Source organism: Mesorhizobium sp. M0074, assembly GCF_040322975.1.
Taxonomy (GTDB): Bacteria; Pseudomonadota; Alphaproteobacteria; order Rhizobiales; family Rhizobiaceae; genus Mesorhizobium.
Window position 1 is genome coordinate 57,017 of record NZ_JAMYUM010000018.1, and the last position, 84,009, is coordinate 141,025.

Here is an 84,009-nt window from a genome sequence, read left to right on the forward strand (position 1 = left end):
CAGCGAGCGCCTGTATTTTCAGGTCGCGCGCGTCGTCCTGAAGCTGATGCCGCAATTGGGCCTTGTCGAGGAATTCACCGCGTTCCGCCGCGAAATGGAAGAGGTCCTTGCCGCGGCCGAAATCGGCGACTGGGAGTCCATCGGGCACATAAGGCGGGCGCATATCTCAATGAGCTTCCGCCGCATGATGCGTCACGCAGGCGAGGCGAATCTGGATAGAGCTACATAATCAGCCCCCGTAAGATTTTTGCTGGTGGACTGCCGTCGCGCTGCGTTTGCCAGGGAAAGCATGGCCGCCAGCCCGATGCCGACAGAATTTGCCAGCACCGGCGATGACTAACGCGGTTCGATACTGCAGGCCGGCGCCGCCCTTAAAGAGGATCCTCACTCGGTATGTTGGCGGGATTCCAGACGACCTCCCACAGATGTCCGTTCGGGTCGCGGAAATATCCGGCATATCCGCCAAAGAACGTGTCCCGGGCAGGCTTGATGATCTCGGCTCCGGCGCGGGCGGCCTCATCCATCACTTGATCGACTTCTTCGCGGCGCACAACGTTGTGGCCGATTGTGAACGAGGTCGAGGTAATCGGCGCCTTGGGCAGGCCGGTGTCGTAGGCGAGGTCGTCCTGAGCCCAGATCGCGAGCTTCAACCCGCCGGACAGCGTGAAGAACGCGACGGCGCCATGCTCGAACTCGCGGCCGATGATCCCTTCCGTCGGCAAGCCGAGACCGTCGCGGTAGAATGCGAGAGAACTCTCGAGGTCGGCGACGGCGATAGTCAAAACCGAAATGCGCGGTTTCATGGCAGTCTCCTCTGGTTGTCGGAGATACCAGGATAAAGTCGGGCGACAGTGAAGACTTGAACAAAACGGCCAACAGCGTGCCGCCAAGTCGAAGAACGCGCCGAGGTTTCACTCGTTGTGCAGCAGGTGATGAATCTGTCGCGGGGTGCTTCCCGTCAGGCGGCGGCTCTCGCGGACAAGATGCGCCTGATCGGAATAGCCCGCCTCGGCCGCCAGCATGGCGGTGGAGCTGTTGGAGTGGCTCGAAAGCCTCAGAAAGTGCTGGTAGCGGAGGATACGGTCAATCGTCTTAGGGCCATAGCCGAAGCTCGTGTCGAAGCGCCGGCGCAACGTCCTTTCGCTCATCTCGAGCGCGCGCATCAACCAAGGGACGAGAGGCGCGTCGGGTGGCGGCCCGCGCTCAATCAAGCGATATGCCGCCTGCATGGGAACGTCTGGCGCGCGGGAGGCCGCCTCCTCGGCGACGACCTGTTGGAGCGAGCAGGCCAGATCCTCGAGATTGTCGCCAGCGCGCACGCGGCTGGCGAGGCGGCGAGCTCGCGCGCCCCACAAATCCTCGAGCGACAGCCTCTGGCCGACAAGCTCGATTTGCGGCACGCCGAGCCATGCCGCCGCCGTGGCAGGATGGAAGCGCAAGCCGATCACGACCTCGTCTGCCGCCAGAACCTCGGTCTGCGGCTCCTTATCGGGGCCGGCAACTCGGAAGCTGCCTCCGATCCATTGCAGATCGATCGTTGCGTCGGGCATGATGACGATTGGCGGTGCGCCCGCCGGGTCCATTCGATGCACCCACACCGAAGCAAAGCTCCCGTGAAGCCGCGCCGACGCTGGACGTTGCTGAAATGAACCCGTTGCCTGTGCTGGGACGGGATCGCTCATCTCGCTCCTCTTCGGACTAGCGGCGGTGAACCTACGGCGCAGCGGCTGCGCCCGGCCGTCGCTCGAGGCAACAATCTGCACGACCGACAACGTCTTCCAATCGAGAACGGTTGCAAGAATCGGTCGTTTTCTTCCGGCCGGAATGAAGAGGGCAGGTTAGGGGTGATGCCACGCGCATCGCCTCGGCAGCGCCGTGTGAAGCCATACGTCGATGGCCGTTTCGTTCAATCCGGTAAGCGAGATGCGTGCTTATCTTTCGGCGTCGTACATCACACGAGAGGTATGCGTCATGAGCAACAACAACGATCAACGGATCGACTACGTCGAATTCAACGTGAAAGACATTCAGCGGTCACGCGACTTCTACGGAAAGGCCTTCGGCTGGACCTTCACCGACTACGGCCCGCAATATTGCGAGTTCAACGACGGGCGCTTGTCAGGTGGCTTTGCCGCTGGCCCAGCGAGGTCCGGAGGAGGCCCGCTCGTCATCCTCTATGCAGATGATTTGCCGGGAACGGTCAAGCGGGTCGAGCAGGCGGGAGGCAAGATCGTCAGGCCGATCTATGGATTCCCGGGCGGCCGGCGCTTCCATTTCGCGGACCCGGATGGTTACGAGCTTGCGGTTTACACCGAGGACGGCAGCAAGGAATGATCGCGTTCTTCCACCACCTCGGATTGGTTTTGCTCGGCAGCGTCTTTATCTGGGCGGGCGCCGAGCATTTCCTCAGGTTCCGGGCGGTTGCAGCGTCCCTGGCCGAGCGGGGCTTTCCTGCTCCCAGGCCTCTTCTCGCGGCCGGATCGGTGCTGGAGATTGCAGGCGGCTTTTGCCTAGCAACGGGCCTTGGTGGACCCTTTCCCGGCGCGGCCTTGGCCGTATTCACCATTGCGGCGTCTTTCATGGCGCTCAACTTCTGGCGCTACAGCGGTGATGAATGCGAAGCGCTTCGTACCGGCTTCACCATCAATGTTGCCGTCTTGGGCGGGTTGATTGTCGCCGCGACCACTAGCCTGTGATCATCGTTTCGAGGCGGCGGGCCACTGGACACCACGTCAGAGCCATTCCATGACGCTGCGCTGCTTGAGCAGTTCATTGATGGCTTCCGCAAGGCCGGTCTTCCGGCGTGACCTCCCAAACGGCCAGCATTGAACGCGGCGCTCTGTACAAAGCCTACTTCAAGATCGCGGCGACGATGAATCCCATCCCCTGCGGTCCTCCTCTAAGGTAACGGCGCCTTGGCTGTCACGGGTCGCCTTAGGCGCTCACGAATGCCTTGGGCAATGTGGATGAAGGCAGCGCACCTCGTAAACATGCAAGTTCACATTTTTAGCGGCGTGAGCAGGCGGTCCCTGAAAATCCGTGTTCTGATGTCGTTGCCTCCTCGGCACCGTTCGTGCGACCTATTCCTCAAAGCGACCCGTGGCGTCACGATCGCGCTCGTACCGTCTCGTGAGCGGAAACGGCGGCAACCAGGACTCGCGTCGGATGATCCAGCTTTCGTAGGTTGGCATCAGTTGGTCAGGCGCATCCAGGGACCCCAGGTTTACTTCGATTTCGTCTGCGGTGCGTCCGAAAATGGAGGAGCCGCAGCGGGGACAGAAAAACCGCCCGGCGTAGTCGCGTGTTTCGCCGTCGATCGTCACCGCATCCTCAGGAAAAATCGCGGAAGCGTGAAAAAGGGCGCCATGATGCTTGCGGCAGTCAAGACAGTGACAAAGGCCGACCCGGTATGGGCGCCCCGACGCGATAATTCGGACGTTGCCGCACAGGCAACCGCCGGTGAATCGGTCCATGCTGCGTCTCCTCCAAAATCAAGCGGCCGGAATGGTTACAACGACCGGCACTGTTGTTGCAATCGCCGCGCCGCGGGCGGGGACACGTCGTTCTTCCGTGGCGATGACATTGCAGCCGCCTCTCTATGCCTTGCGCGAGCTTGCCGCCGAAAATAGGCTTTGGTTTGTCATATGGAACGAAACGGCGCGTTCCATTGAGCCGCCAACTCGGCGGCCGAGGCGATCTTGACACCGCAGTCGGCGAGTATGCGTGCGACGGTCGCTACCAGTTCGGCGTTGGACGAGGCTATGCTGCCGTCCGGAAGGAAAAGATTGTTTTCGAAGCCGACCCGGACATGGCCGCCAAGCAACGCGGCGGCGGTCACGCACGCCGCTTCGTTGCGGCCGAAGGCGCAGACGCTCCAATGGTCGAAGCGCGGCATGTTCGCCGCAAGGAATGGCAAGAGATCGGCAGGAACGGACGTCTGTCCCGGCGTGTAGCGGCCCAGCACGTAGAGAACCGGTATGCTTGCCCACGGGATCAGTCCGCGCTGCTGCATGTCCGAAAGCCTGACGGCCTCCTCGGGCGAATAGAGGATGATCTGCGGCGCAACCCCCTCGGTGTGCAGCCAGGCCATGAAGCGCACGAAGGCGAGTTCCGATCCGGCATCAGGAACGATTTCGCGAAGCGCCAGGGAGACAGCTTGCGGCTTTACATCTTGTACGACGGCCATCTGTTGGGCCGGCGAATAGATACCGAGCGCTTCGGAGGTGATCTGGATTACCAAGCGGTCGCCGGCAGCACCGCGGATGGCGGCGATCGCCTGGCGGTAGGCGTCGGCGTCGAGCAGATGATTGTCGCTTCTGTCACGGACATGAACGTGGATCATAGCCGCACCGGCATCGGCGCATTCCGCGGCCGTCCTCGCAAGTTCGGCTGGTGTCAGCGGAATCGCCGGATGGTCGGCCTTGCTGCGACGTCCCCCGTTCGGGGCGACGGCTATGGCGATGCGGTGGAGACCATGGGCCGGCTTCATGGGGACGTTCTGTGAGTGACAAGATTCATATGAATCGATCTTTGATCACACTGAAACAGACGTTGCAATCGCTGGTCTGGCGAGCTAGCAATATCCATGGACCAGGGAGAGCTTGCTGGACAGATCGTCAGTGCCTTCGACGGCATGTCGGCGCAGCTTCGGTCCGCTGCGCGCTATGTCCTTGATAAGCCGTATGATGTCGCGCTGTTGTCTATGCGCGAGCAGGCTCGGCACGCAGGAGTGCAGCCGGCGACGATGACGCGGCTGGCCCAGCATCTCGGCCTTGATGGCTACGAGGCGGTACGCGATATCTACGCCGCCGCGATCCGGGACGGCGAAATCGGTTTCGCCGGCAAGGCGGGCCTTCAGGGGCCAGCCAAAAGCTCAAGGGCGACCACGCGCTGGCGGCCGATATTCTGGATTCGATTTCCAGCCAGCTTTCCCATCTCGCCGAAGGCAGGTCGATCGACCGTCTGGTCGAGACGGCCAGGGCGCTGAGTGCGGCAAGGCGCGTCTATTGCCTCGGCCTGCGCTCGAGCCACGCAGTCGCCTGGCATCTGCATTACATCCTGTCACTGATCGGCGAGAAGTCGGTGCTGCTGCACGGCATCGGCGGAACCGATGGCGACGCTCTGGCCCATGCGACCAAGGACGACGTGCTGATCGCCGCCAGCGTCCTGCCCTACACGCGCTTCACCATCGAGCTTGTCGAGTACGCTGCCGGCCGCGGCGTACCGGTCATTGCGATCACCGACAGCGGGGTAGCGCCCTTGGCGCTGCTTGCCGATCACCTAGTCGTCGTGCCGACCGGCAGCCCGTCCTTTTTCCACACCATGACGCCAGCTTTCATCGTTGCCGAGGTCCTCGGTGCTCTTGTCGCAGGGCAGGCAGGCGAGGGCGCTGTTGAGTCGCTGCGACGTTTCGATGAGCAGGGCGCCGCTCTCAAGACCCATCTGAACCAACGTCCGCCGAAGAAAATGCCCATGAGGGACCGTCGATGACACACATTCTTCATCGAACCATCCACTCGACGCTGCCGGTCGCCAATTCGCGGCCAAGGCATCGAACTGTTCGATGCCGAGGGCAAGTCCTATATCGACGCGTCGGGCGGCGCGGCCGTGTCCTGTCTCGGCCACGGCCATCCCGACGTGATCGCTGCACTGCACACCCAGCTTGACCGCATCGCCTACGCCCACACCAGCTTCTTCACCACCGAGGTGGCGGAGCGCTTGGCGGATCGGCTGGTCGAGGACGCGCCGAAAGGCTTGGACCACGTCTATCTAGTCAGCGGCGGCTCGGAGGCGGTCGAGGCCGCGCTCAAGATGGCCAGGCAATATTTTGTCGAGAAAGGCGAGCCGCAACGGCGCCATCTCATCGCACGCCGGCAGAGCTATCACGGCAATACGCTCGGCGCTCTCGCCACCGGCGGCAACGAATGGCGCCGCGCCCAGTTCAGGCCGTTGCTTATCGAGACCCACCATATCGACCCCTGTTACGCCTATCGCTATCAAAAGCATGGCGAAAGCGACGAAGCCTATGCGGCGCGCGCCGCCCAGCAGCTCAAAGACAAGATCCTCGAACTCGGCCCGGACGAGGTCATCGCCTTTGTCGCCGAGCCGGTGGTGGGTGCCACGCTCGGCGCGGTGCCGCCGGTCGCGGATTACTTCAAGCACATTCGCGCGATTTGCGACCGCTACGGCGTGCTGCTCATTCTCGACGAGGTGATGTGCGGCATGGGCCGTACCGGCACTCTGCATGCGTGCGAGCAGGACGGCATCGCTCCCGACCTGCTGACCATCGCCAAGGGACTTGGCGGTGGCTACCAGCCGATTGGCGCGGTGCTGCTCGGCCGGCATATCTTCGATGCCTTTGCCCAAGGCTCGGGCTTCTTCCAGCATGGGCATACCTATATGGGCCATCCAATGGCAGCGGCGGCCGGCCTTGCCGTGCAGGAGGTCATCCGGCGTGACGGTCTGCTCGACAACGTCAGCGCAATGGGCGCGCAGCTGGACGAACGCCTGCACCAACGCTTCGATAACCACGATCACGTCGGCGACATTCGCGGGCGGGGTCTATTTAGGGGAATCGAGCTGGTGGTTGATCGCGCCAGCAAGGAACCATTCGACCAGAGGCTTGAACTCAACGCCCGCATCAAGCGCGAAGCAATGGCCCGCGGCCTGATGATTTATCCGATGGCCGGGACGATTGATGGTGTGCGGGGCGTTCATGTGCTTGTGGCGCCGCCATTCATCATTTCCAAACAGAATATCGATCGGATCGTCGAACGGCTCGGTGAGGCGATCGACGCTGCGATCGCTTCAGCGGCCTGACCCGCACGACGCGGACCGCCTCAACTAGTTCCAACGCGTCATCGGCGACGGGCCGGGACACCCACCAGAGAGGTAGCGACCATGTACAGTTCAATGAAAACCCTGATCGGCGCGGCGGCCTGCATGCTGCTGGCGCTGCCATCCGTCGGAGCCGAGCAGCGCTTCGTCACGGTCGGCACCGGCGGGGTCACCGGCGTCTACTACGCCGTCGGCGGCGCCATTTGCCGGCTGATGAACAAGGACCGGCAGAAAACCGGCATCCGATGCTCGACGGAGTCGACCGGCGGTTCGGTCTTCAACGTCAACTCCATCCAGACCGGCGACCTCGATTTCGGCCTGACCCAATCGGACGTGCAATACCAGGCCTATGAGGGGACCGGAAATTTCGACGGCAAGCCGTTCAAGGATCTGCGGGCCGTGTTCTCCGTCCATCCCGAGCCGTTCACCGTGCTGGCGCGGCCGGACGCCGGCGTCACCAAATTCGAGGATTTCAAAGGCAAACGCTTCAACGTCGGCAATCCCGGGTCAGGCACCCGCTCGTCCATGGAGGAGTTGCTGAAGCAGATGGGCTGGACGCTCGGCGATTTCTCGCTTGCCGCGGAGCTGAAGGCGGACGAGCAGGGCAGCGCGCTGTGCGACAACAAGATCGACGGTTTCTTCTACGGCGTCGGTCATCCTTCCGCCGCGATCCAGGATCCGACCACGGCCTGTGGCGCCAAACTCATCCCGCTGACCGGTCCGGCAGTGGACGCGCTGTTGGCAGCTCATCCGTACTATTCAGTCGCCACCATCAAGGGCGGCATGTACGCCAACAATCCGGACGACGTGACGACATTCGGCGTCCGCGCGACAGTGGTGACGAATGCCAGCACACCCGATGAGGTGGTCTACGAACTGGTGAAGTCGGTCTTCGAAAATTTCGATGACTTCAAGAAACTGCATCCGGCTTTCGCCAATCTCGATCCCAAGGAGATGATCAAGACCGGTCTGTCGGCGCCAATGCATCCGGGCGCGGAGCGCTATTACAAGGAGAAGGGCTGGCTCTGAGGCCTTCAATGCGAGGCGCCACAGGCGCCTCGCATCGCAAATAATTGTGGGGAACGATGACAGATCAAAGCCAGCGGGCGGCAGGGCCTGACCAACCCGTTATCGACATTGACAAGCTTAGCGAGATCGTCGCCGAAGCCGACACCGGTGGGCGCAAGCCGACCGGCCGCACCGCGAAGCTGATCCTCGGCGTATCGCTGGCATGGTCGCTGTTCCAGCTCTGGTATGCCTCGCCCCTTCCGTTCATGCTCAATTTTGGTGTCGTCAGCGACGGCATCGCCCGCTCCATCCATCTGGCCTTCGCCCTGTTTCTGGCGATGCTGACGTTTCCGGCCTTCAAGACCTCGTCGCGCAGCCGGGTGCCGCTGCCCGACTGGGTGCTAGGCATCGCCGGGGCGGCGTCCGCCCTCTATCTGTTGGTCTTTTACAGCGATATCGCCCATCGGCCGGGCCTTCCTACTACGGCTGACCTGATCGTCTCGATCGCCGGCGTCCTCATCCTGCTCGAGGCCGCCCGTCGCGCCGTCGGGCCTGCCATCACCGTCATCGCGGCGATCATGCTGATCTATATCTTCGCCGGACCTCACCTACCTGGCCTGCTCGGCCACAAGGGCGCGACGTTATCGCGCGCAGCCTCGCAGATGTGGCTGACGTCGGAGGGGGTCTTCGGTGTTGCCCTCGGTGTGTCCACCAACGTCGTCTTCATGTTCGTTCTGTTCGGAACATTGCTGGAGCGCGCCGGCGCCGGCGGCTTTTTCATCCAGCTTGCCTTCTCGCTGCTCGGCAAATACCGCGGCGGTCCGGCCAAGGCCGGTGTCGTCGCTTCCGGCCTGACCGGCATGATTTCCGGGTCGTCGATCGCCAATGTCGTGACCACCGGAACCTTCACCATCCCGCTGATGCGTCGCGTCGGATATTCTGCGGTGAAGGCGGGCGCCATCGAATGCGCGGCCGGCGTCAATGGTCAGCTGATGCCTCCGGTGATGGGCGCCGCCGCGTTCTTGATCGCGGAATATGTCGGCATCTCCTATGCCGAGGTGGTCAAGCACGCCTTCTACCCGGCGCTGCTGACCTACGGCTCGTTGTTCTACATCGTCGATATCGAGGCGATGAAGATGGGGCTGAAGGGTCTGCCGTCGCGCAGCGCCCATTCGGCCTATCAGGGTGCGCTGCGCGGGCTGATGGGCGTATGCGGCTTCATCGTCCTCGCAGGGCTTGTCTATTACGGCATTGGCTGGACGAAGATCGTTTTCGGCGCGGCCGCGACCTGGATGATCACTGCCGCGCTGATCGCCGTTTACATCGGCCTTGTCGCCTACCGGGCGCGTTATCCCGACCTGCCGCTGGAGGATCTGGAGGGCGAGATCGTCAGGATTCCCCACTTCGGCGAGACGGCGCGCACCGGCCTGCATTTTCTGCTGCCTGTGATCCTGCTGATCTGGTGCCTGATGGTGGAGGAGTTGTCGCCCGGCCTGTCGGCATTCTGGGGCGCTGTCGCCCTTATGGCGCTGATCGTCACGCAGCGGCCGCTCACCGCCTTTTTCCGCAAGGACCGAGCGCTGGCGCAGCATTGGCTTGACGGTTTCGACGATCTGGTCGGTGGCCTGTCCGCCGCCGCACGCAACATGACGACGGTCGGCATTGCCACTGCGACGGCCGGCATCATCGTCGGCACGGTTCTGCTCACGGGCATCGGGCTGGTAATGACCGAGCTGGTCGAATTCATCTCGGGCGGCAGCTTCATCGTCATGCTTTTGTTCACCGCGGTGATCTGCATCATTCTCGGCATGGGCATGCCGACCACTGCGAGCTATGTCGTCGTCGCCACCTTGATGGCGCCGGTCATCGTCGATTTGGCGGCGCAGAACGATCTTGCCGTGCCGCTGGTCGCCGTCCACATGTTCGTTTTCTATTTCGGGCTGATGGCGGACGTGACGCCGCCAGTGGGGCTGGCGGCTTATGCTGCTGCGGCAATTTCAGGCGCCGATCCGGTGAAGACCGGCATTCAGGGCTTCAAGTACGAGATCCGTACCGGCCTCTTGCCATTCATCTTCATCTTCAACACCGGACTGCTGATGATCGATCTCGAAGGGCCGTTCGACTTCGTCGCGATGGTGGTCACATCGACGCTCGCCATGGTCTCGTTTGTAGCAGCGACGCAGAATTGGATGCTCGTGCGCAACCGCTGGTACGAGACGATTGCGTTGCTTGTGGCCTGTTTCATCTTGTTCAGACCGGGATTGTTGCTCGATCAGGTGAGCGAACCTTATCGGGCAGTGCCTGCCTCCGAACTCAGCCGTATCGTCGACGAGACAGCCGAAGGCGGAGCGGTTCGCCTGCGCCTGACGACACTGAACCTCAACGGCGATGAGATATCGAAGCTGGTTCGGCTACAACTCGGGCCCGCAAATTCATCGGCCGAACGCCTGAAGGCTGCGGGCCTGGACGTCAGTGCGCTTGGCGATAGCGTGACAGTCGGCGTCGTGCGACTGGGCAGCCAGGCGGCCAAATTCGGCCTGCAGCCCGGCGACGAAATCAACCAGGTGCTAGTCCCTGCGGAACGGACGTCGCGCTATTGGTTCGCCATTCCGGCTCTGCTGTTGCTCGGTCTCGTCGTCTGGGGCCAGAAGCGGCGAAGGCGGGCGGTTGGTCTGTAAACGTCTTGTGAGCGGAAGCGTCTTGGCCAGCATGTCGGTAACCAAAGAACCAAACGACGCCCTGGAGCCGGCTAACGCGGAAATGCGCATGACGACGCGCGACCGCCCCTTCGAACCCGTCGACTACGGGCTTTACGCGCTGACGGTCATTGCCTGGAGCGCATCGTGGTTCGCGATCGAACTTCAGGTCGGCAGCGGCGTGTCGAACGAGGTCAATCTGGTCTGGCGCTTCGCCATCGCCACGCTGCTGATGTTTGCCTGGGCGGGTTTTTCCGGTCGGCGGCTCCGCTTTCCGATCGCCGATCATTTGCGCTTTGCTGTGCTTGGCATCCTTATCTTCTCGTCGAACTTCCTGTTTTTCTATTATGGCGCCGGCTATCTCGTCAGCGGCTTGCTCTCGGTCGTCTTTTCGCTCGCCTCGGTCATCAACATGCTGCTCGGTGCCTTGGTCATCGGCGAGCGCCCGGCGCCGCGCATTCTCGCCGGCGGCATCATCGGCTTCGCCGGAATAGCGCTGATGTTCTTTCCCGAAATCGCTGCCAACGGGCTTTCCGGCGGCACGTTGGTGGGCCTTCTCCTGTGCCTCTGCGGCACGCTGAGCTTCTGCGCCGGCAATCTCGTCTCCGTCGCAAACCAGCGCCGCGACCTGCCGCTCGTTTCAACGAGCGCCTGGGGCATGCTTTATGGCACTCTGTGGTCGGCGTTCCTGGCCTTCCTGCTTGGTGAGCCGTTCGTGTTCGCGACGACCGCCCCTTATATCGGCTCGCTGGTCTTCCTCGCCGTCATATCGACGGTCATGGCTTTCGCCGCCTACCTGACGCTGCTCGGACGCATTGGCGGCGCCCGCGCCGGCTATGCGACCGTCATATTTCCCGTCTTTGCGCTTTTGATCTCCACGGCGCTGGAAGGTTATGACTGGACTGCGTACGCGATCATCGGGCTCGTCCTCGTTGCCGCCGGAAACGTCCTGGTCATTCGCGGAGGACGGCGCTGACGCATGCAATACTTCGCAATGCGCCGCCTTCCGCTGCGCGGGCCGCGCCACATAGGTGCACCGGATAGATGGGTCAGGGCGCCTTCTTCTTCTGTCTTTTTTATCCAGCTTGACTCTCTTGGTCGTCAGTTTAGGCTGCGGTCAATGGGTCAGACCAATGTACCAGGGTTGGCCCGGGAGGGAACTAAACGCGCATGCCGATCCAGGCCGTTGAACCACGCCGGCTTTACCGACAGGTAGCCGATCAGCTCAGGCAGCTGATCGATGCCGGCGAGTTTTCCGTCGGCGACCGCCTGCCGACCGAGCGGGATCTGGCCGACCAGCTCGGAATTTCCCGCCCGACAGTCCGTGAAGCGCTGATAGCGCTGGAGGTCGAAGGCCGCATACGCATCCGCGTCGGCTCGGGTATCTACGTCACCGATCCGCCGAGCGCCGCCGCCTCCGAACCCGAAGTCGAGGAAGGCCCGTTCGAGCTGTTGCGCGCGCGCGAATTCGTCGAAGGCGCGATCGCCGCCGAAGCGGCCCTCCATGTCCGGCCTGCAGATATCGAACGGCTCGACGACGTGCTGCGCCGGATGGAGGCCATGCGTCACCCCAACAAGATGACCATTGCGCTCGACCGGGAATTCCACACCGCTGTCGCCGGCATTCTCGAGAACGCGGTGCTGGTGCGCTTCATCGGCGAGCTTTTCGACCAGCGCATGAACCCGTACTTCGAACGCCTGTCAATCTATTTCGAGACCAGCGATTCCTGGCAGGTCGCGGCAAAGGAACATCGTGCCGTGCGCGATGCAATTGCCGCGCGCGACCCCGAGCGGGCCAAGGCCGCCATGCAGCAGCATCTGCGCCAGTCCCAAATCAGATTCTCACGCAATTTCGATGAGAGAGCCGCAGCCAAGGAGGTTGCGGAATAGCAGTTGGCCGGGGGGAGATCCGGCCGTCAAATTCAACCAGGGAGGAATTAGATGCTGAGAAAATACGCAGTTCTGCTCGGTGCGATCGCCGCAATTGCTATACCCATGGCGTCGGCCTCGGCGGAAACGGTCCTGAAATGGGCGCATGTCTACGAGACGACGGAGCCCTTCCACACCGAATCCGTGTGGGCGGCCGACGAGATCAAGAAGCGCACCCAAGGCCGCTACGCCATCGACGTCTATCCGGCCTCGCAGCTTGGCAAGGAAGCGGACATCAACCAGGGCCTGATGCTCGGCACCGTCGACATCATCATTTCCGGATCGAGCTTCGCGGCGCGCGAATATCCACCGATCGGCGTCACCTATTTCCCATACACTTTCCGCGATGCCGACCATCTGCTGAAATACACAAAGAGCGACGTCTACAAGGCCCTGACCAAGGGCTATGAGGACAAGACCGGCAATCATATCGTCGCCACCACCTATTACGGGACGCGGCAGACCACCTCGAACCGGCCGATCGCCAAGTGCTCCGACATGCAGGGCTTGAAGATGCGCGTTCCCGACGTGCCGGCCTACCTGGCCATGCCGCGTGCCTGCGGCGCCAACACGGCGCCGATTGCCTTCGCCGAGGTCTACCTGGCTCTGCAGAACGGCACGGTCGAGGCCCAGGAGAACCCGCTGACCACCATCGAAGCGAAGAAATTCTACGAGGTGCAGAAGAACATCGTGCTGACTGGCCACATCGTCGATCATCTCAACACCATCATATCGGCGTCGCGCTGGGCCTCGCTGTCCGACGAGGACAAGAAGATCTTCACCGAGGTGATGCAGGAGGCCGCCGCCCGCGCCACGGCGAAGATCGTCGCCCGCGAAAAGGAACTGGTGCAGGTATTCAAGGACCGCGGCATCACCGTAACCGATGTCGACCGTGCCGACTTCGAGAAGAATGTGCTGGAGAAGGTCACCTTCGAGGAGTTCGGCTACAACAAGGCCGATTGGGAAGCGATCCGCGCCATCAAGTAGGGCATCGGGAAATCGGATGCTCAACCAAGAGGATAGGGCGGCAATCGGATTCGCCACTTGCCCATCCGTCCGGCTTCAAATTGCGCCGGACGGCCTTTCCAATCCTTGACGACCCACCAGCTTCGGGAGCCCGCGCCAATGGCCGAGGAACACCACACCGAGATCACCGTCGAAGAGATCGCGCACGCCTTCGAGGAGGTGCCGGTCGACGTCGACCTGTCGGACCACGGTATCGAGGATTGGGTCACGCTTGCCGTGTTCTGGGGCATGGTCGTCTGTGTCTTCCTGCAGTTCTTCACCCGCTATGCGCTGAACAACAGCTTTGCCTGGACCGAGGAGATCGCCATCAACGCGCTCGTCGTCGTTGTCTTTCTCGGTGCCGCCATGTGCGTGCGCCTTTCGCGCCATATCCATGTCGACGTGCTTTACCACTATCTGCCGGAGCGTGTCGGCCGCTGGCTGGCGCTCGCCGTCGATATTGTCCGCATCGCATTCTTCGCCTACGGATCGTGGCTGATGTGGCGCTACGTCACGATCGTGGCGCATGAGCGCATGGTCACCGTCAACCTGCCGCGGCGCTGGTTCTTCTACGCCGTACTGGCGGGCTTCGTGCTGATGCTTCTGCGCTCGATCCAGGTCTTTATCGGCAATTACCGGCGCGGCTATTCGGTGCTCGAGCGTCCCGGTGCGTTCGAGACAGCGGGGGTCTGAGCGATGCTGCTTCTGGTAGGGGGCTTTCTTGTCCTGATGCTCATCGGCGTGCCGGTCGCTGTTTCGATGGCGGCCGCCTCGATCCTTTACCTCATCATCTACGGCGTGGCGCCCGATATCATCGCAGCCCAGCGCATGATCGCCGGGGTGGAGAGCTTTCCGCTGCTCGCCGTGCCCTTCTTCATCCTGGCCGGCAACCTCATGAACATCGCCGGCGTCACCGGGCGCATCTATTCCTTCGCCCTTGCCCTGGTCGGCTGGATGAAGGGCGGCCTGGCGCAGGTCAACATCATCGGATCGGTGATCTTTTCCGGCATGTCGGGCACCGCGCTCGCCGACGCCGCCGGCATCGGCACCATCGAGATCAAGGCGATGAAGGACCACGGCTATCCTATCGACGCCGCGGTCGGGGTTACCGCCGCTTCCGCCACGCTCGGGCCGATCTTTCCGCCCTCGCTGCCCTTCGTCATCTACGGCATGATGGCCAATGTCTCGATCGGCGCGCTGTTCATGGCCGGCATCCTGCCCGGCGTGGTCATGACCGTGCTGATGATGATTACGGTTGCCATCTTTGCGTACAATCGCGGCTGGGGTTCCGACACGCCTTTCGAGCTTCGGCGGCTCGCCGAAGCGGCGGGCGAGGTGCTGGTGGTGGCTGCCTTTCCGATTGGCTGCTATGTGCTTGTGCAGCTTGGCCTGTCGATCAACATCGCGGTCGGCATCGCGCTGCTGCTGCTGATCGCCGCGGACTGGTATTTCGATTTCTCCGCGGTCATGGCGCTGATGACGCCGGTCATCCTGATCGGCGGCATGACGATGGGCTGGTTCACGCCGACCGAGGCGGCGATGGCGGCCGTGATCTGGTCGCTTTTCCTCGGGCTGGTGCGCTACCGCACGATGACGCTGCGTTTGCTTGCCAAGGCCAGCTTCGACACGATCGAAACGACCGCGTCGGTGCTGTTCATCGTTACCGCCGCATCGATCTTCGCCTGGCTGCTCACCGTCAGCCAGGCGGCACAGCTGTTTTCGAACTTCATTTTCGCGCTCACCGAAAACAAATGGGTCTTCCTGATCCTGGTCAACATCCTGATGCTGGTGGTCGGCTGCTTCCTCGATACGATCGCCGCGATCACGATTCTGGTGCCGATCCTGCTGCCGGTCGCCGCCGTCTACAGCATCAACCCGGTGCATTTCGGCCTGATCATGACGCTCAACCTGATGATCGGGCTTTTGCACCCGCCGCTCGGCATGGTGCTGTTCGTGCTGTCGCGCGTCGCCAAGCTTTCGGTCGAGCGCACCACCATGGCGATCCTGCCGTGGCTGGTGCCGCTTATCGTGGCGCTGCTTCTGATCACCTTCATACCCGCCATCACGCTTTGGCTGCCGACCGAGATGGGACTGATCCGGTGAGCGGCCAGGTGACTGCGGCGACGCTGTTCGGCCCGCAGGACCTGCGCGTCGTGGAGCATCCGCTCGAACCGCTGGCACCAGGCATGGTGCGGGTGCGCTTTGGGGCAGGGGGCATCTGCGGCTCCGACCTGCATTATTTCCGCCATGCCCGGACCGGCGACTTCGTCGTCACCTCGCCGCTTGTCCTCGGCCATGAAATCTCCGGCGAAGTCGTCGAGATCAACGGCGCGGCACCCGGCCTGGGCGTCGGCGACCATGTCGCGGTCAATCCGTCGCGCTGGTGCGGGCATTGCGCGCGATGCCTGGAAGAGCGCGCCAATCTCTGCGAAAACATCTACTTCATGGGTTCGGCATCGAAGACGCCACATATGCAGGGCGGCTTCGCCAGCCTGTTCGACGCCACGCCCGCGCAATGTTTCAAGGTTCCATCTGACGTGGCCTACCAGGCGGCCGCACTTGCCGAGCCGCTGGCGGTCAGCCTGCACGCCGTTGCGCGGGCGGGCGACATCAGGGGCCGCAACGTCATCCTGTTCGGTGCCGGCCCCATCGGTCTCTTGGCCATGCTTGCGGCCAGGCTTGCCGGCTGCGCTGAGCTTACGGTCGCCGATATCGCCGCCGCTCCGCTCGCCTTCGCCCGCAGTTTGGGCGCCGACAGGACGATCGACCTTTCCGGCGGCGACGCCGAGCTCCAGGCGCTTGCTGCCGGCGGTTCGCTTGATGTGGCGTTCGAGATTTCAGGTACTGCCGCCGGCCTTGCCGCGGCGATCGCCAGCGTCCAGCGCGGCGGCACGGTGGTCCAGGTCGGCAATCTTCCCGGTGGCCAGATCCCGCTGCCTGCCAATGCAGTGATGGCCAAGGAGATCGACCTCAAAGGCACATTCCGCTTCGGCACGGAGTTCGGCCGGGCGGTCGATCTCATCGTTTCGGGGGAGGTGGATGTCCTCAAGCTGGTGACCGCCGAGCGCACGCTTTCTTCCGCGCCCGACGCCTTCCTTCTTGCCGCCGACCGTTCACAAAGCGTCAAGGTCGTGCTCACTGCGGACTGATCGGGAAACGGCCCAAACGCATTGAGCCGCGCGAGAACGTTGGCAGTCAAACTCAATCACTTGTTCTGTGCTGACGTTTCGTGGAACGGGTCGCTCAGATGGAACGCCGGCTCAGGGAAGAGGGAAATCACGCCGTGTGCAGTCCGCCAAAGATAGTCCTGGCTTTGAACTGCAGAACCAAGTTGTTATGGGCGGCTGGAAGCGACTAAGTGCCGTGTCCATTTCGGACAACATGTTCGCATCTGTCTGCTTGCAGTTGTCTGGGCTGTCGTTACAGACGAGGATAGCGCCCGCGGCACGTTTCGACTGCTGGCCGGTCATCGTGCCGAACGCCGTTGAGAATTGCATTGCGCGTGCGACCGCGCTTTTCCACAAATATATCGGCTCAATCGCGATTGCATGTGTGTCGTTTACACAGTCGGCTATGGTTTTGTCGCTCAGCCGCATCTGCGTCACCATTCCAGCACAGAATTGCGACTGTAGTTCCGCTTGCTCATCTCCGATTGCGAGCCCTGCAATCTCTGACCTTGCGCGGTCGGAAAGTGACACGATGTAAGGGGGCCGCGGGCCGTACCGGTCAACATAAGAAAATTCACAGGTATTCATACCCGTAGCTGAATCGTGTTCTTGAGAACCAGTAAGCTTTCCGAAAGTGATGATCGACTGTCCGGCGTCCAAGGTTGGAAAAAACTTCCTCTGGGATTGAATGTCATAGAAGTCGAAATAATAATCCATGCCGGCGCCGTCGGAGGTCTGCAATGCGCAGCGAAAATTCGATCTGATCGAGGCGGTAGAATAGCCGGTATTCTTTCCGCCGACGCGGATCAAAGAGATGTATTGCGTCACCCTGTCCGTTTGGTCGCTCACTCCGCGATCGTCTAGACCTACATTGACAATGTCGGGATTAAATAGCTCGGCCGTCACATAGGCTCTGTCTTGGTCGAACCAACTCAGCATGGCAGCGACCGTCGGGGTGAAGAATGCAGTTAATAGCGCAGCCACTGCCGCAGGAAACCCGATCCAGTCGCGTACGAGTTTTGCACCAAGTGTCACCTTTTGCCATCTGGTTGCCCCTCTACCGAGATCTGCCAGGCAGTGAGGGCATCGAATGGCTTTTAAGGAGATCGGCTCGTCACATTTCGGACATTGCCTCCCAGAGCCGGGGAATACAGATCTCGGGTCGGCCGCTGCCGTTGCCTTCTCTGTGCCGTCTTCCATGCTTGCCTCCAAATAATCGCGACTTACAGTCGTGCCTTCATGGTTTGTTTGGCACGACGTCGCTGATCTGGACGTAAGGGGGTGGCTGGTCTCCCTTATTAAGTTTCGAGCGCGACGAGCCTGATGAGGTAAGCACCAGTTCAGCTGGACGTTTGCTCAGCAGCAGCTCGCGCAATTGGCTGCCGGAGTGTCGTTTGCTGCTGTCGGCAAGTGCCTTCGCTTGAATCAACGAAGCCAGACCTGCAATCAGCGCCGATGCGGCCGAGGTTCCGCCGAAGCGGGTATAGAGAAGCCCGGTCGGCAGGGGTGTTGTTTCGTCGATGACGTCCGCATCGCCGGCCAGGCGGGCAGGTACGTCAATCGCCAGAACACTGAAGGGTGAATATTCGGCTCCGGCCTTCGCACGTGCTGGCCCAACCGACCTGGCAATTGCGCTGCCCATCGCAGCGGCGAGGTCAATTCGTACGACATGGTCGGTGATCATAGCCTCGTCGTCACTCGGGCCGTAGATCGTAACGCCTGAAGCGTAGGTGCCGCTCGAGTAGGCGGAACGCCACCCCAGCTGATTGCCCGCGCCAACAACGATCAGAGATGTCGCTCCGAAGGGTGCCTCCGTCGCAGTCGCCAATGCCGCGGGATAGGCCGGTTCGGCCATTCCGTCATTCCCGGCCGCGAGAATGACCGGACGATCCGCTGCGATCGCTGCCAGGAGATGCTCAAAGATCTTCTTGTCGGTGGCCAACGCCTCGTCGTCGTCGAACCGCGTCATGCGAACACCCGTCCCAGACGCGTTCTTCCCTCTGGCCAACCTGCCGAGATCGTTCACCGATCGCGGCAGCAGAATGACATCGGCGCGACAGGCGACCGCGTGCAGAAGCGCGGTGACAAGTGGAGCGATTTCATGGCTGTAGGGGGTGGCGACCGGAATAATCGTCGCAAACGGATTCACGCCAAAGTACGGCAAAACGGCGCCATCGAGCGCAGGCGCCGACCCCGCCGGCGGCTCCTTCAGTGTCCGGCCTGCTATAAGACCGGCGCAAGAGGTGCCGTGTCCGGCAAAACGCTCTGCCGGATCGGCAGCGTTGACAAGCCGGGGCTCCCCTTCGGACATCGCTTTGATGCGCCGGGCAATATCGTCGCGAACGGCGTCGTCGGCGATCATTTTCAATATTGGAGCCATCGTCGCTTCAAGGTTCTGCCAGCCATCCCGGGCGGCGCGCCGGTCCTCCTCGCGATAGACTACTCCGTCGGTCGACACCGCCACGTCCAGCCGGGCTTCGATGCAGCTAGCTGGCAGATTTGGATGCCTCGATGTGCAGCCGCTGTCGATAATGGCGACCCGGCTCTCAGGCAGGCCCTTTGACCAGATTGGCGGCACAACGCCTGGTCTTTGCGCGTCGAGCAAGCCAATGCTGGCAAGATGCCAGAGATAGAAAAGAGGGGACTCGGTCCGCTCCTGTCCTGGTGCAGTGTCCGGTTCCATAGCTCCCCTCCCTCAGTGCCATTCCAGGAGAGCTTGACGCATCTCGCGGCTGCACAAATTGATGAAAAACGGTGCGAACTGCCTGGCCAGAGCCTGGCCGGCCTCCGTATCCGAACGGTAATGTAGCCCCGCGTGCTCACGGTTTTCGGCGACGCGCTCGGCAACGAAGAACAGTTCGGTTGTGCCGGGATGTTCCGGTATCAGGCGCGTGAGAACCTCGGCGATGCAGAACATTTGAAACGAATGGTTGCTTGGAAATGCCGCATGAGGCGGAACGGGGATGAATGGCCTCAACCGGGAGTCCACCTGGTTCGGTCGCTGGCGATTGAAGACGGCCTTGTAAAAGTAGCCAACGCGCTCGGCGACCTGCAGGATCAGTTCGATCATCCTCTCAGTACTGTCGAAGCCGCCGCTTTCGATGCCGAGAGGGGCAAAGATGTCCGACAGATTGGATGTGTCGGCCTGCGACAGGATCTCTTCCTGCCTGGCGCGATCGTTGACAAGGCTCAGTTGGTGAACGTGAAGCGCTGCAATTTCGGCGGCAGCTTCCGACGGACCCGGCGGCGGTTTTATCTGCAGGGCCTCGAAAGGGTAAGTCCCGTCCAACATCCCCGCAGCGTAAAGCCGCCTCACGACGTCCCAGGACGCGAGAACCTCGCCGACTGCGCCGCCGCCGCGCTCCACCTGCGCAGTTGATCTTGAACGTGATCGCGATCGCGATCTTGACCGCGAGCGGGACCGTGAGCGCGAAAGGACTTCGAAGCTGCTGCGGGAACGCGATAGGGATCCCGCAAAGGCCGCAGCGAACTTGTTCGCATTGGGCAGATCTTTAAAAAATTCCGTGAAGAGAGCGTTGTCTGTTTGAAGAAAGCCGATTTCGCCGCGTCTTGTCAGGACGATATTCGAACTGATCCTAAAATCCAGTTGGTCAACAGGTTGAAGTCCCATCTCTTTGTCCCCCATTTGCCCGGCAGCCTTCTTCGAAAAGGCTGCCCCGTGTTATAATTTCTGCAAGCGGTCGTCATGCCGGCTTCTGGAACATCGCCTTCAGTTGGTTGGCCGCGTATGGAAGAAAGAGCGATGCGCCGTAGAAAAGAAAATTCCCGACACTGGTGACGATTCCAGAAACCTGATCGGGCCGCACGATCGCAAAGTAGAGGACGACGTTGCTCGCGCCCCAGAATAGCGTAACCATCAAAGATGCCCCAAGCATGCCGGCTACACGACTGTAGCTCTCGACAGGAGCTACGCCGTTGTCGTCCTGGATATTCTTCTCCAACATAATCGATTTGTAGTCAATGCTTGTGAATACGGAGCGCAGAAGAAATATAGTCGCTCCGTTGAAAGCAATCAAAAGTCCCCATACCGGATAATTGTCCATTTTATTTCTCCCACAGAGTGATCGCGTTTCGGGTGTGGACGCCACCGCAACCGATGGCGTCCATTGATTTGGGGAATGTCAGGCGGAAGACGACTGCAGGGCGTCGAATATCCACCCGCCGCAGTTCAGGCGTCCGTTTCCATCATCGGTGCCGTAGGCTCGCAATCGGCGAATCCCGTCGGCCCCGATGCTTAGGCGGCAGTCATGCGGCCGGCCTGCAAGGACTAGAAACGGCTTGGCGTCCGGCTGATCGATTTTTTCCAGCATTTCGAACACGGTGTCGTCGCCGTCCTGTTTGACCTTGCGTGCGTGAATGCGGTTATTGGCGGCAAATAGCCCATGCTTGCTATTCGGGAAGTCGAACAGATGCGTGTCGCTGATCGAGAGCGTGTCGTCCTTGAGCTCGACGATTAACGTCTCTGACGAGGCCGGCGTGATCGGCCGAGCTGGATCTTCACAGCGGCTATGACTAAGTTGGTTCGCCATACGCGTGCGAAAGTTGTTCATCACATCATCTCCTTTGCTTTGGCGGCGAGTTCAGACTCGAAAGGATCGTCGGGGATGATCGCGTGCAGAGGCCCAACGGGGTTGGACTTCATGACGTCGATCAGGTTGCGGCCAAGACGCACACCTTCGACAGCGTCCATCTGCCAATGCACACCGAGATAGAGACGGCTGACGGCATTCTCATGGATTGCCTGGGCAAGCGTCATCTGGCGGACATGGTGGGGACGCACGGACCCGTCCGGGTCGATGGCGCGGCCATCATACTCATCGGATACGAAGGCAAAGACGAGATCTTTGCCGCCGCCCAGAGCTTCAAGCAGCTCGCTTGCGAGCCCGAAGCAGGTTGAACCGAAGGTCGCATGCCCCGATGGATAGGCCGGAAACTGCGGCGTTCGTGACTTCGGACCATCGCCGCCACGCGGGACGGAATTCGTCTGTGGTGCCCCGAGGGGGGCCCAATGCGCATCCGATTCGACCAGCGAAGGTGTGTCGGGTGGCAATTCGAGCCATGCCTTGATGGAGGTATAGTCCGGTTTGCCGGCCTCTCCGGCGGGCATTGAGAGCCTGGCCTGATCGAAGGTCGGCACGGACGCGGTACCCTCCCTGAATCCGGCCTCGTTGGTGCGAAGCAAGGTTGCCGGCCGTGCGACATGATAGGTGAATTTTTCGCGCCACGCGGCAATGCCGGCATCGGCCATTCCCAGGTTGCAGATGGCCAGCAGAACGGCCAACGCCTCCGTCGAGAAGTTCGCCTGCTCCGCGATCGCGTGAAGACATTGATTGTAGAGGCGCGGCGGCAAGCCGATCCCGCGAACCCCGTCATAGGCCCAGAAGGTTCCGATGAGCGTTTCCTCGGCTGTTCGTGTCAACCGGTCGGTCCCTGGAGCAGCGCCTTTGCCGGCGACCAGGTCGCGATCCGCCGGCCAGTTCATTGCTTCGAGAAACGACCCCAGGGGCTCTGTCTGGCCCGGCTGCGGCGGCCGCTCTCCAAGGGCCTCGCTTGGCCCGACAAACTCTATCGCGCCGGCAGGGTAGGTGACGAAGGGCCTAACGTCGAAACCCCATGTCGCACCCAGCACGGCGGCGCCCAGGGGCGAATAGGGGTCAAGGCTGAAGGTTCCTGGTAGGCCGAAGGCGCGGTATTGCCTATCCCGTGTTCCCGAACCGTCGGCGGACCGAGCGTCCGCGAGCATCCGGCCGATGGCAGCGCCATACTCGAGCCCGTTTTCGATCGCCTGCGCCGACTGGCCCTTTTCATACAGATGCAGTCGGTATTCCGTAACGAGCTGCTCAACGAAGGCGTCTTCGAACAACAGCCGGATCGTGACCGACGCCGCTCCGGCGACAGCGGCTTCACGGCTGATCACGGCAGGCGCGGCAGGGAGCATGGGCTGATATGCGGCCAGCCGAGCAAACCGATGATGGTTGTTGTGGAATGAAGCCGGATCGGCCATCAGCAGGGCGTCGTACATGGCGATATGCACGATTGCCAGCGCGCGGGACGCACGCGTCGGCCCGCCCACTTTCGGTTCAAGCTTTGTTCGGCCTTTTCCGGCCTCGTCGATGCCCGTTCCATCGCCGAACGTATAGTCCTGGCGTTGCGCTTCGAGTGAAGCCCTGCTCCAGAACAAGATCGGATCAAATTGATCTAACATTTTTTTAGCCTCCATCTTGGTAGCGCAAGCAAGATTTTGATTTCAGTGCGCCGCCGACGCGGGAAATGACCATGCCCGCGTTCCAAAACCGTCCGAATTTCCGTCGTTGTTGCGTGAAAAATGCGTGAAAAGACCATCACTGAACGCGCGATCGAGTGAGATTGTGTATTCTTTTGCGGTCTATGCTATAGAGATGGCCGGGGTTTCGAGGGTAGGCTGGAAATGGCCATGCAACTCATCGCGCGGCTTACGCTGCGGGGCATCTTTCGACTTGAGGATATGCACGGCCGTCAGATTGCCGTGCCGAGCAAGAAGGCACGTGCCTTGCTTGCGATTCTTGCGTTTTCCCGGAACGGGGAGCGTTCCCGAGCCTCGCTGCAGGACATGCTATGGGGGCGATGCGAGAAGACGGAGTCTCAAAACAGCCTTCGACGCGAGCTGTCATCGTTGCGCGCGCTGCTCGCGGGGGACTTGGCCGATCTGCTTCATATCGATCGCGAAACCGTCTGCCTTCGGCTCGACCGGTGTGACGTCGACGCATTGGGCGAGGGTGAAAGCGCTCAGACGAACGGAACGCTTCTTGAAGGCCTCGACATTGCTGGAGAGGAAGGGTTCGAGGAATGGCTGCGCGAGAGGCGAAGCCAGCGGCAAACGGCGGCGCCGAGAGTGACCAGTCCGGGGGCCGACGACACTCGACGCAGTGGCGCGCAGCCCGACAGGCGTCTGGTCGTGAGCATCGGCTTGGATGCTTGGCACAATGGTGCGGTCGGCGCCATGATTTTGCCTGAACTCTTTCGGCAGGCCGTCATCTCCGGCCTTGAGGAAACGGGCTGCTTTCGGGTTTCCGTCCCGGATCCCGCTCGCAACGGGCCGCGAAGTGCTGCCGACGCGCAGGACTTGGATCTGCTGATCAAGACGGAGAGCGCCTACGATACTCTGGCGGTTGCCATTATGTGCGTCGGTTCGACCAACCGGGACGTTATGGTCAGCATGAGTACGGTGGTAAAGCTTGGCGGAAAGACGCTGGCACTGGAGCGGGATCTTCAGGCCTTCGCAACCAACTGTGTTGACCGTCTCCTGCACCGGAACATTCTCTCGCTCGATGCGCTGGACGATTCCCATCTCAGCCGAAAACGGCTTCTGACTGCTACAGCGCAGATGTTCAGCCTTAGCCCGTCCGACGTCAGAGCCAGCCGTGCGACGCTGACCGAAGCAAATGGACTCAGCCGCCAGGGCATCTTTCATGCTTGGCGCGCGTATCAGGCTGTATTTCTTTACGACCGTTCGCATGCCTACGACTATCGCCTTACGATCGAAGAGTGCAAGGACGACATGCGCGTGGCTATGGACCTTGATCCATTTAATGGCGCAGCCCTGTCTCTATGCGCCCACGTACACGCGTTCCTCCTTCAAGATTTCACTACTGCCGGAGAATATTTGGAAAAAGCAAGGCAGACGGGTACACAAAATGTCATGTACTACGACGCATTCTCTATGCTAAACTTCTATACTGGACGTTATTCAGAGGCTAGGGCAGCGGCTAAGAAGGCAGAGATACTTGGAAAGAACTTGACGTTTCGATATTGCTTCGCGACGTCACTGTGCATGATTGAGGCGATGTCGGGTGATTTCGAAGCGGCCGCCCGCGAGGGGCGTCGCGCTCTCGCGCTTGAACCGGGGGGGCGCGAGATTTCGTATCCCCCGACACTCCGCTATTATGGGGCTGCGTTGGCGCATCTCGGCCTCAAGGACGAGGCCCGCGAACTGTTCGGCCAGCTTCGGACGAAGGACCCTGATATCGCCAGCCAGAAAATCAGAAACAATTTCGGGCCATTTCCCAACCCGAGAAGCGTTGAATTGATAGGTTCGGCTCTGGCTAGCGTCGGTCTTTAGGCGGCATTTCATCGACGACGTATCGAGATCGAACTCGGTCGTTCGGATTGATTGGGCCTCGGCCGTTAGAGCGGTGCAGCCTCCTGCCGATATGTCCGGAACGGACCCTTGAGCGACCCGAGACACACCCTGTCGCCAGCGTTGTCGACATAGTAGTGTCGTTGCCGCCATAGCCGACCATCGTATCGGCGCCGCCACGGCCGGCGGCTTCGCCAGCCTGTTCGACGCCACGCCCGCGCAATGTTTCAAGGTTCCATCTGACGTGGCCTACCAGGCGGCCGCACTTGCCGAGCCGCTAGCGGTCAGCCTGCACGCCGTCGCGCGGGCGGGCGACATCAGGGGCCGCAACGTCATCCTGTTCGGTGCCGGCCCCATCGGTCTCTTGACCATGCTCGCGGCCAGGCTTGCCGGCTGCGCTGAGCTTACGGTCGCCGATATCGCCGCCGCTCCGCTCGCCTTCGCCCGCAGTTTGGGCGCCGACAGGACGATCGACCTTTCCGGCGGCGACGCCGAGCTCCAGGCGCTTGCTGCCGGCGGTTCGCTTGATGTGGCGTTCGAGATTTCTGGCAGCGCGGCCGGCCTTGCCGCGGCGATCGCCAGTGTCCGGCGCGGCGGCACGGTGGTCCAGGTCGGCAATCTTCCCGGTGGCCAGATCCCGCTGCCTGCCAATGCAGTGATGGCCAAGGAGATCGACCTCAAAGGCACCTTCCGCTTCGGTACGGAGTTCGGTCGCGCAGTCGATTTCATCGTGTCGGGAGAGGTGGACGTCCTGAAACTGGTGACCGCCGAGCGCACGCTTTCTTGCGCCCCCGATGCCTTCCGACTTGCCGTCGACCGTTCACAGAGTGTCAAGGTCGTGCTGACCGCGGACTGAATCATGGTTTTGCCAGATCGTTAGCAGCCATAACTCATTGCGAACGGACGAAACTCAGAACGCGCTCGACGTATATGCTCCCACCCAGGTCTCCGGTTAAACTCGGGAGCAATACCGGCAGCTTGCTGTCAAAATTGTTGGCAGCAAATCCGCTCGCGATTAAAGCCCCTTCGTCGCGAGATTTTGCTTAGTTCGGCCATTCCTCGTCCTGCCAACCGCGCGCTGCGTGGATCACCCGCAAAATTGAAATGCTTTCCCGGCCGCCCTTGGCGGTCACGGCATAAGCGATGATGTAGGGCAGGCGACTCACAGGCTTTTCATAGGTGCCGGATAGACGGCCGGGTCGCCCGGTTGCCATTTCCCCAAGCGCGGCCCCTGCGTCCAGAATCCGGTCTGCGACCAGGCGCGCAGCGCGCGGATTATCCTGCGAGATATAGGCGATCTGTTCCTTGATGTCGTCCAGCGCACCGCGAGACCACTGAACGGCTCGCGTCACACCTTGCGGCCCATGCCGGCATCAATCGCGGCATAAATTTCTGCCATGGCCTTATCATGAGACACGATGCGCCCAGCTTCGACATCAGCAAGGCCGCGCTTGATACCTTCAATGATTTCAAGCTCGCGATCGACATACGCTGCGACGGCTTCACCTGCGAGGAACGACTTGCTACGCCGGGTGTCGGTTGCGATCCGGTCGAGCTTTTCCTTTACATCGGGACTGACGCGAATTGTCATAGTGGTGCTAGCGGCCATAGCGGTGTCCTGTGTTGATCTGTGTACACCTTAGCACAGAGCGCCGCGCTGGTCCATTATCCCTTGACCGCCGAGCCGACGATCGAATCCACGAAGAAGCGCTGCAGGAAGGCGAAGAGCATCAATGGCGGCAGCACGGCGAGCGTGGCGCCGGCCATGACCAGTCCTGTATTGAGGGCGCCTCTGTTGTAGCTGAGCAGGCGGCTGAGGCTAATGACGATCGGATAATCCTCTGCATTGCCCTGCAAAACTGTCAGCGGCCACAGATAGCTGTTCCAATGATAGACGAAGGCAAACAGCGCCAGTGCCGCGATCGCGGGCGCCAGACTGAATCGAGGATGCGCAAAGTCCCTATTTTGCGAGGCAATCGGCGCTTCACTGTGCGGGTACAAATAGAATGTGCGACCGTGCTGGCTTCCCAGCATCAGGATAGAGCATACGCCTGTAACCTTCATAGCCCGATGCCGCGCTTCTTTCCCAGGTTCCAATCCACGCCCCCCGTATCCGAGCACACGACCCCGATGACTTGATTACCCAATCGCTTTTCGAGCGACGGCGACCAGGGCACGAGCTTGAATTCGAGCCCATTGTCGATCATCGCGAGCCGGCCTGAAGCCAGCGAGAAACGCCGCCGGTAAATCCCAGCCACATGATCGCCGTTGGCAGCCTTCGTGAATGAGAGGCCCGTCTCGGCGGCGAGGCGGGCACCGAGCGATTCCACCTCATGATCGTGTAGAGTATCGATCAGATTGCGCACAAGAATGACGCGCTGTCCCTCGCGCCTGGCCAGATCGCGGCTGACAAGGTGGTCGACCCGATCTTGCAGTGCCTGTCTTACGTCCCTGCCAAAGCCGCCGTCACCGAATTCGGCAGGCTCGCGTGCAACGAGTTGGCGATCGAGCCAAGTCGCGCCGGAAGCATGGACCTGCTGTTCGATTGAGAGGTCGGAGCGGACCGCGAGCGTGACCCGGCCACCGCCATTTGCACTCGCATCGCGGCACAACTCCACGACCGAGCCCGGGTCGGAGTCTCCGGCCGCATCAGGGTCATGGAAGCGAATGTGGTGCGTGCGTCCATCAATGCCATCGACGATGGCATAGGCCGCGCCGCGCCGTTCGTCATCAAGGCCGCGTTCGAGCAGTCGGCCGATCACGGGCGCATCAATCTTTTCGGCGGCCAGCACATAGTCGGCCGTCCCTTTTTCTAGCCCATGCACAGTGAGGCTGCGGTGCATGCGCTTGATGGTGTCGCCGCGTTCACCGAGGGCGCGCAAAGTGGCCTCGGCCTCTTCGACCACCATCCACTGGCCGGGACCGATCTCGTTCGCGAGGCCCAGGCTTTCCAGTTGCCGCAGCCGGCCGACTTTGAGCCCCAGGAACTCGTCGGGCCGGCGATCAGGGTGTGGCGCGAGATCAATGATACCATGACGGTCGGCGTCACGAACAAGCTGGCGATCGAGCTGCGTCCAGCGCTCAGTGTCGACCTGGTGCTCGATGGCCTGGCGGATGTCGAGGTCCGTGCGGAGCCCAAGCGTCTGGGTGAGAATGTCGCTCGCCCGATCGCGCATGCCCTGGCGGATGTAGTCGCGCGAGATGACAAGGCTCTCGCCATCGTCGGCAACGCCGCGAACGAGGATGTGAACGTGCGGATGTTCGGTGTTCCAGTGATCGACGGCTATCCAGTCGAGCCTCGTGCCGAGGTCGCGCTCCATGTCGACCATCAGGTCACAAGCGAAGTTCTTGAGGTCGCCGAGCTCCATTGCATCCTCCGGCGAAACGATGAAACGGAAGTGATGCCGATCATCCTTGCAGCGGTCGCAGAAGGCGTCATGATCTGCATCTTTGGTGTCGGGACCGAACATCCTCGCCTTCTCACCATCACGTGTAACACCTTCGCGGCGAAGATATTTGAGATGGGTGGCGAGTGGCGCAGACCCTCTGAACTGCCGTACCACACGGGTCTTGACGACGGCGCCGCGTGAGCTGTCAGAGATGAGGCGACTGGCGCGGATGCTCGCTGACCTGCCGCGGCCAAACGTTGAAGCTCGCGGGGAGGTGATCCGACCCTCGCGTGTAAGGTGCCCGCCGGCGCGCTGTGTGGCCGCAAGAGCCTGGAAGATGAAGGGTCGTGCGCGCTGGCCGGCGCGGGAGCGGATGCGACCGGGGCGGACGCGAAAGCTATCGTCACGCTTCATGCTAGACGGCCACGAGGTGCGGTTTCCATTGAAAGACTGAAAAATTGGGAATAGCGCACATCGCTGATTGTGCCAGCACATTGCGAAATGAGACGAAAATCGTAAGGAAAACAATCGGCCGAACCGAGCCGCACCTCGCGGCCCTTTATCCTGCCAATCTCTCTGTTCTCATCCACAGCCAACCCTTCCGCCGCAATTTCCGCGACGGAACAGGCCGGAATGCAATTGAGGAGGAACGTGGCGATCATCGCGATATGGCTAAAGAGGGCTGAGCGAATAGGCCGGAAACAGCGTGGTTCGATTGGAAATCGGTTTCACCCGGCCGTGGCTCGATCGCGGTCAGGTCCGCAACAGGATTGCCCATTGGCGACCGCATTGCGGACGAATGAATCGCCGCAAAGATCGTCTCGCCATAACCATTGCCATCCGATGCAGTGGCGTTCCGAATGTCATGGGGATGCGCAAAGATCGTTGCACGGAGCGAGCTGGCTCTGCCCCTTCCCTGCCGCGCGCGCCGCGGACTGAGAACTGCACCATCGAGCAGCGGCGCGAGTTTCCTGACGTAGTCGACCGTCTCGCGTGGCAGCGGACGGCCGGTTATGAGATGTTCCGTGTACCGACCAGGACCGGCATTGTAAGCGGCAAGAAAGCCGCTGCGCCCGAAGCTGTCGAGCATTTCGCGAAGATATGCTGCACCTGCAAGAATGTTGTCACGCGGTTGATAGGGATCGTCACCGAGACGGTATTTGATGCGCAGTTCTTCCCACGTCGCCGGCATGATCTGCATCAAGCCCATTGCGCCCTTGCTTGAAAGCGCACGAACATCGCCGACGCTCTCAACATGCATGACGCCGCGCAGCAACCGCTCTGGAATGGCGAAGCGTTTTGACGCTTCCCGGATATGCCGCGACCACGGGCCAGCCGACAAGATCGTCGACTCGGAGTGCGCCGGCCGTTCACCATGAGAGGAAGCCGCTGCACCAGTTTCGGGCGCCACGAAGCCGAGCATGACACATGCGGCAAACGTCGTCATGCCTCTGTGGGCTGCATCCCGCAGACCGCAGAACCGATGCGCTGCCAGCCTGCGACGGTGTTCGCTTCCGTTAAGGGCAGGGGCTCGCCGATCGAACCGGCTTTGCCAAAACTGTGATGAAATCGGCGTCCGCAGCCACAAGCAAGTGTCCGGCCCCCTCTGGGCTGCCTCGCGGGCGGTCGGATCGAAGGGTTTGACCGGCGCGCAATGGATCAAAAGGGTTGGCGAGAAAGATTCGTCGAAGGGCTCCAGAAGCATCTGTTCAGCCTCGCCCGTCGCGCTTCGATGATCGGTTCCAGTGCAGGCTCCAGACGCTGTTCTCTGCATCGGACCGAAACAGCTTGGCGCGGATCGGCTGCGTAAAGGACGGGTCGTCAATTGAGACGGAGAGGTAATCCCCAGCCTTGTCTCCGGCGCGGTCCCAAGCCGCACCGACCGCCATCCCTTCGCAATAGATCAGATGGTCGGGCGCGTTTTCGGTTTTGGATTTCTCGGCAGGCAGGATGGCAATCTTCGCCTCGATTGTTAGCGTGGAGAGATTGCCGAAGAAGCCGTCATCATTGCGCGTGAAGGTTCCGATCTGGGTCATTGCAGTGCTCCTTTCTGAGTGTTAGTGCGCGTCGAGCCGAGCCGTCACGGCTCGCTAGCGAGGGGATCGTTGGTGATATCCAGCACCGGAGTGGTGCGCTCCGTGGTCCAGACGGGAACCGCACGGCCAACGATCGATGAGAGCGGGAGCGGGCCGAAATAGCGGCTGTCAAAACTGTCGGCTGCACCCGGATTCATAAGGAAGACGTCGGCCTCGGCAATGTCGCGGCAGCCCTGCCAGATGGGCAGGGGTCGACCGCGACTGTCACGCTCGCGCGCATGTCCATACGTCTTGCCGTTGACGATGATCGTTGTGCCTTGGCGACAGACGGTTGCGCCCCCGAGTGCCAAAATACGCTTCAGGAGCGGCACATTTTTCGGCAGATACCCGCGTCTTGCCATGAAGGCCGCCAATGGCTCGGGCGGCATGATGACGGCGATATTGGCAATACCGATTTTGTCGGCCGGCTGGACGCGATAGAGCCCGACGGGGATGCTCGCCGATGCGTTCCAGATGGATATCGGCGGATGGCTAATCCATGCCGGCGCCGCGGCGAGCACTGCGCCGCCAACCATGGTGGCGATGATCTTTGTGCGCTTGCTCATGACTTGATCCCGGGGCGCAGCAGGCAAGCTTTAAGACGCTTGCCCGTGTATGGACTCGGCTGCTCGCGTGCGGCTATCCGGCTGTGGACGTGCCGCCGTTGACGCGGCGACCTGAAGGTCAGGGTTTGCTGCTGTTTCGCCGCTACCAGGCGGCGCGGTTGCAATCTCCTGGCTTGCGCGTGGATGTTTTGCGACACAGCCCAGACCAGGATGGCAGCGTTCCAAATCGTTGCCATGCCGTGCACACTTGCCGCCTCTACGCAGGTCGATTCTTCGCGCGCATGAGAGTGGATCGGTGTCAGGCGGCGGGATTTCACCAATAAGACGAGCTGCCACGCCACGACGTCCCGCGTGCTGCGTGGAGGGAAGTCGGATGAGGGGACATGAGGCAGCGCAAATTGCTGCTGAACGGTCTCGCGATACTGCATTTTCGGTGCGCCACAGATCAGGAGCTGCGGTCGCGCCTGCCGACATAGGCGGGCGCGCGGGCTGCATGGGGTTTTGCCGGCGGAACATAGGTCGCGTTGGCATCGCTGGTGGAAGTGCGTGCGCCCAACTCTATCCAGGCGTGCAGGTCGTTGATGTCGTAGAGAACGCGCCCGCCGACCTTTCGGTATTTTGGGCCGGTGCCGTAGGTCCGGTGCTTTTCGAGTGTGCGGGCGCAGAGCCCGACGATGGGTGCTGCCTCCTTCGTGCGCAAATACTTTTGGGGCGCGTCCGCGGGACCCTTCGACATCGCTCGATCTCCATTCGGTTCTGCTGTCGTCCTGGCCTGCCGGGACGCGCGAAGTGGACCATGATCGAAATCAGGAAAGGCGAGGGAGGGCAAAGATTGGGGGGCGCGTTTTTGCTACCCCGAAGAAGGACTTCGGCGGCCGGACTTTTCGCTGCGGTTGTGGGGGTAGAAGAGAAGATCGCGATAGCCGCCGGCGACTAAAAAAGCTGCACGGCGTAAGATAGCTCGGACCTTGTGGCGGAGATGATGATCACGCCAATCTCGCGGCACAATCGGCTCCTGCGAAAACAGCACCTCCGCGAGCTGACGATAGGTTGCACCCGTGCGGTGACCATCATGTGCGCGTAAATTGAGGATATGCCTGATCTTGGTCTGTTGCGGCAGCGCGCCGTAAGATGGACTGGCTGCCCGGCCGTTCAGTGCGCGCCAGAACCGGCGCGCTGCATCGAGCCGCGTCTCGAATGCAGCGTCGAGCGGCAGAAGGATAGCGTTGAATTCACCGGCGCGGTCGTCAGCGACGAGATAACTTTTCCCAATTAAGGTAGACCAAATAATGTGAAGGCCTTCGTCCTGCGGCCAAACGCTGGCTCCGCCAAGGCTGGAAGGTCGAACTGTCTGATGGGATGCAGATACCCGCATGACCCTGAGCACGCGCGGCGAGGCCTGTTCTGTCCAGATGATATTGTCAACTTTCGGAAGTCCGGCACCGGCAGTTTTGAAATCGCGCGCCCCAACGGGCGGCGAGATCGGGCTGACCGGCAGGTTCTCCAGAACCAGCGAATTGCGATGCAAGCTGGCTGCACTCTGCCACGAATTCGTCATTCCGGATCAGATACTCGGCAGCGAACTCCGTAGCCTGGTAGCTGCACATGTGTGAATACGACGCCGGATCGGTCCAATCGCCTTGCACTGTTCCTGTCCTCTCCGCGTACCCGGATGTGAGGCGTCGGCGTCAACATTCCAGGGGGATAAGGAAGTTGGATAGTTTGAGAGTCGGCAAACCATTATGCCGATTCAGCAAAATGGAGCGCCGGCCGCGTCAGTGCGGAGCGCCGCCAGCGAGAAGATATCGGTAGCCGCTGGTCGTCATCCATCGCGCGCGGGCAAGATGGGTCTCCCAGGACCGGAACGCTCGTTCCGGCTCCTGCTCCGGGTCTATATGCAAGACGATCCTGGCCACCTCTCGCCAATCGGCATCTTCCGCTGCCGCGTCAAGCAGGCGAATGTAGGTGAGCAGACGCTCCTCGTCATAGCCGGTCAGGACCGGGGCATCCGGCGCAATGTCGGCGACATCAGGATCGAGCAGCGGTTTAAGCATGGTATTTGACCGTTCATATTTCGATCGCGATCTCGAAGGAGCCGTCCTTTAGATCGAGCACCAATCATAGCGAATAGGAACGATCATTCCTAGAACGATAGTTCCCTTTCTGGTCCCTAATCCGTCATGAATCTCAAGGAGATCATGGCGGCCAACATGCGTCGTCTGCGCCATGACCAGAACGTGACGCAGGAGGAACTGGCCGCCCGCTCTGGACTGAGCATGCGTTACGTCGGATCGATCGAGCGCGCTCGGGTCTCGGCCAGCATCAGTGTTCTTGGGAGGATCGCAACTGCGCTGAATGTGGACCCATGCGAGTTGATCAGAAAATCGGCACCGTGAGTTGACGCGGGAAGCACCGCGAATTTTCGATTATCGGCGAGGCAACATGCAGGAATGAAGTCTCCAGCCGGGAACACGACAGGTAGTCGCCCCAAAGTCCGACGGAGCTCGTTGCGCAGCGACTGCGCTCATCTTGTCGTGAAAAGGAGGACGGCCCCGCCCTGTTCGTCCGGGCGGAGCCTTGGTCGGGGCCTTACTCCGCGTTGCGGCGGCCGTTGGGGCGCGACCAGATGAGGCTGTAGCCTTCGCCTTCCTCATCGTTGAAGAGGTTGGCGTAGATCGGAGCAGTGAAGCTCGGATCGTCCAGCTTCACGCCGAGATAGTCGCGGCCGTCATTGGAGCGCTTGGACCATGCGGCGCCGATCTCGACCCGCCCGACGAAGACACGGTGGCTGGGGGCGCTGTCGCCAGAGCGGTTGGTCTCGGGCACGACGCGGACGTTCTTGGTCTGGAGCGAGAGAGTGACGATTTCGCCGGTGAACTCGTTGTTGCCGGTCCTCTTGAAGGTTCCGATTATCGCCATGAGTTTTCTCCTTGAACTCTGTTTCGAGCCCGCACCATTGCGGCCTCGATGGCGATCGGCGGGCCGGAGGCGATCGACGCCGCATCGCTTGCGACCGCAGCGCCAGCGGAGGATGGCAGCCAAGCGACTTTGTTGTTTGGCGAGGAATGACGGCGCAGCCGGCAGGGGAAGAAAGTCGATCGGCGCCATTGCGGCTTAGGCGATCGAGGCGCAGCCGACCTTCGGCCAGATCAGCCCATTAAAGAGGCCGTTTGGAGCGGCCCACCAGATAGAGACATCAACGGAGAACCTGGCGATACCGTCGCTGGCGAAATCCCGGCTACGACGATCACCGGCGTCGATGCTCCTCTGTACAGGCATCGCGAAGTCGCAAGCTGTTGTCAGCAACGCGCATAAGACACGCACGTGATGGTTCAAGTCACGGCTGACGTGCACCACCGGATATGCGCTATCTTTGGAACGAGACGGCACGCCGTGGTGGATTCGAACTGTGCGTCGCGCGATGCCGAGTCAGCGACGACGCTAACAATGCGACGGCCGAAAAAAGCATCCTGCCCACGCCGGTTGTTCGGTGAGTTCGCCCAGATCCAGGCCCTGTTCGGTTAAACAGGCGTCGTTATTCGCAGCTGTGATGCCAGCTGCGACGCAGCTGAAACGTTGACGGCAAGCGTGACGGCGTCGCGCGCCTTTGCTAGGGCGCGGACTTGAGTATCGCAAAAAGACGGGCGGCGCTGGGAGCCTGAGATCCGGCATCCCGGGCCAAGCACTCCAGCGAGCTGCAAATACAGTACGCGCTGCCCGATCGCGGCCGTATCGTACAATCGAAAAAAGGGTAGGGGCGGGCAGCGCTTACGCGCCGCCTCCCTTGGGGCGGAAGTCGAGGACTGGGATGCCGAGCTTCTTTGCCTTGTCTGCAAGATTGTCCTGAATTCCGGTCCCGGGAAAGACGATGACGCCTATCGGCAGTACCTCCAGCATTGCGTCATTGCGCTTGAACGGGGCGGCTTTGGCATGCTTTGTCCAATCAGGGGCAAAGCCGATTTGGGGTACCTTGCGGTGGTCTGCCCAACAGGAGGCGATCTTTTCGCCACCCTTCGGCGATTTGCCGTGCATCAAGACCATGTCGGGATGCCTGGCGTGGACCTGGTCGAGCTTGGCCCAGATCAGCTGGTGGTCATTGAAGTCGAGCCCAGCGGTGAAGGCGATTTTCGGGCCAGGTGGCAGAAGGACTTCCTGCGAGGCGCGTTTCTTGGCGCTGAGAAAGTCGCGGCTGTCGATCAGCGCAGAGGTCATGTTGCGGTGGTTGACCATCGATCCGCTGCGCGGTCGCCAACTCGATCCGGTGTGGCGCTCGTAGTGCTCCGCGGCCTGATCACGCATCAGTTCGAAGGCGCTTTGGCGTTCGATTAGCGTCTGCCCTTCGGCCGTCAGGCGTTCCAGGTCGACGGATTTCACTTCGCTGCCGTCCTGCTCACGCTGGCTGCGGCGTTGCGCCTGCTCGTTGTGATCGAGTTCGCGCTCGATCCGATCTGCGGCGCGGTGAAAGATGTTGACGGTCGACCACAGAAGATCGTCGAGATCGGGCTCGAGGCGAGTGTCTTGCAGTGCCGCGATGAGGGCGTCGAAGATGTCGGCGATCGCGCCGGCGACGCAGTGGCCCTCTGGAAGCGGTCGAGGATCAGGCTCATCCGCGAAGGGTCGGTAGCCATAGAGCTGGAGTTCGGTGAGGACGAGGTCGATGGGTGAAGACGAGTGCTGTGGTTCGTAGTCGTCATGCTCGCTCATTGGATGCTCCGCCGGTTGGACCGCGACCCTCGCGGCCTTCATGGCGACGGAAGCCGGCGGACGGGACGGACCTGCACCCGCAGCGAAGCGAAGGGCCGGAGTGTCAGCGGAGGAGGGTGAAGGCCGGCTATTTTGCTTCGCGATGGAAAGCGCTCCCTTGGGGAGCGCGCCGGAAAATAGTCGGCCGAAGACATTGCGGGTCCGGGTCGTTTGCTGGCCGATCGCCCTCTCGAAGGCCCGCAGGCGCGGTTCTCTCCGACTTCAGGAGCATCCAAGCGATGCAAGCGACAGCGGACAGGCTGTTCGTTCCGAGTTATCCCGCCACTGCCATGAAACGGCCGATGTCCTGCGGGGCGAGCTGAACACGGACTGCTGCTCGAACGGCATCCACGCCTAGCGTACAGAGATCTTCGTTGAGGTCCCCAAGTGCCGGCGAGAGCACGACCGCCTCGATCCCGGCAGCATTCGCTCTTTCGATCAAGGTGTCACGCGCGCCGTTACCGGCTGGATCGGCGTCGCGCACGATGTAGAGCCGTCTCAGCGTGAGGGGGAACAGCATGGCAGCAAGATGGGCGGCCGAAAGTGCCGCTGCCATAGCCATATCGGGCAGGATGCATCGAAGCGACAAGACGGTCTCGATGCCTTCGCCGCCCGCCATGACGTCGCCCGGCAGGCCAAAGCGAACCGCGTGACCGAGAAGATCGCCCATCGCGCGCCTCGGCGTACCGACCGATGCCTTGCCTCTGCCGGAAGGATCAAGCCAGGTGCGATGTGCGCCAGTCAAATGGCCGTCGAGATCGGTGACGGATGCGATCATCGCCGGCCAGGTCTCAGTCGGCGCGTGTTCGTCGGGCCGGTAGTAGCAGCGCGGGTGAAAACGCAGGCTTTCGGTCCCGTGCAAAGCGGTAATACTGCGGTTGCGCAGATACGCCTCTACGACCGTACCCGCAATCGGCTGCGACATCGTAAACAGCCGACGCGCTGCTTCAGATGATCCGGATGGCGTGTCTACCGATTTCGGCCGGGGAGAAATCTGCTCTGGTTCGGGATGCGGCAAGCCGAGAAACGTCATTGCTTCATTCGCAACGTCCTTGAAGTTGCTGAAGCCGCGGCTTTCGCGGATGACGTCTAGAAGGTCCCCATGCTCGCCAGTCGCCGCATCGGCCCACTTGCCGGCGGCTCCTTTTCCGTTCGCTGACCCGACGAGACGCACGAACATTGAGCGGCCCGGCGTGTTTTGCACATCGCCGACAAGCCAGTAGCGGCCCTCGCGATGCCCGTTTGAAAGATAGTAGCGACAAACCGCCTCAGCCTGCTGGCCGAGGCGGTGCGCCAGTTCTGACGCATCGTGGCGGGCCATCACGCATCCTCCCGCGTGTCGATGCGCTGGACTGGATAGCCCTTCAGCAACTTGCCCAGAATTGCGGGTCCAGATGCGTCGGCGGGCACGAACATGCGCAGCTTCCAGGAGATGATCTCTCGGAAGAGGCCTAAGCCGAAAGACGGTCACGCATTGTGTCGTTGAAGCCCGTCAGCTCGATTCGGCTGACGCCCATGAGGCGGCTGCGCCGAAGCTGCAGACCATCGGCGAGGTCGAGGATCGTTCGACCGCCCAGTAGCGCAACGAAAGCATCACTGGCTGTGATCGAAGGCGAGCTTGTTGCCAGTGCGCCTGCGATCCATGCTGGCGGGACCTGACGACCGATGATGCGCTCGCCATCGTCAGTCTGGAGCCGGTACACACGTGAGAATTCCCTGGGCAGACGCTTCCAGATCGGCAGCAGCATGCCGGCAACGACATGGATAGTGCTGTCCGTGAATTCGGGCACGTCAGCCGTCTCGACACTCCAGGCGTCAGCGAATGCAGCCTGCTCAGCCTCAACCCAGTGGCTCTCCGCCATCATCTTCAATGAGGCCTGATGGTGCTCCATCGGCCGGATCAGCCGGACGCGCCATTCGATCTCGCCATTGTCGAGCATCAGCGCTGGCGCTGGCACCTGTACGGCGGCGCGGCCGGATCGGTTGTTGACCAGGAGCTTCGCGCGGGGATCGTGAAGCTGAGCAAGGGCATCGGCAAGTGAAACGGGTCGATTGCGCTTGCGCTGGGCGATGGTCAGCAGTCGCGTTTCCGCACCGGTGGCGGCATGGACATGGATGACGCGTCGCTCGGTGACGACGAAGCTCTCCGCACGCAGTGTTTCCAAGCCGATGTCGTAGGCACCGGAGGCGATGGCGCCCTCGATTTTCGCATTTAGCAATTGCTCGAAGGCCGTAAACAGAACGGTTTGAAGCGCGATGGTGAGCGCCAGCAGCCGATTGAGGAAGGTCGTGATCGGCGGCAGCTCGTCCTTGATGCCGGTGGAGTCCGTCAGCGTGAGGCCGGTCGCCTCCTCGAACATCTGGAGTGAGCAGCCGTCCACCTTGTCGCGAACCAGCAGCAGGTAAAGCTGCCGCAGCGCGTCGCGGGCATAGTGCGACTCCAGATTGTCCTCAGGGCGAAATAGGCCCTGGCCGCCGGTCTGGCGCTGGCCGCGCGTAATGGCGCCCAATGTGTCGAGCCGCCGGGCTATCGTCGAGAGAAAGCGCTTCTCAGCCTTCACATCGGTCGCAACCGGCCGGAACAGCGGCGGCTGCGCCTGGTTCGTGCGGTTGGTGCGCCCCAAGCCCTGGATGGCGGCATCGGCCCTCCAGCCCGGCTCAAGCAGATAGTGAACTCGAAGGCGGCGGTTCTTCGCAGTGAGATCAGCGTGATAGCTGCGGCCAGTGCCACCGGCGTCGGAAAACACCAATATGCGCTTACAGTCATCCATGAATGCCTGTGCCTCGGCGAGATTGGCCGATCCGGCGCGGTTTTCGACGACAAGGCGATCGATGCCTCGAGTGCTGGTCTTGCGAACGACGCGGCGCGACCGGCCTGTCACTTCCGCTACGAGGTCGGTGCCGAAGCGCTGTACGATCTGATCGAGTGCCCCCGGGACGGGGGCCAGTGAAGCGAGTTGCTCGATGAGGCGATCGCGGCGGGCGACCGCTTCGCGGCTCTCGACGGGCTGGCCGTCGCGATAGACCGGACGTGACGACAAATTGCCTTCGCTGTCGGTGAACGGCTCGTAGAGTTGCACGGGGAAGGAATGCTGCAGATACGAGAGGACATATTCGCGCGGCGTGATGTCGACGCGAACGTCGTTCCATTCCTCGGTTGGAATTTCCGCGAGGCGCCGTTCCATCAGTGCCTCGCCGGTCGAGACGATCTGGATGACGGCGGCATGGCCTTGATGGAGATCGCGCTCGATCGAGCGTATCAGGGTCGGCGTCTTCATGCCGGTGAGCAAATGCCCGAAGAAGCGCTGTTTCGTGCTCTCGAATGCCGAACGTGCAGCCGACTTTGCCTGACGGTTCAGTGTCCCGGTCTCGCCTGTGACGTTGGCGGCCCGCATTGCGGCGTCGAGATTGTTATGAATGACGCTGAACGCTCCGGCATAGGCGTCGTAGATGCGGGTCTGCTCGGAGGTAAGCTGGTGCTCGACCAGCTCGTATTCGACACCATCGTACGAGAGCGATCGTGCCGTATAGAGACCGAGTGCGCGAAGGTCTCGAGCCAGCACTTCCATGGCGGCAACGCCGCCGGCCTCGATCGTCTCGACGAATTCGGCCCTGGTCGTGAAGGGCAAATCCTCACCACCCCATAGGCCCAAACGCTGCGCGTAAGCGAGGTTGTGGACGGTGGTTGCGCCCGTCGCCGAGACGTAGACGACACGGGCGTTCGGCAGGGCGTTTTGGAGGCGGAGCCCGGCGCGTCCCTGCTGTGAGGCGGCGACGTCGCCGCGTTCTCCCTTGCCGCCTGCGGCGTTCTGCATGGCGTGGCTCTCGTCGAAAATGATCACTCCGTCGAAGTCGGTGCCCAACCATTCGACGATCTGCCGCACGCGCGAGACCTTCTCACCGCGTTCGTCGGAGCGCAGCGTGGCGTAGGTGGTGAATAGGACCCCTTGATCGAGGCGGATGGCCTTGCCCTGCGGGAACCGCGACAGCGGCGTGACCAGCAGGCGCTCCATGCCGAGAGCAGACCAGTCGCGCTGGGCGTCTTCGATCAGCTTGTCTGATTTGGAGATCCACACCGCCTTGCGGCGGCCCTGCATCCAACTGTCCACGATGATGCCGGCCGACTGGCGGCCCTTGCCGGCGCCCGTCCCGTCGCCGAGCATGAAGCCCCGGCGGAATCGCACGGCGTGCGCAGCATCGTCGCGCCCGGCAGAGACAAGATCGAAGGTGTCGTCCACCGTCCAGGAACCGGCGAGGAACTCCGAATGGGCCTCGCCGGCATAGATGATTGTTTCTAGCTGCGCGTCGGACAACAGGCCGTCGCTGACAACCTTGGCAGGAAGAATCGGCCGGTAGCTCGGCTTCGGCGGAGCAACGGATGCCATCGCCGCCGATTGAACCAGCTTGGTCGGATGCGGATGGGCGCCCGGAATGCGGATCGCCTGCAACCCGTACTCCTCATAGATGCCATCGGTGATGTGCCTACTTTCGGCAGGCCTCCAGTCCAAAGTCTCGTAAGCAAGCTCGGCGCCTTCCGGCTCGGCGAGGCTGCGCACCGGAGAGGAAGCGGCGGATCTGGCGAGATCACCGCGCACCGTGCGCGCTGTGGGCCCCAGTGCCTTGACGGCGGGCGCAAAAGCCGAAGCGCTGACCGGCAGCCGTGCGGGAACGTGCTCGCCAATCCTGGCGATCAGTGTGGCGACATCGGGCGCCGTGCCGGCTGATGCTGGAAAGGTGCCTGGAATGTCGGCCGGCAGTTTGTCGATGACGGTCAGCCGGGTCTCGACGGTGGTGCCATGCCTAGCGTAGACGGCGCCGTCGATCGCGGCGGTGAACACCACGCGACCGCGCTCCTGGAGCCTGACGAAGGACTCGCGCCAGATGGGCAGCTCTGGGGAAAAATTTGCGCCAGTGATTGCGACAAGCCGCCCGCCCTCGGCGAGCCGGGCCAGCGCAGAGGCGACGTGACGATAGGCAGCGTCGGACACGCGACCCGAGACATTGGCCAGAACCGAGAACGGCGGGTTCATCAGCACGACGCTTGGTGCAATGCCGGGATCGAGATAATCATCGATCTGCGCTGCGTTGAAGCGAGTGACGGGGATAGCCGGAAAGAGCAATGAGAGAAGCCCGGCGCGGGCCTCGGCCAGTTCGTTGAGCAGCAACGTGCTGCCGCTGATCTCGGCCAAAATAGCAAGTAACCCGGTGCCGGCGGAGGGCTCAAGCACGCGGTCGGCAGGGGTGATTGCCGCGGCAGTCACGGCCGCCAGACCGAGCGGAATGGGGGTGCTGAACTGCTGAAGCGCTTCGGTCTCTTCGGAGCGGCGCGTGTGAGTTGGGAACAGGCCGGCAATCTTGCCCAGCATCGGAAGTGCGGCGGCCGCAGAACCGGCTTTGCGGAAAAGCGACTTTCCGTATTTGCGCAGGAACAGCACCGTCGCGACTTCGCAAGCGTCATAGGCTGATTTCCAGTCCCATGCGCCGGACGCATCGGAGGCACCGAAGGCAGCTTCCATGGCGGAGCGAAGGCTCGAGGCGTCGACGCGCTGACCGCGTTCGAGATGGGGCAGAAGAAACTGCGCCGCGCTGTGGATGGCGGCAGCTGGTTCGACAGCCGGGGATGAGACAAGCGGAAGCGGCACTGCCGGAGCGGCAGTCTTCGAAGAAACATCAAGCATGGAGAAAACCTCGAGGAGAGCGGAACGGGAATGAACCGGGCGGCCCTCTCTCTCGACCAATCCGGCTCAAATCCGCCCTGGCCGGCCTCTCCCCTCTGGACTGCGGTCCTGCCGATAACGATCCTTCTTCGATCCAGGCGCTGCGCCGCTACCCGCCGTCAGTCCAACGACGACAGCGGCAACGCGGTTGGCAGCCCGGGGGCGATATCTTGGCACGCAGTGGGGACGGCGGGGCAGCAGCCGCCGAGCGAGAAGGACGCGGCAGAAGCGGCCAATTGGCTTTGCCCGTGTGTGAGAAAGTGAGCGTCCGGCAGGGGTAGGAAAGGGCGCGGTCCGGCCGAAGCCGCTCCGCGCGAGGCGATCTATTCAGCGGCCATGTGCGGTTCGCTGTCTTCAATCTGCGCATCGTCGTCTGAGAGGAATTCGGGCAGCTCTTCCCCATAGCCGTCGGCGCCGGCGCCGCTATCAGCGCCAGCACTGCCGTCGAGGTCGACCAGGCGCAGCGGCTCGGGCAGCCAGCCACTATCGGTCAGCAAGCGCTCGGCTTCCTTCGCCATATCACCCTTCTTCAGATGGTCGATAAGCTGTGCGGCCTGTTCCCCCTTCGCCTCTCGCACTGCCTCGAGAATGCGAGACTTGGTGATGCGGCCGAGATAGTTTTCGACTGTCGGTGTCCAGCCGGCGTCGACCATATCGAGACCGACCGCGCGTGCCAGTCGATCAGCTTGCGCGATCCGCTGCCGAACCCCGTGTGCCGAGATAGCGCCGCCATAGCGGTCGCCTTTCTCGTGGAGCGCGTTCACGCCGTAGCTGACGCAATGGGCGAGCAACGCCGCGCGGCTGGTCTCATCAAGTGAGGCGATCCAGTCCCAAAGTGCATCGTCTTCGGTCGGCAGGTCCGATTTCCAGGCCTCATGGCGTTCGGCCACCGATTTCGCCGAGGGGCTGTCCTTCAGGTCACCTGCCTGCAGAGGGAAGAAGACGTGACGGATCGAGGCCTCCAGGCACCCGTTCGTTGTGCGGTGCTGGAACGTGTCAGTGACCAGCTTGTGCAAGAGCGCTGTCATGGCGACGTGAGGGTTGCCGGCAACCGCATCGCGCAACGCCAGTGTCCGGTGTGCGGTCAACTCTGTCACCAGTCGGTCCGGCAGGGGCTTGACCGCATCGTCCTCGTCTTCCTCGCACTCGACTGCCTGGCCGCCAATGGTGACAACGGCACGGTGCACCGACGAGCTGTCGGCAGCCCCGTACCCGCCGTCCCTTTTCGATTCATTCGCGCCGTCAAATGACATCGGCGGCACGTCCTCAGGCCGGAGAAAGCCGCGGTCGACCGAGAGTGAGCCGTCAGTGTCGATGCTGACGAACGCGCCGGCGATGGCGATGTCGGCCGGATCGAACTGCTTTGGGCGCTTGTCGAAATTGGCGAGCGCGGTCTCGATTTCACCGAGTCGCTGATCGACGTCTTCGGGCAGCTCGTCAGCACCCTCATATTCGGTTTCAAGCTTGGCATGCTCGGCGTTGAGGGCATCGATGGTAGCCTGCTCCTCGGCAGAGAGATCGAGCGGATCACTCTGCAGCTGATACAGCCCACGCGTTGCGTCGTAGGGGAAGCTGACAGCGACCTCGACCCACTTCCAACCCTCGGCTGCAACTTCCTGGGCAACCGCCTTGAGCTTCTCGGTGACCAGGCGGTCCAGCAGCGCTGCATCCTGCAGCCAGCCGCCGTCATCCGACTGGAACAGGTCGTGCATGACGATACCACCCGCGGCCTCATAGGCGTCGGTCCCCACGAAGACGGCGCGCTTGTCGGAGGCGCGCACCGTCGTTTCGGTCAGCATGCGCCGGATTTGATAGGGCTCTTTCGACCAGGCATCCCTGATTGCCTTCCAGATATGCTCCTGGCGAGCGCGGTCTTCAGAGACCGTGAAAGCCATGAGTTGCTCCAGCGTCATCCCGTCATCGGCATACACATCGAGCAGCACTGGGGAGACAGAAGCCAGCCTAAGCCGTTGTTTAACGACGTTGACCGGCACGAAGAAGGCTGCGGCAATCTCCTCCTCGCTCATGCCTTTTTGGCGCATGTCCTGGAAGGCGCGAAACTGATCGAGCGGGTGCAGCGGCGCTCGCTCAATGTTCTCTGCGAGCGACACCTCCTCGGCAACGATCGCGCTGTGACGGGCGCGCACGACACAGGGCACGAGGGCGGTTTTGGCGAGGCGCTTTTGCTTCACCAGCAGCTCAAGCGCGCGGAAGCGCCGGCCTCCGGCAGGTACCTCAAACATGCCAGTCTCGTTACCGTCGCTGTCGACGACGGGCAAGACGCTGAGGCTCTGGATCAAGCCGCGGCGGGCGATCGAGGCCGCAAGATCCTCGATCGAGACGCCGACCTTGACGCGCCGGACATTGGACTGGGAGAGCACCAGCTTGTTGAAGGGAATGTCGCGCGAGGACGATAGGGTGATCTTCTGAACGGCAGTAGCCATCGGGATGTACTCCGCGACGGGCGGCCGAGAGCCTCTCTCTCGACCTCCAAACCCGTCATGAGAATTCCGTCACTCCTCGCCCTCTGATGTGCTCGGCAGCCACGCGACACGTGTCGCGGAGCAGCAGGGCGGTCCTGGCGCTCTGCAACGACTTCGCCGCAGCGGGGTCCGGCATCGAGGCAGACTTCGGTCATGAACGCATCCGCAGGAAGACGCCGAACTGGAAGCGGGCGGCCATTACGCTGCCTCCCGCCGATCGTCGTCAGCGGCGACTTTGTCGGGCAAGAACCCCAACAGATAATCCGCAGCCCTGCTTGCCAGAGAGGCGGCGCGAACGATCGCACGGTTATCCTCGCGCAGCACCTCCAGCCACGAGCCGATATAGTCGGCGTGACGCACGGTCGGCGTGATGCCCAGCGAGGCGCCGCAGAAAGCCGCACTTATCTCGGCAACCAGCTCTTCGAAGGCATACTTCTTGGTGCCGAAGGAACCAGACAAATCCCGGTTGAGGCGTGAGGCATGACCGGTGGCGTGCCCGAGTTCATGCAGGGCGGTCCGGTGCCAATTGATCGGCTCGAAGTAGGCTTGGGGTGGCGGGACCCGCACATAATCGTGGGCCGGAGCGTAGAAGGCGCGGCTGCCACCAACCCGGAAATCGATCCCCGTCTGCTTGATCAGCCTCTCGACCTTGGGCTCGATCAGGCCGAGTAGGGGCGGGGGCGTGGCCATTGCAACACCGTCGGGCAGCCCGTCGCACTGCGCGGCGTTGAACACCGTGAAGCGTTTGAGGAATGGGATCGAACGGGCTTGCTCGCCGGTTTCGCGGGCGCGTTTTTTCTCGTCGTCGGGCACGAACCGATCGGCGTAGACGACCGTCGTTCCATGCTCACCCTTGCGGACGCTGCCGCCAAGCGCGAGCGCCTGGCGGAAGGTCAGCCAGCTCTGTCCTGAAAAACCCTGCTCGATCACCGAACCCCAGAGGATCAGGATATTGATTCCAGAGTATCGCCGGTCGGTGGCGGCGTTCTTCGGCATGGCGAGCGGCGCCTTCGCAGCCGCCATTCCCCATGGCTGAACCCAGGGCAGCCGACCGGCCTCCAGCTCGCCGATGATCTTGTTGGTGATATCGTCATATACGCTGGCCCGGGTCGGGGCAGCCTGGTGCTGATGCTTGGTCATTGCGAGTCTCCGCGCCGGGCGCCGGGAGCCTCTCTCCCAGCTTTCAACCCATCAATGCGCCAAGCGCGGCCCTCTAACTCTATGGACTCGAACGAAGATTGCGGTTGCTGACCAACTCCGAGGTGAAAGACACCGTTCGAAACCGCAGCGTGAGGCGATCAGCAGAACCCACTAAAGCCGGGCGCGCGGGAGTAGGCCCAAGAGACCCGGCAATGAGTCCATGGAAACGGAAGCCGCACAGATAGCCGAAGCCAGTCAGGAGCGGTTTCACCGGCCACGGAAGTGGGGAGCCAGCCGAAAGGCTCGTGGAGTGCGCGTCAGCGCAACCGTTCCGATTAGCAGGTCAAAGGAGCATCTTTGCCGCAGGCGCTCCAGTCGGCGCTTTTCGCAGCCGTATATTCAGAGAAAAGATCGTGCGGCAGGGCATCCGGAATGGCGAGACAGAAAGTGTGCTCAATGCGACCCGCGATCCGTCTGTTTCCGAGCGAAACTATCGGACCATAGAGATTGGCTGAGGGCTCCGTTTTGAAAATCCCCGACCAATTCGACGAGACCACGCCCCTGCGCGTCGCGATTGCAGCACGAATTGCCTTTCCCGATGGCTCGATGTGCGCAGCCGGCCTACGCAAGGAACGTGACGCCGGCCGACTTGAAACCGAGCTAATCGCAGGAAAGGAGTACGTCACCTTGCTGGCGATCACCAGAATGAGGGAACTATGCCGCGGGCGTCGAAAGGGCCACGCCTCGTCTGGCGCGGCGAAAGCTGGAAAAAAGACGGAACGCTCCGAAACAAAGCTGGATGGTTTATCCGCGATCGAACAACGTTCATCAGCGCTGGCAGCGGCGAAAAAGGCCATCCAGGACCTGAAGCTGAAAAGGCGCTCGCGGCCTACATCGCCGGCAAGTACCACCGAGCGCGCGGTGCCGAAGATGTCTTGATAGCCGATGTCGTCAGCGTCTACCTGAGAGAGGTTGCACCGAAGCATGCCGCGCCGGAAGAGACGGCGGCTCGGCTGGACAACATCCTCGATTTCTTCGGTGAAAAGACGCTCGCCGCTATCAACGGCAAGCTTTGCCGCGACTACGTCGCGTTCTGTCCCACCGAAGCCGTTGCGCGCCGCCAACTCGAGGATTTTCGTGCAGCCATCAACTACTACCGCAGGGAAGGCCACACGACTGCCGCACCGACGATTGTCCTGCCTGACAAGGCCGGTGCGCGCGAGCGCTGGTTGACGCGCAGTGAGGCGGCCGCCCTTATCTGGGCCGCGTGGCGTATGAAGCAGAAATGGAAGGGCCAGGAGAGCGACCGGCGTACCGGGCGACACCTCGCCCGCTTCATGCTTGTCGCGCTTTATACAGGAACGCGCTCTGCCGCAGTTTGCGGTGCCGCCATCCGTCCCACCAAAGGGCGTGGTTATGTGGACCTCGACCGCGGCATCTTTTACCGCCGCGCCGATAGCGCAAAGAAGACCAAAAAACGCCAGCCGCCTGTGCGCTTGCCGGACAGGCTGTTGGCGCATCTCCGCCGCTGGGCGTGCACAGATCTCGATATCAGGACCAAGGCGCGCGGCAAGAGCGCAAATATTGGTCGCAAGATATCGCAAGACTTTGTGGTGGAGTGGAATGGAAAGCCGGTGGGGTCGGTCAAGAAGAGCTTTAGGAGAGCTCGCGACGCTGCCGGCCTCGGTCCCGACGTCACTTCGCACACGCTTCGCCACACCGCTGCGACCTGGCTGATGCGGGCCGGCGCCGACATGTGGCAGGCCGCGGGCTTTCTCGGCATCACCGTGGATGTTCTGATCGATACTTATGGTCACCATCATCCCGACTTCCAGGCAGACGCCGCCGAGAAGATCGCCAAGAAGCACGTCGCCGCCAAGGCGACGAAAACCTCGCTCAGGATAGGTGGCGATGAAAACGTGAACTTGGCCCGATCGCACCACAGGTTCCCCACACAAAGCCCGAAAGGAAATGCAATCATTGCGGAGCGAGCGTGCCGAAGGAACCCGGGAACCTGCGGCTTTGCCGGTAGCGCACATCGTTCGGGACGATGGGGTCGCAGGTTCAAATCCTGAGCGCGCTCAGGTCCCTCCTGTCTGAGCGACCACGGGGCGAGCGGTTGAGCGAACAACAGAACCGCTTGTTGAACGCGCCGTGTCAGATCGAGCTTTAGACCCAAGGCTTTTCTGTAACGAACGCTGGCTATCGACCTGAACGTTACCTTGGTGGCGATCGATGGTGTGATATCACTTCGGAACATACCCTAAAATGACCGCTTTGCGCCGTATGCACGAACCTGCTTCGCGGGAGGGTCGCCTGGTTCTGAGGTGACGCGTATTCATACGCCTTGAGCAGGTAAAGCCTGCGATTTGACCATGGAGTTCCCTTCAACGAGAGGAACTTGCCACGGCTACCTTGTCGACCGATGCTCCGATCACGCCGCTTCGCAGCGCATGCAGCAAGACATGCTGATGCGGGCTTGGGACCCCATAGGCAGCAGGATGCCGGGCGGCGGCATCGCGCCGGACGGATCACGCTGGATATCGTCGCCTTCGTTCTTCCAGTCAGAGTACTGGCCAACCTGTTCCGCCGTCTGTTCCTGACCCGGCTGGTCGCGCTGCACGACGCCGGTCGGCTCGCCTTCTTCGGATCGGCGGCGCACCTGGCCGACCATCAGGCCTTCCTGCGTCATCTGAAGCGCCGGTCAACAGGATGCTATGTGCACGTTGCCGTGGCGCCGGTCGTCACGCACACCAATCCCGTCGGAAGCAACGCTACAGGCTCTGCGACCTGGCCCGGAAGCCGCTTCCACGACATGCCCAATGCGGGGTTCGCGACAAGCGCTGGCATCCCCGAGGCACAAATCTCCATAGGCAATCGTCCGCGGCCCGCGGGTTCCTGCATGAGAGACTTTCGTACGCCTGACGCCACCAGAAACGCTTCACCAAGTCAGTCATTGCTGCGGACTTCGCCATCGCCGAAAAGCGGACATTGCCGAGGACTACGCTGCAGGTCGAGGTTGCTCCATCTCCTGCTATTCACAGCTCTCGATGATCTAAGCTAACCGGACGCGGTCTGGCCGTCTCTCAATGACGGGCTGGAAAGCGTGTCAGCTTGTTTTGCTTGGTTCTTTCGATTTAGGATACAATTTCGGAAGCAATTCTGCATTTCCTTGAAGGACCTAAAGCCGAGGCGCGGTGCGAGGCGGGATAAGGTTGTCGGGGACACTCCGCATCGGCGCACGATCGCGGCGGCATTCTCGAAAGCCACGTAGTCCGGCTGCGCAAATCACCCGGGCGACAGTTTCCAACTTCGTGGGAAGTACGAGCTCCTTTTTCGCAATCAGCATTTTGAGTTCGGCGAGCGTTGGCACCGGACTGTCGCGAGATACGACTTGTCTACCGCCCGCTCGTGAGGAATCAGAGAGCCCCACTGGTTCTCACTGTTTGGCTGCTTGCATGAACATGTCGAACTCGGCATCCCCAATCGGAACAGTATGCTCGTCACCGGGATACCTACCGGAATCGATGTCTGCCTTGTATTCCCTGAAGGCGACAAGGCGCTCGTCCTGGATCTTCTGCAGTTCAGGGCCAAGGTGTCGGTAAACCTTTCCGTGTCGCGGCGTGTGGTTCTTGCCGTAACCACACACATCTTCCGTGAAGAGGTACTGCGCATCCGCATACTTGCCAGCGCCCATGCCAAGCATGACAAGCGATGAGTTTTCAGCCAAGAATTTCGCGACCCGATCGGGCACGACTTCCAGTTCCGCTCCGAAGACGCCGATCTCCGCAAGTTTCTGGGTGTGTCGCCAGAGGCGCATCGCTTCGTCCGCGGTCTTGCCGACTGCGCGCCAGCCCGTCCAGGTGATGTATGACGGGATTAAGCCGATATGGCCAACGACAGGGATGTAGTTGTCGCAAAGTGCCTTCTGGATGTCGTAAGACGCCGCACAATAAAAGGCGTCACCACCAATGCCAGCGAAGTGGAAGGCTGCACGCAGATAATCCTCTGCTGTCGCCAGCGGGCGGCCAGCAAAGCTGCCCCAGCTGCCATATGGCAGGCCGACCTGTACGAAACAGTCGCCCGCTGCCTGCCGCATTTCCGAATCGAAAAATCGACCCTCGATGGAAAGCATATGAATGCCTGCTGCGGCAGCGGCAGCTGCCTCGTCTCGCGTGCTGACGAAGAGCATGGAGATTTTCTGTCCATTCTTCTTCATCTTTCGGATGTCCTCGACATGAGGACGGTTGTGATACATGCCCATAATCAGCCTCCGCTGCAGTTCAGGCGGCCTTGAAAATGAGTCTGCGAGCGGTGTTCGGATCGGAAAGCATAGTCGGATAGCTTGCCGCACTTGATCATAACGCCCAAACCCGCATCGCACCTATGATGACCATTCCCGGCATAGCTCACACCGTAAAAGCCCGCCGAAAAGCCTCCAACGCCGCTTCCGGATCGTTTTGGGCAAACGCCTCCAAACCCACCGGCCCGCGGTATCCCATGTCGAATAGAGCTCTCGCGATGTACCGCCAGTTCATCTCGCCCGTTCCCGGCTCGCAACGACCCGGGTTGTCAGCCACCTGCACCTCGCCGATGAACGGCAGGCACTTCTCGCACCAGCGCACAATATCGCCCTCGCCGATTTGAGTGTGATAGAGGTCGAGATTGATACGCAATTGCGGTCTGTTGATCGATGACACCAATGCCAGCACTGCTGCCGTCGAGCCGAATGGGCAGCCGGGGTGATCAAGCCGGTTCAGATTCTCGAGCGTGAAGGTTACATCTTCGGCCTCGGCCATGTCACAGATGCGGTTTAACGTGTCCCGCGCCTTGAGCCACATCGGGCCAGTCTCGATGTCAGTTTTTACAATAGGAATGCCGCCCTCGCCAAGACCGGTGCCATGCAGGTTCAACCGAGCAACTCCGAGGCGCTTTCCGACCTTCGCGGTCTCGAGCGCCGATTTTAAGAGAATGTCGGCCCCCTCGTCATCGGCGAGCCTTCCGTCGAGATAGCCGTTCATGATTGTGAAAGTCGCGCCCGTCTTCTCGAGCTCCTCGAGGTCTGGTCCGGCCAATTCCACAATCCGATGCCGAAACCCATCTCATGCAAGCGCGCGACGCGCCAAGCAATTGGGCGATCAAGCCAAAGCATCTCGGCGCAGGCGGACAGCTGGAAGGGTTGGCCCATGATGGCTCAAGCCTCGATCATGACGCGGCCATTCTCGACCTTCGTCTTGTAAGTCTTGAGGTTCTCGCAGGCCGGTGGCGTCTCTACTTCGCCGGTCGTGAAGTCGAAAACGGAAGCGTGCTTGGGGCATTCCACCGTATTGGCCATGACGAGGCCGTCAGCGAGGTGAATCTTCTCGTGGGTGCAAAGCCCGTCTGTGCAGTAGTATTCATTCGCGTCGTTGCGGAAAATCGCGAAGGTGCGGCCGCCATGATCGAAGCGTTTGGCTTCTTCGGCTTCTATTTCGTTGGCGGCACAGGCGTTGATCCAGGGCATTGTGTCTTCCTTCAGATGGCTTGCGGTTTGAAGTCGGCAGGGGCGGACGGCATGACGCCTTGGAGTAGCGCAACGGACTTTTCGAGCCCGTCGAGCGAGTTCAAAAGGACATCCTCATGCTCGATGGAGAGCCAACCATCGTAGCCAGCCATCTTCAGGCGATAGCAGAATTGCCGCCACCACTCCTCGCCGTGGCCGAAGCCCAGCGTGATGTAGCTCCAGGATCGCGCCGGAATATCCATCAGGCTGCCGTTTTCCAATAGAGAGGTCGTCGCCTGCACCGGGCCGTTCAGCATCGTATCCTTGGCATGAACGTGGTAGACCGCCTCGCCCAACGACTGAGCCGCCGCCAGGGGATCAGCGCCCATCCAAAAGAGGTGCGAGGGATCTAGGTTGGCGCCTACGACCGGGCCGACCGCCTGCCGCAATTTCAAGAGCGAGGGCACGTTGTAGACGCACTGGTTGCCGTGGAGTTCCAGCGCAATGCGCTCCACGCCATTCTCCTGAGCCAGCGCCACGATGTCGGTCCAGAACGGGATTATCTTCTCTTCCCATTGATATTTCAGGATGGTCTGCGTTTCCGGGGGCCACGACGAGACGACCCAGTTAGGCATGGCGTCGGAAGCTTTGCCGGCAGGAAGGCCACTCATGGTGCACACGGTCCGGATGCCCATTTCCCCGGCCACGCGAATCGTATCTTTCAACCCCTGACCCTGGGCTGGGTCGGTTGGATGCAGCGGATTGCCGTTTGCATTGAGGCTGATGATTTCCAACCCGCGCTCCTCAAACGCATTGATGAAGCGCTTCTGGCCTTCCTTATCGCCCAGTAGGGACGAGAGCGGGAAATGCGGTGCGGTGGACCAGCCGCAGGTGTTCACCTCGACGCCATCGACGCCCATGCGCTTGGCATGGTCCAGCATCGTCTCGAAGGGAAGGCCGCCTAGACTGTCGGAAACGAAACCCAATTTCATGCATAAAACTCCGGCTTTTCGATCATTTGCACGGACACGTTGCGCCCTTCGTTCAGCGACTTCACGCCCGCGTCGGCAACGGTGGCAGCGCAGTAGCCGTCCCAGCAATCGGCGGCGGTGCCGGGGAACTCGCCGGTAGTTACGAAACGGAGGAAGTCGCGATTCTGCCTGCGGTAGGCGTCGGCGTAGCGGGTCCGCCAGTCTGCATCGTAGCCCGTGCTCTGGGCGAGCGCCGAATCTAAGCGGGTGTAGGCGACATTGTTCATCGCCACAGCACCCTGCTCGCCAATAAGCTCGGCGCGCACGTCGTAGCCATATGCGGCATTGTTGTTGATCTCGATGTTGACGAGTTGGCCGTCAACTGTCTGGAGCACCATGAAGACTGGCGCGACACGTGCATCGGAGCGCTTCGGCTGGAAGGCCGAGATTGAAGCGTATTCAGTGTCGAGTACGTAGCGCACCACGTCGAATTCGTGCGGGGCGGAATTGGTGATGGCCATGGCGCCAGTGAAATCGGCCGCTGGCGTTTCAACGTTGCGGTGGAAATTGTGCATCATCAGCGGCCGTCCAAGCCCGCCACCTGATAGAGCACGTTTCATTTCCTGGTAGGAGCGGTCGTAGCGGCGCATGAAGCCGATCTGGACGAACTTCGCACCCGCCTTCTGTTCAGCCTCCATCACTGCGACACATTGGGCGGACGATGGAGAAAGAGGCTTTTCACACAGCACGCGTTTGCCGGCCGCGATACAAGCCTGCGACAACGGCGCATGCGTGAAATCGGGGCTCGCGATGATCACCGCATCCACGTCGTGCCGTGCGATGACGCCTTCGGGGTTGGTGGAGATGTCGGAGGCGCCAAGGGCATTGGCGACCGCACGGGCACGGGCCTCGTCCCTGTCGCACACCAGCTGGAGCGTGGCGCCGGGGAGGTCCTCGGCGACTATTTTAGCATGGTCTGCGCCCATTAGGCCGGCGCCAATCACGGCAATGCGGGTTGTCATGTATTCTTCTGCCTTTTTTCTGAGTTAACGGCCGCCGACCCTGGCAATCCTAAGGCGTCGGTTGATGTGGAGGCGGCGGATGCCGCGCTTGCTGAGGAAAGCCTATCGACTCGTTCGCTCCTCAACTACTTCCAGAGGCGGCGGATGGCCTTCGTGCTCATCCATATAATTTTCGATCTCGGCTTCGAGGTCGGCCATGGTCTCGCCGCCGGCCATCAGGTCGGTGATCTCCTCTCGTGTCTTTTCGTGCTTGCGGAAATCCGCGGCGATGGCACCGCGGATGAGCACGGCGAAATGGTCGCCCACAGCCATCGCGTGCATCACCTGGTGGGTAATGAAGATGACCGCGAGTCCGCGGCGCTTGGCTTCGTTGACGATGCGAAGCACGTGTGCCGCCTGCTTGACGCCGAGCGCCGCGGTTGGCTCATCGAGGATGAGGACGCGGGCCCCGAAATGAACGGCGCGTGCAATAGCCAGGGACTGACGTTCGCCGCCCGACAGGCCGCCGACCAGCCGGTCGCCATCGTCGATGCGCGTGATGCCGAAATCTTGCACCGCTTTGACCGCGATTTCGTTGGCGCGCTTACGGTCGTAGAACTTGAACGGGCCCCAGCCCTTCGTTGGCTCCAATCCCACGAAGAAAGACCGGCCTATGCTCATTAGCGGGAAAGTGCCCCCGAATTGGTGCACCGTGGCAATGCCGCGCTCTTGCGCATCACTTGGCCCGTTGAAGCTAATCGGCTGGCCGTCCATCAAGATTTGGCCGCTGGTGGGCATGAAGACGCCCGCTAGCGTCTTGATCAGGGTGGATTTGCCGGCACCGTTATCGCCCAACAGGCACAACACCTCACCTTGGCGCACTTCCAATGAAATGTCGTGCAGCACGTCGATCGCGCCGAAGGACTTGTTGATGTTCTTCAGTTCGAGAATGGCAGGTTTGTCGCTCATGACGCGTTCAGCCCTTTTTCGCGGGATTGGCCTTCAATTTCATAAACTTCTCTCAGTGCTTGGCGGCACCTCCGGCGGGCTTCGCGCCCCTGCGGGGTCTGTACGACAGGGCTAACTCGCGGAAGGACTGGTTCATCAGCACAGCCACCAGGAGCATCACACCGATGATCAAGTTCGACCAGTTGCGGTCAATCTGGGTAAAATAGATTCCCTGACTCACAATGGCGAACGTGACTGTACCGACGAAGATGCCGATCACCGAGCCGAAGCCGCCGGTGAGAAGCACGCCGCCCACCACCACAGACACGATCGCATTGAAGATGAAGCTCATTCCGCCGGAGACTTGGGCCGAATTGAACTGGATGGCTTGGCACATACCGACGAATGTGGCGCTGACGGCGGACAGCACGAACAGCGCGATGGTCATGCGGCCCGTCGGAATGCCTGCATTGCGGGCGCTTATGCGGTCGCCGCCCATGGCGAATAGCCAGTTGCCGTATCGAGTCTGATGCACGACGAAGCCGACGATCACAGCGATAATTATCCACCAGACTATGATGACCTGGTGGCTGCCGCCGATCAGTTGGCCGAACAGAAATTTGGCCCAGCCTGGCGCGGTGACCGCCACGCTGGCATTGCCGGTCAACAACACCGAGGCGCTGAGCACCACGCCCTGCATGGCGACCAGCGTGCCGAGCGTAATGATAAGCGAGGGCACGGAAGTGCGGACGGTCAGCAGGCCGTTGACGAGGCCGACCATCACGCCAACCGCGAGCGCGCCCACGATGCCGACCATCATGGGCATGCCGTAATAGCCGGTGAGGATGGCGGTGGTCATTGAGCCCGCTGGGATCAACGCACCGATGGAGATATCGAGTTCACCCGAGATCATCAGGAGGCCGAGAGGAATGGCGACAATGCCGAGATTGGCGGCGAAGTTGACCCAGCTGGCCGCACTGACGAGGGTCCGAAGGTCGACACCGCCAAAAATGACGAAGAACAGTACGACACCGACCAGGCTGAGGATCGAGCCCGCATCGGGGCGGCGCAGAAAAGATTTGATTGCATCAGTCATGGCTGTCCCTCACGCCTTCTTCGCCGAATAGCTGAGAGCCAGCTGCCGGAAGGTGTCGTTGGTGAGCACCGCGATCAGCAAAAGTGCGCCGATGATGATGCTTCCCATGTTAGGATCGATACCGGTGAAGTAGATTCCCTGGTTGACGACTGAGAACGTGATCGTGCCGAACACGATGCCGACGATTGAGCCGAAGCCGCCGGTAAGCAGCACGCCCCCTATGACCACGCACATAATGGAATTGAAGATGAAGGACTCGCCTGCCAGAACCTGGGCGCTTTGGTAGACCATCACTTGGCTGACCCCGACGAAAGCGGCGCTAAAGCCGCTGAACATGAACAGGCCGGTGGTAAGCCGGTTGGTAGGGATACCGACGTTGCGCGCGCTTACCTTGTCACCGCCGAGTGCATAGATCCAGTTGCCAACTGGCGAGACGTGCAGCAGCCAGAATAGGCCGACGATGAAGGCCAGCCACCAGAGAATTGTGACTTGGAACATGCCCCCGAGATACTGGCCAAGAATCGCCTTGGTGAGAGCGTCCGGCACCAACGAGACACCGGTGCTGCCGGCGATCATGACGGTGAGGCCAAGCGTGAGGCCCATCGTGCCAAACATGGTCCCTATGGTAATGATGAGGGACGGGATGATGGTTCGCGTCACAAACAGGCCATTGATGAAGCCGACGGCGAGGCCCATCCCGAGCGCGGCCAGGATGCCGAGCCAATCTGGTAGGCCATAGTGGCCGGAGATGATGGCGGCGGTCAAAGAGGCTGCGGGAATGACGGCGCCGACCGATATGTCCAGTTCGCCGGCGATCATCAGCAATCCTATCGGAAGGGCGATAATGCCGATCTCAGACGCGACGTTGAGCCAGCTGGCCGTACCGGCTGCTGACAGAAAGCCACTGCCACCGAAAAGTCCGAAGAAGAGGAAGACTGCGGCCATGCCGAGGAACGAGCCCGCCTCGGGCCGGCGCGCCAGACGGCCGAGCGCCAGTCCATAACGGGCGGGCTCTGACGTTGGGGCTGCGGGAGATATCACTGGATGCGCCGTCATGATGGATCCGCGAGCAAGCGGGCGGCCAAACGCGGTCGCCACGTTATAGGGATGGAAGGGCCGCTCGCTTCTTCGCGAGCGGCCTTGGTTAAGGACTTAGCGCGTCCCAGCCTTCACGCCCGCAATGGTGGCCTCGACAGTGCTCTTGTCGATTATGCCGGGGCCGGTGAGGATTTCGCGGGTCGGCACGGTCAGGCCGTAGTTCACCTTGCCATTCAGAATCGCGACGGCGAGGTAGCCCTGCAGGTATCCCTGCTGGTCGATGGCGCAGGCCTGTTTTCCGTCCTTCACGTTATTCAGGATGGTCTCGTCGAAGTTTATGCCGCAGAGCTGAACCTTGCCGTCTTTCCCGGACTGCGTGATGCCGTTCATGGCGGAGTTGGCGTCAACGTTGCCGATGGTGAACACGGCGCTCACGTTCTGATGTTGCAGCAGATAGGCCTTTACCGCCTGGGCCACAGCTGTAGCCGAGCCGAAGGACGTGGCGGGCAAGGGCAGGACGTCGGCTTCGCCGCCGCCATTCTTCATCCCTTCTTTGAAGCCACCACAGTAAGCCTCGATATTGGCCGCACCCGGGAGGGTGTTAATGCAGACGCCTTTCTTGCTGCCGGCCTTGGCGAGATACTCGCCGCCGGCGACGCCGCCTTTGTAGTCGTCAGAGCCAACATAGTTCATGGCGCCGAGGCGATCGGCCGCTTTCAACCCGCCGGCATTGTAAATCACTAGGGGAATGCCAGCATCCACGACTGCCTTGAACGCAGGGTCCATCGCTTCCGGCACCCAGTCCGGACCGACAATGGCGTCGGCCTTCTGGTCGATTGCCTGGCGGATCAGTTCGGCGGCGTCCACGCCCAGATTGTCGTAGTTCTGGGGCCCGAGCCAGGTGACCTTGCCACCCTGGGCTTCGACCACCTTGCCCGCGTCTTCGGCGCCGCGTTTGACGATTGACCAGAACGGGTCGTCCGGCTTGCCGCCGATGACGAAGATGTTGGCGGCAAGCGTCGCGCCAGTGCTAAATGCTGTCAGCACCGTTGCCGACACGAGTGTCTTGAATAACGTCACAGTCGTCCTCCCAGGTTTCACCCGCCTCGCGGGTGTTGAAATTAAGTTCTACTGTCCCGCCCGCCCGCTCCTCCCAGGCACATGCGGGACGGTGTCGTTCCGTCACTCTGCCGGCATGTCAGAGGCCGCGCCGCGGGCTTCCTGCTTGGCGCGCAGCTTTTCCTTCTTTTTGCGGAAGCGCGTCTTCATCGCGTCGTCGGCTTCCTTGCTACCGTCGTGCCAAGTACCTAACAGCTTATCGAGGGGCACGAGGCCATCACCGCCGTAGTTCACCTCGAAGTACTTATGGTGCAGGTAATGCACGTAGGAATGGCTATCGAGATTCATCTTGTCGGTGAGTTCGAACGTCTCGAAGCCAAGATGGCCGTTGACTGCGCCGAAACCGGCGCCGTGCAGCGTGAAATAGGCACAGACCGGGTTGGATGGGATCAATAAGTGCAGCCAAGCCTCGGCATGGTACAGGAAACCCTCGACCGGATGCATGGACAGAGACGACCACGGGCTCGGGTTGATCGAGTTGTGGTGGACCGAATGCACCCACTTATAAAGGGGTGGCCAATGGATCGCGCGATGCAGCAGAAAGAAATAAACCTCGTGCACAAACGGTCCGATCAACACCAAGAAGGACAAGTAGAGCCAATTGGTCGTCCAGGGCAGCCAGGCCGCCCAGCTGTTGGCATAGACCCACAGCATCACGATCTCGACCACGGTCCACAGCGGGATGGTGACAAAGAAAGACCGCAGGAAATTGTCTAGGTTCTGGCGCTGGAACCAGAAAACGTCGGACGGCACATCAGACGGAAATTTCGCATTGTATTTGAAGCGCGTCCCCTGCCGGCGATGGACGTAGTAGCGCAGCTCGAAGAAGCCATAAAACAGGAAAATGCCGGCGGCGTTCAGACCGTATAGCCAGAAATAATTGAGTAACGACAAGCTTGCGAGGCTCTGCCAGCTCGGGATGAGCAGGTTGACCCAAAGGATCGCTGTGGCGATGTGGAAAGCGTTCCACGGCCAAAAAAAATCGGGAATCCAGGCAACCACCTTTTTTGCATTGAACGGACGATGCCACAACGGCGCCGGCTCTGCACGGCGGTGCGGTGCCCAATTGCCGCGTTTGTCGCGTGTTCCATACTGAAGGTCATCCATCGTAACAGCACCTCCTCGCCCGGATCAGTCGTGTGCTTGCTGGTCCAGTCGCCCCGGGGCTCATCATCAAATTGAGCCCTAGCTCGGCACGTTTCATATCGGAGGGTTGATATTTGTAGAAGTCGAAAATAATATCAAAATGACATTTGTATCATTTAGCTTCAATCATGATGATACAAAAGAGGGTTAACATTCATGAAACGGCCGACAATTCGCGATCTCGCTACCGCGGCAGGCGTGTCTACAGCGACTGTAAACAGAATTCTGAGTGGGACCGTTTCCGTACGGCCGAAAACCGTCCAACGCGTCCAAAGCGCGGCGGAAGAAATAGGGTTTTACGCTATCGGAGCGATTGATAACCGGGCCCGTCAGCTATCGCCCCAGTACCGATTAGGTTTCCTGCTCCAGCAGTCCACCCGCGACCTCTACCAGCTGTTCGGGAAGAAAATCGTCGCCGCCTGTCGCGATCGTCGGGACGAGGTGATTGAACCTGTCGTCGACTTTGTGGATCTGCTGACGCCTGAGACTATCTCGAGCCGCCTCATCGCGCTCGGCGACGCATGCGATGCCGTCGCGGTGGTCGCCGCAGATCACCCGATCATTGGTCAGGCCATCCGTTCATTGAAGGAGATGGGCAAACCAGTCGTCTCTTACATTACGGACCAATCAGCGCCCGAACGGGCCGCGTATGTGGGCACCGACAACTGGAAACTGGGGCGCACTGCAGCCTTCCTGATTACCCAAACGACCCATGGTCCTGGTCGCATTGCGGTTTTCATAGGGAATCATCGGTATCAATGCCAAGACGTCGCAGACGCTAGCTTTCGCTCCTACTTGCGCGAGCACGCTCCAAGGCTCACGGTGGAGGAAAGTCGCCCCACCCACGAGGAATCGAGCGAGGCTTACCGAATGGTGGCCGAGTTGCTGAAGGCGACTGACGATCTTGTGGGAATTCTGATCGTCGGCGGCGGAATAACCGGTGTACTTCGCGCACTGAGGGAGGTTCCTTCCGAAAGGCGGTCGGGGATCAAGTTGGTTTGCCGTGACATTGGCCCCGAGACCCGAAAGGGATTGTCTGAAGGGTTGATCACCGCAGCCCTTTGTCATCCGCTGGAGGCGACCTCTGCACTTCTTGTGCAGACAATGATTGATGTCATGGGACCACAAGCACCGTTCGCTACGCTTCAGCGGTCCATACCTTTCGAAATAGTCACGCCGGAGAATATCTGAGACAAATATCTCGTCGGATGAATCAGGAGATCCCTCGGGATAGCTCAACCGGTGCAAGCTTCAGACTGCCAATTCGTGCTTCCAGCAGTGAACGCGCAAATGCGCATCCCGACCCCGACCGTATCGATCCGTCAAGCGGTCGACCGCAATGCTTCGCCGCCGAGGTCGCGGTAAAGAATGATGGGCCCAGCAACTGTCAGATCGCCAACGTTGGCAAAGCATCGTCAGCTAGCGGTCAGCGTCAGCCATCAACTTTGTGATCTGAACGGCACCAAAGGCTGCTTTTCGACGAGCCGCCGTCGTACGACATAGCTTGCCTAGACACAGGTTGTGAAAACGCGTGATAAGGTCGGCCCGCGCTTCACTCAAAGATGGCCCGGGGCACCAGAAGATGGCACACCGCATGTGCAACGCAATGCTTGGCTTCGCGGCGCTTGCTTTAGCCGCGTGCCAATCGGCTCCTGAAACGCCGCAACCCGCCACTCTCGAACCTGCGTTAGAACCTGATAGTATTCCTTCACAACCTGCCTTGCATCCTGGCGCTGTTCCTTCCGGCTCAGCGATCTTAGATCAATCCGTGGCAGTCACTCCCCCTGGCAAGGGCGTTCCAACAAAGTATGCTGCTTTTTCGGGTCTATGGGCCGGACAATTGGACGGGATGTATGACGCCAAACTTGCTGTTCAGACGATTTCTTCCAATGGAAAAGTGACGGTCACCTATGCGTGGGGAAATCTGGGCGACAACTATCCGGGAGAGGCCGCCGGCGCTGGAAGAATTGTAGGGAGCACGTGGAAGCTTGAGCGCTTACCGAATGGCGCGGACGTCAGTTTTGTCATGCGGCCCGACGGGGCCCTGGCCGGAACCGTTACGCTTGCCGGCCAGACCTACACGGGCGCGTTCCTCAAGCAATAATCAAAGACGCATCTGAAGGGCTATGCAGAGGGCCAGGCGACCGTTCCATATTGCAGTTGCCTGTTGTTACCGGAGTGGAGCGCCGTTCAAGGCCCAAACTGGTCGTCTACGACACTGGCGGACATCTTCTGGTTGGACGGCAGCAGGATGTTCGCATCGCAGTTCGCAGGTTCCTAGCTGGCGCCGGCCTCATCTCGTCATCCGACAGACCAAGACGGTGATACAACATCCGCTTGGGGCGGTACCGCTTCACAGGTCGTTCGTTGCTGTCGCCGATCGAAGGAACAATCGCACGGGGAGGGGCAGCGCATCATGCCGGCGCTCGCCTTCGTAGCCGGTTGTGAGCTAAAAGATTGATATGATCCCGGGACTAACCGTTTCATAGCCTAGGCGCGGCTCCGATTTGTCTTTCGGGACCGCGCTGGAGACAGTTCCGGTTGAACCGCAATCCAACTCTGTTCCCCTCTTTTTCTTGACCGTGCCTTACAAGTCGGGGCAGGCTGACGTGACTTCTGTTCTGACCACCATCTTCTTCTCGTGCGCAACGGTGGCGGTGGATCCGGCAATCACAATTGCCGCACAAATAATCGTCAATCTCATTGAATTTCCCCCTTAGAGCGCACCGCAAAAAATGTCGTCGGCTGTCTTGAGACAGTGGCGGAGACGGTACTCGCGCTTGGCCGGTCGATGCGGCTTCCGGCTTGATAAGATTGTAATTACATTAGCTACAGCGCAAGTAATCATTTCGGACTAGGAACGGGCTCACGCGCCTACCACCTTGAAAGCCCTTCGATGGAAAGCGGCTGAGCTGCGGCGAAAAGGGGGGCGTTTCAGCCTTTTCCGTCATGCTCCGCTAAGGGGGCCGACGGTGCCAAGACCTGTAACGCCATAGAGGGCTCGGACGGCCCATCGGCCTCGCCGTCGATCTGCCGCGCTGAGGTCGAGCCGTGCATGAATGCGCCGAAGATGCTGCGCCCCTTGCCGGCAATGCCGTGGCCGAGGAACCAGAGCCGGTAAAGAAGGAAGGCATGCCCATCGTCACCACGACGCGAGAGGTGCGGCCGCGAAGCAGCGTCTTGGTAAATCCGCCACCCTTGCCCGGATAGGCCACCGCGGCCACGCCGACGACAAAATCGACGCTGATTGTCAATCTAACCCGCCGCGATCAAGACCGTGCTTTCTGGCGACCAGCTCAGCACGACGTCCTGACCTTCCGCCAGCCTGCCAGCGCCGGTGTTCTGCACAATCACCTTGAGCGTCTGGCCGGCACGCTCGACAAAGTAAGTGCTGCTATTTCCGGCGAAGATGCGTTTGGACACTTGCCCTCGCAGCACATTCGCATTGGCCGCATCCGGAGCCTCGGCATCAATGAAGATGCGGAGGCGTTCGGGCCGCACGGCGCAGCTTGCCTTGGCACCAGCGGCAAGCTTGGCACCCGCGCCAGCGGCAATCGCTGTGCCGTCCGGCAGTCGGATGCCGTTGCCCGTGCTGTCGCCGCGAAGGATGTTGGCGTCGCCCAGGAAAGTGGCGGCAAACTCGCTCTTCGGCCGATCGTAGATCTCCTCGGGCGAGCCTTCCTGCACCAGCTTGCCATCGCGCAGAATGCCGATGCGGTCGCTCATCGTCAGCGCTTCTTCCTGGTCGTGGGTGACGAAGATGGTGGTGATGCCGATCTCGCGCTGGATGCGCTTGAGCTCGATCTGCATGTCGACGCGCAGCGCCTTGTCCAGCGCGCCGAGTGGCTCGTCAAGCAACAGCACGCGCGGCCGGATGACGATCGCGCGAGCGAGCGCAACCCGTTGGCGCTGGCCGCCGGACAGCTGGTGCGGCCGGCGGCCGCCGAGCCTGCCGAGTTGCACGAGATCGAGTGCGCGCTGTACCTCGCTGGCAATCACCGCCTTGGGCTCGCCGCGCACCGACAGGCCGAAGGCGACATTGCCGGCAACGCTCATATTGGGAAACAGGGCGTAGTTCTGGAACACCATGCCGATGCGCCGTTTTTCGACCGGCACCCGCTCGACGCTCTCACCACCTATGGTGATGCGGCCGGAATCGGGAAAGTCGAAGCCCGCGATTTGTCGCAGCAGCGTGGTCTTGCCGCTGCCTGACGGCCCGAGCAGGGCATAGAAGCCCCCATCGGCGAAATCGATGGAGACATCGTCCAGCGCCTTATGGGCACCGAAAGCGCGCGACACGTTCGCTACTTGGACGCCAGCCATTACTTCTCTCCGCCGAATTTGAAGAAGCGCGCCGTCAGCAGCATCAGTGCCATCGACACGACAATGATGATCGTCGAGACCGCATTGATCTCGGGTGTGAATCCCTTGCGGATCGCGGCGTAGATTTCGACCGGCAGCGTCGTCTGGCCGGGCGTCGACAGGAAGTAGGATACGACGAACTGGTCGAAGGACACGGCGAAGGCGAACAGCCCGCCGGCAATGACGCCCGGCATGATCCAGGGCAGCGTGACGCGGTTCGTCACCTGCCATTGATTGGCGCCGAGCGAGCGCGCCGCCTCTTCCAACTCGGGCGCGAAGGTCTGCAGTCGGGCCGACACGACGACAATGACGTAGGGCAGCGCAAGCGCGACGTGCCCGAGCAGGATGGCGAACAGGCCGCGCCCAATGCCGACGCCGAAGAAGAAGATCAACATCGCCGTGCCGGTTATCAGCCACGGAATGGCGATTGGCGGAAACAGCAGCGCCTGCAGGAATTTCTTGCCACGAAACTCATAGCGGTAGAGCGCAAGTGACGCGGCCGAGCCAAGCACGACGCAGATGATGGTGCTGATGACTGCGATTTCGACGCTGTTCCAGGTGGCTGAGATAAGCTGGGCGTTCTGCCACAGCGAGACATACCATTCCGTCGTCCACTCGAACGGCAGCTGGTAGAAGGGCGAAACGTTGAAAGACATCAGCGCCATGATGACGATGGGCACATAGAGGAAGGCGAGCAATAGCCAGATGTAGAGGCGGCCGAGCCATTCGAGAGCACGTGTCGTCGCCATCACGTAGCCCTCCGCAGCACCGGCGAGGCAACCGCCAGGATGACCAGCACGACGGCCAACAGGATAAAGGAGAGCGCAGCACCCAGCGGCCAGTTGAACACGGCGACGAACTGGTCTTCGATGACAGTGCCGTAAAAGGTGCCGGTACGGCCGCCGAGGATGCGCGGTTCCATGAACGAACCAACAACCGGGACGAAGATGAGCGCTGCGCCCGCCACCAGCCCCGGCAACGACAGCGGAATGATGACCCGATTCAGCACCTGCACCCGCGAGGCACCGAGCGAGCGCCCGGCCTCTATCAGCGAGTCATCGATGGCCTGCAGGGTCAAGTAGCAGGTCAGCACCATGTAAGGCACGTAGGAGTGCACCAGCCCGATGATGACGGCCGGATAAGAATACATCAGGTCGATGTTGATCTTGAACGGCAGCACGGCGTTGAGCGTGGTGTCGAGAATGCCTCCTTCACGCAGCACCATCGCCCAGGAGAAGATGCGCACCAGCCCATTCGACCAGAACGGCAGGATGACGAGAAGGAAAATCGCCTCTCGGCTGCGGCCTTTCAGCACCTTGGCCAGCACATAAGCGGCGGGATAACCGATGACGATGCACCACAGCGTCACCTCGAGGCCGAGGCGCAGCGAGGCCAAAAGCAATGTCAGATAAAGGCTCTGTGAAAAGAAGGCGGCATAGTTTTCGAGCGTGAACGCCCACGGCTTTCCCGACAGCGGCAGGTCGGTCATGAAGGAGAAGAAGACCATGGCTGAGAGCGGCAGGAAGATCGCAACCGTCAGCCAGAGATAGGCAGGCGCCAGCAGCGGCAAGGCCGATCTCAATCCGCTGCGCGACGCGGCCGCAACCTGTGCTGCCATGACATCCTCCTCCCAGGATGGGGAAGCATCAGACGACATGGATGGTCGGCTGATCCCGCTTCTGCTGTTACTTCACGTCGACCTTGAGCTGCTGCCAGAGCGACAGATAGGTTTCGCGCTGGGCGTCTGTGATGGGCGCCTGGAACTGAATGCGCTTGGCGACTGCCGGGTCACCCATCACCTTGCGGTTGAACGCATCCCCGGGAAGTGCTTCTACAGCCTTGGTGTTGGCGGATACCGGGGCTCCGACCTTGGTGACCCATTCGACATAGAACTTCGGGTCGATCATGTAGTTGATGAAGGCCTCGGCGCCGGCGACATTCTTGGAACCGACCGGAATGGAGAAGGCGTCGAGCCAGGCGACAGCGCCCTCCTGCGGGATCACGAGCGAGACCGGCAGCTTGAAATGGGTCTTGGCGCGGTCGGCCGAGCCGCTCCAATAGGTGCCGATGTCGATCTGGTCAGAGGCAGCCATCTGGTTCCAGTCGTTCTCCGAGCTCCAGAACGTCTTGATCTGCGGCATCAGCGAGGTGAGCTTCGCCTTGACCGCCTCCATATCCTTGATGTCGTTGATGTTCTGGCCGGTGGCAATGGCGCCGAACTGAACCGCCTCGACGGCATCATCACGGATAGTGACGCGGCCCTTGTGGGCGGGATCCCACATTTCGGCGATGCTCGTCGGCGGCTTATCGAAGGATTTTTCATTGATGGCGAGCGCCGTCAGCCCCCAGACCCACGGCACGCCATAGACCTTGCCGTCATGGACGAGCATCGGCGATCCGGCCTTGTCCTTGCTGATGTCGGCAAAGTTCGGCAGCTTGGACGTGTCGATCGGCTGGATCAGCTTTTCCGCCATCGCCTGGTCGTTGAAGGCGGCGTTGATCATGACGACATCGTAAAGGCCGGGATTGGTCCTGAGCTTGGTCAGCATCTCCTGTTCGGAATTGAAAAAATCGTTGACGACCTTGTTGCCGGTCGCCTTCTCGAAGGCTTCGATGGCCCACGGCTCGTCGGCGCCGTAGCCCTTCCAGTTGAGTACGTGGACCTCGTCGGCCTTGGCGGCAAATGCGAGTGCGGAGGTGAAGACGGCGGTCGCCGTCAGCAGGGCAGTCAAGTCGGGCATGCGCATGTTCGTTCCTCTCTGTGTTTGCCCGCATCCCGGGCTTTGTCAGGCTGTCGGGCGTTTGGCCTCTTGCTTCCGGCCATGGAGGCCGATCGGCGGACCGCCGGCATGGCTTAGGAATGTCTGGATATCGTGGTCGGTCGGCGCTGATGAACCACCGTGGCGGGTGACGGAAATGGCCGCTGCCGCATTGGCGTAGCGCACTGCTTCAAAAGGCGGCGCGCCGCGCGCCAGCGCACTGACGAAAGCGCCGATATGGGTGTCGCCGGCGCCATTGGTGTCGATGGCGTCGACCTCGAAGCCGGCACTCGTTTGCGCCGAGCCATCGGCCAGCCGCATGTGGCAGCCTTTCGCTCCGGCGCGAATAACGACGCCGACGGCCTTCGGGGAGTGGTCGCTAAGAAGCCGTGACGCGAGTGTCTCGACGCCGCCCGGACCGGCAATCGCGGCCGCTTCCGTCGTGTTGCAGCTCAACCAGTTGGTGCGGGCGAGTATCCGCGACAGGATAGGGCGGGGAATGTCGACGACGACAGGTGTCGGGTCGAGGACAAGCGGTGTGTCGGCCGGAAGTGCCTCGATCCAGTCGACAAGCGCGTCTCGGCTTCCCGGATAGCTAAGCGTATAGCCGGAGGTGAACACCCAATCCCCCGGTGCGACCGAGACGGGCGCCATCATGTCAAGGCTGAGCAAGCTCTCCGCACCAGGCCACGAGACGAAGGTGCGCTCGGCATCGCTGCTGATCATGGCGACGCAATTGCCGCTGTCCATGACGGGCGATGGCGGCGTCAGTGTCTCGATCCCCTCACTGGCTAAGGCCGTGCGCAGGAAGTCGCCATTGGGTCCGCTGCCGAGCTGGCCGCCGAACACCACCTTCATGCCGGTGCGGCTGGCCGCGACCATCATGTTGAAGCCGCCGCCGGCGACTTGCGTGTAGCTCGACGCCGTCTTCTCCGTACCCGGCGCCGGCAAGGCGTCGATGCGGTAGATATAGTCGACCACCGCGCTGCCGACATGGACAAGACGCCCACTCATACCGCCGCATCCTTGCCGGGACCCGTCCTGTCCGCACGGCGCTTGGATATACGGGCCGCAACAAGCTCGGCGGTGAGCGCGCCAACCGCCGCTATGTCGATGCCCTTGAGGTCTGCAATGCGGTTCTGAGGCAATCGGGAAAAGCCGGTGCAGGCGCCAGCCATGCCGGTCGCGATGGCGCCGATAGTGTCGGTGTCGCCACCGAGATTGGCACTGATGACTGCCGCTTGCCAGGGATCACCGCCGGCGACTTCCAGCACCGCGAATGCAGCCGGAACGGACTCCTGACTGGCGACGCCGGTGCCGACCAGATCGGTGATCAGCCGGATCGCGTCCTTCGTCGCCTTGCCGCGCACAAGCTCCTGCGCCCACCCAATGCGCGCGGCAATGTCACCGCCAGTCACCCAATGGCCGAGCGTTGCTCCGCTCCTCGCCGCGGCGATGGCGCTGTCGGAAGCGGCGCGCCAGTCGCCGTCGGCGACGCCGCAGCTGACGGCCGCCGCAACGGCGGCTGCGGCCGCAATGGCAATCGAGGTGTTGTGCGTGGCCCGGCATGTCTCAGCAACTTTGGCGACCAGCGCGTCCAGCGGCTCCGGCGGCATCATGATGCCGACCGGCGCAATGCGCATGGCCGCACCATTTGTGTCGCCGCTGCGCCCCGCTTCCTCGGCCGACACGCCATTGTTGATGGCGTTGATGGCGCGTTTGGTCGATGGTCCCAGCAGATCGTAGCTGCCGCGCGCTTTGACGTCGCGCTCCCAGTCGAGCAGCGCGTTGACCCACCGCGCATGATCGAAGCGGTTGCCGGATTCGACCAGGATACGGCCAAGCAGAAGCGCCTGTTCGGTGTCGTCGGTGATCGTTCCAGCGGCGAGCCCCTTCGACACCGGATGGTCGGCGAAAGGAGCAATGAAGCCCTCTACATGGCCGTAGAGTTCGGCAATCCGGGCCGGCGACAAAAGCTGCGTCGGCATGCCCAGCGCATCTCCCAGCGCCCCGCCGACAAGCGCCCCCACCGCCCGATCGGTCATGTTCCCGGTGTCGTCCGGCATCACTCAGAACCTCATATGGAGCGCAAAATGCGCCGGGTTGAGCAGGCTGGTCACATATTCGATCGGCCGGTCATCGGCGGCGCGGGTCAACCGGCGACCGCGAAGGAAGGGCGTGCCTTGCGGGCAACCGAGGATTGCAGAGTCCTCGGCGTTGAGCATTTCGATGCCGACCCATTCCTCGCCATGGTCGGGAATGAGGCCGGCGCCGCGCAGCGTCTGGTGCAGCGAGCCTTCGCGCAGCCCGCGTAACGGCACGTCCTCCAGTTCCGGCGACAATGGCAGGCGGCTGCGCTCGATGGAGATGGCGTGGCCGTCGCTGGCATTGGTGCGCACCCGGTCGACAGCGATAAAAAACGGGTTTTCTATACCAAGCAGTGCGGCAAGATCGGGATCCTCGATCACCTCGAGCCGCAGCGTCCGCGTCTCTGCATTGGCGCCGGCATTGGCGAGCGCCCGCGACCAACCGATGGAGTCATCAACGGGCTTGCCATCGAAGGTGACGAAAGAGCCGATGCCGACTTTGGTGGTGATCAGCCCGCGGCTGGACAGTTCCTCGAGGCCTTTGCGGACGGTGTTGCGGCTGACGGAGAAACGATGGACGAGCTCGTTCTCGCTTTGCAGCCGGTCGCCGAAGCCGAGAACACCGGAGCGGATTTCATGTTCGAGAACGGTGGCGATCTGTTCGGGCTTGCCCGTGCCGGGAGACAGTTGAACCGAGCGTCGCTTCATATGGGTACCTGTTCAGTGAGCCTGTATAATCCTGTTCATATCACGGCAGGCTTGTCAACGAGTGCCGCATGGAGCTGCTATCGGGCTTGATTAGGCGTCGCGACGAGCATAGTCGCCGGTTCTGTCGCCGTGGGATCTGGCGCCCAGCGCCAGCTCCGCATCATCGGCAACATAGTGGGCATTGAGGTAGTCGCGAATGATGCTGATCCGACCTTCACACCACTCGAGCCACATAAAGTGGTTGGGTTTCGCGTCGGCTCGGTCTCGAACACCGCGATCACCTCCCGGCCCCGTGCCAAGCCGGCTTGAGCCACACGCCCTCGCTCTTAACGTGGTGAAGAACCTGCTGACGTCTGCTGAGCCTGAGCGAAGCGGATGCAAGGACGGATGAAGCTTCACTGTTTTTCGAAGCCGATAATCCCTTGAATGACAGGGATGGCCTGCATCGCTTGAGCACACCGGCGGTGGCGATGAAATGGCCGTAAGACGGACAATGTTCATTCATTGTCGGAGGCAGTTCGTGATCCCGAGTCCGGTTCAACAGGACGGCCTAAGGAGCGTCAGCCTAGCGCAGACGCAGCCGAGACGCGGGATCGACCGCTCCCGTCGAGGGGCGTCGTTTAGCAGGAGCTCGCGACCAAGGTGAATTCCAGGATCGCAGTCCAATGTGGGGAAAGGATGCCACACAACGGACTAGATACGGCGCACGACGGCCGCCTCGCCATCGTTGATCTCGCGGTCGCCGCCTGGCGAGGCCGTCAAACTACTCCTGTCGAGTGAGGTGAGTTACGAGGGGAAATTACCAGCCCGGATCCGCGAGAGGCAGGCGTGTCTTTCGAGAGTTGGAAAATCTTACAAGTTTCGTCGGTCTGCTGCATTCTTCTTAAACATGGCCAAGACAAGCCGCTTGCCTTCGCGCACACTGTCTTCGAGCGGCTTCGCCTTCGCCAGATGCGCCGCAATCGCGCTAGCCAGTATGCAACCCGTCCCGCGCATTGATGCGACAAGACGAGGTGCGTCGAAGCGGATTGGTTCTTGATCGGAACGCAACAGAATATCGGTTGATCGAGGTCCTGATGCGTGGCCCCCTTTGATCAGCAGGCCCGGCACGCCGGCTGCCAGCAATTTCCGTCCCAGTCTCACCGCGTCGCTCTCGTCGGCTGGCGGTTCCGCACCAACAAGGAGCGCCAGCTCGAGGAGATTGGGGGTCACAAGGCAGCAAAGCGGCATCAGATCGCGCCTCATGGCAGCGATGGCACCTGCTTCCAGAAGCCCCCGGCCGGAGCTCGAGGCCAGCACCGGATCGAGCACTGCCGGTACCTGTGGATTTTCGCGCAGCACGCCGGCAATGGCAACGACGATCTCAGCCGTTGCGAGCATTCCGATCTTAATTGCCGCCACCTTGTTGGCCTGCAGCGCGGCGCACATCTGATCGGCCACAAGATCGGGCTGCGAAGGATGGATTTCCATCACGGCTTCGTGCGTCTGCACCGTCAGCGCTGTGATAGCCAGGCAGGTGCGCACGCCAATGGAAGAGATCGTCTCGATATCACGTGCAATTCCAGCCCCACCGCTGGAGTCTGATCCGCCGACCACGAGCACATGCGGTTCTCGCCTCAGCGCCATGGTTTTGTCTTTTCGATCCATTCTCGCGTGCGCGCTTCGGGATCGGCATTCAACGTGATGTCGGTGACAACCGCCGCGCTGTCCGCACCAGCCTCGAAGACACCGTCGAGCCGGTCGGGGTTGAGGCCGCCGATGGAGACCAATGGGATCCGCGCCACCCGATGCTTCCACTCGCTGATCCGCTCGAGCCCTTGCGGCGCCCATTTCATCTGCTTCAGGATAGTGGGATAGATGGGGCCGAGCGCGATATAGTCGGGCTCGGCAGCGATGGCCGTTTCCAGTTCGAGATGATCGTGCGTGCTGAGCCCGAGCTTCAATCCGGCGTACTTAATCGCCAGCAGGTCGGCCGCAGCCAAATCCTCTTGGCCGAGATGGACGAAGTCGCAGCCTTCCTCAATGGCGAGCCGCCAATAGTCGTTGACGATCAGTTGGCAACCATGGACCGCGCAGACGCCGTTCGCGCGGCGGATTTCCGTCCGCAGCGTGGTCTCGTTCCTATCCTTGATGCGCAACTGAACCAGCTTGACGCCAAGCGGCACCAGCCGTTCGATCCAGGCGGCGCTGTCGACGATCAGGTAGAAGGGATCGAGCTTCATGAGAAAACCGCCCTGCCGATGGTCGGTGTCGATGGCACCGCGACGTCGCGGGGTTCGAGCATCCCCGAGCTGAAAGCTTCTCGACCGGCGTCGACCGCCTTGCCGAACGCACGCGCCATGCCGACCGGATCGGCCGCCTTGGCGACCGCTGTGTTCAGGAGCACGGCATCAAAGCCGAACTCCATGACTGTTGCCGCGTGCGATGGCCGTCCGAGACCAGCATCCACGATCAGCGGGACATCAGGGAAATGTCCGCGCATCGAGCGCAGCGCGGTAATGTTGACCGGCCCGAGGGCGGAACCGATCGGTGCGCACCAGGGCATCAAGACCTTGCAGCCCGCCGCAAGCAGCCGCTCGGCGACGACAAGGTCGTCGGTAGTATACGGGAACACCGCAAAACCGTCCTCGCACAGGATGCGGGCGGCTTCGAGCAGACCGAACGCGTCCGGCTGCAGCGTGTCGTGATTGCCGATCACTTCGAGCTTGATCCAGGTCGTGCCGAAGATTTCGCGCGCCATTTGTGCGGTCGTGACCGCTTCCTTGACGGAGTGGCAGCCAGCAGTGTTGGGCAGGATTCTGACACCAAGCGAGCGGATCAACGACCAGAATTTTTCGCCAGCCCTGCCGCCTGCCATTTCACGGCGCAACGAGACGGTCACCACCGAGGTGCCCGATGCCCTGACTGCATCGGCAAGGATGGCCGGCGAAGGATATTGAGCCGTGCCGAGAAGCAGGCGGGAGGGAAGCGTCGTCCCGAGAAGATCGAACATGCTAGCCTCCCTGCATGGGCGAGAGGATTTCGATCCGGTCGCCGTCGTTCAATTGGAATTCCGCCCGGCTGGCTTTGTGCACGAGGTCGTTGTTGACGGCGGTCGCGAGCCAATCGCCCTCATAGTCAAGCGCGGCAAGCAGCTCGGCCAGCGTGGCGGCGGCAACCTCATGCACTTTGCCGTTGACCATCAGTTTCATGAGCAAGCTCCTTGGTTCTGTCTTGACTGAAAACCAGGTCGGCAGCCTGGCGCGCCATGGCGGGAGCCAGGAGAAAACCGTGACGATAGAGCCCGTTGATCGCGATGATCTCACCGTTCGTTTCGGCACGCGGAAAATTGTCGGGAAAGGCTGGACGGACGCCAACACCGGTTTCAACGATCTCGGCCTCGCCAAAGGCCGGATGGAGGGCATAGGCGGTACCCAGCAGCTCCAACATGGAGCGCGCCGTAACGGGTCCGGCGGACTGGCTTTCAATCATCGTCGCGCCAACCATGAAACGGTGGTCGGTGCGCGGCACCAAATAGAGTGGAAAGCGCGGATGCAGCAGCCTGACCGGGCGCGACAGCGAGATGTCTGGGGTGCGCAGTATCAGCATTTCGCCACGAACGCCGCGCAGCCTGTCATCGACAGCCGCCATTCCCGTGCAATCGATCTGACGATCGAAATCAAAAACATGCTGGGCGTCGGCGCCGAAGTGGAATTCGACACCCATGGCTGCGAGCTTGTCATGAAGCGCTGCCATCGCCTGGCGCGGATCGAGATGGCCCTCATCGGGAAAGAGCAATCCGCGGCGGAAGCGGCCGGCTAAGTCGGGCTCCAGCAAGGCAATTTCATCTTCCTCGACGCGCCGATAGCCCGTCGTGCGGCTGGCGAACCGGTCGAGCTCGCCCGCATCGCGCGGCGCGGCCACGACCAGCGTTCCGGCCCGCGTCACCTGGCCGGGCGTTGCGGCATCCCACCAGTCGGCGGCACCGCGCCCGAGATCCAGCACCGGCTGCTCGGCGCTTTCACGCTCGCACCATGGCGCCAACATGCCGCCGGCGAACCACGACGCATTGCCCCCAAGGCCAGGCCTTGTCTCGGCAACGGTAACCGCCGCGCCGCGTGCGGCGAACTCGAAGGCGGCGGTGAGGCCGGCAACGCCGGCCCCTTTGACCAGCACCTTCATGATGGCTCACGTGGCTGAGGTATGAGCGGTGCGCCGGTCTCGTCCGCCGGCAGGTAGAGATCGCCGCCCTCGCGGTATTTCGCCGCCATCGCCGCCATGCCCTCTTTCTGCGCCTCGGTACGGATGTCGTGGGAGATACGCATCGAGCAGAATTTCGGCCCGCACATCGAGCAGAAATGCGCCACCTTGTGCGCCTCCTTGGGCAAGGTCTGATCATGGAAGGACCGCGCGGTTTCTGGATCAAGCGACAGGTTGAACTGGTCCTGCCAGCGGAACTCGAAGCGGGCGCGGGAAAGCGCGTCATCCCTGACTTTCGCCGCCGGATGACCCTTCGCCAGGTCGGCGGCATGGGCGGCGATCTTGTAGGTGATCACCCCGATCTTGACATCGTTGCGATCGGGAAGGCCGAGATGCTCCTTGGGCGTGACGTAGCAGAGCATGGCGGTGCCGAACCAGCCGATCATCGCGGCGCCGATGCCGGAGGTAATGTGGTCGTAGCCCGGCGCGATGTCGGTCGTCAGCGGTCCAAGCGTATAGAACGGCGCCTCGCCGCAGACGGCGAGCTGCTTGTCCATGTTCTGCTTGATCTTGTGCATCGGCACGTGGCCAGGCCCCTCGATCATCACCTGGCAATCCTTGGCCCAGGCGATCTTCGTCAGCTCGCCAAGCGTTTCCAGCTCGGCGAACTGCGCCGCATCGTTTGCATCGGCGATCGAGCCCGGACGAAGGCCGTCGCCGAGCGAGAAGGATACGTCGTAGGCTCTGGCGATGTCGCAGATCTCCGTGAAGTGCTCGTAGAGGAAGCTTTCCCGGTGATGGTGCAGGCACCATTTGGCCATGATCGAGCCGCCGCGCGAGACGATGCCCGTCACCCTGTCGACGGTCAGCGGGATATAGTGCAGCCGCACGCCGGCATGGATGGTGAAATAGTCGACGCCCTGTTCGGCCTGTTCGATCAGCGTGTCGCGGTAAACCTCCCAGGTAAGATCCTCGGCAATGCCGCCGACTTTCTCGAGCGCCTGGTAAAGCGGCACCGTGCCGATCGGCACCGGCGAGTTGCGGACGATCCATTCGCGGATGTTGTGGATGTTGCGGCCGGTCGACAGATCCATCACCGTGTCGGCGCCCCAGCGGATCGCCCACACCATCTTTTCGACCTCTTCAGCCATCGACGATGTGACGGCGGAGTTACCGATATTGGCGTTGATCTTGACCAGGAAATTGCGACCGATAATCATCGGTTCGCTCTCGGGATGATTAATGTTGGCGGGAATGATCGCGCGTCCGCGCGCCACCTCGTGGCGGACGAATTCAGGCGTGACGAAGTCGGGGATCGCCGCGCCGAAGGCCTCGCCGTAGCGCTCAAGCTTGCCGTGCAGGATCTCGCGACCAAGATTCTCGCGGATGGCGACGAACTCCATTTCGGGCGTGATGATGCCAGCGCGCGCATAGGCAAACTGTGTCACCGCCTTGCCGGTCTTGGCCCGGAGTGGCCGGTTGCGGACTGGAAATTCCGGTGTTAGGCGCTCGCCCGCCGCAAACCCATTGTCTTCTGGCCGGACGTGGCGGCCGTCATAGGCTTCGACATCGCCGCGCGCGGTGACCCATTCATGGCGAAGCCGTGCAAGGCCATTTTCGATGCTGGTTTCGACAGTCGGGTCTGTATAGGGGCCGGACGGATCGTAGACGGTGACGGGCGGTTCGCCGGCCGTCGGATGGACGGAGATTTCGCGCATCGGCACCCTGATCTGCGGGTGGATGGCACCGGGCTTGTGGATTTTTCGTGAGGCGGGCAGCGGTCCCGTCGAGACGGCGGGGGTGAGGGCATTCATCTTGAGGCTCCTTTGCTCGTTGCATTGGAGACCCAGTTCTGTGCCGGGAGGATGAAAAGACGCTTCTGTCGACCTGCCGAAACAGGACCTCGGGCGTAAACTCCCGCAAAGCGCTTGCACCGTCCCTACGCCAGTATGAACTGGATCAGGTTCAACGGGTCACTGCGCCGCGAATGCCAGCAGTATCTCAGCCCCTTGCCGGGACTCCCCTGGTGAATGCGTGAGGTTGGACGGGACGGCTCCGGTTTGTCAAGCGCGTTCTGGCCGCGGCTGATCGGCGGCCGGTCAGACCGTGCGGAAAAAATCGTGCATGTCTCGGCGACAAGTCAAGCGTCGGAGATGAAGGCAGGGACAAGGGAATCGCAAACGTCGGACTTAAAATCGATCCTGATGATCACACCTTCAATGGGCACCAAAGGTTTGCGCGTAGATCGCCTCGATTCTTCCTGCCTCGTCACTGGTCAGCGCGGCGAATTCCTTTTCGCGCGCGCGGTTCGATAGATGTCCATCATTCTGGTGAAGAAAAAGGAAGAGCAGATCGGTCAACCGCTCGGGCATGTCGATAAAGGCGTCCACCTGCTGCCGGAACTGATCGTAGCGCTGCAGAAATGCGGTTTCCTCGGGAAGGTCCCGTTCGATCGTCCGCTGAACGCAGGCATAGAGGAATTCGGCGTGCGGGGTTGCATCGAAGAACCGGTAGAAATCACCGGTGTCATTCAGCACCCGGACGTTGAATTGCGGCGTCGGTTCCCATTCCACCAACGGCAGAAGGCGCTGCGAATAGCTCTCGAGCACGCCCCTGTACTCGTTGATCTGGTCCAGGATCGCGGCCGAGACGGGAAAGACCACTCCCGGCGGATTGAAGCCGCGCATGGCAAGGACGTGATGGATTAGGTAGCGGTGAATGCGGCCGTTTCCGTCCTCGAACGGGTGAATGTAGACAAAGCCGAAGGCGAGGATTGCGGCGGCTACGACTGCATCAAGGTTTTGCGCGGGGCCCTGATCGAACGCTGCCATTCCATCGATTAGCCGCGGCAGGTCCTCGGGCCGAGCGCCGATGTGATCGGGCAAGGGCGTGCCGTTGTCTCGGTCATGCTCGCCGACGAAACCTCCTTCTTTTCGGAAGCCAAGTCTTACGAAACGGGCGTCGCCAAGTACAATTCTTTGCAGACGCAGCAGCTCATCGCGATCGATCGGCCAGCGGCCGGCTTCGCCGATGGCGCGGCCCCAGCGCTGGATGCGATCTTGCGGCGGGTGCTCGCCCTCGATCGCATAGCTTGATCGCGAGTCTTTGAGCAAAAGAAAGACGGCGGTCCGAGCAAGGAGGTCGCGCGGCACGTCCGCTACGATTGCCTCCGCGCGCCGCGGTAGTTCAAGGCCGATGAATTTTTCGAGAATCTTGGTGCGGAACACCAGAGGGCAGAACTCACGCGTGCCGGGGAGATTGTCCCTTACGCGGTAGCGCGAAGCGGTCTTGTCGGGTCCCGGCCACTGCAGCTCGGGATCGACAACCGGAATGTATCGTCCGGCCTCCGCGTCCGGCAGATCGATACGCGCGCCCCTCAGCCATTCATATAAAAACCAGATGCGGCGGGCATAACTGCCGGTCGGGCTTTCACGGACCAGCGCCTCGATCGGCGCGGGACCGGTCACTTGGAACAGCCGCTTGAGGACGGCAAGGTCCAGTCCCTCGTACTTGAGCGCAAAGGTCAGGTGGCCTTCGAGGGTAGGATTTGGGGCATGGCGGGGGGTCATGATCCGCCAGCCATCCCGTTCGGTAATGCGATGATGCTCGCCAGTGGCGAACAACCTACGGGGCAAGGGCACGGCGAGCCTGTAGGCTCCGATCAGGGCGCTGTACCCGGCCGGGGTCGCCGTTTCAGGAAGGCGGATTTCCTGAAAAACGGTAACAGGACCTGAAAATTGGTGCTGCTGGATCGCAGGCATGAAAAGCGAATCCTTCCATCGAATTTTGGTTTAGTTCGGCCAAAACCTATGAAAAATGATCCTATCCCATGAAAATTGATGCCACCAGACAAATTTTCCGAAAACCGATTCAAAAACGGTGCTGAAGTCGATCAAGCAAGAACTCCGCCACCGGCTCAAGGAAGCGACTTCAGACAAAAAGGTGAGTCCAGGAACCGCCATTCGCCCGTCTCTTAGTCACGAGGCCGGCACGGATGGCCCGCCTTACGTCGAGCCGGATTGCTCGAGGAGCAGCGCGCCGTTCGGGGCTCACTCATAGAGCGCTCCGGCGCGCGATCCCGATTTGATAGCCGCGATCACGCTCGCGACTGATCTTGGTGACGTGGCGGCGTCGGAGTAGAAAAGTGATGCAGGATCTCGGTGGCGTCGTGTGTGTGTGTGACCTGAAGTGAGTTCTCTGCGGTATGGGCGGCACGCAGCGCGCGCGTCTTCTCGGCAAACAGATCGACGAAGCGGCACCGAAGGGAAGTTCCTGGCATTCATTCTCGCCATCGCTGCCCCAATTTGCCGACCGGACTGCCGATCGATCTCGCCCAATACTTTGCGCGCGCAAGGGCCGAAGCTGAACTGGGCGGCACCTGCTCATTCGGGAGCTAACTCATGCTTGGCGCGCTAGCCCGAGAGAGCTGTGCCTGATCGAATGCGTGAAATCGTAGCTCGGGGTGGAGAGGCTGACGCGGTCATCTGTCACCCGCCTTCGGGCTGTAACGGAAAGCGCGACATCGTCTCCAATGCTCGTTCCCCACGTCGAGGGGCCCAGCGGCTTGGCTGCGGGGGGACTGTCAGCTAGTGGCCGCTGGGCCTTGACGACCAGCGAGCGTAAGAGGAGGCCCTGTGCTGGCTGACGAAAACTTGCGAGCAAAGCCACGGAAAAGCATCATTCGAACGAACTCTTTCGTCGAGACGAGGAGGGCAGTGAGGCGGTAGCCGCCGCTTTGAAGCTCTCCGGCAGCTGCTACGCTGGCCGTTCAGAGGGTCGCAGCTGCGCTTGCGCCGTCATATCAGATAAGTCTAATATAATCCGCGCCTGGCCATCGAACGCCGCGGCGCCCTCGGGTCGGCGCTATTCATCGGGTGGGCGTGTCGGGCACGCAAGGGAGGACGAGATGAGACTGGTTAAGTCATTTGCATTTGCTGCTGTGCTGCTTCTTTCGTCTGCCTTGTCTGCGGCCGCCCAGTCGGCTCGCGCGGACATCGAAGCGGGGCGGACGAAATTCACGGACGCCTTCAATAGCGGAAATGCGGCGGCGGTGGGTCAAATGTATACAGAGGATGCCGCCGTGCTGCCGCCTGACGGCAAGCGCGTCGATGGCCGCAAGGGCGTGGAAGAATTCTGGCAGGGCGCGATCAAGGGCGGGATGAAGAATCTCACCCTGAAGGCGCTGGAAGTGGAAGAGAGTGCGAATTTCGCCTACGAAGTTGGCGTATTTACGCTCGATGTGCCAAGCAAAGGCGGCGCTCTCTCCACTGTTGCGGGCAAGTATCTCGTCGTCTTGAAAAAGGGCGACGACGGGACATGGCGCCTGCATCGGGACATCTGGAACTTAGGTGCGGCCCAATAGGGATTGTATCCAGGCCCTCATCGACCGTCTTGCGAAGGCTAGGGCAGCTGCAGGGACTGGGATCTGGTGCTCTATGCCAGCCCTGTTGAAAGGCAAAACGATGGGACCGGCTAACCGCGCGGTTTAACTCTCGGGTCTGGCGCGCTTTCCAATGGATTTGCCGCCAATTTGGCGGATCGCTGATCAGTCGCGGTGATTGCGACCACGTCACCAATTCCAATTCCCCGCTTCATGAAACGAGTCTGGAGCGTGCACGGCCTTAAGCAAGGGATTGCTAATGTGCGAGACAGCACGCTTCGCTCTAGCGGGTATGGCCCAGCGGCTTGGTTGAGGGGGGACTAGCAGCTAGAGGCCGCTGGGCCTTGACCAGCGGCATGCTTAAGAGGAGGCGCTGGCTGGCTGGCCAAAAACTTGCGCTCAAGGCAACGCAAAAGCATCATTCGAACGGACACTGCCCGCCAGAAGCTTATTCCAGCCGATAGAGCCACCATGGAATGCAAGCCCAGCAAACCGGATTCACCAAACATCGCATCGGGACCTGCGCTTGCCCGTCCATGGCCGCGCCAGTCCTTCGGCATTCAGCATTGCGACGCGGAGCAGCCAGCCGACCCATTATAGACCGCGACGGACGGTGATTAGGGCCAGCGCGGCGATAGGCAGCGAGCGTAACCATTGGCGTAAGTGGAGTGTTTCACGATCTCAATTGGTTGGCTCCGCCAGGTTTCCAGCTGGCTGCCACCGGGCACGTGCCAGCTGGAGTAAACAATGAAATATTCGAAACCGGCTTTTTGGGCGGGAGCCGCGCTAGCTGCCTGCCTTTTGCCGAAACCGGCTTGGCCGAGCCAGTTCGGCTGCGCATATTGCAATGAGGGGTGAGAAACCTGGCATTCGACGGGAGCAGTGCAGTAACATGTGCGAAGCCTAGTCGAGTCTGCAAGCGGCAATCATTCGTCGTGAGTCGACGCTAGTGTGTGCGTTTCGCAGCACTCCGGCTGGCTATCTCGCGTAAGACGGCATGAAGAAGTGTTCCAATTTCCTGTTCGGCGCGCCCGGGTGCAATTCCTGATTCGGACAACTGAACGAGAATTGTCTTGGCGGTGCTGCGCCAGAACGCATTCGCCTCCTCGCCGTTCTTGGATTCCAGCACGCGGGCAACTCCCTCAACCAACTTCCGCCGCCGATACAGCGGAAACGCCCTTATGTTTGACACCGATCACCTCACCCATTCAGTCTCGCGATTAAGCATTGGCGGGTTAGAAAATCTGGTTAACGGCGTATTCTTTTTGGTAGTAGTAAGAGTTCTGTGCGGGCGGTGAACGGTGCCGCGATTAGCCAATGAGCGCGATGGCTTGGGCGCAAACTGTCGGGCAGGAATGGGTAAGAGCGGACATTGGCCGATCTCCGCTCTTCAGGGCCGGAAAAATCTCGACAATGCTCCCAATCGATTCCAGATCGAAGACGACGTCGTCAGAGCCGGTGTCATTGGCTGGCGTTCCGGAATAGCCGATGTCGTCACAATAGGATTTGATCGTCGCTGCTGCGCGACGGAGCAAGCCGGCACGCTCCGGCATCGTCAGCCGATCGACTTCATTGCCCCGCGCAGCAGTATAACCGCTGTTCCTGGGGCTCCCAAGCAGGATGTAGCTCCCCCTTTTGTTGACGCGATGTAGGTGGCCGATCATGATAACCAAGGGCGCAAAGAGCGACCCTCATGCTGGTGGGAGGATAAAAATGCAGCCACTTGTCATAGACGCGAAGCCTCAACCTATTTCAATTGATCCCGCTAACGCTGCAGTTCTCGTGGTGGACATGCAAAATGACTTCGGCTCCAAAGGTGGAATGTTCGACAGAGCCGGAATCGATATCTCCCGGATTCAACGGGCTGTCGACCCTACTGCCAGCGTAATAGCTGCCGCTCGCAATTTGAGAGTGCCCATCGTCTATCTGAAGATGGGGTATTATTCCGACCTCTCGGACCTTGGGACATCGGACGCCCCCAACCTATCCGACATCTCCAGATCTTTGGGGTCGGTGAGAGCATGACAGCCCCGGACGGTAGCGAGGGCCGGATTCTGATCCGCGACACCTGGGGAACAGATATCGTTAACGACCTCAAGCCAGAGGCAGGGGATGTCGTCCTCTACAAAACGCGGTTCAGCGGTTTCTACGAGACCGAACTCGATTCTGTTCTGAAGACCGCAGGCATCAAACACCTCATCGTGACAGGATGCACGACCAGCATGTGTGTGGAGTCGACAATTCGGGATGCCTTCTTCAGGGACTATCACTGCATACTGCTAACGGATTGCACTAGCGAGCCCATCTCCTGGGACGCCTCAAGGAGCAATCATGACGCCTCGATCACGCTCGTGCAGATACTCTTTGGATGGACATCGACGTCCGACCATTTCCTGAAGGCGATCGAGGAGCGAGTTCAGGGGGGTCTTGAACTAGCCGAATGAACTGGCGAGGCCGCCTATCACCCGAATTCAGATCACGGCCTTGAGATTGGGTGCGGTGACGTAGGCCCATGGCAGGAGATCGTCGATTCGCTGTTGGAATAGCCGTTGACGATCCTAGTGAGGACGTCGGCGAGATAGCCGAGCGGCTCGATGCCGTTAAGTTTGCATGTTTATGCCGACCGTCGAACTATGCCGAGTGCCTCTTTCACCAGGGCGGTCAGAGCGTGCTTCTCCCGCCGTTTTTTGCCCGCAGGCCAGTCGTTGACACTCGGCATAGTTCTCATGCTCAAAGGGCGTTCAGGAATTCCAGAAGCCAGTCGTTTGGTCGAAATCGCTCGGCTTTGGCGCGTTCGTACGGCTTCAGCTTGGCGAGTGCGGATTCTTTCAGCTCAAGATGTGCGTGAAGATAGATCAGCGTCGTTTCCATCGTCTCATGGCCCAGCCACAGGGCAATGACCGAGCAATCGACACCGGCCTGCAGCAATTCCACGGCGGCGGTGTGCCGCTTATGTCTTGGTCGACATAGACGGCACACCTGCGCCATGCACACGCTGCAGGCGACCCGGGATGTCCGCAAAGTCTCGCTCTGGCTCGGTCACGCCAGCCTCCAAAGCACTGAAATCTACCTGCGGGCCGAGCCGACCGCTTGCCGCGATGGCGCCACCGTCGCTCAAGTCGGGTCGCTTCCGCACTCCCGCCAGGCTGCTGGCAATGCTGAAGTCCGTCAGCCGATCGGCAGATTATGTCGAGTGATCGCTGCTCAAATACCGCAGGCGGCAAGCAATTGCCGCTGCGGACTCCGCATAATCAGACGCTCCACATAATTCCGGAAGTCGACTGGCCTCGTCGCCACCATGACCTTGACCGCACCAGTCGGCCCGATCACGACGTCACCGGGCGCGGCCTTGTCGCTGATCGTGGTTCTGAACGGCCTGCCGCGGATGGCGCCGTTCAGCCCGGCCTCCCGCATCAATCGTTCAATGGTGCAGCGGGCCACATCGAAGCCTTCGCGCTTCAATTGCCGCCACACCTTGCGCACGCCATAGACGGCCGGAGAAGGCGCTCAAGGGCAGCAACATCGGTTTCCAGGGTCCATGGGGGACGAGCTATCCGGCCAACCTGCGGCTCATGGTGGCAGACGACGGCGAAGATGAGTTCGTGCGCGCATTGCCCGCTTTTTCGACGCAGCGCCGCCAATGCCCTGGTACAATCTCCGCAAGATGGACGAAACCGACGTGCGCTCGCTCTACCGCTATATCCGGTCGCTTGGCCCCGCCGGAGCGGCAGCACCGCAGCTGGTTGCGCCCGGCGAAAAGGTGATGACGCCCTTCATCGTGCTGGAGCCGCCGCAGATGCCGCCGCCCTGCAGTCGCGATCTCGATTGCGGCATAGGTGAAATCTGCGGCACAGCGGAACCGCGTATGTGCGTTAAGCGGTAGGCCTCAGAACAGCCGTCTGGCTCCGGTCGGGGTTTTTATTTGTCGCCTTGGTGATATGTTGCCCGCATGGCGAAGTTTCGCAGGTTCTGGAGGCCAGGGGAAGGGGGAGAGGCAAAGATAGCCCCGGCCATAATTGCTCCCATCATGACCGAAATTGCTGCGGCAATGGACGTCCAATTTGCCCACACGGCGCCGGCTTTTAGTGTTTGACCGTGCCTTCAACTCTGCTGTCATACACGGATATCGCCACTCTCACGCTGCTGACGACGCCATGCTTGGACCAATGGGCACCTTCCGGTTGCGTTTCGAACGCTTCGGCGCCCCATGTTTTGAGGCACAGCGCTGCCATGGAGCTGCTGCAGGCGGGCGTCGATTGTTCGGTCCCGCTCGACGGTGTTGCTGTCAATCTCGATGCGACCGTCGTCGAGGAAGCGCGAGAGGCCTTCCCAGCGCGTGAGAGTGTAGCGGATCGCGTCAAGGCGAGCTTTGTCTTGTGGCTGATCAGGCCGAGCTTCTCGCGCAGCCAAGGTTCGAGATCGGCGACAATAGCGCGGCTCCTTTCCTGGCGACGCACGGCGTTCGTCTGCCAACCTCGTCACTCCAAACCTGGTCGAAAACGCGTTGGCGAAGCTCTGGATCGGACGGGTATAAACCGGCCTGTTGAAAGGGATTTTTGGAACCCCCATGCTTCAGAAAGGCCGTCACTGGTGATCAAAATTAGCGCCCGTCGGGATGAACGAGTGAACGGTATGTAAAAGGAGGACATTTGCAATGATTGTCCGCCCAACCGGCTACGAAAATTGTCCCCAACTGGCGGTTGGTAGACGCCAAGCAGCCGGGCACGTATCGTTTGTTACGATCGGTCGCACCGGGCACAGCCCACCCCAGCGCCCACGCCCCCGTGCTCGGCGCATTGATCGACCCGTCGTGCTGTAGAGTGCGGCGGGTTTTTCAATGCCGATCGCGCAGCTCTTCACTGCCTTGGTGAGGGTCAGACGGTCGTTGCCGTTCTCTTTGATCAGCTTGCTGACCTGGCTCGGCCACACGCCATTTTCCCGCGCGAAATGTTCCACCTCATAAAGCGCATCGACCGACAGGCGGCCTCGGTCGAACAAGTGAACAAGTCTCGATTGCTTTTGTTCTCGTCCATTTCCGTTCCTACTCACTCGACATCCGACGCAGCTGGGAAATGAGGATCCGTCCGCCAATCGAGGAATGGCGGGCGGATCCTATCAGCGCAGGAAGGGACTTTTCTGCGCTGATACAAATTCGGGGCTGTTGGAGCGTCATTTCTGGCTAGCGAGCATTAGCTAGCAACCATTCCTATCACCAAGAAGGTGATGGAGACGGCGAAAACCGGTGCAAGCAGCCAGCGAGCTTGGTGGACACTGTTCTCCATAGGCTCCTCCGTTGAGCGACGCCAACGAGTACGAACAGACACAGTTCCGGGTGGCTGCATGTGCGGGGCTATTGCGCGCTGCAGCGAAGACTTTGGTCCCACGCACGGCTAGACCGAAGGCTCAGTGAGGAACGTCTGCACAAGCTTCATGTTTGGGGGAGCTTTGGCGCAAAGTTTCGCGTCCAGTGCAAGAGAGCTCACAAGGAGATAGCTATGAGAATGCGTTTTTCCACCGCAGCCGCGGGATTTCTGCTGCTGGCTGGTGTCGGTGCTGCCGCCGCTCAGGACGTGGTGATCGACCCGGAACAGGAGACGGTGATTAAGGAATATGTGAAAAAGCAGCCACTCGCTTCGGTGAAAATTCCTGGAGTGGAGCTCAATATCGGCTCAACCCTGCCCGACACAGTCGAGCTTCATGAGGTCCCGAACGTCAAATACCGCTACCTCGTCGTCGACAACCGGACCGTTGTCGTTGATCCAGGCACACGCAAGATCGTCAAAGTCATCCAGTGACCTGAACGATTTGGGGAGGAGAAGCCCGCCGTTACCAAGTTAGGCGGCGCGGGGACGAAGCGTGTTTGATAGGCTGTCGGGCGGCAATCGATCTATAGATCTGCCAGCACCAGGCCTTGGGCAACGCTTGATCAACCCGCCGTGCTGATGGGCACGGCGGGTTTTTCCAGATGAAGGCGGGTTAGAACACGTATTAATTTATGATAGCTTTGCCGCGGGAGGCGATCAAATCATGGACAAAAGGGTCGAGGGAGACTCGGAGGAACTGGCGCGTGGCGAATTCGAGCTCAGAGCCGAACGGTATGGCGTGAACGCCTTCATTCTCGTTGTCGAACTTTTAAACCTGCGGGAAAAGCGCGGAACCATCAGCAGCGACGACGTCGCGAAAATGGCCGATGCCGCAGCACTGGCTGTTGCCGCATCCAGTCAACCTGACATGAGCAGCATTAATCTCTTGCGGGCCATCGCTGCCGCGCGCCAGTCCAAATAACGGCTGTCGAGAGCGTTTTTCAACTATTCCAAGTCCATGTCCAAACGGGGTTGCGAGGAGGTCCTATCGATTGCGCACTAAGCGTCCTTGCTGGCCGCGCCCCAAATGATCTCGTCGGCGCTGCGAGCATCGAGCACGGGCAGGGCGGCCCAGCGCCGGCGGCTGGCAGCTAGGTCTTCCAGCATTGCCGGCTTGCGAGCGTCGGATCCGAATCGACGTAGGCGCTCCTCCAGCGCGCGCTGCGAAGCGGAGCTAAATCCAACGCACGGATTCGTTCCCGATAACGTCGCGCTTTGGCGCGGTTGCGGCAGTCTCCATTGAGAACCAGCGACGGTCCTGCAGCCGGCTTTCGTCGACAAATAGCCACCGCAGCCGCGATCATCTTGCAATTTGCGGATCTTATGCGCGGCGATCGGGCACAAGAGATCGAGCGGCTCTGGGCCGGACATTCCATGTGCCAGGTGTCGGACCCCTGTCGGTAGCTTTTCAAGTTGTCCGGTTTTTGTAGCACATCAGATGTCCGCTTCTGTTTGTTGCAGGAGGTGCGTCGAAGCGG

The 84,009-nt window shown here is 61.1% G+C and carries 78 protein-coding genes, 10 pseudogenes and 1 riboswitch (1 of these 89 running past the window's edge); of the genes and pseudogenes, 27 read left to right on the plus strand and 61 right to left on the minus strand.

All coding sequences use genetic code 11. The annotated features are described in order from the left end of the window. On the plus strand, window positions 1–229 hold the final stretch of the coding sequence (locus tag NKJ73_RS22955) for a GntR family transcriptional regulator (RefSeq protein ID WP_023674261.1). It extends 503 nt beyond the left edge of the window; 229 of the gene's 732 nt are visible here — the last part of the coding sequence; its start codon lies off the left edge, out of view; its stop codon occupies window positions 227–229. Between the two features lie 142 nt (window positions 230–371). On the opposite strand, the gene NKJ73_RS22960 is transcribed toward NKJ73_RS22955, so the two are convergent. Continuing rightward, window positions 372–803, minus strand: a complete 432-nt coding sequence (locus tag NKJ73_RS22960; protein ID WP_352571204.1) for a VOC family protein — start codon at window positions 801–803, stop codon at window positions 372–374. A 108-nt stretch (window positions 804–911) separates the two neighbouring features. After that, a complete protein-coding gene (locus NKJ73_RS22965) occupies window positions 912–1,682 on the minus strand; it encodes a helix-turn-helix transcriptional regulator (RefSeq protein WP_502894393.1) in 771 nt (256 codons plus the stop codon). Between the two features lie 289 nt (window positions 1,683–1,971). On the opposite strand from NKJ73_RS22965, the gene NKJ73_RS22970 reads away from it, so the two are divergent. Continuing rightward, window positions 1,972–2,334, plus strand: a complete 363-nt coding sequence (locus NKJ73_RS22970; RefSeq protein ID WP_031211108.1) for a VOC family protein — start codon at window positions 1,972–1,974, stop codon at window positions 2,332–2,334. After that, window positions 2,331–2,696 carry a DoxX family protein gene (locus tag NKJ73_RS22975; protein WP_352571207.1) on the plus strand — a complete coding sequence of 122 codons (366 nt, stop codon included), beginning with the start codon at window positions 2,331–2,333 and terminating at the stop codon, window positions 2,694–2,696. Before NKJ73_RS22970 ends, NKJ73_RS22975 begins: the two co-directional genes overlap by 4 nt. 384 nt (window positions 2,697–3,080) lie before the next feature. Here the strand turns inward: NKJ73_RS22975 and NKJ73_RS22980 are convergent, their stop codons facing one another. Beyond that, the gene (locus NKJ73_RS22980; protein ID WP_352571209.1) at window positions 3,081–3,473 is read right to left on the minus strand and encodes a GFA family protein; all 393 of its coding nucleotides are present in this window, start codon (window positions 3,471–3,473) and stop codon (window positions 3,081–3,083) included. 167 nt (window positions 3,474–3,640) lie between these two features. Next, window positions 3,641–4,489 carry a beta-keto acid cleavage family enzyme gene (locus NKJ73_RS22985; protein ID WP_352571211.1) on the minus strand — a complete coding sequence of 283 codons (849 nt, stop codon included), beginning with the start codon at window positions 4,487–4,489 and terminating at the stop codon, window positions 3,641–3,643. A gap of 96 nt (window positions 4,490–4,585) precedes the next feature. Here NKJ73_RS22985 and NKJ73_RS22990 point away from each other — a divergent pair. The 10 genes and pseudogenes from NKJ73_RS22990 to NKJ73_RS23035 all read left to right on the plus strand — a co-directional run bounded on the left by NKJ73_RS22990 (window position 4,586) and on the right by NKJ73_RS23035 (window position 16,624). Further along, a pseudogene (locus NKJ73_RS22990) lies at window positions 4,586–5,490 on the plus strand (MurR/RpiR family transcriptional regulator). Further along, a pseudogene (locus NKJ73_RS22995) lies at window positions 5,487–6,819 on the plus strand (aspartate aminotransferase family protein). The pseudogenes NKJ73_RS22990 and NKJ73_RS22995 overlap by 4 nt, the downstream one beginning before the upstream one ends. 93 nt (window positions 6,820–6,912) lie before the next feature. Continuing rightward, the gene (locus tag NKJ73_RS23000) at window positions 6,913–7,866 is read left to right on the plus strand and encodes a TAXI family TRAP transporter solute-binding subunit (RefSeq protein ID WP_023674270.1); all 954 of its coding nucleotides are present in this window, start codon (window positions 6,913–6,915) and stop codon (window positions 7,864–7,866) included. Window positions 7,867–7,922: 56 nt separating this feature from the next. Beyond that, complete coding sequence (locus NKJ73_RS23005) at window positions 7,923–10,523, plus strand: TRAP transporter permease (protein WP_352571213.1); 2,601 nt, start codon at window positions 7,923–7,925, stop codon at window positions 10,521–10,523. 88 nt (window positions 10,524–10,611) lie between these two features. After that, complete coding sequence (locus NKJ73_RS23010) at window positions 10,612–11,517, plus strand: DMT family transporter (RefSeq protein ID WP_023674272.1); 906 nt, start codon at window positions 10,612–10,614, stop codon at window positions 11,515–11,517. Window positions 11,518–11,711: 194 nt separating this feature from the next. Further along, complete coding sequence (locus tag NKJ73_RS23015; RefSeq protein ID WP_352452148.1) at window positions 11,712–12,431, plus strand: FadR/GntR family transcriptional regulator; 720 nt, start codon at window positions 11,712–11,714, stop codon at window positions 12,429–12,431. 51 nt (window positions 12,432–12,482) lie between these two features. Continuing rightward, window positions 12,483–13,457 (plus strand): sialic acid TRAP transporter substrate-binding protein SiaP, encoded by a 975-nt coding sequence (locus NKJ73_RS23020; RefSeq protein ID WP_502894239.1) that lies wholly within the window; start codon window positions 12,483–12,485, stop codon window positions 13,455–13,457. A gap of 138 nt (window positions 13,458–13,595) precedes the next feature. Further along, entirely contained in the window at window positions 13,596–14,168 is a 573-nt protein-coding gene (locus NKJ73_RS23025; RefSeq protein WP_352571215.1) for a TRAP transporter small permease, read from the plus strand. Window positions 14,169–14,171: 3 nt separating this feature from the next. Then, entirely contained in the window at window positions 14,172–15,578 is a 1,407-nt protein-coding gene (locus NKJ73_RS23030) for a TRAP transporter large permease (RefSeq protein WP_352571216.1), read from the plus strand. Then, a complete protein-coding gene (locus tag NKJ73_RS23035) occupies window positions 15,575–16,624 on the plus strand; it encodes an L-idonate 5-dehydrogenase (protein ID WP_352571217.1) in 1,050 nt (349 codons plus the stop codon). Before NKJ73_RS23030 ends, NKJ73_RS23035 begins: the two co-directional genes overlap by 4 nt. A 111-nt stretch (window positions 16,625–16,735) precedes the next feature. Here NKJ73_RS23035 and NKJ73_RS23040 read toward each other — a convergent pair whose 3' ends face one another. The 6 genes from NKJ73_RS23040 to NKJ73_RS23065 all read right to left on the minus strand — a co-directional run bounded on the left by NKJ73_RS23040 (window position 16,736) and on the right by NKJ73_RS23065 (window position 22,868). Continuing rightward, entirely contained in the window at window positions 16,736–17,842 is a 1,107-nt protein-coding gene (locus tag NKJ73_RS23040; RefSeq protein ID WP_352571218.1) for a hypothetical protein, read from the minus strand. A 37-nt stretch (window positions 17,843–17,879) separates the two neighbouring features. Further along, window positions 17,880–19,325 (minus strand): S8 family serine peptidase, encoded by a 1,446-nt coding sequence (locus tag NKJ73_RS23045; RefSeq protein WP_352571219.1) that lies wholly within the window; start codon window positions 19,323–19,325, stop codon window positions 17,880–17,882. A gap of 12 nt (window positions 19,326–19,337) precedes the next feature. Further along, the gene (locus NKJ73_RS23050; protein ID WP_084641896.1) at window positions 19,338–20,288 is read right to left on the minus strand and encodes a phosphatase PAP2 family protein; all 951 of its coding nucleotides are present in this window, start codon (window positions 20,286–20,288) and stop codon (window positions 19,338–19,340) included. A 58-nt stretch (window positions 20,289–20,346) separates the two neighbouring features. Next, a complete protein-coding gene (locus NKJ73_RS23055) occupies window positions 20,347–20,706 on the minus strand; it encodes a hypothetical protein (RefSeq protein WP_031213365.1) in 360 nt (119 codons plus the stop codon). 78 nt (window positions 20,707–20,784) lie between these two features. Then, window positions 20,785–21,213, minus strand: a complete 429-nt coding sequence (locus tag NKJ73_RS23060) for a hypothetical protein (protein ID WP_023680785.1) — start codon at window positions 21,211–21,213, stop codon at window positions 20,785–20,787. After that, window positions 21,213–22,868 (minus strand): vanadium-dependent haloperoxidase, encoded by a 1,656-nt coding sequence (locus tag NKJ73_RS23065; protein WP_352571220.1) that lies wholly within the window; start codon window positions 22,866–22,868, stop codon window positions 21,213–21,215. The genes NKJ73_RS23060 and NKJ73_RS23065 overlap by 1 nt, the downstream gene beginning before the upstream one ends. Window positions 22,869–23,096: 228 nt before the next feature. On the opposite strand from NKJ73_RS23065, the gene NKJ73_RS23070 reads away from it, so the two are divergent. Continuing rightward, a complete protein-coding gene (locus NKJ73_RS23070) occupies window positions 23,097–24,761 on the plus strand; it encodes an AfsR/SARP family transcriptional regulator (RefSeq protein WP_156937507.1) in 1,665 nt (554 codons plus the stop codon). Between the two features lie 202 nt (window positions 24,762–24,963). Continuing rightward, window positions 24,964–25,635: pseudogene (locus NKJ73_RS23075) on the plus strand (zinc-binding dehydrogenase); the annotation flags it as partial. A gap of 187 nt (window positions 25,636–25,822) precedes the next feature. Here NKJ73_RS23075 and NKJ73_RS23080 read toward each other — a convergent pair. From NKJ73_RS23080 to NKJ73_RS23140, 13 genes are all read right to left on the minus strand, one after another. After that, a complete protein-coding gene (locus NKJ73_RS23080; RefSeq protein WP_023674278.1) occupies window positions 25,823–26,131 on the minus strand; it encodes a type II toxin-antitoxin system RelE/ParE family toxin in 309 nt (102 codons plus the stop codon). Further along, window positions 26,128–26,388, minus strand: coding sequence for a CopG family ribbon-helix-helix protein (locus tag NKJ73_RS23085; RefSeq protein WP_031211112.1), 261 nt, complete (start codon window positions 26,386–26,388; stop codon window positions 26,128–26,130). Before NKJ73_RS23085 ends, NKJ73_RS23080 begins: the two co-directional genes overlap by 4 nt. Before the next feature lie 56 nt (window positions 26,389–26,444). After that, window positions 26,445–26,843 carry an ABC transporter permease family protein gene (locus NKJ73_RS23090; RefSeq protein ID WP_245274603.1) on the minus strand — a complete coding sequence of 133 codons (399 nt, stop codon included), beginning with the start codon at window positions 26,841–26,843 and terminating at the stop codon, window positions 26,445–26,447. After that, window positions 26,840–28,582: a relaxase/mobilization nuclease domain-containing protein gene (locus tag NKJ73_RS23095; RefSeq protein WP_031211113.1), complete on the minus strand. Its 1,743-nt coding sequence runs from the start codon at window positions 28,580–28,582 to the stop codon at window positions 26,840–26,842. The genes NKJ73_RS23090 and NKJ73_RS23095 overlap by 4 nt, the downstream gene beginning before the upstream one ends. After that, window positions 28,579–28,830, minus strand: coding sequence for a hypothetical protein (locus tag NKJ73_RS23100; RefSeq protein ID WP_156937256.1), 252 nt, complete (start codon window positions 28,828–28,830; stop codon window positions 28,579–28,581). The genes NKJ73_RS23095 and NKJ73_RS23100 overlap by 4 nt, the downstream gene beginning before the upstream one ends. Beyond that, the gene (locus NKJ73_RS23105) at window positions 28,827–29,591 is read right to left on the minus strand and encodes a lytic transglycosylase domain-containing protein (protein ID WP_352571221.1); all 765 of its coding nucleotides are present in this window, start codon (window positions 29,589–29,591) and stop codon (window positions 28,827–28,829) included. Before NKJ73_RS23105 ends, NKJ73_RS23100 begins: the two co-directional genes overlap by 4 nt. A gap of 286 nt (window positions 29,592–29,877) precedes the next feature. Continuing rightward, entirely contained in the window at window positions 29,878–30,204 is a 327-nt protein-coding gene (locus tag NKJ73_RS23110; protein ID WP_023674284.1) for a DUF736 domain-containing protein, read from the minus strand. 44 nt (window positions 30,205–30,248) lie between these two features. Next, the gene (locus NKJ73_RS23115; protein WP_352571222.1) at window positions 30,249–30,809 is read right to left on the minus strand and encodes a S26 family signal peptidase; all 561 of its coding nucleotides are present in this window, start codon (window positions 30,807–30,809) and stop codon (window positions 30,249–30,251) included. Further along, the gene (locus NKJ73_RS23120; protein ID WP_023674286.1) at window positions 30,806–31,237 is read right to left on the minus strand and encodes a replication initiator protein A; all 432 of its coding nucleotides are present in this window, start codon (window positions 31,235–31,237) and stop codon (window positions 30,806–30,808) included. The genes NKJ73_RS23115 and NKJ73_RS23120 overlap by 4 nt, the downstream gene beginning before the upstream one ends. 17 nt (window positions 31,238–31,254) lie before the next feature. Further along, a complete protein-coding gene (locus NKJ73_RS23125; RefSeq protein ID WP_023674287.1) occupies window positions 31,255–31,545 on the minus strand; it encodes a helix-turn-helix transcriptional regulator in 291 nt (96 codons plus the stop codon). 114 nt (window positions 31,546–31,659) lie between these two features. Beyond that, window positions 31,660–32,184 (minus strand): DUF2285 domain-containing protein, encoded by a 525-nt coding sequence (locus tag NKJ73_RS23130; RefSeq protein WP_352571244.1) that lies wholly within the window; start codon window positions 32,182–32,184, stop codon window positions 31,660–31,662. A 46-nt stretch (window positions 32,185–32,230) separates the two neighbouring features. Next, window positions 32,231–32,416 carry a transcriptional regulator domain-containing protein gene (locus tag NKJ73_RS23135; protein WP_352455880.1) on the minus strand — a complete coding sequence of 62 codons (186 nt, stop codon included), beginning with the start codon at window positions 32,414–32,416 and terminating at the stop codon, window positions 32,231–32,233. A 168-nt stretch (window positions 32,417–32,584) separates the two neighbouring features. Then, window positions 32,585–32,863 (minus strand): DNA -binding domain-containing protein, encoded by a 279-nt coding sequence (locus NKJ73_RS23140; RefSeq protein WP_023674289.1) that lies wholly within the window; start codon window positions 32,861–32,863, stop codon window positions 32,585–32,587. A 126-nt stretch (window positions 32,864–32,989) separates the two neighbouring features. Here NKJ73_RS23140 and NKJ73_RS23145 point away from each other — a divergent pair, with 126 nt between their 5' ends. Further along, window positions 32,990–33,205, plus strand: a complete 216-nt coding sequence (locus tag NKJ73_RS23145) for a helix-turn-helix domain-containing protein (protein ID WP_023674290.1) — start codon at window positions 32,990–32,992, stop codon at window positions 33,203–33,205. 193 nt (window positions 33,206–33,398) lie between these two features. Here NKJ73_RS23145 and NKJ73_RS23150 read toward each other — a convergent pair whose 3' ends face one another. The 6 genes from NKJ73_RS23150 to NKJ73_RS23175 form a co-directional block, all read right to left on the minus strand. Continuing rightward, window positions 33,399–33,728: a DUF736 domain-containing protein gene (locus NKJ73_RS23150; RefSeq protein WP_023674291.1), complete on the minus strand. Its 330-nt coding sequence runs from the start codon at window positions 33,726–33,728 to the stop codon at window positions 33,399–33,401. Window positions 33,729–34,577: 849 nt separating this feature from the next. After that, complete coding sequence (locus NKJ73_RS23155) at window positions 34,578–35,513, minus strand: DUF2493 domain-containing protein (RefSeq protein WP_352571223.1); 936 nt, start codon at window positions 35,511–35,513, stop codon at window positions 34,578–34,580. Between the two features lie 313 nt (window positions 35,514–35,826). Continuing rightward, the gene (locus NKJ73_RS23160; protein ID WP_352571224.1) at window positions 35,827–36,873 is read right to left on the minus strand and encodes a DUF7146 domain-containing protein; all 1,047 of its coding nucleotides are present in this window, start codon (window positions 36,871–36,873) and stop codon (window positions 35,827–35,829) included. Window positions 36,874–37,003: 130 nt separating this feature from the next. Further along, on the minus strand, window positions 37,004–41,230 hold the full coding sequence (locus NKJ73_RS23165; protein ID WP_502905396.1) for a strawberry notch-like NTP hydrolase domain-containing protein: 4,227 nt from the start codon (window positions 41,228–41,230) through the stop codon (window positions 37,004–37,006). Between the two features lie 362 nt (window positions 41,231–41,592). Then, the gene (locus tag NKJ73_RS23170; RefSeq protein ID WP_352571225.1) at window positions 41,593–43,713 is read right to left on the minus strand and encodes a ParB/RepB/Spo0J family partition protein; all 2,121 of its coding nucleotides are present in this window, start codon (window positions 43,711–43,713) and stop codon (window positions 41,593–41,595) included. A gap of 237 nt (window positions 43,714–43,950) precedes the next feature. Then, window positions 43,951–44,892: an ArdC family protein gene (locus NKJ73_RS23175; RefSeq protein WP_023674298.1), complete on the minus strand. Its 942-nt coding sequence runs from the start codon at window positions 44,890–44,892 to the stop codon at window positions 43,951–43,953. Window positions 44,893–45,399: 507 nt separating this feature from the next. Here NKJ73_RS23175 and NKJ73_RS23180 point away from each other — a divergent pair. The 3 genes and pseudogenes from NKJ73_RS23180 to NKJ73_RS23190 form a co-directional block, all read left to right on the plus strand. Next, window positions 45,400–45,831, plus strand: coding sequence for an excisionase (locus tag NKJ73_RS23180; RefSeq protein ID WP_352571226.1), 432 nt, complete (start codon window positions 45,400–45,402; stop codon window positions 45,829–45,831). After that, the gene (locus NKJ73_RS23185) at window positions 45,828–46,967 is read left to right on the plus strand and encodes a tyrosine-type recombinase/integrase (protein ID WP_352571227.1); all 1,140 of its coding nucleotides are present in this window, start codon (window positions 45,828–45,830) and stop codon (window positions 46,965–46,967) included. Before NKJ73_RS23180 ends, NKJ73_RS23185 begins: the two co-directional genes overlap by 4 nt. Window positions 46,968–47,393: 426 nt before the next feature. Then, window positions 47,394–47,587: pseudogene (locus tag NKJ73_RS23190) on the plus strand (transposase); the annotation flags it as partial. Between the two features lie 744 nt (window positions 47,588–48,331). Here NKJ73_RS23190 and NKJ73_RS23195 read toward each other — a convergent pair. The 10 genes and pseudogenes from NKJ73_RS23195 to NKJ73_RS23240 all read right to left on the minus strand — a co-directional run bounded on the left by NKJ73_RS23195 (window position 48,332) and on the right by NKJ73_RS23240 (window position 57,654). Further along, the gene (locus tag NKJ73_RS23195) at window positions 48,332–49,156 is read right to left on the minus strand and encodes a 3-methyl-2-oxobutanoate hydroxymethyltransferase (RefSeq protein WP_352571228.1); all 825 of its coding nucleotides are present in this window, start codon (window positions 49,154–49,156) and stop codon (window positions 48,332–48,334) included. Between the two features lie 145 nt (window positions 49,157–49,301). Further along, window positions 49,302–50,080, minus strand: a pseudogene (locus NKJ73_RS23200) (TIM barrel protein). Window positions 50,081–50,086: 6 nt separating this feature from the next. Further along, on the minus strand, window positions 50,087–50,395 hold the full coding sequence (locus NKJ73_RS23205; protein WP_023674304.1) for a MocE family 2Fe-2S type ferredoxin: 309 nt from the start codon (window positions 50,393–50,395) through the stop codon (window positions 50,087–50,089). Window positions 50,396–50,406: 11 nt separating this feature from the next. Next, window positions 50,407–51,366, minus strand: coding sequence for a sugar phosphate isomerase/epimerase family protein (locus NKJ73_RS23210; RefSeq protein ID WP_352571229.1), 960 nt, complete (start codon window positions 51,364–51,366; stop codon window positions 50,407–50,409). Next, a complete protein-coding gene (locus tag NKJ73_RS23215) occupies window positions 51,363–52,367 on the minus strand; it encodes a Gfo/Idh/MocA family oxidoreductase (protein ID WP_352571230.1) in 1,005 nt (334 codons plus the stop codon). The genes NKJ73_RS23210 and NKJ73_RS23215 overlap by 4 nt, the downstream gene beginning before the upstream one ends. 102 nt (window positions 52,368–52,469) lie before the next feature. After that, complete coding sequence (locus NKJ73_RS23220; protein WP_352457196.1) at window positions 52,470–53,315, minus strand: ATP-binding cassette domain-containing protein; 846 nt, start codon at window positions 53,313–53,315, stop codon at window positions 52,470–52,472. A gap of 52 nt (window positions 53,316–53,367) precedes the next feature. Further along, window positions 53,368–54,390 (minus strand): ABC transporter permease, encoded by a 1,023-nt coding sequence (locus NKJ73_RS23225; RefSeq protein ID WP_352571231.1) that lies wholly within the window; start codon window positions 54,388–54,390, stop codon window positions 53,368–53,370. 9 nt (window positions 54,391–54,399) lie between these two features. After that, complete coding sequence (locus NKJ73_RS23230; protein WP_352571232.1) at window positions 54,400–55,335, minus strand: ABC transporter permease; 936 nt, start codon at window positions 55,333–55,335, stop codon at window positions 54,400–54,402. 207 nt (window positions 55,336–55,542) lie between these two features. After that, window positions 55,543–56,508 carry a sugar ABC transporter substrate-binding protein gene (locus tag NKJ73_RS23235; protein ID WP_502905397.1) on the minus strand — a complete coding sequence of 322 codons (966 nt, stop codon included), beginning with the start codon at window positions 56,506–56,508 and terminating at the stop codon, window positions 55,543–55,545. A 102-nt stretch (window positions 56,509–56,610) separates the two neighbouring features. Continuing rightward, window positions 56,611–57,654, minus strand: a complete 1,044-nt coding sequence (locus NKJ73_RS23240; protein ID WP_352571233.1) for a sterol desaturase family protein — start codon at window positions 57,652–57,654, stop codon at window positions 56,611–56,613. A 195-nt stretch (window positions 57,655–57,849) separates the two neighbouring features. Here NKJ73_RS23240 and NKJ73_RS23245 point away from each other — a divergent pair, with 195 nt between their 5' ends. Next, a complete protein-coding gene (locus NKJ73_RS23245; protein ID WP_352457199.1) occupies window positions 57,850–58,884 on the plus strand; it encodes a LacI family DNA-binding transcriptional regulator in 1,035 nt (344 codons plus the stop codon). A 403-nt stretch (window positions 58,885–59,287) separates the two neighbouring features. Further along, on the plus strand, window positions 59,288–59,797 hold the full coding sequence (locus tag NKJ73_RS23250; protein WP_352571234.1) for a hypothetical protein: 510 nt from the start codon (window positions 59,288–59,290) through the stop codon (window positions 59,795–59,797). A gap of 1,151 nt (window positions 59,798–60,948) precedes the next feature. On the opposite strand, the gene NKJ73_RS23255 is transcribed toward NKJ73_RS23250, so the two are convergent. From NKJ73_RS23255 to NKJ73_RS23320, 14 genes are all read right to left on the minus strand, one after another. Then, window positions 60,949–62,016 (minus strand): ABC transporter ATP-binding protein, encoded by a 1,068-nt coding sequence (locus NKJ73_RS23255; RefSeq protein ID WP_352571235.1) that lies wholly within the window; start codon window positions 62,014–62,016, stop codon window positions 60,949–60,951. Continuing rightward, entirely contained in the window at window positions 62,016–62,804 is a 789-nt protein-coding gene (locus tag NKJ73_RS23260) for an ABC transporter permease (RefSeq protein WP_352457202.1), read from the minus strand. Before NKJ73_RS23260 ends, NKJ73_RS23255 begins: the two co-directional genes overlap by 1 nt. Further along, window positions 62,804–63,673, minus strand: a complete 870-nt coding sequence (locus NKJ73_RS23265; protein WP_352571236.1) for an ABC transporter permease — start codon at window positions 63,671–63,673, stop codon at window positions 62,804–62,806. The genes NKJ73_RS23260 and NKJ73_RS23265 overlap by 1 nt, the downstream gene beginning before the upstream one ends. A 67-nt stretch (window positions 63,674–63,740) precedes the next feature. After that, window positions 63,741–64,802, minus strand: coding sequence for an ABC transporter substrate-binding protein (locus tag NKJ73_RS23270; RefSeq protein WP_352457204.1), 1,062 nt, complete (start codon window positions 64,800–64,802; stop codon window positions 63,741–63,743). A gap of 39 nt (window positions 64,803–64,841) precedes the next feature. Beyond that, window positions 64,842–65,828: a PfkB family carbohydrate kinase gene (locus NKJ73_RS23275; protein ID WP_352457205.1), complete on the minus strand. Its 987-nt coding sequence runs from the start codon at window positions 65,826–65,828 to the stop codon at window positions 64,842–64,844. After that, window positions 65,825–66,880 carry an ADP-ribosylglycohydrolase family protein gene (locus tag NKJ73_RS23280; RefSeq protein ID WP_352457206.1) on the minus strand — a complete coding sequence of 352 codons (1,056 nt, stop codon included), beginning with the start codon at window positions 66,878–66,880 and terminating at the stop codon, window positions 65,825–65,827. The genes NKJ73_RS23275 and NKJ73_RS23280 overlap by 4 nt, the downstream gene beginning before the upstream one ends. Before the next feature lie 3 nt (window positions 66,881–66,883). Next, a complete protein-coding gene (locus NKJ73_RS23285; protein ID WP_352571237.1) occupies window positions 66,884–67,609 on the minus strand; it encodes a GntR family transcriptional regulator in 726 nt (241 codons plus the stop codon). Between the two features lie 852 nt (window positions 67,610–68,461). Further along, the gene (locus NKJ73_RS23290; RefSeq protein ID WP_352457247.1) at window positions 68,462–69,235 is read right to left on the minus strand and encodes a hydroxymethylpyrimidine/phosphomethylpyrimidine kinase; all 774 of its coding nucleotides are present in this window, start codon (window positions 69,233–69,235) and stop codon (window positions 68,462–68,464) included. Further along, window positions 69,226–69,831 carry a thiamine phosphate synthase gene (locus tag NKJ73_RS23295; RefSeq protein ID WP_352457208.1) on the minus strand — a complete coding sequence of 202 codons (606 nt, stop codon included), beginning with the start codon at window positions 69,829–69,831 and terminating at the stop codon, window positions 69,226–69,228. The genes NKJ73_RS23290 and NKJ73_RS23295 overlap by 10 nt, the downstream gene beginning before the upstream one ends. After that, window positions 69,828–70,601, minus strand: coding sequence for a thiazole synthase (locus tag NKJ73_RS23300; protein WP_352457209.1), 774 nt, complete (start codon window positions 70,599–70,601; stop codon window positions 69,828–69,830). The genes NKJ73_RS23295 and NKJ73_RS23300 overlap by 4 nt, the downstream gene beginning before the upstream one ends. A 1-nt stretch (window position 70,602) precedes the next feature. Then, window positions 70,603–70,800: a sulfur carrier protein ThiS gene (gene thiS / locus NKJ73_RS23305; RefSeq protein ID WP_352457210.1), complete on the minus strand. Its 198-nt coding sequence runs from the start codon at window positions 70,798–70,800 to the stop codon at window positions 70,603–70,605. Further along, the gene (gene thiO, locus NKJ73_RS23310; protein WP_352457211.1) at window positions 70,769–71,770 is read right to left on the minus strand and encodes a glycine oxidase ThiO; all 1,002 of its coding nucleotides are present in this window, start codon (window positions 71,768–71,770) and stop codon (window positions 70,769–70,771) included. Before thiO ends, thiS begins: the two co-directional genes overlap by 32 nt. Next, complete coding sequence (gene thiC / locus NKJ73_RS23315; protein WP_352457212.1) at window positions 71,767–73,602, minus strand: phosphomethylpyrimidine synthase ThiC; 1,836 nt, start codon at window positions 73,600–73,602, stop codon at window positions 71,767–71,769. The genes thiO and thiC overlap by 4 nt, the downstream gene beginning before the upstream one ends. A 104-nt stretch (window positions 73,603–73,706) precedes the next feature. Then, window positions 73,707–73,823, minus strand: a riboswitch (TPP riboswitch). A gap of 181 nt (window positions 73,824–74,004) precedes the next feature. After that, window positions 74,005–75,549 carry a Fic family protein gene (locus tag NKJ73_RS23320; protein ID WP_352457213.1) on the minus strand — a complete coding sequence of 515 codons (1,545 nt, stop codon included), beginning with the start codon at window positions 75,547–75,549 and terminating at the stop codon, window positions 74,005–74,007. A gap of 1,145 nt (window positions 75,550–76,694) precedes the next feature. Here NKJ73_RS23320 and NKJ73_RS23325 point away from each other — a divergent pair. Next, complete coding sequence (locus NKJ73_RS23325) at window positions 76,695–77,150, plus strand: YybH family protein (protein ID WP_352457214.1); 456 nt, start codon at window positions 76,695–76,697, stop codon at window positions 77,148–77,150. 964 nt (window positions 77,151–78,114) lie between these two features. Here the strand turns inward: NKJ73_RS23325 and NKJ73_RS23330 are convergent. Further along, window positions 78,115–78,360, minus strand: a complete 246-nt coding sequence (locus tag NKJ73_RS23330) for a DUF6074 family protein (RefSeq protein WP_084641544.1) — start codon at window positions 78,358–78,360, stop codon at window positions 78,115–78,117. 118 nt (window positions 78,361–78,478) lie between these two features. After that, complete coding sequence (locus NKJ73_RS23335) at window positions 78,479–78,841, minus strand: hypothetical protein (RefSeq protein WP_352457215.1); 363 nt, start codon at window positions 78,839–78,841, stop codon at window positions 78,479–78,481. On the opposite strand from NKJ73_RS23335, the gene NKJ73_RS23340 reads away from it, so the two are divergent. Next, complete coding sequence (locus NKJ73_RS23340) at window positions 78,831–79,193, plus strand: cysteine hydrolase family protein (protein WP_352457216.1); 363 nt, start codon at window positions 78,831–78,833, stop codon at window positions 79,191–79,193. The two genes, NKJ73_RS23335 and NKJ73_RS23340, sit on opposite strands and share 11 nt — an antisense overlap. Beyond that, a complete protein-coding gene (locus NKJ73_RS23345) occupies window positions 79,190–79,612 on the plus strand; it encodes a cysteine hydrolase family protein (RefSeq protein ID WP_352571238.1) in 423 nt (140 codons plus the stop codon). The genes NKJ73_RS23340 and NKJ73_RS23345 overlap by 4 nt, the downstream gene beginning before the upstream one ends. Window positions 79,613–79,639: 27 nt before the next feature. Here NKJ73_RS23345 and NKJ73_RS23350 read toward each other — a convergent pair. The 3 pseudogenes from NKJ73_RS23350 to NKJ73_RS23360 form a co-directional block, all read right to left on the minus strand. Further along, a pseudogene (locus NKJ73_RS23350) lies at window positions 79,640–79,782 on the minus strand (transposase domain-containing protein); the annotation flags it as partial. A gap of 116 nt (window positions 79,783–79,898) precedes the next feature. Then, window positions 79,899–80,117: pseudogene (locus NKJ73_RS23355) on the minus strand (tyrosine-type recombinase/integrase); the annotation flags it as partial. Window positions 80,118–80,507: 390 nt separating this feature from the next. Continuing rightward, a pseudogene (locus tag NKJ73_RS23360) lies at window positions 80,508–80,660 on the minus strand (IS3 family transposase); the annotation flags it as partial. 148 nt (window positions 80,661–80,808) lie between these two features. Between NKJ73_RS23360 and NKJ73_RS23365 the strand changes: the two are divergent. Further along, on the plus strand, window positions 80,809–81,051 hold the full coding sequence (locus NKJ73_RS23365; protein WP_352457218.1) for a hypothetical protein: 243 nt from the start codon (window positions 80,809–80,811) through the stop codon (window positions 81,049–81,051). A gap of 383 nt (window positions 81,052–81,434) precedes the next feature. Here NKJ73_RS23365 and NKJ73_RS23370 read toward each other — a convergent pair. Further along, a pseudogene (locus NKJ73_RS23370) lies at window positions 81,435–81,644 on the minus strand (IS66 family transposase); the annotation flags it as partial. A gap of 198 nt (window positions 81,645–81,842) precedes the next feature. Next, a complete protein-coding gene (locus NKJ73_RS23375; RefSeq protein ID WP_352457219.1) occupies window positions 81,843–82,166 on the minus strand; it encodes a hypothetical protein in 324 nt (107 codons plus the stop codon). A 497-nt stretch (window positions 82,167–82,663) separates the two neighbouring features. Between NKJ73_RS23375 and NKJ73_RS23380 the strand changes: the two genes are divergently transcribed. Together NKJ73_RS23380 and NKJ73_RS23385 are read left to right on the plus strand one after the other, a co-directional pair. Continuing rightward, window positions 82,664–82,963: a DUF1236 domain-containing protein gene (locus NKJ73_RS23380; protein WP_352571239.1), complete on the plus strand. Its 300-nt coding sequence runs from the start codon at window positions 82,664–82,666 to the stop codon at window positions 82,961–82,963. A 232-nt stretch (window positions 82,964–83,195) separates the two neighbouring features. Continuing rightward, the gene (locus tag NKJ73_RS23385; protein ID WP_352571240.1) at window positions 83,196–83,453 is read left to right on the plus strand and encodes a hypothetical protein; all 258 of its coding nucleotides are present in this window, start codon (window positions 83,196–83,198) and stop codon (window positions 83,451–83,453) included. A gap of 77 nt (window positions 83,454–83,530) precedes the next feature. Here the strand turns inward: NKJ73_RS23385 and NKJ73_RS34330 are convergent. Next, window positions 83,531–83,701: pseudogene (locus tag NKJ73_RS34330) on the minus strand (type II toxin-antitoxin system VapB family antitoxin); the annotation flags it as partial. Window positions 83,702–84,009 lie beyond the last annotated feature (308 nt).

What these genes read in the sequence shown, in the direction of transcription:
- NKJ73_RS23265 (WP_352571236.1), bottom strand. Translation starts at nt 63,673, where the DNA reads ATGGCAGCACAGGTTGCGGCCGCGTCGCGCAGCGGATTGAGATCGGCC.
- NKJ73_RS23260 (WP_352457202.1), bottom strand. Translation starts at nt 62,804, where the DNA reads ATGGCGACGACACGTGCTCTCGAATGGCTCGGCCGCCTCTACATCTGG.
- NKJ73_RS23015 (WP_352452148.1), top strand. Translation starts at nt 11,712, where the DNA reads ATGCCGATCCAGGCCGTTGAACCACGCCGGCTTTACCGACAGGTAGCC.
- NKJ73_RS23295 (WP_352457208.1), bottom strand. Translation starts at nt 69,831, where the DNA reads ATGAAGCTCGATCCCTTCTACCTGATCGTCGACAGCGCCGCCTGGATC.
- NKJ73_RS23005 (WP_352571213.1), top strand. Translation starts at nt 7,923, where the DNA reads ATGACAGATCAAAGCCAGCGGGCGGCAGGGCCTGACCAACCCGTTATC.
- NKJ73_RS22980 (WP_352571209.1), bottom strand. Translation starts at nt 3,473, where the DNA reads ATGGACCGATTCACCGGCGGTTGCCTGTGCGGCAACGTCCGAATTATC.
- NKJ73_RS22970 (WP_031211108.1), top strand. Translation starts at nt 1,972, where the DNA reads ATGAGCAACAACAACGATCAACGGATCGACTACGTCGAATTCAACGTG.
- NKJ73_RS23040 (WP_352571218.1), bottom strand. Translation starts at nt 17,842, where the DNA reads ATGGAAGACGGCACAGAGAAGGCAACGGCAGCGGCCGACCCGAGATCT.
- NKJ73_RS23045 (WP_352571219.1), bottom strand. Translation starts at nt 19,325, where the DNA reads ATGGAACCGGACACTGCACCAGGACAGGAGCGGACCGAGTCCCCTCTT.
- NKJ73_RS23070 (WP_156937507.1), top strand. Translation starts at nt 23,097, where the DNA reads ATGCAACTCATCGCGCGGCTTACGCTGCGGGGCATCTTTCGACTTGAG.
- NKJ73_RS23140 (WP_023674289.1), bottom strand. Translation starts at nt 32,863, where the DNA reads ATGCTTAAACCGCTGCTCGATCCTGATGTCGCCGACATTGCGCCGGAT.
- NKJ73_RS23225 (WP_352571231.1), bottom strand. Translation starts at nt 54,390, where the DNA reads ATGACTGATGCAATCAAATCTTTTCTGCGCCGCCCCGATGCGGGCTCG.
- NKJ73_RS23110 (WP_023674284.1), bottom strand. Translation starts at nt 30,204, where the DNA reads ATGACCCAGATCGGAACCTTCACGCGCAATGATGACGGCTTCTTCGGC.
- NKJ73_RS23255 (WP_352571235.1), bottom strand. Translation starts at nt 62,016, where the DNA reads ATGGCTGGCGTCCAAGTAGCGAACGTGTCGCGCGCTTTCGGTGCCCAT.
- NKJ73_RS23195 (WP_352571228.1), bottom strand. Translation starts at nt 49,156, where the DNA reads ATGGGCATGTATCACAACCGTCCTCATGTCGAGGACATCCGAAAGATG.
- NKJ73_RS23220 (WP_352457196.1), bottom strand. Translation starts at nt 53,315, where the DNA reads ATGAGCGACAAACCTGCCATTCTCGAACTGAAGAACATCAACAAGTCC.
- NKJ73_RS23150 (WP_023674291.1), bottom strand. Translation starts at nt 33,728, where the DNA reads ATGGCGATAATCGGAACCTTCAAGAGGACCGGCAACAACGAGTTCACC.
- NKJ73_RS23275 (WP_352457205.1), bottom strand. Translation starts at nt 65,828, where the DNA reads ATGAGTGGGCGTCTTGTCCATGTCGGCAGCGCGGTGGTCGACTATATC.
- NKJ73_RS22960 (WP_352571204.1), bottom strand. Translation starts at nt 803, where the DNA reads ATGAAACCGCGCATTTCGGTTTTGACTATCGCCGTCGCCGACCTCGAG.
- NKJ73_RS23130 (WP_352571244.1), bottom strand. Translation starts at nt 32,184, where the DNA reads ATGCGGGTATCTGCATCCCATCAGACAGTTCGACCTTCCAGCCTTGGC.
- NKJ73_RS23010 (WP_023674272.1), top strand. Translation starts at nt 10,612, where the DNA reads ATGACGACGCGCGACCGCCCCTTCGAACCCGTCGACTACGGGCTTTAC.
- NKJ73_RS23160 (WP_352571224.1), bottom strand. Translation starts at nt 36,873, where the DNA reads ATGGCCCGCCACGATGCGTCAGAACTGGCGCACCGCCTCGGCCAGCAG.
- NKJ73_RS23250 (WP_352571234.1), top strand. Translation starts at nt 59,288, where the DNA reads ATGTGCAACGCAATGCTTGGCTTCGCGGCGCTTGCTTTAGCCGCGTGC.
- NKJ73_RS23215 (WP_352571230.1), bottom strand. Translation starts at nt 52,367, where the DNA reads ATGACAACCCGCATTGCCGTGATTGGCGCCGGCCTAATGGGCGCAGAC.
- NKJ73_RS22985 (WP_352571211.1), bottom strand. Translation starts at nt 4,489, where the DNA reads ATGAAGCCGGCCCATGGTCTCCACCGCATCGCCATAGCCGTCGCCCCG.
- NKJ73_RS23210 (WP_352571229.1), bottom strand. Translation starts at nt 51,366, where the DNA reads ATGAAATTGGGTTTCGTTTCCGACAGTCTAGGCGGCCTTCCCTTCGAG.
- NKJ73_RS23280 (WP_352457206.1), bottom strand. Translation starts at nt 66,880, where the DNA reads ATGCCGGACGACACCGGGAACATGACCGATCGGGCGGTGGGGGCGCTT.
- NKJ73_RS23100 (WP_156937256.1), bottom strand. Translation starts at nt 28,830, where the DNA reads ATGATCGCCACGTTCCTCCTCAATTGCATTCCGGCCTGTTCCGTCGCG.
- NKJ73_RS23145 (WP_023674290.1), top strand. Translation starts at nt 32,990, where the DNA reads ATGAATCTCAAGGAGATCATGGCGGCCAACATGCGTCGTCTGCGCCAT.
- NKJ73_RS23065 (WP_352571220.1), bottom strand. Translation starts at nt 22,868, where the DNA reads ATGTTAGATCAATTTGATCCGATCTTGTTCTGGAGCAGGGCTTCACTC.
- NKJ73_RS23030 (WP_352571216.1), top strand. Translation starts at nt 14,172, where the DNA reads ATGCTGCTTCTGGTAGGGGGCTTTCTTGTCCTGATGCTCATCGGCGTG.
- NKJ73_RS23000 (WP_023674270.1), top strand. Translation starts at nt 6,913, where the DNA reads ATGAAAACCCTGATCGGCGCGGCGGCCTGCATGCTGCTGGCGCTGCCA.
- NKJ73_RS23050 (WP_084641896.1), bottom strand. Translation starts at nt 20,288, where the DNA reads ATGGGGGACAAAGAGATGGGACTTCAACCTGTTGACCAACTGGATTTT.
- NKJ73_RS23135 (WP_352455880.1), bottom strand. Translation starts at nt 32,416, where the DNA reads ATGTGCAGCTACCAGGCTACGGAGTTCGCTGCCGAGTATCTGATCCGG.
- NKJ73_RS23230 (WP_352571232.1), bottom strand. Translation starts at nt 55,335, where the DNA reads ATGGCCGCAGTCTTCCTCTTCTTCGGACTTTTCGGTGGCAGTGGCTTT.
- NKJ73_RS23205 (WP_023674304.1), bottom strand. Translation starts at nt 50,395, where the DNA reads ATGCCCTGGATCAACGCCTGTGCCGCCAACGAAATAGAAGCCGAAGAA.
- NKJ73_RS23025 (WP_352571215.1), top strand. Translation starts at nt 13,596, where the DNA reads ATGGCCGAGGAACACCACACCGAGATCACCGTCGAAGAGATCGCGCAC.
- NKJ73_RS23090 (WP_245274603.1), bottom strand. Translation starts at nt 26,843, where the DNA reads ATGAAGGTTACAGGCGTATGCTCTATCCTGATGCTGGGAAGCCAGCAC.
- NKJ73_RS23240 (WP_352571233.1), bottom strand. Translation starts at nt 57,654, where the DNA reads ATGGATGACCTTCAGTATGGAACACGCGACAAACGCGGCAATTGGGCA.
- NKJ73_RS23365 (WP_352457218.1), top strand. Translation starts at nt 80,809, where the DNA reads ATGCCCTGGTACAATCTCCGCAAGATGGACGAAACCGACGTGCGCTCG.
- NKJ73_RS23120 (WP_023674286.1), bottom strand. Translation starts at nt 31,237, where the DNA reads ATGCAGTATCGCGAGACCGTTCAGCAGCAATTTGCGCTGCCTCATGTC.
- thiS (WP_352457210.1), bottom strand. Translation starts at nt 70,800, where the DNA reads ATGAAACTGATGGTCAACGGCAAAGTGCATGAGGTTGCCGCCGCCACG.
- NKJ73_RS23270 (WP_352457204.1), bottom strand. Translation starts at nt 64,802, where the DNA reads ATGCGCATGCCCGACTTGACTGCCCTGCTGACGGCGACCGCCGTCTTC.
- NKJ73_RS23055 (WP_031213365.1), bottom strand. Translation starts at nt 20,706, where the DNA reads ATGGACAATTATCCGGTATGGGGACTTTTGATTGCTTTCAACGGAGCG.
- NKJ73_RS23060 (WP_023680785.1), bottom strand. Translation starts at nt 21,213, where the DNA reads ATGAACAACTTTCGCACGCGTATGGCGAACCAACTTAGTCATAGCCGC.
- NKJ73_RS23085 (WP_031211112.1), bottom strand. Translation starts at nt 26,388, where the DNA reads ATGGCCGCTAGCACCACTATGACAATTCGCGTCAGTCCCGATGTAAAG.
- NKJ73_RS23175 (WP_023674298.1), bottom strand. Translation starts at nt 44,892, where the DNA reads ATGACCAAGCATCAGCACCAGGCTGCCCCGACCCGGGCCAGCGTATAT.
- NKJ73_RS23300 (WP_352457209.1), bottom strand. Translation starts at nt 70,601, where the DNA reads ATGTTCGATCTTCTCGGGACGACGCTTCCCTCCCGCCTGCTTCTCGGC.
- NKJ73_RS23020 (WP_502894239.1), top strand. Translation starts at nt 12,483, where the DNA reads ATGCTGAGAAAATACGCAGTTCTGCTCGGTGCGATCGCCGCAATTGCT.
- NKJ73_RS23290 (WP_352457247.1), bottom strand. Translation starts at nt 69,235, where the DNA reads ATGGCGCTGAGGCGAGAACCGCATGTGCTCGTGGTCGGCGGATCAGAC.
- NKJ73_RS22975 (WP_352571207.1), top strand. Translation starts at nt 2,331, where the DNA reads ATGATCGCGTTCTTCCACCACCTCGGATTGGTTTTGCTCGGCAGCGTC.
- NKJ73_RS23380 (WP_352571239.1), top strand. Translation starts at nt 82,664, where the DNA reads ATGAGAATGCGTTTTTCCACCGCAGCCGCGGGATTTCTGCTGCTGGCT.
- NKJ73_RS23340 (WP_352457216.1), top strand. Translation starts at nt 78,831, where the DNA reads ATGATAACCAAGGGCGCAAAGAGCGACCCTCATGCTGGTGGGAGGATA.
- NKJ73_RS23165 (WP_502905396.1), bottom strand. Translation starts at nt 41,230, where the DNA reads ATGCTTGATGTTTCTTCGAAGACTGCCGCTCCGGCAGTGCCGCTTCCG.
- NKJ73_RS23155 (WP_352571223.1), bottom strand. Translation starts at nt 35,513, where the DNA reads ATGAGCGAGCATGACGACTACGAACCACAGCACTCGTCTTCACCCATC.
- NKJ73_RS23125 (WP_023674287.1), bottom strand. Translation starts at nt 31,545, where the DNA reads ATGTCGAAGGGTCCCGCGGACGCGCCCCAAAAGTATTTGCGCACGAAG.
- thiO (WP_352457211.1), bottom strand. Translation starts at nt 71,770, where the DNA reads ATGAAGGTGCTGGTCAAAGGGGCCGGCGTTGCCGGCCTCACCGCCGCC.
- NKJ73_RS23115 (WP_352571222.1), bottom strand. Translation starts at nt 30,809, where the DNA reads ATGAGCAAGCGCACAAAGATCATCGCCACCATGGTTGGCGGCGCAGTG.
- thiC (WP_352457212.1), bottom strand. Translation starts at nt 73,602, where the DNA reads ATGAATGCCCTCACCCCCGCCGTCTCGACGGGACCGCTGCCCGCCTCA.
- NKJ73_RS22965 (WP_502894393.1), bottom strand. Translation starts at nt 1,682, where the DNA reads ATGAGCGATCCCGTCCCAGCACAGGCAACGGGTTCATTTCAGCAACGT.
- NKJ73_RS23245 (WP_352457199.1), top strand. Translation starts at nt 57,850, where the DNA reads ATGAAACGGCCGACAATTCGCGATCTCGCTACCGCGGCAGGCGTGTCT.
- NKJ73_RS23285 (WP_352571237.1), bottom strand. Translation starts at nt 67,609, where the DNA reads ATGAAGCGACGCTCGGTTCAACTGTCTCCCGGCACGGGCAAGCCCGAA.
- NKJ73_RS23095 (WP_031211113.1), bottom strand. Translation starts at nt 28,582, where the DNA reads ATGAAGCGTGACGATAGCTTTCGCGTCCGCCCCGGTCGCATCCGCTCC.
- NKJ73_RS23105 (WP_352571221.1), bottom strand. Translation starts at nt 29,591, where the DNA reads ATGCTCGGCTTCGTGGCGCCCGAAACTGGTGCAGCGGCTTCCTCTCAT.
- NKJ73_RS23320 (WP_352457213.1), bottom strand. Translation starts at nt 75,549, where the DNA reads ATGCCTGCGATCCAGCAGCACCAATTTTCAGGTCCTGTTACCGTTTTT.
- NKJ73_RS23385 (WP_352571240.1), top strand. Translation starts at nt 83,196, where the DNA reads ATGGACAAAAGGGTCGAGGGAGACTCGGAGGAACTGGCGCGTGGCGAA.
- NKJ73_RS23170 (WP_352571225.1), bottom strand. Translation starts at nt 43,713, where the DNA reads ATGGCTACTGCCGTTCAGAAGATCACCCTATCGTCCTCGCGCGACATT.
- NKJ73_RS23345 (WP_352571238.1), top strand. Translation starts at nt 79,190, where the DNA reads ATGACAGCCCCGGACGGTAGCGAGGGCCGGATTCTGATCCGCGACACC.
- NKJ73_RS23325 (WP_352457214.1), top strand. Translation starts at nt 76,695, where the DNA reads ATGAGACTGGTTAAGTCATTTGCATTTGCTGCTGTGCTGCTTCTTTCG.